This window comes from Actinoalloteichus hymeniacidonis (genome assembly GCF_014203365.1).
In the GTDB taxonomy this organism is placed as follows: Bacteria; Actinomycetota; Actinomycetes; order Mycobacteriales; family Pseudonocardiaceae; genus Actinoalloteichus_A; species Actinoalloteichus_A hymeniacidonis.
Map to the genome: position 1 here is coordinate 1,893,051 of NZ_JACHIS010000001.1, position 115,343 is coordinate 2,008,393.

98 protein-coding genes, 3 tRNA genes and 3 pseudogenes (2 of these 104 cut by a window edge) are annotated in these 115,343 nt (G+C 68.7%); 55 read left to right on the forward strand and 49 right to left on the reverse strand.

Annotated elements, in window-relative coordinates:
- From BKA25_RS08515 to BKA25_RS08525, 3 genes are all read right to left on the reverse strand, one after another.
- Positions 1 to 32: transfer RNA gene (locus BKA25_RS08515), tRNA-Cys, on the reverse strand; it reaches 40 nt to the left of the window's first position.
- Between the two features lie 54 nt (positions 33 to 86).
- A tRNA-Gly gene (locus BKA25_RS08520) sits at positions 87 to 158 on the reverse strand.
- A gap of 148 nt (positions 159 to 306) precedes the next feature.
- Positions 307 to 732, reverse strand: a complete 426-nt coding sequence (locus tag BKA25_RS08525) for an SsgA family sporulation/cell division regulator (protein WP_069850761.1) — start codon at positions 730 to 732, stop codon at positions 307 to 309.
- Positions 733 to 1,064: 332 nt separating this feature from the next.
- On the opposite strand from BKA25_RS08525, the gene BKA25_RS08530 reads away from it, so the two are divergent.
- From BKA25_RS08530 to BKA25_RS08545, 4 genes are all read left to right on the forward strand, one after another.
- The gene (locus BKA25_RS08530) at positions 1,065 to 1,682 is read left to right on the forward strand and encodes an RNA polymerase sigma factor (RefSeq protein ID WP_069850759.1); all 618 of its coding nucleotides are present in this window, start codon (positions 1,065 to 1,067) and stop codon (positions 1,680 to 1,682) included.
- Positions 1,679 to 2,647 carry an anti-sigma factor gene (locus BKA25_RS08535; protein WP_084643241.1) on the forward strand — a complete coding sequence of 323 codons (969 nt, stop codon included), beginning with the start codon at positions 1,679 to 1,681 and terminating at the stop codon, positions 2,645 to 2,647. The genes BKA25_RS08530 and BKA25_RS08535 overlap by 4 nt, the downstream gene beginning before the upstream one ends.
- Positions 2,648 to 2,740: 93 nt before the next feature.
- Positions 2,741 to 2,812: transfer RNA gene (locus BKA25_RS08540), tRNA-Val, on the forward strand.
- Between the two features lie 959 nt (positions 2,813 to 3,771).
- Positions 3,772 to 4,110, forward strand: a complete 339-nt coding sequence (locus tag BKA25_RS08545) for a hypothetical protein (RefSeq protein ID WP_069850756.1) — start codon at positions 3,772 to 3,774, stop codon at positions 4,108 to 4,110.
- Between the two features lie 288 nt (positions 4,111 to 4,398).
- Here BKA25_RS08545 and BKA25_RS08550 read toward each other — a convergent pair whose 3' ends face one another.
- Complete coding sequence (locus BKA25_RS08550; protein ID WP_069850754.1) at positions 4,399 to 4,851, reverse strand: winged helix-turn-helix transcriptional regulator; 453 nt, start codon at positions 4,849 to 4,851, stop codon at positions 4,399 to 4,401.
- Positions 4,852 to 4,944: 93 nt separating this feature from the next.
- Here BKA25_RS08550 and BKA25_RS08555 point away from each other — a divergent pair, with 93 nt between their 5' ends.
- The 5 genes from BKA25_RS08555 (at position 4,945) to BKA25_RS08575 (ending at position 11,180) form a co-directional block, all read left to right on the forward strand.
- The gene (locus tag BKA25_RS08555; RefSeq protein WP_069850753.1) at positions 4,945 to 5,595 is read left to right on the forward strand and encodes a DUF899 domain-containing protein; all 651 of its coding nucleotides are present in this window, start codon (positions 4,945 to 4,947) and stop codon (positions 5,593 to 5,595) included.
- A gap of 427 nt (positions 5,596 to 6,022) precedes the next feature.
- Positions 6,023 to 7,216 carry a hypothetical protein gene (locus BKA25_RS08560; RefSeq protein ID WP_157421168.1) on the forward strand — a complete coding sequence of 398 codons (1,194 nt, stop codon included), beginning with the start codon at positions 6,023 to 6,025 and terminating at the stop codon, positions 7,214 to 7,216.
- Positions 7,213 to 8,490 (forward strand): hypothetical protein, encoded by a 1,278-nt coding sequence (locus tag BKA25_RS08565; RefSeq protein ID WP_069850750.1) that lies wholly within the window; start codon positions 7,213 to 7,215, stop codon positions 8,488 to 8,490. The genes BKA25_RS08560 and BKA25_RS08565 overlap by 4 nt, the downstream gene beginning before the upstream one ends.
- Before the next feature lie 6 nt (positions 8,491 to 8,496).
- Entirely contained in the window at positions 8,497 to 9,762 is a 1,266-nt protein-coding gene (locus BKA25_RS08570) for a hypothetical protein (RefSeq protein ID WP_069850748.1), read from the forward strand.
- Between the two features lie 26 nt (positions 9,763 to 9,788).
- Entirely contained in the window at positions 9,789 to 11,180 is a 1,392-nt protein-coding gene (locus BKA25_RS08575; protein ID WP_069850746.1) for a hypothetical protein, read from the forward strand.
- A gap of 76 nt (positions 11,181 to 11,256) precedes the next feature.
- Here the strand turns inward: BKA25_RS08575 and BKA25_RS08580 are convergent, their stop codons facing one another.
- Together BKA25_RS08580 and BKA25_RS08585 are read right to left on the reverse strand one after the other, a co-directional pair.
- A complete protein-coding gene (locus tag BKA25_RS08580) occupies positions 11,257 to 11,835 on the reverse strand; it encodes a TetR/AcrR family transcriptional regulator (RefSeq protein ID WP_069850745.1) in 579 nt (192 codons plus the stop codon).
- Positions 11,828 to 12,664 carry an alpha/beta fold hydrolase gene (locus BKA25_RS08585; protein WP_069850744.1) on the reverse strand — a complete coding sequence of 279 codons (837 nt, stop codon included), beginning with the start codon at positions 12,662 to 12,664 and terminating at the stop codon, positions 11,828 to 11,830. The genes BKA25_RS08580 and BKA25_RS08585 overlap by 8 nt, the downstream gene beginning before the upstream one ends.
- Positions 12,665 to 12,869: 205 nt before the next feature.
- Between BKA25_RS08585 and BKA25_RS27170 the strand changes: the two genes are divergently transcribed.
- Positions 12,870 to 13,415, forward strand: a complete 546-nt coding sequence (locus BKA25_RS27170) for a dihydrofolate reductase family protein (RefSeq protein WP_069853882.1) — start codon at positions 12,870 to 12,872, stop codon at positions 13,413 to 13,415.
- A gap of 45 nt (positions 13,416 to 13,460) precedes the next feature.
- On the opposite strand, the pseudogene BKA25_RS28335 reads toward BKA25_RS27170, so the two are convergent.
- From BKA25_RS28335 to BKA25_RS08600, 3 genes and pseudogenes are all read right to left on the reverse strand, one after another.
- Positions 13,461 to 14,105, reverse strand: a pseudogene (locus tag BKA25_RS28335) (helix-turn-helix domain-containing protein); the annotation flags it as partial.
- Between the two features lie 116 nt (positions 14,106 to 14,221).
- A complete protein-coding gene (locus BKA25_RS08595) occupies positions 14,222 to 15,223 on the reverse strand; it encodes a hypothetical protein (protein ID WP_157421166.1) in 1,002 nt (333 codons plus the stop codon).
- A gap of 216 nt (positions 15,224 to 15,439) precedes the next feature.
- On the reverse strand, positions 15,440 to 16,189 hold the full coding sequence (locus BKA25_RS08600; protein WP_069850740.1) for an alpha/beta fold hydrolase: 750 nt from the start codon (positions 16,187 to 16,189) through the stop codon (positions 15,440 to 15,442).
- 93 nt (positions 16,190 to 16,282) lie between these two features.
- On the opposite strand from BKA25_RS08600, the gene BKA25_RS08605 reads away from it, so the two are divergent.
- Positions 16,283 to 16,831, forward strand: a complete 549-nt coding sequence (locus BKA25_RS08605) for a TetR/AcrR family transcriptional regulator (protein WP_069850738.1) — start codon at positions 16,283 to 16,285, stop codon at positions 16,829 to 16,831.
- Between the two features lie 78 nt (positions 16,832 to 16,909).
- On the opposite strand, the gene BKA25_RS08610 is transcribed toward BKA25_RS08605, so the two are convergent.
- Both BKA25_RS08610 and BKA25_RS08615 read right to left on the reverse strand, forming a co-directional pair.
- Entirely contained in the window at positions 16,910 to 17,332 is a 423-nt protein-coding gene (locus tag BKA25_RS08610) for a pyridoxamine 5'-phosphate oxidase family protein (RefSeq protein ID WP_069850736.1), read from the reverse strand.
- Between the two features lie 51 nt (positions 17,333 to 17,383).
- On the reverse strand, positions 17,384 to 18,220 hold the full coding sequence (locus BKA25_RS08615) for an NAD(P)H-binding protein (RefSeq protein ID WP_069850734.1): 837 nt from the start codon (positions 18,218 to 18,220) through the stop codon (positions 17,384 to 17,386).
- Between the two features lie 81 nt (positions 18,221 to 18,301).
- Here BKA25_RS08615 and BKA25_RS08620 point away from each other — a divergent pair, with 81 nt between their 5' ends.
- Entirely contained in the window at positions 18,302 to 19,288 is a 987-nt protein-coding gene (locus BKA25_RS08620; protein WP_069850733.1) for an AraC family transcriptional regulator, read from the forward strand.
- Between the two features lie 3 nt (positions 19,289 to 19,291).
- Here BKA25_RS08620 and BKA25_RS08625 read toward each other — a convergent pair whose 3' ends face one another.
- Positions 19,292 to 20,059 (reverse strand): MerR family transcriptional regulator, encoded by a 768-nt coding sequence (locus BKA25_RS08625; protein ID WP_084643238.1) that lies wholly within the window; start codon positions 20,057 to 20,059, stop codon positions 19,292 to 19,294.
- 408 nt (positions 20,060 to 20,467) lie between these two features.
- Between BKA25_RS08625 and BKA25_RS08630 the strand changes: the two genes are divergently transcribed.
- The 5 genes from BKA25_RS08630 (at position 20,468) to BKA25_RS08650 (ending at position 26,153) form a co-directional block, all read left to right on the forward strand.
- A complete protein-coding gene (locus BKA25_RS08630; protein ID WP_069850729.1) occupies positions 20,468 to 21,949 on the forward strand; it encodes an alpha/beta hydrolase in 1,482 nt (493 codons plus the stop codon).
- Between the two features lie 221 nt (positions 21,950 to 22,170).
- Positions 22,171 to 23,439 (forward strand): cytochrome P450, encoded by a 1,269-nt coding sequence (locus BKA25_RS08635; RefSeq protein ID WP_084643237.1) that lies wholly within the window; start codon positions 22,171 to 22,173, stop codon positions 23,437 to 23,439.
- Between the two features lie 4 nt (positions 23,440 to 23,443).
- Positions 23,444 to 24,127 (forward strand): TetR/AcrR family transcriptional regulator, encoded by a 684-nt coding sequence (locus tag BKA25_RS08640; protein ID WP_069850727.1) that lies wholly within the window; start codon positions 23,444 to 23,446, stop codon positions 24,125 to 24,127.
- A 433-nt stretch (positions 24,128 to 24,560) separates the two neighbouring features.
- On the forward strand, positions 24,561 to 25,934 hold the full coding sequence (locus BKA25_RS08645; RefSeq protein WP_069850725.1) for a cytochrome P450 family protein: 1,374 nt from the start codon (positions 24,561 to 24,563) through the stop codon (positions 25,932 to 25,934).
- 75 nt (positions 25,935 to 26,009) lie between these two features.
- Complete coding sequence (locus BKA25_RS08650; protein WP_216637747.1) at positions 26,010 to 26,153, forward strand: hypothetical protein; 144 nt, start codon at positions 26,010 to 26,012, stop codon at positions 26,151 to 26,153.
- A 43-nt stretch (positions 26,154 to 26,196) separates the two neighbouring features.
- Here BKA25_RS08650 and BKA25_RS08655 read toward each other — a convergent pair whose 3' ends face one another.
- Positions 26,197 to 27,024 (reverse strand): MBL fold metallo-hydrolase, encoded by an 828-nt coding sequence (locus BKA25_RS08655; protein ID WP_069850723.1) that lies wholly within the window; start codon positions 27,022 to 27,024, stop codon positions 26,197 to 26,199.
- Positions 27,025 to 27,739: 715 nt separating this feature from the next.
- Between BKA25_RS08655 and BKA25_RS08660 the strand changes: the two genes are divergently transcribed.
- Positions 27,740 to 28,675, forward strand: coding sequence for an IclR family transcriptional regulator (locus BKA25_RS08660; protein WP_084643236.1), 936 nt, complete (start codon positions 27,740 to 27,742; stop codon positions 28,673 to 28,675).
- A 177-nt stretch (positions 28,676 to 28,852) separates the two neighbouring features.
- On the opposite strand, the gene BKA25_RS08665 is transcribed toward BKA25_RS08660, so the two are convergent.
- From BKA25_RS08665 to BKA25_RS08685, 5 genes are all read right to left on the reverse strand, one after another.
- On the reverse strand, positions 28,853 to 29,869 hold the full coding sequence (locus BKA25_RS08665) for a polyprenyl synthetase family protein (RefSeq protein WP_069850721.1): 1,017 nt from the start codon (positions 29,867 to 29,869) through the stop codon (positions 28,853 to 28,855).
- A gap of 95 nt (positions 29,870 to 29,964) precedes the next feature.
- Entirely contained in the window at positions 29,965 to 31,344 is a 1,380-nt protein-coding gene (locus BKA25_RS08670) for an FAD-dependent oxidoreductase (protein WP_069850719.1), read from the reverse strand.
- Positions 31,325 to 31,948 (reverse strand): tryptophan 2,3-dioxygenase family protein, encoded by a 624-nt coding sequence (locus tag BKA25_RS08675; protein ID WP_084643235.1) that lies wholly within the window; start codon positions 31,946 to 31,948, stop codon positions 31,325 to 31,327. Before BKA25_RS08675 ends, BKA25_RS08670 begins: the two co-directional genes overlap by 20 nt.
- A 29-nt stretch (positions 31,949 to 31,977) precedes the next feature.
- The gene (locus BKA25_RS08680) at positions 31,978 to 32,967 is read right to left on the reverse strand and encodes a polyprenyl synthetase family protein (RefSeq protein ID WP_069850716.1); all 990 of its coding nucleotides are present in this window, start codon (positions 32,965 to 32,967) and stop codon (positions 31,978 to 31,980) included.
- Positions 32,968 to 33,129: 162 nt separating this feature from the next.
- Positions 33,130 to 33,771 (reverse strand): TetR/AcrR family transcriptional regulator, encoded by a 642-nt coding sequence (locus BKA25_RS08685; protein ID WP_069850714.1) that lies wholly within the window; start codon positions 33,769 to 33,771, stop codon positions 33,130 to 33,132.
- 293 nt (positions 33,772 to 34,064) lie between these two features.
- Here BKA25_RS08685 and BKA25_RS08690 point away from each other — a divergent pair, with 293 nt between their 5' ends.
- The 6 genes from BKA25_RS08690 to BKA25_RS08715 all read left to right on the forward strand — a co-directional run bounded on the left by BKA25_RS08690 (position 34,065) and on the right by BKA25_RS08715 (position 40,149).
- Positions 34,065 to 35,258, forward strand: coding sequence for a cytochrome P450 (locus tag BKA25_RS08690; protein ID WP_069850712.1), 1,194 nt, complete (start codon positions 34,065 to 34,067; stop codon positions 35,256 to 35,258).
- A gap of 24 nt (positions 35,259 to 35,282) precedes the next feature.
- Positions 35,283 to 35,492 (forward strand): ferredoxin, encoded by a 210-nt coding sequence (locus BKA25_RS08695; protein WP_069850711.1) that lies wholly within the window; start codon positions 35,283 to 35,285, stop codon positions 35,490 to 35,492.
- 204 nt (positions 35,493 to 35,696) lie between these two features.
- Positions 35,697 to 37,490, forward strand: a complete 1,794-nt coding sequence (locus BKA25_RS08700; protein WP_069853880.1) for an FAD-dependent monooxygenase — start codon at positions 35,697 to 35,699, stop codon at positions 37,488 to 37,490.
- Between the two features lie 4 nt (positions 37,491 to 37,494).
- Positions 37,495 to 37,887, forward strand: coding sequence for a limonene-1,2-epoxide hydrolase family protein (locus BKA25_RS08705; RefSeq protein ID WP_236750320.1), 393 nt, complete (start codon positions 37,495 to 37,497; stop codon positions 37,885 to 37,887).
- A gap of 205 nt (positions 37,888 to 38,092) precedes the next feature.
- Positions 38,093 to 39,286 carry an acyl-CoA dehydrogenase family protein gene (locus tag BKA25_RS08710; RefSeq protein WP_069850709.1) on the forward strand — a complete coding sequence of 398 codons (1,194 nt, stop codon included), beginning with the start codon at positions 38,093 to 38,095 and terminating at the stop codon, positions 39,284 to 39,286.
- Between the two features lie 113 nt (positions 39,287 to 39,399).
- Entirely contained in the window at positions 39,400 to 40,149 is a 750-nt protein-coding gene (locus BKA25_RS08715) for a transmembrane-type terpene cyclase (protein WP_236750319.1), read from the forward strand.
- 21 nt (positions 40,150 to 40,170) lie between these two features.
- On the opposite strand, the gene BKA25_RS08720 is transcribed toward BKA25_RS08715, so the two are convergent.
- The 4 genes from BKA25_RS08720 to ispH all read right to left on the reverse strand — a co-directional run bounded on the left by BKA25_RS08720 (position 40,171) and on the right by ispH (position 44,941).
- Positions 40,171 to 40,800: a helix-turn-helix transcriptional regulator gene (locus BKA25_RS08720; protein ID WP_236750318.1), complete on the reverse strand. Its 630-nt coding sequence runs from the start codon at positions 40,798 to 40,800 to the stop codon at positions 40,171 to 40,173.
- On the reverse strand, positions 40,797 to 41,966 hold the full coding sequence (gene ispG / locus BKA25_RS08725; RefSeq protein WP_069853876.1) for a flavodoxin-dependent (E)-4-hydroxy-3-methylbut-2-enyl-diphosphate synthase: 1,170 nt from the start codon (positions 41,964 to 41,966) through the stop codon (positions 40,797 to 40,799). Before ispG ends, BKA25_RS08720 begins: the two co-directional genes overlap by 4 nt.
- Before the next feature lie 17 nt (positions 41,967 to 41,983).
- Positions 41,984 to 43,792 carry a 1-deoxy-D-xylulose-5-phosphate synthase gene (locus BKA25_RS08730; RefSeq protein WP_069850707.1) on the reverse strand — a complete coding sequence of 603 codons (1,809 nt, stop codon included), beginning with the start codon at positions 43,790 to 43,792 and terminating at the stop codon, positions 41,984 to 41,986.
- Between the two features lie 162 nt (positions 43,793 to 43,954).
- Positions 43,955 to 44,941, reverse strand: a complete 987-nt coding sequence (gene ispH, locus BKA25_RS08735; protein ID WP_069850705.1) for a 4-hydroxy-3-methylbut-2-enyl diphosphate reductase — start codon at positions 44,939 to 44,941, stop codon at positions 43,955 to 43,957.
- 267 nt (positions 44,942 to 45,208) lie between these two features.
- Here ispH and BKA25_RS28340 point away from each other — a divergent pair, with 267 nt between their 5' ends.
- From BKA25_RS28340 to BKA25_RS08770, 7 genes are all read left to right on the forward strand, one after another.
- Complete coding sequence (locus BKA25_RS28340; protein WP_069853875.1) at positions 45,209 to 46,399, forward strand: sensor histidine kinase; 1,191 nt, start codon at positions 45,209 to 45,211, stop codon at positions 46,397 to 46,399.
- Positions 46,392 to 47,057 carry a response regulator gene (locus BKA25_RS08745; protein WP_069850703.1) on the forward strand — a complete coding sequence of 222 codons (666 nt, stop codon included), beginning with the start codon at positions 46,392 to 46,394 and terminating at the stop codon, positions 47,055 to 47,057. The genes BKA25_RS28340 and BKA25_RS08745 overlap by 8 nt, the downstream gene beginning before the upstream one ends.
- Before the next feature lie 185 nt (positions 47,058 to 47,242).
- The gene (locus tag BKA25_RS08750) at positions 47,243 to 48,544 is read left to right on the forward strand and encodes a serine hydrolase domain-containing protein (protein WP_069850701.1); all 1,302 of its coding nucleotides are present in this window, start codon (positions 47,243 to 47,245) and stop codon (positions 48,542 to 48,544) included.
- 561 nt (positions 48,545 to 49,105) lie between these two features.
- Entirely contained in the window at positions 49,106 to 50,926 is a 1,821-nt protein-coding gene (locus BKA25_RS08755) for a flavin-containing monooxygenase (protein ID WP_069853874.1), read from the forward strand.
- A complete protein-coding gene (locus tag BKA25_RS08760) occupies positions 50,923 to 52,593 on the forward strand; it encodes an SMP-30/gluconolactonase/LRE family protein (RefSeq protein WP_069850700.1) in 1,671 nt (556 codons plus the stop codon). Before BKA25_RS08755 ends, BKA25_RS08760 begins: the two co-directional genes overlap by 4 nt.
- A 423-nt stretch (positions 52,594 to 53,016) precedes the next feature.
- Entirely contained in the window at positions 53,017 to 54,930 is a 1,914-nt protein-coding gene (locus BKA25_RS08765; protein WP_069850698.1) for a S9 family peptidase, read from the forward strand.
- 226 nt (positions 54,931 to 55,156) lie between these two features.
- The gene (locus tag BKA25_RS08770; RefSeq protein ID WP_069850696.1) at positions 55,157 to 57,403 is read left to right on the forward strand and encodes a glycoside hydrolase family 3 protein; all 2,247 of its coding nucleotides are present in this window, start codon (positions 55,157 to 55,159) and stop codon (positions 57,401 to 57,403) included.
- A 42-nt stretch (positions 57,404 to 57,445) separates the two neighbouring features.
- Here the strand turns inward: BKA25_RS08770 and BKA25_RS28345 are convergent, their stop codons facing one another.
- Positions 57,446 to 58,456 (reverse strand): LacI family DNA-binding transcriptional regulator, encoded by a 1,011-nt coding sequence (locus BKA25_RS28345; protein WP_069850694.1) that lies wholly within the window; start codon positions 58,454 to 58,456, stop codon positions 57,446 to 57,448.
- A gap of 196 nt (positions 58,457 to 58,652) precedes the next feature.
- Between BKA25_RS28345 and BKA25_RS08780 the strand changes: the two genes are divergently transcribed.
- The gene (locus BKA25_RS08780; protein WP_069850692.1) at positions 58,653 to 58,916 is read left to right on the forward strand and encodes a GlsB/YeaQ/YmgE family stress response membrane protein; all 264 of its coding nucleotides are present in this window, start codon (positions 58,653 to 58,655) and stop codon (positions 58,914 to 58,916) included.
- Here the strand turns inward: BKA25_RS08780 and BKA25_RS08785 are convergent.
- Positions 58,913 to 59,866, reverse strand: a complete 954-nt coding sequence (locus BKA25_RS08785; RefSeq protein WP_157421164.1) for a hypothetical protein — start codon at positions 59,864 to 59,866, stop codon at positions 58,913 to 58,915. The two genes, BKA25_RS08780 and BKA25_RS08785, sit on opposite strands and share 4 nt — an antisense overlap.
- Before the next feature lie 95 nt (positions 59,867 to 59,961).
- On the reverse strand, positions 59,962 to 60,348 hold the full coding sequence (locus BKA25_RS08790; protein ID WP_069853873.1) for a hypothetical protein: 387 nt from the start codon (positions 60,346 to 60,348) through the stop codon (positions 59,962 to 59,964).
- Between the two features lie 359 nt (positions 60,349 to 60,707).
- Here BKA25_RS08790 and BKA25_RS08795 point away from each other — a divergent pair, with 359 nt between their 5' ends.
- The 3 genes from BKA25_RS08795 (at position 60,708) to BKA25_RS08805 (ending at position 62,707) form a co-directional block, all read left to right on the forward strand.
- A complete protein-coding gene (locus BKA25_RS08795; RefSeq protein WP_069850688.1) occupies positions 60,708 to 61,244 on the forward strand; it encodes an AbrB family transcriptional regulator in 537 nt (178 codons plus the stop codon).
- Complete coding sequence (locus BKA25_RS08800; RefSeq protein ID WP_069853872.1) at positions 61,244 to 61,765, forward strand: AbrB family transcriptional regulator; 522 nt, start codon at positions 61,244 to 61,246, stop codon at positions 61,763 to 61,765. The genes BKA25_RS08795 and BKA25_RS08800 overlap by 1 nt, the downstream gene beginning before the upstream one ends.
- 87 nt (positions 61,766 to 61,852) lie before the next feature.
- Positions 61,853 to 62,707, forward strand: coding sequence for a Rossmann-fold NAD(P)-binding domain-containing protein (locus BKA25_RS08805; protein ID WP_069850687.1), 855 nt, complete (start codon positions 61,853 to 61,855; stop codon positions 62,705 to 62,707).
- A gap of 9 nt (positions 62,708 to 62,716) precedes the next feature.
- Here the strand turns inward: BKA25_RS08805 and BKA25_RS08810 are convergent, their stop codons facing one another.
- Together BKA25_RS08810 and BKA25_RS08815 are read right to left on the reverse strand one after the other, a co-directional pair.
- Positions 62,717 to 63,121, reverse strand: a complete 405-nt coding sequence (locus tag BKA25_RS08810; RefSeq protein WP_069850685.1) for a PPOX class F420-dependent oxidoreductase — start codon at positions 63,119 to 63,121, stop codon at positions 62,717 to 62,719.
- Positions 63,122 to 63,180: 59 nt separating this feature from the next.
- A complete protein-coding gene (locus BKA25_RS08815) occupies positions 63,181 to 64,173 on the reverse strand; it encodes a TIGR03557 family F420-dependent LLM class oxidoreductase (protein WP_157421432.1) in 993 nt (330 codons plus the stop codon).
- Positions 64,174 to 64,345: 172 nt separating this feature from the next.
- Here BKA25_RS08815 and BKA25_RS08820 point away from each other — a divergent pair, with 172 nt between their 5' ends.
- Both BKA25_RS08820 and BKA25_RS08825 read left to right on the forward strand, forming a co-directional pair.
- Positions 64,346 to 65,992, forward strand: coding sequence for an alkaline phosphatase D family protein (locus BKA25_RS08820; protein WP_069850682.1), 1,647 nt, complete (start codon positions 64,346 to 64,348; stop codon positions 65,990 to 65,992).
- Between the two features lie 90 nt (positions 65,993 to 66,082).
- Positions 66,083 to 66,958, forward strand: coding sequence for an SDR family NAD(P)-dependent oxidoreductase (locus BKA25_RS08825; protein ID WP_069850680.1), 876 nt, complete (start codon positions 66,083 to 66,085; stop codon positions 66,956 to 66,958).
- Here BKA25_RS08825 and BKA25_RS08830 read toward each other — a convergent pair.
- From BKA25_RS08830 to BKA25_RS08845, 4 genes are all read right to left on the reverse strand, one after another.
- A complete protein-coding gene (locus BKA25_RS08830) occupies positions 66,936 to 67,904 on the reverse strand; it encodes a helix-turn-helix transcriptional regulator (RefSeq protein WP_069850679.1) in 969 nt (322 codons plus the stop codon). The two genes, BKA25_RS08825 and BKA25_RS08830, sit on opposite strands and share 23 nt — an antisense overlap.
- Before the next feature lie 149 nt (positions 67,905 to 68,053).
- Positions 68,054 to 68,830 carry a cupin domain-containing protein gene (locus BKA25_RS08835; RefSeq protein ID WP_236750316.1) on the reverse strand — a complete coding sequence of 259 codons (777 nt, stop codon included), beginning with the start codon at positions 68,828 to 68,830 and terminating at the stop codon, positions 68,054 to 68,056.
- Positions 68,831 to 68,912: 82 nt separating this feature from the next.
- Positions 68,913 to 69,821 (reverse strand): DUF6807 domain-containing protein, encoded by a 909-nt coding sequence (locus BKA25_RS08840; RefSeq protein WP_069850677.1) that lies wholly within the window; start codon positions 69,819 to 69,821, stop codon positions 68,913 to 68,915.
- Between the two features lie 49 nt (positions 69,822 to 69,870).
- Complete coding sequence (locus BKA25_RS08845) at positions 69,871 to 70,959, reverse strand: Gfo/Idh/MocA family protein (protein WP_236750315.1); 1,089 nt, start codon at positions 70,957 to 70,959, stop codon at positions 69,871 to 69,873.
- Positions 70,960 to 71,832: 873 nt separating this feature from the next.
- On the opposite strand from BKA25_RS08845, the gene BKA25_RS08850 reads away from it, so the two are divergent.
- The 9 genes from BKA25_RS08850 to BKA25_RS08890 all read left to right on the forward strand — a co-directional run bounded on the left by BKA25_RS08850 (position 71,833) and on the right by BKA25_RS08890 (position 90,676).
- A complete protein-coding gene (locus BKA25_RS08850) occupies positions 71,833 to 78,915 on the forward strand; it encodes a type I polyketide synthase (RefSeq protein ID WP_216637893.1) in 7,083 nt (2,360 codons plus the stop codon).
- Complete coding sequence (locus BKA25_RS08855; RefSeq protein WP_069850674.1) at positions 78,912 to 83,621, forward strand: type I polyketide synthase; 4,710 nt, start codon at positions 78,912 to 78,914, stop codon at positions 83,619 to 83,621. The genes BKA25_RS08850 and BKA25_RS08855 overlap by 4 nt, the downstream gene beginning before the upstream one ends.
- Complete coding sequence (locus BKA25_RS08860) at positions 83,618 to 83,923, forward strand: hypothetical protein (RefSeq protein WP_069850673.1); 306 nt, start codon at positions 83,618 to 83,620, stop codon at positions 83,921 to 83,923. The genes BKA25_RS08855 and BKA25_RS08860 overlap by 4 nt, the downstream gene beginning before the upstream one ends.
- Positions 83,923 to 84,777, forward strand: coding sequence for an alpha/beta fold hydrolase (locus BKA25_RS08865; protein WP_069850671.1), 855 nt, complete (start codon positions 83,923 to 83,925; stop codon positions 84,775 to 84,777). Before BKA25_RS08860 ends, BKA25_RS08865 begins: the two co-directional genes overlap by 1 nt.
- Before the next feature lie 189 nt (positions 84,778 to 84,966).
- Positions 84,967 to 85,350, forward strand: coding sequence for a hypothetical protein (locus BKA25_RS08870; RefSeq protein WP_069850669.1), 384 nt, complete (start codon positions 84,967 to 84,969; stop codon positions 85,348 to 85,350).
- Complete coding sequence (locus tag BKA25_RS08875; RefSeq protein WP_084643744.1) at positions 85,343 to 86,953, forward strand: sensor histidine kinase; 1,611 nt, start codon at positions 85,343 to 85,345, stop codon at positions 86,951 to 86,953. Before BKA25_RS08870 ends, BKA25_RS08875 begins: the two co-directional genes overlap by 8 nt.
- Entirely contained in the window at positions 86,950 to 87,609 is a 660-nt protein-coding gene (locus BKA25_RS08880) for a response regulator transcription factor (RefSeq protein WP_069850667.1), read from the forward strand. The genes BKA25_RS08875 and BKA25_RS08880 overlap by 4 nt, the downstream gene beginning before the upstream one ends.
- A 200-nt stretch (positions 87,610 to 87,809) precedes the next feature.
- Positions 87,810 to 89,375: an SLC13 family permease gene (locus tag BKA25_RS08885; protein ID WP_084643230.1), complete on the forward strand. Its 1,566-nt coding sequence runs from the start codon at positions 87,810 to 87,812 to the stop codon at positions 89,373 to 89,375.
- A 116-nt stretch (positions 89,376 to 89,491) separates the two neighbouring features.
- Positions 89,492 to 90,676, forward strand: coding sequence for a glycerate kinase family protein (locus BKA25_RS08890; protein WP_084643228.1), 1,185 nt, complete (start codon positions 89,492 to 89,494; stop codon positions 90,674 to 90,676).
- Positions 90,677 to 90,752: 76 nt separating this feature from the next.
- Here the strand turns inward: BKA25_RS08890 and BKA25_RS08895 are convergent, their stop codons facing one another.
- The 4 genes from BKA25_RS08895 to BKA25_RS08910 form a co-directional block, all read right to left on the reverse strand.
- Positions 90,753 to 90,959, reverse strand: a complete 207-nt coding sequence (locus BKA25_RS08895; protein WP_311734461.1) for a DUF397 domain-containing protein — start codon at positions 90,957 to 90,959, stop codon at positions 90,753 to 90,755.
- 68 nt (positions 90,960 to 91,027) lie between these two features.
- Positions 91,028 to 91,498 carry an NUDIX domain-containing protein gene (locus tag BKA25_RS08900; protein WP_311734462.1) on the reverse strand — a complete coding sequence of 157 codons (471 nt, stop codon included), beginning with the start codon at positions 91,496 to 91,498 and terminating at the stop codon, positions 91,028 to 91,030.
- Between the two features lie 363 nt (positions 91,499 to 91,861).
- Entirely contained in the window at positions 91,862 to 92,059 is a 198-nt protein-coding gene (locus BKA25_RS08905; protein ID WP_084643224.1) for a DUF397 domain-containing protein, read from the reverse strand.
- Positions 92,037 to 92,909: a helix-turn-helix domain-containing protein gene (locus BKA25_RS08910; protein ID WP_084643222.1), complete on the reverse strand. Its 873-nt coding sequence runs from the start codon at positions 92,907 to 92,909 to the stop codon at positions 92,037 to 92,039. The genes BKA25_RS08905 and BKA25_RS08910 overlap by 23 nt, the downstream gene beginning before the upstream one ends.
- A 203-nt stretch (positions 92,910 to 93,112) precedes the next feature.
- Here BKA25_RS08910 and BKA25_RS08915 point away from each other — a divergent pair, with 203 nt between their 5' ends.
- The 3 genes from BKA25_RS08915 (at position 93,113) to BKA25_RS08925 (ending at position 94,079) form a co-directional block, all read left to right on the forward strand.
- The gene (locus tag BKA25_RS08915; protein WP_157421163.1) at positions 93,113 to 93,361 is read left to right on the forward strand and encodes a hypothetical protein; all 249 of its coding nucleotides are present in this window, start codon (positions 93,113 to 93,115) and stop codon (positions 93,359 to 93,361) included.
- A 126-nt stretch (positions 93,362 to 93,487) separates the two neighbouring features.
- A complete protein-coding gene (locus tag BKA25_RS08920; RefSeq protein WP_069850662.1) occupies positions 93,488 to 93,886 on the forward strand; it encodes a hypothetical protein in 399 nt (132 codons plus the stop codon).
- Positions 93,887 to 93,902: 16 nt separating this feature from the next.
- A complete protein-coding gene (locus tag BKA25_RS08925) occupies positions 93,903 to 94,079 on the forward strand; it encodes a hypothetical protein (protein WP_157421162.1) in 177 nt (58 codons plus the stop codon).
- Between the two features lie 127 nt (positions 94,080 to 94,206).
- On the opposite strand, the gene BKA25_RS08930 is transcribed toward BKA25_RS08925, so the two are convergent.
- The 5 genes from BKA25_RS08930 to BKA25_RS08950 form a co-directional block, all read right to left on the reverse strand.
- On the reverse strand, positions 94,207 to 94,533 hold the full coding sequence (locus BKA25_RS08930; RefSeq protein WP_069850660.1) for a type VII secretion target: 327 nt from the start codon (positions 94,531 to 94,533) through the stop codon (positions 94,207 to 94,209).
- 62 nt (positions 94,534 to 94,595) lie between these two features.
- Entirely contained in the window at positions 94,596 to 95,201 is a 606-nt protein-coding gene (locus BKA25_RS08935; protein ID WP_069853865.1) for a YbaB/EbfC family nucleoid-associated protein, read from the reverse strand.
- A 44-nt stretch (positions 95,202 to 95,245) separates the two neighbouring features.
- Positions 95,246 to 96,037 (reverse strand): ESX secretion-associated protein EspG, encoded by a 792-nt coding sequence (locus BKA25_RS08940; protein ID WP_069850658.1) that lies wholly within the window; start codon positions 96,035 to 96,037, stop codon positions 95,246 to 95,248.
- 38 nt (positions 96,038 to 96,075) lie between these two features.
- Positions 96,076 to 98,097, reverse strand: coding sequence for a WXG100 family type VII secretion target (locus tag BKA25_RS28350; RefSeq protein ID WP_084643220.1), 2,022 nt, complete (start codon positions 98,095 to 98,097; stop codon positions 96,076 to 96,078).
- A 140-nt stretch (positions 98,098 to 98,237) separates the two neighbouring features.
- Entirely contained in the window at positions 98,238 to 98,774 is a 537-nt protein-coding gene (locus BKA25_RS08950; RefSeq protein WP_236750312.1) for a hypothetical protein, read from the reverse strand.
- 841 nt (positions 98,775 to 99,615) lie between these two features.
- Here BKA25_RS08950 and BKA25_RS27655 point away from each other — a divergent pair.
- Together BKA25_RS27655 and BKA25_RS27660 are read left to right on the forward strand one after the other, a co-directional pair.
- A pseudogene (locus tag BKA25_RS27655) lies at positions 99,616 to 99,993 on the forward strand (DUF6359 domain-containing protein); the annotation flags it as partial.
- A 12-nt stretch (positions 99,994 to 100,005) separates the two neighbouring features.
- Positions 100,006 to 100,830 (forward strand): endonuclease I family protein, encoded by an 825-nt coding sequence (locus BKA25_RS27660; protein ID WP_375791879.1) that lies wholly within the window; start codon positions 100,006 to 100,008, stop codon positions 100,828 to 100,830.
- A gap of 184 nt (positions 100,831 to 101,014) precedes the next feature.
- Here the strand turns inward: BKA25_RS27660 and BKA25_RS08960 are convergent, their stop codons facing one another.
- From BKA25_RS08960 to BKA25_RS08985, 7 genes and pseudogenes are all read right to left on the reverse strand, one after another.
- Complete coding sequence (locus BKA25_RS08960; RefSeq protein ID WP_069853863.1) at positions 101,015 to 101,485, reverse strand: hypothetical protein; 471 nt, start codon at positions 101,483 to 101,485, stop codon at positions 101,015 to 101,017.
- Positions 101,486 to 101,877: 392 nt separating this feature from the next.
- Positions 101,878 to 102,324: pseudogene (gene rnhA, locus BKA25_RS27665) on the reverse strand (ribonuclease HI); the annotation flags it as partial.
- Positions 102,325 to 102,404: 80 nt separating this feature from the next.
- Positions 102,405 to 103,094 carry a hypothetical protein gene (locus BKA25_RS27670; protein WP_069850653.1) on the reverse strand — a complete coding sequence of 230 codons (690 nt, stop codon included), beginning with the start codon at positions 103,092 to 103,094 and terminating at the stop codon, positions 102,405 to 102,407.
- A 152-nt stretch (positions 103,095 to 103,246) separates the two neighbouring features.
- Positions 103,247 to 103,924, reverse strand: a complete 678-nt coding sequence (locus BKA25_RS08970) for an MBL fold metallo-hydrolase (protein WP_069850651.1) — start codon at positions 103,922 to 103,924, stop codon at positions 103,247 to 103,249.
- 82 nt (positions 103,925 to 104,006) lie between these two features.
- On the reverse strand, positions 104,007 to 106,598 hold the full coding sequence (locus tag BKA25_RS08975; RefSeq protein ID WP_069850650.1) for a PEP/pyruvate-binding domain-containing protein: 2,592 nt from the start codon (positions 106,596 to 106,598) through the stop codon (positions 104,007 to 104,009).
- Positions 106,595 to 107,341, reverse strand: coding sequence for a TetR/AcrR family transcriptional regulator (locus BKA25_RS08980; protein ID WP_221312331.1), 747 nt, complete (start codon positions 107,339 to 107,341; stop codon positions 106,595 to 106,597). Before BKA25_RS08980 ends, BKA25_RS08975 begins: the two co-directional genes overlap by 4 nt.
- A gap of 361 nt (positions 107,342 to 107,702) precedes the next feature.
- On the reverse strand, positions 107,703 to 108,500 hold the full coding sequence (locus BKA25_RS08985) for a maleylpyruvate isomerase family mycothiol-dependent enzyme (RefSeq protein ID WP_069850646.1): 798 nt from the start codon (positions 108,498 to 108,500) through the stop codon (positions 107,703 to 107,705).
- Between the two features lie 392 nt (positions 108,501 to 108,892).
- Between BKA25_RS08985 and uvrA the strand changes: the two genes are divergently transcribed.
- Positions 108,893 to 111,745, forward strand: a complete 2,853-nt coding sequence (gene uvrA, locus BKA25_RS08990) for an excinuclease ABC subunit UvrA (RefSeq protein WP_069850644.1) — start codon at positions 108,893 to 108,895, stop codon at positions 111,743 to 111,745.
- A 44-nt stretch (positions 111,746 to 111,789) separates the two neighbouring features.
- Here the strand turns inward: uvrA and BKA25_RS08995 are convergent, their stop codons facing one another.
- Together BKA25_RS08995 and BKA25_RS09000 are read right to left on the reverse strand one after the other, a co-directional pair.
- A complete protein-coding gene (locus BKA25_RS08995) occupies positions 111,790 to 113,214 on the reverse strand; it encodes a hypothetical protein (RefSeq protein WP_157421161.1) in 1,425 nt (474 codons plus the stop codon).
- 127 nt (positions 113,215 to 113,341) lie between these two features.
- Complete coding sequence (locus BKA25_RS09000) at positions 113,342 to 113,722, reverse strand: DUF1844 domain-containing protein (RefSeq protein ID WP_375791848.1); 381 nt, start codon at positions 113,720 to 113,722, stop codon at positions 113,342 to 113,344.
- 282 nt (positions 113,723 to 114,004) lie between these two features.
- On the opposite strand from BKA25_RS09000, the gene infC reads away from it, so the two are divergent.
- The 3 genes from infC to rplT form a co-directional block, all read left to right on the forward strand.
- Positions 114,005 to 114,604: a translation initiation factor IF-3 gene (infC, locus tag BKA25_RS09005; protein WP_236750992.1), complete on the forward strand. Its 600-nt coding sequence runs from the start codon at positions 114,005 to 114,007 to the stop codon at positions 114,602 to 114,604.
- 107 nt (positions 114,605 to 114,711) lie between these two features.
- Entirely contained in the window at positions 114,712 to 114,906 is a 195-nt protein-coding gene (gene rpmI / locus BKA25_RS09010; RefSeq protein WP_069850641.1) for a 50S ribosomal protein L35, read from the forward strand.
- A gap of 124 nt (positions 114,907 to 115,030) precedes the next feature.
- A protein-coding gene (gene rplT / locus BKA25_RS09015) for a 50S ribosomal protein L20 (RefSeq protein WP_069850639.1) crosses the window boundary here: on the forward strand, positions 115,031 to 115,343 show its 5' portion. It continues 71 nt past the right edge of the window; 313 of the gene's 384 nt are visible here — the first part of the coding sequence; its start codon is at positions 115,031 to 115,033; its stop codon lies beyond the right edge, outside the window.

The following is a 115,343-nucleotide window of genomic DNA, read 5'->3' on the forward strand; positions in this document are numbered from 1 at the left end:
GGCCCTTGCCTAAGCCACTCGGCCACTCCGCCGAATCTCGAAGCCATGCATAGCCCCAAGACGTCGGCCTCGTCAAGGCCGAGTCGAGCGGACGACGGGATTCGAACCCGCGACCCTCACCTTGGCAAGGTGATGCGCTACCACTGCGCCACGTCCGCAAAAGCAAGGCGCTCGATCTTGGCCTTTCGGCTTTTCTCTACCGCCGTGCTGTTGTGTGGCAGAACCATACCCAACGCCGCGTTCCAGGATCAAATCGGGGTCCCGTTTCGCGGCGCTTCCCCTCATCTTTGCAGCTCAAGGGCCCTCTCAGGTCCGGTCGTGCGGGAGCAGGCGTGCGAGCGCGTCGTCGACGTTGACCCAGAGGTTCTCGTTTCCGGGCATCACAACGTCGTAGGTGCGGTCGAGGAAGTCCGCGAGCTCCTGGGCGGATGCCTCGAACATCGCGTGGCCCGACGGGGAGCTGAGCTCGACCACGACCACCTCGGGGTTGTCCACGGCGGGGCGGATGCGGACATCGCCGTCGCCGACCTCGGCGATCAGGCCGTCGGCGAGCAGGTCGCGGGCGAACACCCATTCGACCGAGCCACCGCGTCCGGTCTGGAAGGCGGCCACGACGGCGTAGGGGTCGCGGGTGTCGTAGCGGAGTTCGACATTGACCGGTACCGCAGGAGTCCTCGGTGCGAGGAGATCGAATACCGCTCGCGAACAGAGTGTGACGTGATCATTGCGCATTGTCGTCGCCCTTTCCTTCTCCCTACTGGCCATGAAACGTTCGACCACAACAGTTGTGACGCCCAGGCACCCCTCAATGCTTGCCTTTGGGCCAGACATCACCCATACGGGTCAGAACTAATTCGTTGGGCTACCGTCTCGCTGCGCTCCGTGTCCGTTCCCCGGCGACGGGGCCGCTCGCTCGAGCGCGATACCCTCCGAGGTCCGCGCACTGTGGCGGGACATGAACCGGAACGTACCTCTTGTGCGAACACTGGGTTGTGAGGGCTCTGGCAGTGGCCGATCCACCTACATCTTCCTCCTCCGAGACCCGGGCGGAGGCGGATTGGAAAATGGTGCCCGATTCCCGAAGCAGGCCGACCGACACAGATCTCGTCGGGATGATTACACAAGGTGACGCCGAGGCATTCGCGCAACTGTTCGATAGGTACTCCCGGCCCGCCTACTCGTTGGCGCGCCGACTCTGTGTCGACCCGGAGATCGCCGAGGACGTGGTTCAAGAATCCTTTCTCGAACTGTGGCGCAAGCCGGGTGCCTACCGACCGGAGCGGGGCGCGTTCTCGAGCTGGCTGCTCACCGTGGTCCATCATCGCGCGGTCGACGCGGTGCGCCGCGAGAGCGCCTTGCGTCGCCGTACAGCCGTCGAGGGCGAGGATTCGGCCGAGAGGTCGGCGAGCGGCTCCGAGGTCGACCAGGAGGCACTGGGGCGGCTTGTCGGCGGCCAGGTGCAGGAGGCCCTGGGCCGGTTACCCGACGAGCAGCGCAAGGTGATCGCCCTGGCCTACTACGGCGGTTACACGCAGGGCGAGGTGGCCTCGCTCATCGGCGTGCCGCTGGGCACGGTGAAGTCGCGGACCTTCGCCGGCGTGCGCAGGTTGCGAGAGATGCTCGCGCCGCTGATCGGGACCGAGGAAGACCGGCCACGTCGCGATGAGGGGGGACGGCCGTGAGCGAACAGGAGTCGAGCGGACAGTGCCCGCATCGGCCGACGGCGGTGGCCTGGGCGCTGTCCGCGCTGGACCCCGCAGAAGCAGCGGATTTCGCCGCTCATCTCCCGACCTGCGCGGAATGTCGACAGGCGATCGCGGAGACCGAGGAGATCGGCGCACTGCTCGGGACAGCCGTGCCGCAGGAAGACCCGCCCGCCGGGTTGCGCAGCAGATTGCTCGACCGTGTTGGGGAGACAGAGCAGGAAGTGGGTCCTGCGACCTACGTGGCAGGTGTCGGCGAAGAGGCCGCTGCTTCTGATGTGCCGCCCGCACCCGCCGATTCAGTCGCTGGGGAAACCGAACGCCCTGCGGGGCCGGATTCCCCGCCCCCGACGCGCCCGAGCGAGAACCCGGCGCCACCCGGTGGCCGCGACACGCGCAATAGTCGTCCCGGGGGAGCCGGTAGGCCGCCGAGGGGCCGGCGTCGAGGACGCGTGGTGAACGCGATCTTGGTGACCGCCGTCGGTGTGCTCGCCGCGGTGTGCGCGGGACTGGGTATTCGGGTCGTGGAACTAGACCGCCAGCAGGACGTTCAAGCTCGACAGTCCGAATCCTTGACGATGGCGCTGGCGATGGCGACGGACCCCGACATGCATCGGGTCACGCTCAGCGACCCGGCGAGTCGGGAGACGGCGATGCTCATCGCGGGCGGCGGTTACGGCGCGGTGTTGCCGATGAACCTGCCCCGCAACGACACCGACGACCAGATGTACGTGCTCTGGGCCCTGCAGGGCGATGAACCGGTGGCCATGGCCGGATTCGACGTCGAGGTCGACGAGATGCCCGCGAAACCACTGCGATGGGGATACGACATGTCCGAGGAGATGTCCTCGGTGACGGCCTTCGCGATCTCGCTGGAAGACGGCAGGGACATGCCCAACGCCCCGGAGGGCGAGATCGTCGCCAGCGGTCCGATGGCTGGCTGACCTGCGGCGAAGCATAAATCGACCCCCGGTGCTAGGTGGCCATCAAGTGGTCTTGTATGGTTATCTCGCTGCCGGGGGACGCCCCGAAAGCCCGGGCGATTAGCTCAGGGGGAGAGCGCTTCGTTCACACCGAAGAGGTCACTGGTTCGATCCCAGTATCGCCCACAGATGGTTTCACCTGGTCAACGGCCCGTCGACGATCTTTGTCGGCGGGCCGTTGATCGTTGGTGGGAGCTGAGTGTGTGCTGACCACAGCTGCGTATCGAGGTGGTCACCAAGATGGTGCTCCCAGCGGCGTCGAGGCTGGTGAGCATCGCGTCGATCACCGAGCTGCGTGACATGGGAGTAGGTCCCCATGATTCCGGCGAATTCATGGCCACCCGTTTGTGTTGCAGGACTTTCGGGATGCGGTCTTCGATCAGCCAGGTTTGATGCCTGTGACGTAGCTCGTGGAAGTGCATCCCGGGCTGGATCGGTTGGTTGTCCGGGGAATGGTCGCGTCGGTGAGTGCGGGGAACCAGACACGGCGGCGGAAATCAGACCGTCGTTGGCACCGGTGAAGACCGATCTCCGGCCGCTTTCCGGAACAAGGGTGGTGGCGGCGCAGTCCGGTGAGCAGAAACCGGGCTGGTGGACGGTGCGGATGTCGACCGCGTAGTTCCTGTACGGCTCGTTGATCGAGTTCGATCCTGCTCTCCCCGACGTCGAGGTCGATGTTCTTCCATTGCAGTGCCGCTAATTCATCCGCAAGCCGATAGTGGGCGGCAAGGACGATCAGCGCCGCATCCTGGGCTGAGACCCGTTGCGTCAAAGCGGTGATCTCCGGGGGCGAAGTGCGCCGACGTTCGGACTGATCTCCGGTGTTGATCCGCAGTTTCCGGCAGGGGTTGCACCGATCATTTCCTCGTCCACCGCTTCAGCGAGGATCAGCGAGAGCAGACCGACGACATCCCGGATGTGCTTCTGTGACAAGGATGTGTCGAGCTGTGTAGCCCCACCAGTACCAGGCTCAGCGAGGTCTACCTCCCCGAGACGACGTGGTCGAGATTCGTAGCGGTCCGGCGAATCGTCGAACGCAGCATCGTCCGGACCGGCGACAGTCGACTCTGACCGAGGAGCTTGCAATGACCAGCACAGCGTGGACATTCACCATCCCGAAGGAGCGGGTCCAAGACTTCCGTGGCCTGCTCGCCGACCTGAACAAGGACCTGTCCGGGCTCGCTGAACGAGCACGGGACGTCGGATACCACCGGGAGCGGATGTGGCTCCAGCCCAACCGGGACGAGAGCGCCGAGTTCATCGTCTACCTGGAGTTCGACGAGGGCGTAGACCTGGCGACCCTCACCGAACGGCTGCTCGCCTACGACTCCGAGTTCACCCGGTGGTGGCGGCCTCGCTTCGAGTCCTTCGGCTTCCCGAAGTCGTTCGGTGAACCACTGCTGACCTGGGATGCCATCGACTGAACAGCCGTTGAGCGCCGGCAATCGAACCCGACCGGCAATCTGCCATTGGTTCGATTCGAGTGGCACCCACAGCCGAGAGGTCCGGGTCATCGACTCCGAAGCGGATCGTAAACCTGGACCTCTCGCCATGGTGTATGTCTGCCAGTCAGTGAGAGGTCAGCGCGGCGGAATGAGCGACCCATGTCGTCGTTTGGACTACGGGTTCTCGACTTCGGTTTTTCGAATTCGCTTCCTGGACCGGAGCCGGGGAGTGTGTGCGGTTTCGTCGGTCGGGTGGCCGCCCCTCGGTCAAACACTCCCCGGCCCGGGCAGGACGTCGACGTTGGTGGCGTGCATGGGGCGGCCGCATTCGGAGCAGCTCAGCTCGACATGGCTGATCTTGCCGCAGGTGTGGTGTCGATACAGCACGGGCGGCCCTGCCTCGCCTGCCGTCCACCGGTCACCCCAGCGCACCATCACCAGGAGCAGGTCGCACAGCTCCTGGCCCTTGGCGGTCAGCACGTACTCGTGGCGGGGCGGGCGGTTGGAGTATTCCTGCCGCTTCAACACCTCGTTTTCGACCAGCCAGTTGAGCCGCTCGGTGAGGACCTTCCGGGAGATGCCCAGGCTTTGTTGCAGCTGCTCGAAACGGCTGACCCCGACGTAGATGTTGCGCAGGATCAGGGGCGACCACGGCTCGCCGATGATGGCCCAGGTTCGGGCGATCGAGCAGGCCATGTCGCCGAAGCGGGTTCGCTGCATGCGGCCAGCCTAGCGGGTGTGGGTTCCCTCAGGGAACGTGCAGCGTTAAGGTGCACCTAGTCAGTTCCCTGAGGGGACTAAGAAGGGAGTCGCATGAACCGGGTTGTCTCGGCGCACCAGTGGCAGGTCGAACTGGACGCACTGCGCGTCGACGAGAAGGCACACACCAAGGCCTCGGATGCGCTGGCCGCTCGACGGCGTCGACTGCCGATGGTCGAAGTGGACAAGGAGTACGCCTTCGCGGGTCCGGCTGGGCCGGTGAGCCTGCTCGACCTGTTCGACGGGCGTCGGCAGCTCATCACGTACTGCTTCATGTGGCACGGCGCCGAGGATCACTGCGCGGGCTGCTCGATGTTCGCCGACAACATCGGCCATCTCGCCCATTTGCATGCCCGGGACGTGTCACTGGCCCTGGTCTCCCGTGGTCCGCTGGGCGAGATCAGGCCGTTCCAACGGCGCATGGGCTGGACCATCCCGTGGGTCTCCTCGTTGGGCACCGACTTCAACGCCGATATGGGGGCAGGCGGTGGGTTCGCGCTGAACGTCTTCCTGCGCGAGGGTGACACCGTGTACCGCACGTACTGCACCACGGGGCGTGGTGTCGAAGCGCTCGGGAGCAGTTGGACCTTCCTCGACCTGACGCCCTTCGGTCGGCAGGAGAATTGGGAGGACTCGCCCTCAGGCCACCCGCAAAGCGAGCCCTACCAGTGGTGGCGGCTGCATGACGAGTACGACGGCGCGTAGGGAGAGTCTCCGGAGAGGAGTCGCCCGTGCCGGGAATTCGTGCGGCGTGGGTGGTATACGTTCCGGCGTAACGCAGCGGATATTCGCATTCGGCGCGATCATTCGCGCGACGATTCGGGCTGAGAGTGCCTGAGAAACCCGATTCGAATTCGCTTATCGGGAATCCAGCCGTCCGCAGTCGCCTTTATCTGCTGCCCTATCCGATCTGGTGATCTAGCGCTACCGGGTGCGTGTCGAGCAGCGCCGAAATCGGGCAACGCGGGAGGATGGCGGCGTCGAGCTGCGTCAGAGCAGCTCGTCGCCACCCTGAAAACGGTGCGGGTTCGCGATAGCGCGGATCGATGAGCAGCAGGCTTCATTGCGATCGGCGCACCAGCGCGAGACCAGGGCTGTTCACGGCGGTTCGGAGGTATTCGTGGGAAAGGGCGTGCCAGCGGATGATCCGGTGGCGTATGCGGATCTGTTCGTGTTCGACTATGCGTCCGATCCGTTGTTGCAGCCGGGATGGAATCGGGCGGTGGCCGAGGCGAAGAAGGCACCTGCCGGTCAGGCCGGGGTGATTCTGCAGCGGTTCCTCGACGATCACGGCTACCTCACCAGTCCCGTGCTGGTGAAGGCCGCCTTGGCTCGCCCGCTTCCCGACGAGGTTCGGCCCGATGCCGAGGCGATGCGACTGGCGGTCGATGTCGCGGGGACCGGCGCCCGGCGGGTGGACCTCATAGCGGCGGTCGCCGATTGTTTCGCGGACGACGAGGTCGACGCGGCGCCACTGGAATCGTTCCTGGCCCGGAACAAGTACGCGACCGAGCCCGGTCGGTTGTCCTTGGCGCTCGGCGCGGTGATCGGTCCGGGCCTGGACACCTGGCTGGGCAACTACACCCGGGCGGTACTGAGCAAAGACGACGAGACGGCCGAGGGGCCGGAGCTGGCGGTGGACCGGCCGGACGAGCTACGCGGGTCGACGGTGCGGTTCGGCGGGGCGGAACTGGTCAAGCACACCTTCATTGCCAAGACCGCCGAATTGTCGTGGAAAGACGACTACAACGACACGGCAGGCACGGTGGCGTTCAGCGGCGTCAGCATGTCTCATCCGGAGGAATGGCAGGTCCACGGCAAGCTCACTCTGCCCGCGCGCAAGTACGGGTTGACCGGCGAAGTCGCGTATTCGGCGTGGCTGGGCGGCGCCGACGATGCCTACGCAACGACCTCGACGACCGGCGACTCCTCCGAGGTGACCTGGGCGGCAGTGGCGAGTGCGATCGCCGCCTCGCTGAGTGCGTTGACCTCCCTGCTGACCGTCATGCACACCTATCGCAAGCCGATTCGCACCCGCGTGCTGCGGATGAGTAAACGGGCCAAGGACGTCAAGTCGGATACCGAGCGCCCGGAGTGGAGAGCGGATCACGCTCCGCTCAACCCGGCGGATCGAGAGTTCATCAGCTTGGCGGAGCGGCTCCTGCAGTTGAGCGAGGCCGAGAAGCAGACAGATGCGGGTGCCGATCTCTACGAGCAGATGAGACAGAACCGAGCCAAGCGGTCCGGGGAACGGCAGGACGAAGTGAACCAGAATCGGCAGGACGCGGACGACGACCTGAACGAGATCGAGGAGACCTGGTTGTGAGTGCCGCCCCGCCGAACGACCCGATCACCGACGAACAGCGTGGCTACGCCTTCCTCTTCGTCTCCGCGCTCAACCGCGACAAGGTATTGGCAGGCAAGTGGAAGGATCGGCTGGCATCGATCAAACCCTTGTCGGTGCCGGACCGGATCAAGTCGCTGGACAACTTCCTCGCCGACCACGGCTACGCCACCCGAGCGGAGGCGGTGCTGGGGCTGCTGAAGTCGCAGTGGTGGCTGGACTACGTCGGCCAGCGCAAACCGAATGCCGACTCGGACCGGTTCGTCCAGGACATCCTCACCGACACCCGCCTCTACAAGGAGTACGGCGCGCAGCTGGCCAAGGCACAGGCTGCCAAGGATCTCTCGGTCCTGAACTCCTGGTTGACGCGGAAGGACTACCACTGCACGGCGGTCCAGGTGGACGCCTCGTTCAACGCCATGCGTGACAAGAACATGAACTACTGGACCGGGATCTACGGCGAGACGCTCGTCCAGCAGGGCAAGGACAAGTCCAAGACCGGGCCCGCTCTGCTCATCTACGGCAACACCAGCGCCAGCCTGGGCCCGGACATGCTGTTCAACGTCACCTATGCCAAGGGCGTGCTGTCCTGGCAGCTCGGGAAGGAACCCGAGGCCAACCCGTGTGCCGGCCAGGTCACGTTCGGGACGATCACTCGGACGCCGATCCATCCGGACGACTACGTCGGTAACGAGTTCTCCGGCACGTTGACCTACCCGACCGACTCCAGCGCGGACCTGTCGGGCGCCTATTCCTACGCCGGGCGGATCGGCGACCCACCGCCGGATGAGAAGGGCAAGCTCAGCACTCCGCCTGCAGTCGACAAGACCGAACTCCAGAAGATCGCCGACTTCATCTCGCCGATCGTCATCATCGGTTTCGGTGTCGCCCTGCTCGGCGGTTTTCTGAAGTTCTGCTACAAAGCCAAGGAGTGGGCCACCGACCGGGCCGAGAAGCTGCAGGACAAGGCCGAGAAAGATGCCGAGAAGTCCACCGATTCGCTCGATCCGGCAGCCGATTCCCCACTGGACAGGTCCAAGTACTCGGACAGTACGACGGTCGAGCAATTGCAGAACGATCTGAAGGAAACCGGCGATCCGCAGCGTCAAGAGGATCTACAGCAGAAGATCGACGAGACCAAGGCTGAGGAGAAGGCCGCCGAGGAGCAACGCGCCAAGGACGACGAACGCGGCGAGGATGCCGATGATCTGGGCGACGACGGTATTGATCCAGCCGACGGGTTCGATTTTGGATAGGACGCCATGACCGACGCCGATGCCGTGCAGAACCAACAGGCGCTGCTGTTCCTCACCGACCTGCGTTCCGATGCCCGGATGCGCTCGGATTGGGAGAAACGGATCGCCGCGCTCACCTCGTATGTGAAGGAGGCGGCCGATCCCGCCGAGCAGACCACCCGCTACCACGCCGACATCCAGAACGTCGACAACTTCCTCGCCGAACGTGGTTACGACACTACCGCCGAGCGGGTCCTGACATTGCTCAAGACCCCGTTCTATCTCGACCATCTCAAGCAGACCGCGCCGAACGCGGACAGCACCCGTTTCGTGCAGGACTGCCTGGGGGAGATCGGCATCTACCGTGGTTGGCAGCAGGCGCTGTCTGCGGTGGTCAAGGGAGCGCCCACGAGCAGCTTGGACGACTTCCTCACGCAGCAGGGCTATCACTGCACCTACCTGCAGGTCAGTGCCTCGTTCACGGCGATGCGCTCCCACAACCTCACCTACTGGACCGGGGTCTACGGGTCGGTGGCCACCGACCCGCCGGACGGCCCGGCCGGTGTGCTGTTGATCGTCAACCAGAACAAGTCCTTCACCGTCAACCTGGATCGGCCCGACGACCGGTTGAACAAGGTCGTGTACCGCAACGGTGTGCTGGACTGGGCGGCCAGTGACGTGGGTGTTCACTCGGCCGGTTGTCTCACCTTCAGCTGCAAGGCGAAGAGGTTCCCCACCGATGCCTACGTCGGCAGCGAGTACTACGGCACCGTCACGTTCCCGCCGAACAACAGCCACGGGCCGGCCGGACCGCTGACCCTGCTCGGCCGGATCGGCCCGGTGCCCGCCGAGATCCCCTCCGACCAGGTCCCGCCGATAGACCCGGCGGTGGACACGATCGTCCGCTACATCGGGTACTTCCAGACCGCGATGTGGATCCTGCACCTGCTCGCCTCGATACCCAACCAGGCATCGGGCGCGGTCGACGCGCTGAAGAACCTGGGCGGCCGACCGGCCGAGCAGGTCGAGGGCCGCGTGGATGAGCTGGAACGTGCGGCCGAGGCGGTGCGCGACATCGACACCACGCCGCTGGAGCGGGGCCTACACCGGGGGAACGACCTCATCGAACGGCTCCAGGAACAGTTGGCCGACGACCCCGATTCCGCCGAGTTGAAACAGCAACTGGAGCAGGAGACCGCCGAGGCGGATCGCTTCGACAACAGCTTCGACGGCGATATCGATCCGGCCGGTGACGGTTGGGCTCGTGATTTCGAGGACGTCATCCCGAAATAGCGCGATCAGACCACGAAGGAGCCACGGTGCCCGACGCGAACAAGGATCAGAAGGCCTTCTGGGCCGAGTATCTGAAGGCCGTCACCCAGGACAGCAGCGGCGATCAGCAGGCCGTCGGCGCGATGGCCGCCCCGACCTCGCTGCTCGCCGACTTCGACAACAAGGACGAGAAGCGGGCGCTCTACCAGGCCTACGAGCTCGGCGATCTGGTGCCGAACTGGGGGCTGGCCTGGGATGGCAACACCACCGCCAGCTTCTTCCAGAACTATCACGCCTTCGTCGACCAGATCACCCCGCAGGCCGTGGACGAAAAGGCTGCTGAGAAGGCCACCGAGATCTACCGAAAACTGGCCCAGATCCAGGACGCCAAAACCCAGCTGCACGACGAGAAGCAGCAGGAGTGGATGCAGGACAACTGTCAGGAACCCAGCGAGAACGGCAAGTTCTGTCGAGTCCTGGTCGACGGCGCGCCGACCTGGCAGGCCACCTGGGCGAAGTACCAGAAGTCCGACGACTACCAGAACAAGCTGGCCATCCTCGCGTCGATGAACAGCGACGAGCTGGCCGGCCTGCGGTCGGACTACACGGAGACCGCCCTGCGTGCCTACGGACCCGGTTACCAGCAGATCAGCGAGACGATCACCGCCTGCGACCTGGCCGATCCGCAGCTGAGCAGCGAATCGGACAAGGCGAAGACCTACCGGATGGACGTGGCGATCAACGACACCGACGAGTGGGTGCCGCGCTACATCACCGACGACCTCGCCCAGTACACCGCATGGCTCAAGCAGACCAAGGAGGACTTCACCAACGCGGTCAGCCCGAAGGTGCAGATGGCGTTCAGCAACAACACCACGATCAGCGACGAGACGCACTGGAAGTTCGCCTTCGACGTCGGTGTCCCGGTGGAGACCTTCTTCTGGCTCGGCGCGAAAGGCGGCGGGCAGCGCGAATCCATCCACCTGGAGAAGTACTCGTTCACCGCCACCATGGCCTACCAGGACACCTACCTACTGCACATCAACCCCGGACCGTGGTTCAACGGCGGTCTGCTCAGCCAGTACAGCGACGACACGAGCTGGGCGAAGGGCAGCCAGTTTCGCGGCAAACCAATCTGGGGTCCGCACGGCATCCCGAACCTGCTCAACACCAGGGTGACCGGGGTGTATATCGGTGTCGGCGCGTACGTCAAGATCGACATCACCGATGACAACAAGGACGAGGTCCACAGCAAGTGGCGGGCTTCGGGATCGTTCGGCATCGGACCCATGAACTTCGAGAGCGCCTCCGCCTCGGGCGGCAGCAATTATTCCAAGGACGAGTTCCTGCAGAACGGCTACGAGATCAAGGACAGCCACCCTTACGCCCACATCGTCGCGCTCGCGGTGGAGACACCGAACTTCCCCGCACGTCCGTGAACGCCTGCCGGCCGAGGCTCTGCTGCGCTGACCGACGGTGGCCTACGCCGTCGCCCGCGCCCTCGGGCGGCACGGATCAATCGCCCGATTCCGCGAGGGCCTGCAATCCCCGGTCGAGGAATTCGATGGTCCAGGCGAAGCTGTCGTCGACGGAGGTGTCCATCCTGAACCCGTCCGCCACCTCCAGGGTCACGAAGCCGTGCACCATGCTGCGCAGCATCCGCAGGGCGTGGATCTCCTGTCCCGGGTCGAGTCGATAGCCGCGCAGCATGGCCGACCAGGAGTCGAGCACCCGGTCGGCGGCCGGGACGAGGGGGTCGTCGGGACCGTCGGGGCGGGCGGCGTTGGCCGCCGCGTACCGGCCGAGGTGTTGCTGCACGTACTCGCGCATCGCCTGCGCGCCTGCGGTGAGGGCGTCCCGGCCTGCCCGGCCCTGGATCGCCTCGCGGACGGCGGCGCCGAATTCGCCGAGAGACAACACGGCGATCCGATGCGCCAGATCGGCCTGGCCTGCGACGTGCTTGTAGAGCGAGGGGGTCTTCACCCCGAGCCGTTCGGCCAGCAGGCCCATGCTGAGGCAGTCGAAGCCGACCTCGTCGACGAGGTCGGCGGCCGCCTCGGTGACCGATTCAGGGGTGAGCCGGGGCCTAGGCATTGGTCAGCGTCTTGGCGAGGAACGGCAGAACCAGTTTCCCGACGAGGTCGGGCGCCTGGACGTGCGGGTAGTGGCCGACACCTTCGATGACCTCTAGTTCGCCCAGGCCCTCGAGAAGTTCGGCCACGATCTGCTTGCCTTCGGCGCCGGGGTCGGCCCAGTCCGGGTCGGAGCTGCCTTCGATGATCAGTGTCGGGGAGCGCACATCGGACAGCCGCGCTCCGGCGTCGCTCGGGTTCGATTTACCCATGGCCTGGAGAACCTGCATCCGGCCTGGCTCGCGCAGCTTGGCCTCGATGCGTGCCAGCTCGCTATCCCAGTCCGCGGGTTTCGTCGGATACGCGATGTCGAGGTAGCGCTGCCAGCTCGGCAGGCTGCCCAGCATGAGGACCTTGGCCAGCTGGAGATACCCGGCCCGGTAGCGCTGCACCCGCAACAGCCCGCCCAGGTCGATGGACTGTTTACGGGTGAACGGCGCCAGCTCGACGACGCCTGCGATCAACTCGGGTGCGGTCGCGGCCGCGATGGTCGCCGCGCCGCCGCTGATCGAATGGCCGACGATCACGGCCGGACCGCCGAGATGGCGCACCAGCGCGAGGAGGTCGCCCGCGATGTCGGTGCGGCTGTAGCCGTCCCAACCCAGGCTCGAATCACCGGAGCCTCGGATATCGAGGTTGGCCACCCGATAGCCGGCCTCGGCCAGTTTCGGGACGAGGAAGCGATAGGCGTGTCTGCTGTCGCCCATGCCATGGGCCAGGACGACCAGTGGGCCTTGCCCGGTCACCTCGTAGGCGAGGGTGTTGCCTGCTACGTCCAGGTGTTCGGTCACGGAACCTCCAAGGCTAATGTTGTTAGCTTCAGGCTAATGGTATTAGCCGAAATCGTCAACGCCGTGGCCTGCCGCTGTCGTTTTCGTCCAAGACCGCGACACCTGTCCGGCCCTAGCGTGATCGCGACCTGGTCAGTGCCGGGGCAAGCTGCCCTCGGCGTCCGTAGGAGCACAGTTGACACGTGAGTTGGTCTACACGGGATTCATGTCGGTGGACGGCGTGGTGGATTCGCCGGGCGGCACGGTCGAAGGGCATCGCAGCGGCGGATGGGTGCTCGGCACGGAGGTTCTGCCCGAAGCCTTCTCTCTCAAGGACGAGGAACTCGCCGAGACGACCGCGCTGATGTTCGGTCGCCGCAGTTATGCGGCGTTCGCACCGATCTGGCGTGATTCCCCGGACCACGCCGCGTACCGGGATCTGCCCAAGTACGTGGTCTCCACGACCTTGGATACGGACACGCTTGTCGATGGTTGGGGTGAGATCACCATTCTGCGCTCAAGCGAGGAGATCGCCGAACTCAAGCGTTCCGCAGGCGGGCCGATCTTCATACACGGCAGCGCGGAACTGGCCCGACGCCTATCCGAAGCAGATCTGATCGATCGCTACCACCTATTGGTTTTCCCGGTATTGCTGGCGGCGGGCAAGAGCGTGTTCGGCAGAGCCGATCGTGACCGGCAGAACCTGCGGTTGCGGAACTCGGCCGTCTACTCCAACGGGGTCGTCAAGCTGATCTACGACGTGGCGCACTGATCCCGGGTCGAGGGCGATCGTGCCGTCATCGCCTGCGCGCAGTTGCCGGACGGTGCGCCCGACATAGCGGCGCAGCGCGCGGGCGAGATGCGGTTCGTCGTAGTAGCCCAGCTGCGAGATGACCTGGGCCGCTGGGCGGCCGGTGAGCAGTAGCAATGCGGCCGATCGGGCGCGTTCGATCTGCCAGACCTGTCCTTGGGTAAGGCCGGTGGCGGCGCGGAATCGACGCTCCACCGTGCGTCGGGAGACCGGGTGGCTGCCACGGTCGCTTCCGGTGGTCAGCGGATCACGGATCACGACGGCTTCGCGGACCAGCCGGGCGACGAGCGCTTCGGCATCGTCCATACCGGGCAGCTCCCAGTGGCCGCCGTCGAAGGAGAAGCCCCGACGGGTCACCTCGGGCAACGGGATCCCGCCGTTCACCACGGCAGCTGGAGCCACGGCGCGCAGCGAGGTGCCGATGGCGAATTGGATGCCGAGAAAGGTCGATTCATCGGGCACCGGCGCGGTTGCGGTGTGCGTTTCGGGACCGGTGATGGCCGCGTGATTCCTGTCTTCCTGTCGCCAGAACACCAGTCCCCAGGTCGGACCCGCGACCGACGTCATCTGGGTGAGCTGTTCGCTGCGACAGGTCCACACCGCGTCGATCCACGTCGAATCCGACTCCCGTGTCTCGAACCGCAGTCCCATGCTCGCCCTCTCGTCGCCGGTAGCGGCATCCTGCCCCGCCCGGCTCGACGGTGGGCAGTGGGGATCGACGGCTGGACACGCAGACGGTGGCTGGTCGCCACCGTCTGCGGCGCAGATCAGGAACAGCGGTAGTGCGAGGGGATTCGCGCCTCCGAACCGACGATGGTGCGTTCGTCGTCGCTGAGTCCGGTGAGGGCGAACTGGTTCGGGATGGGCTGATCGACGAGCACGCCATCGCGCCAGAGCACCACGCGCGCGGTCGAACCCGACACGAACGCCGTGCCCGCGATGGTGCCGCTGCCGCCGATGGCGCGCGCGGAGATCGCCCCGTCGCCGATGGTGTCGATCAGGGTGCCCTGCGCGTCCCACTCGGCCACGGCGTTGTCGCTGCTGCCGACGATCCGGCCGTCCCGAATCGCCTGCGGGGTGGCGAAATCGGCCTCGCCTGCGGGGGCGAGTCCGTGCCACCGACCGTCGGGGCCCACCACGAAACCGCCGCCGGCGCCCGAATCGGTCTGCACGATGACCCGGCCCTGCTCATCGATGTCGACGAGGAATCGGCTGCTCAGCTCGGGCGCGGCCGTCTCGCGGTAGGTGCCCGGCGCATCGCCCGGCCACACCACCAGGTTGGTCTGGGTGCCGATGTGGGCCCACCCGGCGATGTCGCCCGCATTGTTGATCGCCCAGGCCGAGTAGCCCGTCCACTCGGGGTCGGCAGGCAGCGCGGTGGGGGTGCCATCGTGGTCGATCGTGACGCCGATGAACCCGTCGTCGGCGATGGTGCTGCCGACGACGATTCCGGCGGAGTTCACGTCCCGAAATTGCGGAAAACGGTCGCCTGCACGCAACACGACCGTCCCGTCGTCCCACAGGGTTCCGCGCGGATCGACGATGTTGCCACCGAGCAGCGGCCGTTGCCCGGTCACGCCGACCGCGTAGCGGCTGCCGTCGTAACCTTCGACCGAGCCGATCTCGGTTCCTGCGGGCAGCTCCCATTCGGTCCTCTGCCAGGTGCACTGTTCCGCTTCGGATGCGGCCGATTGGCCCGCTGGAAGCGACACCAGTGCCGTGCTGAACACAAGGGCGGCCAACAACCGGCCCGTTCGTTTTCGCGACACAGCGGAGCACCTTTCCTTCGGCCGAATGTGCCCGAGACTCCGGTTCTCGGCGGCAGGCTGCCGCACCGCCTGTGCCGGACAGGCTCCACGCTAAGAAGCCTGATCGCCGATGCGCGAGGTGCTTTCCGTCTGAGGGAAGAAGAGATCCGACGCTGCGCTGCACCGCGCCGCCGCAGCGTCGACGACGAACTCGATGCTGCGGCGGCGCGGTAGTGGTCAGTCGTCCAGGGACGCCCAGAACTCGCGGAGCACCCGCGCGCCGCGTTCCGGATCCTGGAGCATCCAGTAGTGCGTCAGGCCGGTCAGTTCGTGCAGTTCGGCGCCGAGCCGGGTGGCCATGTCTCGATCCAGGTCGGGCAGACCCATCGGGTCGCCGGTCGGGGCCAGTAGCAGCCCGCGTGCCTTGGCGGGGCCATCGAAATCCTTGCCCCAGTCGGCGGCGAAGTTGGGCCACGCGGACCGGTAGAGCGAGAGGATCGCCGCGCTCATCTCCTCGTCGTGCACGCTGTCGATCTCGTTGCCGAGTTCCTCGCTCAATCCCCGATCCCGGAACAGCCTGCCGAAGGTGAAGCCGTCGTCCGGGGTGGTCCTGCGCAGGGATGCCAGCGATTCCTCGCCCTCGGGGCTGCTCTGCCACAGCGTGGCGGCCTCGTGCCAGCGGTAGTCGGGGTGCCAACCGTGGGCGACGTCGGAGACCCAGCTGCGGACCTCGACGTCGTAGTGCGAGACGACCCGCATGGTCAGGTGCGCACCCCAATCGTGGCCCACGAGGTCGATCGGCCCGTCGAGTTCGCGAAGTCGCTCGGCCAGCCAGGCCGCGTAGCCCTCCTTGTCGCGTAATCCGGCGGGTCGCACGCTGCCGAAACCGGGCAGCCGCAGGGCCACGGTGGGCTCCTGGATGAGTTCGCGTAGCGGGTTCCAGACGGACGGCGTCTCGGGGACGCCGTGGACGAAGACGATGGTCATGCCGCTCCTCGAACAAAGTCGATTAACTATCGACTTCACCGTAGCACGGTAAGTTGATAGCCTATCGACACAAGGTGGAGTCGGGAGGAACCCATGCGAGCGGACGCGGCCCGTAATCAGCGCAAGATCTTCGACGCGGCCAAGGCGGCCGTGGCGCAGGGAGACACCGGACTGACCCTCAATGCGCTGGCTCGGCTGGCGGGTGTCGGAGTGGGCACCGTCTACGGGCTCTTCCCGACCCAGCGGGCGATGCTGGAGGCCGTGGTCGAGGACGCCGTGATCGAGCTCAACCGGATGGCCGCCGAGGCCGAGCGTGAGCCAAACGCCCAGCACGCCCTCGGCCGGTTCCTCGATGCGGCCCTGGCCACGGCTTTGGCGCAACCTGGATTGTTCGAGGTGCTGATCACCGTCGGCGATGAGCGGGAATCGCTGCGCGAAGCCAAGATCGAGCTGGTGCAGGCGATCTCCCGATTGCTCGCGCGGGCCCAGCCGAACCCCCTGTTGACCGGAGAGAATCTGCTCAAGCTGTTGTGTGGACTGATCCATGCCGTCAACGAGCACCCGGCCGAACGACGCGCCGCCGCCGCCGACGCCTATTTGAGTCTGCTGCGTACCGGTCTGACGACGGGTGCCCCGGCGTAGGCCCAACCGTGTGGGCCGCCGCGAGGTGGCCCGTGCACCGCGTGACCGCGACGATCACGCGGCACCCCATTCGGGCGGTCAAAGCTGGTAGCGGTGGACCTTCTCCGGGTGGATCACCAGGCGGACCCAATCCATGGCCAGCATCTGCTCCAGTTCTTCGGCGTGGGCGGGAATCGAGAGATCCCAGTAACGGGCTCCGAGCCGGGCGCACAGATTCCGCGCACCCTCTGGTTCGATCGTGGTGCGGCCGGCGACCGAGACCCAGCGTTCGCGTTCCCCCACCGGACTCGCGACCACCAGGGAAGCACGAGGATCACGGCGCAGCTGCCGCACCTTGAGCGACTCGGGGATCGTGAACAGCTGGACCGTGCCGTCGTCGGTGAGCTCGAACCACACCGGGCGGGGTTGCGGTGGCAGCGCTCCGGCGGCCACGGTCAGGAAGCCGTGCAAGGGGCGGCGGAGGAGCTCGAGATCGTCCTCGGTCAGGTGTGCTTCGGTCATGGTGGTGTCCTCGGTTCTCAGTAGGGTGGGGGATTCTCGGAGCGGGCGCGGTCACGCCCGCCAGGCGCCCGCTGCTGCGGCTCGCACGACGTAGTCCTCGAAGGTCCGCGGCGCCCGACCCAACACGGTGGCGACGTCCTCGGTCGTCGTCGAGACCAGACCGCGTTCCAGCAGTGCGAACATCGCGGCGATGTGGTGGGCGTCGTCCTCGCCCAGGCCCTGGTCGACCAGCCTGGCGACGTACTCGGCGGGGGAGAGCTGTCGGTAGGTGAGGGGACGCCCGGATGCTCGGGCGATCGATTCCACGGCCTCGCCGTAGGTGAGGGCCCGAGGTCCGGTCAGCTCGTAGATCCTTCCGGCGTGTCGACCCGCCTCGGACAACACCGCGGCCGCGACATCGGCGACGTCCTCGATGTCGATGAACGGCTCGGTGACGTCTCCGATGGGCAGCGCCAGTTGCCCGGCGAGCAGGGGAGCGTGGTGGAGGTCCTCGTCGAAATTCTGGTTGAAGTTGCAGGCGCGCAGGATGGTCCACTCCAACGCGGAGCCGCGCACCGCGTCTTCGGCGGAGCGCATATCGAGTCCGAAGTCGGAGTCGCCCCAGGTGTCGGCGCCGCGCCCCGAGAGCAACGCCAGTCGCTGCACACCGGCGGCCTCGGCCTTGGCCACGAATTCGTGCACCGGTCCCGGCACGGTCGGGGGCACCAGGTAGACGGCGGCGACACCGTCCAGCGCGGCGTCCCAGCCGGCGGGGTCGGACCAGTCGAAGCGGGTCTGGCTTGATCGGGAGGCGGTGCGCACCGGTGTGCCTCGGAGTCGGAGGCGGGCGGCGACCCGCCTGCCGGTCTTGCCGGTCGCACCGAGGACGAGGGTGGTGTCGTAGGTCATGGCAGCGATTCAACGGCACCGATCCGGACGATTCCATGGGTGAGAAGCCGTTTTACCTGTGTCATCGTCTAATCTCGGGGTGTGGACGCATTCGATGATCTGTTCCGAGGGGTCCGGGCGCACGGATCGCTGTTCGGCAGTACGACACTGCGCGCCCCCTTCTCGCTGGATTTCGTCGACGGCGCTCCGCTGACCATGTGCACCGTGCTGCGCGGGTCGGGCTGGATCGTGCCGGAGAACCGCCCGCCCGAACTGCTGCGCTCCCGGGAGACGATCCTGGTGCGCGGTCCCGCGCGGTTCACCTTCGTCGACGAGGTCGGTACCCGCGCCGAGCCGATCGCGTGCGGTGTGGACTGCGCGGATCCCGAGCAGGGCGGTACCCGACATCGCTTCGGTTGGAACGACTGCGGGGTGTCCGCCGACGAGGCCGACACGACGACACTGATCACCGGTGCCTATCCACTGCGCGGCGAGATCAGCCAACGGCTGCTGGACGCGCTTCCCGTCGTGTTGCGGGTGGACGACGGGCCGGAATGCGATCCGGTGCTGGACCACATCGCCGCCGAGGTCGCCATCGACGCGCCCGGCCAACAGGTGGTCCTCGACCGGTTGTTGGACTGGATGCTGGTCTGCACGCTGCGCGAGTGGTTCGACCGGCCCGACGGCGAGGCCCCGGCCTGGTGGGCTGCCCAGCGCGACCCGGTGGTCGGCGAGGCGCTGCGACTGCTGCACGCCCAACCCGCGGCACCATGGACCGTAGCCGCACTTGCCCGGCAGGCCGGGGTGTCCCGGTCGACCCTGGCCAAGCGCTTCGCCGACGTGCTGGGCGAACCACCGCTGACCTATCTCGCAGGCTGGCGGATGACGCTCGCCGCAGACCTGCTGGTCGAGCAGCCTGCCGCGACCGTTGCGGAGATCGCCAGAACAGTGGGCTACTCCGATCCGTTCGGCTTCAGCGCGGCGTTCAAACGGATCCGAGGCGTCAACCCGAGCGAGTTCCGACGGGCCGCGACCGCGACCGCCGCGACGGGATTCGCCCTCGCGGGCTCGGCGGCGCGCACCGTGTGATCCTCAGGACGTCGCCCGGATCGCCTGCTGCTGCCTCGCCAGTTCGACGAAGCGCTCGTTCATGAGTCGGTTGGTGTGGACCTGTTGTTCGTTGAGGACGTGTTCGACGTGTGCGGTGAGGATCGGGATGAGCTGCCTGTCCATCGTGATCCCGAGGGGAGCGTCGAAGGTCCGTTGATAGTGCAGCGCCATCTCATCGGCGAGCTCGGCCATGGTGCTCTCCGTGCTGTCCGGGCCGAGCGAGGCGAAACGGCGTAACAGCGTCATCGAGTCGGGATCGAAGGTGAAACGACGCGCGACATAGTCCGCGAAGGTGGCCAGCGCGGTTTCGCCGATCACCTGGCCGATCAACATGAACTGTTCGCGCTCGTAGCGGGCCAGCTCGGGGTCGACCTCGGCGATGGCGGTGTAAACGGGAAGATAGGCGGCCATCGCGGGCGGTAGGTCGGGCGTCATTCCGTTGCTGCGGAGCCCGGCGATGGCCTTGCGCCTGCCCTGTAACCGCTCGATCTCGGTAGCGGCGTTCTTGTCCAGTTCATCGAGCAGTACCTCGGTGGCCTCGGGGTCGTCGAGCACCTCCGGCAGCACCGCGAGTGGGACACCGAGCCCGGTCAACCGGGTGATCCGCAGCAACCGCACGAGATGACGCACATCGTAGGTGCGGTAGCCGTTGAGCGAACGTTCCGGCTCGTCGAGCAGCCCGATCTTGTGATAGTGCCGCAGGGCACGGACGGTGACTCCGGCCAGATTGGCCAACTCGCTGCTGCGCAACGACAGAACTCCTTTCGCTCCGGATGGGCGGGCACCTGCGACGCGGGTGCCGCGCTGTCCGCCGCACCGCGCCGCGTTGCCAGGCCCACCCACGTCGAAGCGTGGGCCCGGCGATCGAGCCGCGGTGTGCCTACAGCCAAAACCCTGACGCCGGGGCCGGGTCAAGTCCGGGTTCGCATCCCGGCGTTCGGAGTGCGGTGGATCACACCGGTTCGGGACTTGAGCCCGACCCAAGGGCGGGGTGTTCAGTCGAGGGCATGACCAAGCCGGAAACGCAGGTCGCCCCGCCGAGCGGGCGCGCGGCTCGACCGGCTGACCTCCCCGCGCGGCCGTCGAATCGACCGGCGCCGCCATTGACTTCCACCGAACCGGCGCCTCGATGCGCCGCACCCCGAAAGGAGAGCCCGGATGCGTAGAACCTCGGCGTTCGCACTCGTCGCCGTCGTGGCCGCGTGTGTGGTTCCCGGCGTGGCCCAGGCGGCCACGTCCCAACAGGCGAGTCCCACACCCGCCCCCTTGCAGTGGGGCGAGTGCCCGGCGGACTCCGGCGTGACCACCCTGGAGTGCGCGACGCTGGACGTCCCCCTGGACTACCAGGATCCGACCGGGCGACAGATCGAGATCATGATCTCCCGGCTGGCCAGCGACAACCAAGAACAGCGACGCGGGGTGCTGCTGACGAATCCGGGTGGTCCCGGCGCCTCCGGGTTGAACTTCCCGACCGACCTCAAGGACGCCGGTCTGCCGCAGAGCGTGCTCGATTCCTACGACATCATCGGAATCGACCCCCGGGGCGTCGGACAGAGCACCCCGGTGACCTGCGATCTGTCCTTGGAACAGCAGCTCATGGGCAACCTGCCGCCATACGCGCACAATGCCGAGGACGTCGTCGAACGGGCGGTCGAGGTGGAACTCGTCGCCGAGCAGTGCGCCACCTCCGAGACAGCCTGGATGCTGCCGCACACCACCACCGCCAACGCCGCCCGCGACCTCGACATGGTTCGGCAGGCGCTCGGGGAGGAGACCGCGTCCTTCCTCGGCTACTCCTACGGCACGCACCTCGGCGCCGTCTACACCACGCTGTTCCCGGAGACCAGCGACCGGGTGGTGATCGACAGCAGTCTGCCGCCCAACGGACTCGACCACGAGGCGGGCAAGCTGATGGGGCCCGGCTTCGAGGAGCGATTCCCGGACTTCGCGGCCTACGCCGCCGCGCGGCCCGAACTCGGCCTCGGCAACACCCCGGACGAGGTGCGGGCGAAGTACTTCGAGATCGCCGAGCGGCTGGACGAGGAGCCGACAACGGAGCTGACGGGTGCGTTGTTCCGCATCGCCACCCTCTCCAATCTCGCCCGTGACTCGCATTTCCCGACACTGGTCGAGCTGTGGCAGCAGGCCGAGGCGGGCCGGCCCGTCTCGGTGGCGAGCAACCCGCTCACGTTGTCCGACACCGATGACCTCGGTTTCGACAACCCTCTGTCCAGCCACCTGTACGTGCTCTGCGGCGACAACGAGTGGTCGAGGTCGATCGAGTCCTATCAGGACGACGTCGAGGCTGCTCGAAAGCCCTACCCGATGTACGGACCCGCAGCGGCCAACATCCGGGCGTGCGCGTTCTGGCCGGAGATCGACCGTGCCCCGGTCGAGGTCGACGACCAGGGTCCGTCGAACGTGCTGTTGGTGCAGAACACCCGCGACGCCTCGACACCCCTGATCGGCGCGCAGCAGATGCGGGATGCGCTGGGCGACCGGGTCCGGATGGTGACGGCCGACCAGGGCGGCCACGGTGTGTACCTGTTCGGCACGAACGCGTGCGCGAACGACTCGGTGACGGATTACCTGGTCACGGGGGAGCGGGTGTCGGAGGACCGGTTCTGCGCGGCGGAGTAGTCCCGACCTGATCCTCAGCGGCTCACACCGGGGCCCGCGTCACGCGTTGGACGGCGTGGCGCGGGCCCCGGTGGCATTTCCGGCGGGCTTCGTATGGGTCTGGGGTTGCCTGCCATGGTGAGCACGGCAACGCCCATTGCGGGCCCCATCGCGGCCCGCCAGTCGATGCGATCTTTACGCTATCGTTTAAGTCAGATGCTTTTCTTAATACGGAGGTGCGGATGACCGGCGACGAGACTGCGACCGACGACGAGACTGCGACCGCCACGACCTGCCCGATCGGGCCCGACGCGGCACCGGGTGGTGCCGCCGAGGCGTTGCCCTTCCCCTTCGCGCTGCCCACCGCCCTAGAACCGCCCGAGGAGTGGTCGCAGTTGCGCGATGAGTGCCCGGTCGCCCGGGTGCGCACCGTGGTCGGGGAGGACGCTCTGCTGCTGACGCGCTATGACGACGTGCGCCAGATCCTGGCCGACCCGCGATTCACCAGGAAGCCGGTTCCCACCGAGGACTCCGCGAACGACGAACCGCTGTCCGTGCCCGCCTCGATCGCCAACGGCGAGGGGCATCTGCGGTGGCGACGCCTGCTGAGCCGTTCCTTCACGGTCAAGCGGATGACCGCCCTGCAACCTCGGATCACCACGATCGCCCACGAACTGATCGACGCGATGGTCGCGCAGGGACCGACCTCGGATCTCCGCAGCGCCCTGGGCTTCCCGCTGCCGGTATACGTGATCTGCGAACTGCTAGGGGTCCCGGCCGCCGACCGGGAGAGGTTCGCGCACTGGTCCGACCACATGCTCAACCTGACCCGCTACACCCAGGCCGAGGTGCAGACCGCGGGCCGGGAGCTGTGGGCCTACCTGACCGCGCATGTTCGTGCCAAGCGCGCCGAACCCGGTGACGACCTGCTCTCGGAGTTGACCGCGATCGCCGACGAGCAGGACGGACGACTCTCCGAGGCCGAGCTGATCCTGTCCGGGCAGGCACTGCTGATCGCCGGGCACGAGACGACGGCCAACATGATCGGCAAGATGGTCGCGATGCTGCTGTCGAAACGGGAACGCTGGGAGCAGCTGTTGGCCGACCCGAGTCTGGTGAAGTCGGCGGTGGAGGAGGTACTGCGCTTCGACGCGAACCTGGGTTCCTCGGGAATGCATCGGCACATCTCCGAACCCGTGGAGGTCGGCGGGACCACGATCGAGGCGGGCACCACCGTGTTGGCGCTCATGCAGGCCGCCAACCGGGACGAGCGCGCCTTCGCCGCCGCCGACGAGATGGATCTGACCCGCTCGCCGAATCCGCACCTCACCTTCGGCGCGGGCCCGCATTCCTGCCTCGGGCAGGCATTGGCGCGTATCGAGCTGACCACGGTGCTCGGTGTGCTGTTGGAGCGGTTGCCCGGCCTGGAGTTGGCGATCCCGGCCGAGGAGCTGCGTCGCCGCGAGGGTCTGTTGGTCGGCGGTTTGGAGGAGGTCCCGGTGCGGTGGTGAGACGATGACCGCCGTGGACACCGACTCGGCGCAGCGCAGGCGCTCCGGCGTGCGCCGGGAGCGGGCCGAGGTCACGCGGGAACACCTGCTGCACACCGCAGAACGGTTGTTCGCCGAACGCGGACTGTCCGAGGTGTCCAGCAGGCAGATCGTCGAGGCTGCGGGGCAGGCCAACAACTCGGCGTTGGCCTACCACGTGGGCACCCGGGCCGACCTGCTGCGCGCGATCAGTAGGGCGCACGTCGAACCGATCACCCGCCGCAGCCGGGAGCTGTTCGACGAGACGCGGGGCTCCTCGGATCCCGGGGAGTACCTCGGCTGTCTGGTGCGGCCCTACACCGAGCACCTGGCGAGCCTGGGCACGCCCAGTTGGTATGCGCGGTTCGCGGCGCAGCTGGCCACCGATCCCGCCTACGTCGGGGTGGTGCTGTGGGCGCCCGAGTTGGCGGCGTTGTTGGAGGACGCGCACCACGCGATGTCGGCCCACGTCCCGGATCTGCCGTCGGAGTTGACTCGACTGCGGTATCAGACCGCGCGACTCGCGGTGCTGCACACCTGTGCCGAGCAGGAGCGTGCGGCCGCCGACACCGGTGTCCCCGCCGACTGGGAGCTCATCGGGGATGCCTTGACCGACGGGATCACCGGGATGCTGCTCGCGCCGGTTCGCCCTCGGCCGCACCAAGGATGACCGGACGTCGTCGGGCGGTCCGGTCGGGCGCGTCCGGTCGGGTCCGGTCGGGCGGGGCGGCGATCGGGCCGGGTCGCCGGATGCACCGCCGCTAGGCCGATCGGGGTAGTGCGGGCGTCCATGTGACCGGCAACACCCGGCCTGGCCGCCGGTTCACTGTCGGTGAGCGTCTCACCGCCTGCGGTGAGCCGGCGACCTGGTCGTTCACGTATTCCCCCGAACCGAGACGATCACGGTACGTACTGGTTTCGAGCGGATCACGGGCGTGTCTCGGTGGGTACTCGCGGCGGTCGAAAGCCCAGCGCCCGTGCGGTGGTTCGCGTCCGTGGAACGGGGATCGCAACGCTCGTATAGTCGCTGCCTTGCGGGTGCGAATCCGCGTTGTGCGTCGACGGTGACGATCCCTCGACGCCGTTCATCCCGAGGAGCCAGAGTGACCGCCGATTCCGCTCATGCCGCCGCTGCCGCGCAGCCCCGCTGCCCGGCCCACGCCGCGCGGATTCCCTTGCACGGAGCCGAGTTCTCGCAGGATCCCGCCCGGTTCTACGCCGATCTGCGCGAACACGGCCCGGTCGCCAAGGTCGAGCTGGCCCCCGGTGTCCCCGCCTCGCTGGTGACCGACTACTCGGCGGCTCTGACGGTGCTCCGCGACCCGATCTCGTTTCCCCGCGACCCGCACCACTGGCAGCGATCCCTGCCCCCGACCGCCTCGATGATCGCCGCGATGGCCTTCCAACCACTGTGTCTGATCGTCGACGACAGCGCCCACGCCCGGCTGCGGGGCGCGATGAGCGATGGCCTGGACCGGGTGGATCCCACGCTGCTGCGTGCCTCCGTCGAGCGCAGCGCCGACCTGCTGATCGACGAGTTCATCGGCGCCGGTCGGGCCGAGTTGCTCGCCGACTACGCCGCCGTGCTGCCGACGCTGGTGCTGGCCCAGCTCTACGGTGCCTCGGCGGGCCTTGGCAAACGGCTGATGGCCGGGGCGGTGCGTGCGAAGAACCGGTCGCCGCACCGCACCGCGGTCGATCTGCACGAGAGCGTGTCCGAACTGGTCGCGTACAAACGTGCCAGGCGCGGCACGGACGTCACCTCCGCGATGCTCGACCACCCGGCCGAGCTGACCGACGAGGAGGTCGTCGATCAGCTCACCGCGCTGGGATACGGCGTCGAGCCCTTGCAGAACTGGATCACCAACTCGCTGCGACTGCTGCTCTCCGACGAACGCTTCGCAGGCGCGGTCTCGGGCAGCGTGGTGGTCGAGGACGTGCTCACCGAGGTGCTGTGGGCGGACCCGCCGATCGCCAATCACGCCCCCATGTTCCCGGTGCGCGACGTCGAGGTGCAGGGCGTGCCGCTGCCCGCGCACCAACCGGTGTTGATCAGCTTCGCCGCCGCGAACACCGACCCCGAACTCGCCGTAGGCCAGGAGAGGGCGGGCAACCGGGCCCATCTGGCCTTCGGCGCCGGTCCGCACTCGTGTCCGGCGCAGGCCCCTGCGCGGGTGATCGCGACGGTGGGCATCGAGCGCCTGCTGGACCGGTTGCCGGATCTGGAGCTGGCGGTGCCCGCCGATCGCTTGACCTGGCGGCCGGGCCCCTATCACCGGGCGCTGGCCGGGTTGCCGGTGCGCTTCACCGCAGTGGGCGCGCGGTCCACGAGCGATCGGTCGACGCCGCGAGCTCCGGAGCCCGACACCGTGCACCTGCCCCGGCCGACGGCCAGGCCGACGCCGAGCGAATCCGATGGCGAGGAGACCGGTCCCGCTTGGTGGCAGTCGTTGACCCGTTGGTGGCGCGACCGGTAGGGCGCGAACCCGGCCGCCGACGGCGGGTGTGACCCGGATCCGCCTTGGCGCGACCGGGTCTGGAGTCCCGCCGAGTTGCTGCACCGGCACCACAGCAGCGTCTCGCGTCGACTCGACCAGCTCGGACCGTTACCGTCGCTGGGCATCGAGCTCACCGAGCCCGCAGGCTTACTCCGAGCCAGCATCGCCCTGGCCGTGTGGTGGCTGCTCGACGACTGATCCCGACGCCCCACGGAGAATCCGCGCCCGCAGGACCTGCCCGTCAGCAGAGATGGTCGTACTTGCCGCCGACCCAGTCGATGTAGCGCTGCGCGGACCGATGCACCGCGTTCTTCGCGTCGGCCAGGACGCGGCCGCCCGTCAACGCGTAGAGCCGCTCGAAGGGGTAGGGCGCCAGTCGATCCACGATGCGCGCGACGATCGCGGGGGAGAGCGGTATCCGATTCGGATAGCTGCGCTCGAAGGTGACCCAGCCCGAGTCGAGTACCGGCATGATCGTGTCCCCGACGAGGAGACTGCCGCGCCCCTCCGAACCGTGGGCGAGGTGGGCGACGGCGGACCCGGGGAAATGCCCGCCTGCGGTCACCAGTGTCACGCCGGGCAGTACCTCGGTGACCCCACTCCATTCGCGGATGGCCGGGGATTCGCGCCGCACCCACCGGCGATCCGCCGAGTGCACCAGGATGGGCGCCGCGTCGAAGCGTTCGCTCCAACTCACCTGGGAGCCGAACATGTGCGGGTGGCTCGCGACGATCACCGAGACGCCGCCGAGCGCGGCCACCTGCCGCACCGTCGTCTCATCGAGGTGGTTCGGCGGATCCCACATCAGGTTGCCCTGTTCGGTCTGCACCAGATAGGTCCGCTGTCCGATGCCGAGACCGGGTTCCCGATTGATCCGATGTAGACCGGGTTCCAGCTCCTCGTGGACCAGGCGGTGATCCTGGGCTGCCAGCTCGGCCAGCGTCGTCCAGACCTGCCCGCTCTCGGGGACCCATTGGCGATCGTCGGCACAGATCAGACAGTCCGAGTTCGGCGGGCGTTCGGAGTCGGGATGCTCGACCCCGCAGGTGGCGCAGATCCAGATGGTCACGGGGGGAGTCTTGTCGGATGGGCGAGGGCCTGTCCAGCATCGGGGGCGGGGCACACCTCGGCGTCACCCGACAGGTCGGCCGACGACGATGCGCGGTCCTCATCATGGGAAAGCGATCCGGTGATCGAGACACCATTGAAGTGCCGTGACGAGTATGTGATTATTGTGGCCGCACACAGCGTTCTTGGTCGCCGCCGAGAATGGCACCCACCTGGCTCCGTATTCGGTCTACCTATAGAAAGTCAGTCGACCGAACTGGAATCAGCCTGCCAGCCTGCGATCACCAGGGAGGACCGTGACCCCCGTCTTGAGACTGTCGTGCAGCTTCTTTCTTTAACGTGTTCGTAAAGTTCATCTGACTGTGTTCGGCAGTCTTCTTACGGGCACTTCGCGGGCATCTACCGGCGGATACCGTGCGGTATCGACCTGTTGTCGCCCTGCGCGTCACCGTCCCCTCGACCCTGCCCGTAGGGGGTGCAGCCGCCGGAAGGCGAGCTTTAGCATGTCTATCCGAATTAGCGTCCTGCTGTCTTCGATAGTGCTCCGATGGTCCGAATAGGCCATCGCAATCTAATTTTTGTCAACTGATTCGCTCATCTGAGCGCACTATATAGCGACTCGGGCTCGCTTTGGCGGGGTCGATTCAATCGTGCTACGCAACGATCAGCTGGGGAAAGTCTGTCGGGTGGTTAGAGCATTATCGAAAGGGGAACAGATGTCCGACTCCGGGAGAACCCAGGTTCGATGGCGGCGCTCCGAGGCGGTGCCGGTGGACCTCGCGCCGATCGGCCTGGAGCGGGTGCGGCTGACACCGCTCCAGCAGGCTGCGGCAACATCCCCGCAACCCCGACGTGGTGGTCGCCCCGATGCCGAGGCGGGTCCCGACGACTCCGGTGACGCGGCGAAGAGCGGCGGCGGACCGCTTCGAAGATCGTTGGCGGTGCTCGAGGAGCTGGCCGCCGCCTCCGGGCCGCTGACACTCTCGGAACTCTCCGAACTGGTCAACCTGCCCAAATCAACCCTGCACCGGCAGATGCGGGTGCTGACCGAGCTGGGCCTGGCCGACCGTCGGGAATCGAAGTCCTACGAGCTGGGCAGCTACATCTTCCAGCTGGCGGCCTCCAACGGTCCCGACCGGGTGCGCAACATCAGTGAGGAACTCACGCCCTTCCTGCTCGACCTCTTCCAGACCACCCGACTCGTGGTCAGCGTCGGAGCGCTGTCGGGTCTGGAGGTCTGGCATACCGGGATCCTCTACCGGCGTGATCACCGCCGGATCGCCGCGGCCTGGCGGGAACCGGTGCCCGCCTTCGGCTCTGCGGCGGGGCGACTGCTGTTGGCGCGCAGCGTCAGCGATCCCTCGGAGCTGTGCGGCATCGTCCCCACCGGGCAGACGGGCTGGAATCCGGCCAGGGCCAAGGTGTTGCGGCGCGAGTTCGACTCGATCCGGCGGACCGGGCTGTCCTGGTCACGCAGCGATGCCATCCCCGGGCTCGTCGAGGTGGCCGCGCCGATCCACCTCGGCAACCAGTACCCGGTGGCCGCGATCGTGCTGTGCGGCATGGCGAACGAACTCGATCTACGCAAGATCGGCGGTGTGCTGCTGGACAGTGTCGGCGGCATCGAGACCAACCTGTCCATGGCGCGCTGATCGGCGTGCGCGACCGATCGACGCCACTGGGAGACTCGACGTTCTGAGCTCGTCGACCTCGCAACGTCGCGAGTTCGCCGAACAGTCCGCCCCGCCGCCCGGTCCCGGCGAAGGCGCCGCCGACAGCTCTACTGCCGGCGGAACCTCATACCGCGCACGCCATCGACCCCGCCGGAGTCAGAACCGTCGGCCGGTGATGAAGGCCGCGACTTCGAGGAAGTCACCGCGCACCGCGTCCGGGATGTCGCACGCCTCGAGCGACTCGGTGGCCGCCGCGACGTGTCGATCCGCCTCCGCGCGTGCCCAGTCGCGACCGCCCCCGCGCTCCACCAGATCGGCGGCGCGCGCGACCTCGTCGTTGCTCAACGGCTCCGGGCGCAGGTAGAGGGCGCGCAGTTCGGCGGAATCCGGCGCGTTGAGCGCCGCGACCACGGGCAGGGACTTCTTGCGACTGTGCAGATCCGCCCCGGCCGCCTTGCCGGTCCGCGCCGGATCGCCCCAGATACCCAGCAGATCGTCGATGAACTGGAACGCGAGTCCGACGTGCTCACCGAAGTCGGCGAGCCGCGCCACCAGCGTCCGGTCCGCATCGACGAGGTCGGCACCCAGCGAGCACGCGCAGGCCAGCAGCGCACCGGTCTTGTCCGCGGCCATCCGCAGGCACTCGTCCCGCGAGACGTCGGTGCGTCCCTCGAAGTCCATATCCGAGGCCTGGCCTCGGATCATGCGCTGGGTGGCGGCCATCAGCGAGGCGGTGGCGGTGCGCGCGCCCGAGGCCTCGGCCGCGAGTAGCTCGGTGGCGGCCGCGGTCAACAGCGCGTCGCCTGCCAGGATCGCGCGGGGCACCCCGAACAGCGTCCACGCCGTGGCCCGGCCTCGACGCTCGGTGTCGCCGTCCATGATGTCGTCGTGCAGCAGCGAGAAGTTGTGCACCAGCTCGATCGCGACCCCGGCGGGAACCCCTGCCGAGGGCTCGGCTCCCGCAGCGCGGGCCGAGAGGATCGCCAGCGTGGGGCGGAGCAGCTTCCCGCCCCACCCATCGATCTCCCTGCCTTGGGCGTCGGCCCAGCCGTGGTGGTAGCGCCCGACGACGCTCATCTGTGGGCAGAGTCGTCCGACGGCCTCGCGAAGAGCCGGTTCCACCAGCGCGACGCCGGAGGTCAGCGCCGAGGGCAGGATCCTGGTCGCAGTCATGGTCTCACCGTCGCTCGCGGTGATCCGAGCAGGCCGGGCGCGGTTGTTCGTCGCATGGCATCGAACCTCCAGGTCTGGTCACGAAAACAGGCGGATCATGGCGTGAGCACGTCGGAACGAGGTGCGGCCACCGGATGCAGCAGCGACCGCCGGACCACCTGGTACGAGGTGAGCAGGCTACTCGGTGGGGCCAGTAGGAAGAGAACGTCCCGAAACGCCCGGCACACGACCGGATCACCGGGGACTCGATCGCGGACCCGGTCCAGGTACCGGTTGAGCAGTAGATCGAGCGGACCGGTGCGTGCCGCATTGCCCTCGGCTCCCGGCATGTGGCTGTCCGCTCCCGTGGCAATCTCCCAGGCGGCCTGCGAGGAACGCAAGATGACACGCTGCATCCGGTGTGTGGAGGGCAGCACGCGCGTCCCGGTCAGCAGACGTTCCAGGGCCGTCGCGTTCATGGCCGCCACCGACACGCCCTGGCCGTAGACCGGGTTGAACGCGCAGGCCGCGTCGCCGACGACGAGCAGTCCGCGCCGATCCCGGCCCTGGTCGTAGCGGCGCCTGCGGTTGCCGGTGTGTCGATATCCCACCGGTTTGCCGATCGGTCGTGCCGAGCGCAGGAAGGTGTGCGGCGCCTGGTGCGGCAGGTCGCGCGCGAAGTCGACGAACCCGGCCGGGTCGGTGGGCGGCGCCTGCCCCCGAGGCCCGGACAGCGTCGCCATCCAGCGGTCGCCCTCGGCGGGCAGGATGATCGCGCCGAGGGTCTGTGCGGCCTCGGGGACGATGTAGAAGCCCCGCAGCTGCCGATCGAAGTGCTGCTCGTCGGCGTGGAACACGCAGGTCGCATAGGCGCGGCCGGTCTCCAACGTCTCCTCGGCGACGGGTGCGCCACCGAGACCGGCGAGCCATTCGTCGAAGCGGCTGGCCCGGCCGGTGGCGTCCACCACCAGGTCGGCCTCGATGGCCCGCTCGGACTGCTGGTCGGTGCCCCGATCCCGCACCGTCACGCCGGTGACCTGGTCGGCGCGGCCCAGGAGTCCGGTCACCGCCGTGGAGGTCCAGACCCGGATCCGGGGTGCGGCCAACACCCGCCGCCGGACGAGCTGTTCGAGTAACGGGCGGGAGGCGGACATGACCGGCTGGGACGGGTGATCCCGCGAGACCCATTGGCCGGCCTGCCAGACACCGACGTCGGCGGGCACCGAGAGGTATGGCGCGTCGGCGGCGCGCAGCTCGTCGACCACCCCGGGAAGCAGCTCGTCCAATGCCTGGATCCCGCTGGTCAACAGGACATGGGTGTGTCGGGACTGCGGCACGCCCGACCTCGGTTCGGGACCGCCGGGGTAGTGGTCGCGCTCCAACACCGTCACGCGGTCGGCGTGGCGCGACAGGACCAGTGCGGCGAGCAGGCCGGACACGCTGCCGCCCGCCACCACGACGTGGCCGAACGAGGGATCAGGAGACACCGTGCTCACTTCGCACCTTCTCGGAGTCCGTTCGTGGATGCCTGGCGGTGTCGTCGAGGGATGAACCGGCCAGCCGCTTCGCCAGGAACCGGACCCCGTCGGTGTCACCGGATCCGGGCAGGTCGCCGATCATGTACTTGACCAGCCCGAGATGGGTTCGGCGCCAGTGGGTGATGGCGGTCCGCAGCCTCGCGAGGCGATGGGGTTCCAGCGGGAGGCTGGATTCCCTGGTCTCCAGGCGGTCGGTCAGCCGGAAGAGCTCCTGGAACTGTGCGGACTGCAAGCCGCTCGCGCTGCCGAACCGGTCCCGGAACATCAGGAAGGCCTCCGGGCGCAGCGTTTCCCGCAGCAGCGTCAGATGTGCCTCCAGGGACTCCACCATCAGGGTGGCCCGGTCCGCCCGGTGCGCGAAGCAGCGGGCGGTGCACCGGTTCTCCTTGATGTGCCGGAGATCCACGAGGACCTGGCTCAACAGCAGCTCCGACATCTGGTGCACGCTGATGAACAGTCGCTCGTTGTCATGCAGGTCTTGTTCGAGGGGCGCGGTGAGCGGGTGCTGTAGGGACAGCAGCTCCGCGAGGTGCAGGTAGCGGGGGTAGGTCATCGCAGTCATGAGTCACCTCCTGGCCGTGATCGCGGCGGTCACACCAGCCGACCGGGCACCGTGAGTTCCACGAGCACGTCGCGGTGCACGGACGGGGGGAGTTCGTCGAGTGCCCGGCCCGCGAGGTGGGCGTAGAGATGCGACATCCGGCGCGCCGATCGGACCGCGCCGGAGACCTCGACGATCTCCGCCATGGCCTCGTGCCGTTCCTCCACGGGGGTGGTGGTGTCGGCCAGCAGATGTTCGATCAGTCGTTGTTGTTCTCTGGTGGACCGCCGATGAGCGAGTAATACCGGCAATGTCGGTCTGCCGTTCCGAATATCGGAAATGTTCGGCTTACCGGCCCGAGTTCCGTCGTAGGCCATCAGATCGTCGCGAATCTGATATCCGACACCGAGGAGATCGCTGTAGCTCCGCAGCGCCGCAAGTGATTTCCGATCCGCGCCCGCGAGGGTGGCGCCGACGCCGCACGCCATCCAGAGCAGCGCGCCGCTCTTGTCTTTAATCATGTTCAGGTAGGTACTGGTGGAGCAGATACTCCGACCCATTCTGATCTCTTCGACCGCCGCGTTTCCGATGCGCAGTCCGGTCTGGGACAGAATGGTCAATGCCGCGCCGACGAGTTCGACGGGCGCGCCCGCCCGCTGGCAGTCGGCCAGGGCGGCGAAGCCGTGGAAGAACAGGCCGTCACCACCGATGATGGCCGTACCCTGGCCGAACGCGGCATGGGCGGCCAGCTTGCTGCGTCGCTGTGGATCGCCGTCGACGATGTCGTCGTGCATCATGGCGCCGACCTGAATGCATTCGACGGCCACGGCGGCGGGTAGTACCGATTTGACGTCGCCGCCGGTCGCCAGACTGGACCGGATCAGCAACCATGGGCCCATCATCTTACCGAAGGGAATCAACCCGTAACGGGCGAGTTCTTCGATTCCTTGGACGTCGAGTGGCCACCGTCGCTCCACTTCGGCGCGCACCAGAGCGGCTATCTCGAGATCGGCAACCTGGGGTACATCGATCTCCGTCATGGGAACGACTGTAGGGGCCGCTCGTTCCATTGTCGTCGATGTGAGCGGACGCGGGCACCAAAGGGAACGGTGCGTGGACTGTTCGGTCCCTCGGTCCGCTTGTTGGTTCCTTTGCGATTCCTATCGCTGCGACGAATGGGGTAGTAGGCGATACCTCGAATATCAGACGGCGAGTCCGGCTATCGCCGTGCGCAGGGCCAGTTCGGTCGCCTCGGTCAGGTTGTCCGGACCGGTCGAGTCGCGCTGTGGATGGTCGGCGCGCCAGGCGTGGTGTTCCATCGCGAGCCGGAGGGCGACGTTGAGCATGCCCGCCTGGACCTTGGTCTCCAGGGCGTCGGCGGAGCGTCCGGTGCGTTCGGCCAGCACCGAGGCGAAGGCCTGCTCGGCGTCGAGGTGGGTGCGCAGCCAGACCGACATCAGGCCGGGTTCGGTGCGCATCAGGCGGACCAGTTCCAAAGTGGACTCCGAGACGTCCTCGTAGAGGTCGTCCTCGTGCAGGAGATGGGCGAGCAGGGGCTGGTCGCGCGGCCAGTCGCGCAGGCGTTGCACGACGACCGAGATGCCGTGCGTCAGCAGCGGTTCGATGCAGGCCTCCTTGGACGAGGTGTACCGCCAGAGTGTCCGGGTGGAGATCTCCAGTTCGGCGGCGATCTGGTCGACGGAGGTGGCGGACACGCCTTGGGCTCGGAACAGGTCGAGCGCGGCGGCTGCGATCTGGAGACGGACGACATCCCGACGTTGTTGGCTCATGGGCGGTCGACCCCGGCCTCGATCCGCTGTCTCCTTCGTCGCGTCTGTCGTCATGGCGGACATTCTCCCCTCGGTCGTGGTTCGTCTCGGCAGGCCTGGCCCGGTTGGCCCGTCTCGGATCAATTCATGGCGCGCTAAGACAAAATGGCACACTCCGCCATTTAATGTTACGGTCCACTCGGGCGGCACGCCGATCGTCGGCCGGTGCTCGGCGAGGCACCGGCTGACCAGCTGACGGCGCCCGAGGTGGACCCGACGTGCGACTGACCCGTCTTGTGCTCCCCTCTGCCTGCGTACTCACCGCCGGGCGAGGCCAGTCGCGTCACCCCTGGACGAAAGGCGTTCGCATGGACGAGCCCAAGGTGCTACCCACCGCTGCACGGGCCACGGGATGCCCCTATGCCCCGGCAGCCGAGCTCTACGAGATGCAGAAATCCGAGGAACTTCCCCGAATCCGCATTCCCAACCCGATGATCGGCGAGTTCGAGGCGGTCGCCCTCACCCGCTACTCCGACATCCGCAGCGCGCTGAACGACGACCGGCTCCAGATGGGTTTCGTCTTCGACCCGGACGCCCCGCGCACCATGCTCAACCAGCCGGGCAACCTGTTGAACTACAACGGCGCCGAGCACTCCCGGCTGCGCCGCATGCTCACGGCCGCGTTCACGGTCAAGCGAATCCGCGCCCTGCAACCGATGGTCGAGGAGGTCGTCGCCGAGCGGCTGGACGCACTGGCGGCCGAGGGACCCGGCGTCGACCTGGTCACCGAGTTCAGCACGCCCATCCCGACCCAGGTGATCTGCCACCTGCTCGGAGTGCCCTATGCCGACCGGGCGGACTTCCAGCGCCGCGCCAAGGTCGGGTTGGACATCAACACCTCCCGGGAGAAGCAGATCGAGAACCTCGCCGAGCTCGACGCCTACATGGCCGAGCTCGTCGCGGCACACCGCCGCGAGCCGGGCGACAACATGCTCGGCATCCTGGTTCGCGACCACGGTCCCGAACTGACCGACGACGAGCTGGTGGGCATCGGCAACATGCTGCTCATCGCCGGACACGAGACCACCGCCAGCATGCTCTCGGCCGGAACCGCCCTGCTGCTGCAACACCCCGAGCAGCTCGCCGTGGTCCGCGACGACCCGTCGGCGATCGACGGCGCCATCGAGGAACTGCTGCGGTTCTGCTCCCCGGCCACCACCATGCCCAGGCAGGCCGCGGCCGACCTACAGGTGCGGGACCAGGTGATCAAGAAGGGCGAGCGGGTGATGACCTCGATCCTCGTGGCCAACCGCGACCCCGACATCGAGGCCCCGGATCTGGACACCCTCGACGTGCGCAGGCCGCCGCAACCCCACATCACGTTCGGCTACGGCGCGCACCAGTGCCTCGGCCAGCAGCTGGCCCGACTGGAGCTGCGGGTGGCGCTTCCGGCGCTGTTCAACAGGTTCCCCACGCTGGCCGTGGGAGTCGACCACGACGAGATCGACTACCGCACGACCGCGCTCGTCTTCGGCGTGAACAGGCTGCCCGTCACCTGGTGACGCGGCTGGAGGGTGAGGTTGACCATGAAGATCGAGATTGACGAGGGCAAGTGTGTCGCCGCCGGACACTGCGTGATGGTCGCGGCGGAGGTCTTCGACCAGCGTGACGAGGACGGCGTCGTCGTCCTGCTCGATCCGGCCCCGCCGGAGCACCTGCACGAACAGGTCCGAGAGGCGGCGCTGCTGTGCCCCGCCAACGCCATCCTCTCGGGCGGACGCGACTCGGCGTCATGACGACCCGACGCCGCTGACCCGCCACGGCCCGAGCTCCCGGCGCCACACCCGAGGTGGCTTCGGGCCCGGGGCACCAGTACGACCGATCAGTCCTTTGTGGATAGACCGAGTGTCGAGCACGACACCGGGAGAACAGGCACGCCAAGGCCCGCCGAACGGGCCCCGAAATCCCGTCGCATGATCACCTCGTTCGAGGAGAAATCAATGTCTGATGTGGAAGTATCGGTACTTATCGTCGGTGGCGGCGGCTGTGGGCTCACCACCTCGCTCTTCTTATCCGATCTCGGCGTGGATCACCTCCTCGTCGAGAGACGCGAGTCCACCTCCGTACTGCCCAGAGCGCACTACCTGAACCAACGCACCATGGAGATCTTCCGGCAGCACGGCGTCGCCGAGGACGTCTACCGCGAGAGCTGCCCGCTGGAGAACATGAGCGAGGTCGTCTGGCGGACCTCGCTGGCGGGAGACGGCCCGCTCGACGGCCGAGACCTGCACCGGATGGACGCCTTCGGCGGCGGAACCACCGCGGGTCCCTACGCGGCCGACAGCCCCAGCCCGTCGACGAACTTCCCGCAGCACAACCTGGAACCGGTGCTGCGTCGCCACGCCGACGAGCGGGCGCCTGACCGGGTGCGCTTCAACCACGTCATGGAGGAGTTCACCCAGGACGAGGACGGTGTGACCGCCGTGGTGACCGACCGGGAGACCGGCGAGTCGCAGACGATCCGGGCCCGCTACCTGGTGGCGGCCGACGGTGGCCGCAGCATCGGCGCCTCGCTCGGGGTGGAGATGGCAGGGGAGCCCGGCGCCTTCCAGGTGATGTCCGTGCACTTCACCGCCGATCTCTCCGAGTCCTGGCCGGGCGACTCGGTGCTGATGACCCACTTCGTCAGCCCGGACGGCGGACCGATCTCGCGTTACGGCATCGTCGCCGTGGGACCAGGCTGGGGACTGCACTCGCAGGATTGGGCGCTGCACTACCACATCCCGGTGGGCAGCACGCCGGACTTCTCCTCGGAGACGGCCGTGCTGCGCGTGCGTGAGCTGCTGAAACTGCCCGACCTCGAGGTCGCCGTCCACCAGGTCAGCCACTACGTGCCCGAGGCGGTCATCGCCGACACCTTCCGCGTCGGCCGGGTCTTCCTCGCCGGGGACGCCGCACACCGGCAGCCGCCCGCGACCGGTCTCGGCCTCAACTCGGCCATCCAGGACGCGCACAACCTCGCCTGGAAGCTGGCGGCGGTACTCGACGGGCAGGCCGACGACGCGCTGCTGGACACCTTCGAGCAGGAACGCCTGCCGGTCGCGCATCGGAACGTGAGCTGGGCGATGTACGCGCTGCGCAACCACGCCGTGGCGCACGCAGGCCTCGGGTTGCTGCCCGGGCAACCGTTGGAGGCCACCCAGCGCAACTTCCTGGAGCTCTTCTCCGACACGCCGATGGGGGAGACCCGTCGGATCCGCGCGCACGAGGTCTTCACCACGCAGCGGGTGGAGTATCAGGCGCACGACATCGAGATCGGCTTCTCCTATGCGGCCGGCGCCCTGGTCGCCGACGAGTCCCAGCCGCCGCCGCGCGACCCGATGGGCGGCCGATACCACCCGGTCACCCGCCCGGGACACCGGTTGCCGCACGTGTGGTTGCGCAAGGACGGCGAACGCGTCTCCTCCCACGATCTCGTCGGCGCCCACGGTGGATTCGTGCTGATCACCGGGCCGGAGAACTCCGCGTGGGTGGACGCGGCCGAGCGGGTCGCCGCGACTCACGGGGTGGCGTTGCAGGTCGTCTCGGTCGGGACGGAATCCGCCGACTACCAGGACGTCGACGGCGGCTGGGCGGCGCTGCGGCAGGTCCCCGGCGAGGGCGCGGTACTGGTGCGGCCGGACAACCACGTCGCCTGGCGCACCGAGCGCGCGGGCACCTCGCCCGCCTCGGAACTCACCGAGGTCTTCGCCCGGATCCTCGGCAAGCCCGCCCTCGTGGCGAGCGGAGGCTGACGCGGTGAGCATCGACAACGAGCGCGTCGTCCGGGACTTCCTCGGCGCGATGGGCCCGACGCCCGCCGATATCGGGGCCGCGGTGGACCGGTTCCTCACCGAGGACTGCGTCTGGGAGAACCCCGGTTCCCCGGTCTGCCGAGGCCGGGAGCAGATCATGGCGCTGATGCCACCCGCGTTCGCGCAGTTGGTGGTCCGCTTCCGAAGCGTGGCGGTCACCGGCGACACCGTGCTGGTCGAACGGGTCGAGGACATGCTGCGGACAGACGGCACACCGATCGCGGCGAATCTGAAGGTGGCGGCGGCCTTCGAGCTGCGCGACGGCCGGATCAGTGCCTGGCGGGACTACTTCGACATCACCCGCCTCATCTCCGAATCGGAGGACACGGCCGGCTGATTCGTGGGGGATCGTCGACGATCCGCCTGCCCGGACGGCGCATCCGCCGCATCGGCTGCGTTCGCGTCGACGATCACCCCACGGCCACCCGGCGCCCGCCGACGAATCGGGCGATCGCCACCGAATCGCCTGTCTGCTGTGTCCGCAACTCACGCGCGCGATCGGGCCGACCCGGCCGCGCTTCAGCGCCCCGGGAGGGCACCTCATGACCCATCTGCGAACAGATCCGGTGAATCTGCGTTCGGAGCTGCTGGACCGTGTCCACGCGATCGGTCCGGTACTGGCGGCCGGCGTCGCCGAGGGCGACCGGGAACGCCGACTCCCCCAGGCCACCCTGCAGGCGATCGAGGAATCCCAGGTCGGCATGCTCTGGACCGCCCGGTCCTACGGCGGGCTGGAGACCGACGTGCGGACCCTGAGCGAGGTCACCAAGGCCCTGTCGCACTACTGTCCGTCCACCTCGTGGGTGGTCAACAACATCAACGGCTCCAACCTGATGGCCTCGCGGTTCGGACAGCAGGCCCGCGACGAGGTGTTCGGCGCCGACCCCGGTGCCAAACTGGCCTCGATCTTCGTGGCCGCAGGCGATGCGGTGCGCACCGACGGCGGTTGCCTGCTGTCGGGGCGGTGGCCGTACGCCTCGGGCATCCTGCACGACGACTGGGCGGTGTTGAGCGCCAAGGAGATCGACGCCGATGGCGAGCTGATCCGACCGGTATCGGTGCTGGTGCCCGTCGCCGACCTCACCGTCGACGACACCTGGGCCACCGTCGGGATGCGCGCCACCGGCAGTCACACCGCCGTGGCCACCGAGGTGTTCGTTCCGGACCATCGGATCATCCCGGTGGACCGGCAGCTCGGACGGCAGAACGCCGAGGACGTCTCGCTGACTCCGTTGTTCCGCACGCCTGCGGTGGCCGCGATGGCCGTCATCTGCGCCTCGGTGGTGGTCGGCATCGGGCAGGCCGCCCTCGACCTCGTCGTGGACCGGGCCCCCTCCAGGGGGATCGCGCCGAGTCTGTACGCCAACCAGACCAGCTCGCCGACCTTCGTGTCCGGGCTCGGTGGGACCGCGCTGACCCTCGACTCCGCCCAGCTGCACGTCAGCCGGGCCGCCGACGTGATCGACGCGGCCGCCGAGGCCGCCGTCGCCCTGCCGGAGACGGAACTCCGGCGCATCCGAGGCGACGTCGGCCACGCGGTGAACCTGGTGACCATCGCACTCAACGAGCTGTTGTGGGCGCATGGCGCGGCGTCCTTCGCGGAGTCCAATCCCCTGCAGCAGTACTGGCGTGACGCCAATACCGCGGCGCGGCACGCCATGCTCAACGTGCATATCGGTCGCGAGCTCTACGGCGGCGCGTTCTTCGGACTGGATCTGATCGTCCGAGGTCTCTGATCGAGGCGGCTGTGGCAGGCCGGTATCGATCGCCTGCCTGCCGCAGCCACCAGGAATGCCCTGTTCCGCCCTGTCTCCGCTTCCCCCCGTCGACCCCGCTGAGGACGTGTGCCGTGGACCTGGATTGGCTTCCCCCACCGTTGTTCCCGATGTCGGAGATCGCGCCCGTGACGGTCGGTCCGGCCGACGTGCCGGACTGGCTGTTCTGGTCCGTCGCGGGCCCCACCGTGCTCGGTTGGCTCATCACCTACCTACTGGCCATCCGACAGACCGTGTTGGACGGGCGGGTCGCGATCCCCGCCTACCTGGTGGCGATCAACGTCGCCTGGGAGTTCAGCCTCACGTTCCTGCTGGAACAGACCAGCACGCAGCGCGGGATCAACCTCGTGTGGCTGGTCTTCAACCTCGTCCTGCTGAGTCTGGTCTTCCGCTACGGGCGCAACGACTATCCGACGCTGACTCAGAAGGCGTTCGCCTGGTCGCTGGTCGGCGTCTTCGTCTGGGCCGCCTTACTGATCATGGCGGGCGCCAACGAGTTCCACGACCGGGACGGCATGTACATCGGGATGATCCTCAACGTCCCGTTGAGCGCCGCCTTCATCTTCATGCTCCGGCGGCGCGGCAGTTCGATCGGGCAGTCGATGTACCTGGCCGTGGCGAAGCTGGGCGGCTCCTTCTTCGCGGGCCTGACCGGTTTCATCCTGTACCCGTCACGGCTGCTGTTCTTCGTGATCGTGCCGACCATGGTCGCCCTGGACATCCTCTACGTGGTGTTGCTGCACCGGAGGATGCGGGCGGAGGGGCGTTCGCCGTGGGCTTGGCGAACACGCCCCCATGCCGTGGAGGAACCCGCGACGCGATGACCCGGGTCGACCGGGGCTGCGCTAGATGACGCCCTTACGCAGGGCGTAGGCCACCGCGTGCGGCCGATTGTGCAGCCCCAGTCGACTGGTCACCGTGGAGATGACCCGCTTGACCAGCCGTTCCGAGTAACCGAGTTTGACGGCGATCTCCGCCGTGTCCAGGCCGTCCGACATCAGCCGGAGGACCTCGATCTCCCTGGCGTTGAGGCCGGAGGCGTGCAGACCGTGCGGCAGCAGCACCTCGTGTTGCAGTCGCTTGACCTGCTTGAGTAGTTCGCCGAGCATCGCCGAGGGCAGCATCCCGCCCCCGGCGGCGGCCGTCAGCACCGCTTCCTCGATCTGCGGCCCGGTGATGGTCTGTCGGGGAAGCACCGCGACGACGTTGGACTCCACGACGGTGAACACGTCGGCGCTGCCGATCTCTCCGGTGACGAGCACCACCGGCGCGGACAGGATCGCCTTCATCCGGCGGAGGCGTCCCAGTGCCTCGACGTTGACTCGGTCGGCGACGAACACGATCACGTCGAGGCCTGCCCGCTGCTGCTGCTCGACGGCGACCACCTCGATCCTGGGCTGTGCATCGAGGTGGCCGACGATCGCCATCCGGGAGAGCGGATCGGAGGCCAGCACGAGCACTCTTACGGAGCTCACAACGGCTGCCCCCCAACGACGCTGACCACCGGGCCCGTGCCACCGGCGATCGCCTCGGCGTCCTCGCCTGCGGCCTCGGTCTCCTCGGCGATGCGCATGGCTTCGTCGATGAGGGTTTCCACGATCTGGTGTTCGGGGACGGTCTTGATGACCTTGCCCTTGACGAAGATCTGGCCCTTGCCGTTACCCGAGGCCACTCCGAGGTCGGCTTCGCGTGCCTCGCCGGGTCCGTTGACCACGCAGCCCATCACCGCGACACGCAGCGGGACCTCCATGCCCTCCAACCCCGCGGTGACCTCCTCGGCCAAGGTGTACACATCGACCTGGGCGCGGCCGCAGGACGGACACGACACGATCTCGAGTTTCCTCGGTCGCAGGTTGAGGGATTGCAGGATCTGGGTGCCGACCTTGATCTCCTCCACCGGCGGCGCCGACAGCGACACCCGGATGGTGTCCCCGATGCCCTGCCGCAACAACGCCCCGAACGCGACGGCGGATTTGATCGTGCCCTGGAACGCCGGACCCGCCTCGGTGACCCCCAGATGCAACGGATAGTCACAGGCCTCCGACAGCAACTCGTAAGCGCGGACCATCACGACCGGATCGTTGTGCTTCACCGAGATCTTGATGTCGTGGAAGTCGTGCTCCGCGAACAGCGACGCCTCCCACAACGCCGACTCGACCAGGGCCTCTGGGGTGGCCTTGCCGTGCTTGGCCAACAGACGCGGATCCAGGGATCCGGCATTCACCCCGATCCGGATCGGAGTCTTATGGTCGCGGGCGGCGTGGGCGATCTCTTTGACCTTGTCATCGAACTTCTTGATATTGCCCGGATTCACCCGCACCGCCGCACACCCCGCCTCGATCGCGGCGAACACATACTTCGGCTGGAAATGAATATCGGCGATCACCGGAATCTGCGACTTCGCCGCAATCGTGGCCAACGCATCCGCATCATCCTGCGTCGGACACGCCACCCGCACGATGTCACACCCCGACGCCGTCAACTCCGCAATCTGCTGCAACGTCGCATTCACATCAGCAGTCACCGTCGTCGTCATCGACTGCACCGAGACGGGGTGCTGACTGCCGACGCCGACGGAACCGACCTGGAGTTGGCGGGTCTGCCGCCGAGGGGCGAGCACGGGTGGTGGCAGCGTGGGCATTCCCAATGCGACGGAGGTCACCGCAGTATCCCTTCGAACGGAGTGGTCTGGCCTTCGGTGGAGGCTTCGAGCAGCGCTCTCGCCGTTGCGGCGATGGACTCGGCGGTGAGGCCGTGCTCGGCGAGGATGGCGCCGCGGCTTCCGTGATCGAGGAACTCGCGCGGCAGTCCGAGATTGCGCACCGGGGCGGACACCCGCGCATCCGAACAGGCCTGGGCGACTGCGGAACCGAAGCCGCCGACCCGCATCCCGTCCTCGACGGTGAGTACCACCCGATGCCGGGAGGCCAGGTGGACGAGCGTGGGATTCACCGGCAGCAGCCACCGGGGATCGACCACGGTCACCCCGATGCCGTCCTCGGCGATCGACTCCGCAGCATGTTTCGCCGGACCGGCCAGCACCCCGGTACACACCAGCAGCACGTCCAGCGGCAGCGACCGGCTCCGGTGCAGGATGTCGAGTCCGTCCATCGTGCCGACGGCAGCGATCTCGTCCCCTGCGGCGGCCTTCGGGAATCGCAGCGCGGTCGGGCCGTCGGTGATCGCCACCGCCTCGCTCAGTTGTCTCGCGAGCTGCACGGAGTCGCGCGGTGCCGCGACGCGCATCCCGGGCACCGCACTGAGCAGCGCGAGATCCCACATGCCGTGGTGGCTGGCGCCGTCCGGTCCGGTGACGCCCGCCCGGTCCAGGACGATGGTGACCGGCAGCCGGTGCAGGGCGATGTCCATCAACACCTGGTCGATGGCGCGGTTGAGGAAGGTCGCGTACAGGCAGACCACCGGATGCAGGCCGCCCATGGCCAAGCCCGCCGCGCTGGTCATCGCGTGTTGCTCGGCGATTCCCACGTCCACGATGCGATCGGGGAAGCGTTGCGCGAACGCGTGCAACCCGACGGGACGCAGCATCGCGGCGGTCAGCGCCACCACCTCGGGATGCGTCGCGCCGATCGCGGCCATCTCCTGGCCGAAGACCGCAGTCCAGGTCGGCGCGGATTTCCGGCTCGACCGGCCGGTCTCCGGGTCGATGACGCCGATTCCGTGCATGTGGTCGGCCACATCCTGCTCGGCGTGGGAGTAGCCCCGGCCCTTCTCGGTGACACAGTGGACGACCACGGGCCTGCACAGCCGCACGGCCTGCCGACACGCCTCCTCTACGGCGGCGGTGTCGTGGCCGTCCACCGGACCGAGATAGGCCAGGCCGACGTCCTCGAACAGGTTTCGTCCGGTCGATCCCGGTCGCCGCAGTTCGGCGAGGTGATCGGCGAGGCCGCCCACCGTGGGCTCATAGGAGCGACCGTTGTCGTTGAGCACGATCACCACGGGATGCTCGCCGCGACCGAGGTTGTTCATCGCCTCCCAGGCCAGACCGCCGGTCAGCGCACCGTCACCGATGACGGCGACCACCCGGCTGTCCTCGCCGCGCAACCGGACCGCCCTGGCCAGGCCGTCGGCATAGGACAGCGCGGTCGAGGCATGCGAGTTCTCGACGTGGTCGTGCGGCGACTCGGCCTGGTTCGGATAGCCGGACAACCCGCCCGCCGTGCGCAGCGAGTCGAAGTCGTCGTGCCGCCCGGTGAGGATCTTGTGCACGTAGGACTGATGGCCGGTGTCGAAGACGATGCGGTCGGTCGGCGAGTCGAACACCCGGTGCAGCGCGATGGTCAACTCGACCACGCCCAGATTCGGACCGAGATGCCCACCTGCCCGGCAGACCTTGTCGATGAGGAACTCTCTGATCTCGGTCGCCAGCGTGCCAAGCCGCTCCGGTGGGAGCTCTTTGAGGCGCTGCGGGCTGGTGATATGGCTGAGCAATGTGGTGGTTGTCATGTCTCACGCCGTTCAGATGTAGGGTGCCGCGCGCCGACTACTTCTGCCTGTCCGACTGCTGTCGACCACGGATCTCTCGCGGTCCGATGACATGTCGAGTCCGGGATGGGGCCCGACCGAGACGGTGGGACGTGGTGCGGGTGGGCGGATTCCGCCGTCGGGCTACTGCGCGCGATCCGGCAGATCCCGAACTGCGGCGGGAAGCTCGAAGTGGGTGGTCTCCCGGCTGATCTCGCGTTCCTCCACCGATACCGGTCCCAGTTCCCGCAGCGCACCCACCACCTCGTCGACCAACGCGGGGGGAGCCGAGGCGCCTGCGGTTAACCCGATCGTCGTCACGCCGTCCAACCATTCGGGCTGGATGTCCTTCGACGAGTCGATGAGGTAGGCGGGTGTGCCCTGCCTGCGCGACAACTCGACCAGACGCACCGAGTTCGAGGAGTTCGTGGAGCCGACGACCAGCACCAGCTCCGACTCGTCGACGATCGCGCCGAGGGCGTGCTGGCGGTTGGTGGTGGCGTAGCAGATGTCCTCGGAGGACGGCTCGTGCAACAACGGGAACCGCTGCCGAAGCGCGCCGATGAACTCGGCCGTGTCGTCGACGGCCAGCGTGGTCTGCGTCAGGTAGGAGGCCCGCTCGGGGTCGGGGATCTCGAGGTTCTGCACGTCCTCCAGCGTCTCGACCAGCACGATGGACTCGGGTGCCTCGCCGAGGGTTCCCTCGACCTCCTCGTGACCGCCGTGCCCGATGAGCACCACCGTGTCGCCCCGGGCGGCGAAGCGACGGGCCTTGGCATGCACCTTGGTGACCAACGGGCAGGTGCCGTCGATGACATCGAGTTGTCGACGGGCGGCATCCTCGCGAACCGCGGGGGAGACGCCGTGCGCGGAGAACACCACCGTCGAGCCGTTCGGCACCTCGTCGAGTTCCTCGACGAAGATCACGCCACGTCGGGTGAAGTCCTCCACGACCGAGATGTTGTGCACGATCTGCTTGCGGACGTAGATCGGTCCGGGGTGCGAGCGCAGGGCGCGTTCGACGATCTCGATGGCTCGCTCGACTCCTGCGCAGAAGGATCGGGGACCGGCCAACAGGATGCGACGTGTGCCTGCGGCCTTCGTCTGCTCGTCTGTACTCGTGTCACCCATATCCAGCACCGTAAGGATCAATCGGCGCGGGGCTCAACGCATGGTTCCGATTTCCAGAACAGCCGTGCGATTCGGTGTGGATCTCGCTAGAGTGCGCGAGATATGGGCGGGAATGGTCACCCGCCGCGTCGCCGCCCCGCCGCTCCGCCGACGAGCGAACCGCGACGGCTGCGCTGTTCTCGCTTGGGTCCGAAGCGCGTATTCGGATCAGCCGGTCTAGTCCCAAGGAGTGACGATCGGAGGACTCGGCGGTCCTAGGGTCGAGTGGTGACAGAACAGCTCCGCCGAAGGCGCGAATGGATTGCGGATGCCGGACTCATCGCGCTGACCCTGTTGGCGCCTGCGTTGCTACAGCCGAGCACCGACTCCACGGCGACCGCGTGGCTGTTACTGGCGTGTTTCGAGGCGGTGGCCTTGGCGGCCTTGGTGGTGCGACGTCGGATGCCGATCACCGCCTTCCTCGTGATCGTCGCAGCGCTGGTTGCGACGATCGTGGCAGGCGCGGCAGTGGGAGCGAGGTTGTCACCGCTGGCGTTCCTCTCGCTCGCGGTCGTCCTGTACAACCTGGGCAACCACGGTGCCCGCCCCGCCCGTAACGGAGTGGCGGCCCTGGTCGGCGGCCTGATGGTCGGGATAGGCCTGTGGATCAACTGGATGACGGTGAGCGCAGTCGATTTCCGAGGCGGTCCGGACGTGTTGGCAGTGCTGGCACCGATGCCGTTGGCCTGGGCACTCGGTTTCGGAGCCAGAAGCAGACGTGTGTTGCTCGTCGCGGCCGAACAGCGGGCGGCGGATGCGACCCGCGAGCAACACCTGCGGGCCGAGCAGGCCGCCCAGCAGGAACGGGTCCGCATCGCACGCGAGATGCACGACCTGGTCGCGCATTCGCTCACCCTCCTGATCGTGCACGCCGAGGCGCTGCGTTCTCGGAGCGCCGAGTTGCCGGATTGGGCCAGAACCCAGTCCGACGGGCTTGCCGTGGCCGGCAGGCAGATCAGCGGCGAACTGCACGACCTGTTGCGTATGTTGCGTGATCCCGCCGACGCCGTCCCGCTGCGTCCGATGCCGGATCTCGGTGATCTACCGGCGCTGCTGGATGGCCACCGGGCCGAGGGCGGGACCGTCGAAGCGCGACTCCGGGGCGAGCTGGAGTCGTTGCCACGTCCGACGCAGCTGGCGGGCTACCGCATCGTGCAGGAATCGTTGACCAATGCCCGCCGCCATGCCCCGGGCGCCCCGGTGGTGCTGACGCTGGAGTCGGATGCCGCCGGAATGCTGATCGACGTGGTGAATCGTCCGGCGGTACGAGCAGGCACGCAAGGCGCGGGAGCCGGTCTCGGCCTGATCAGCATGCGCGAGCGGGTCGATGCGCTGGCGGGCGAGCTCGTGGTGGGTCCGACCTCCGACGGCGGATTCCGCATCACCGCCACCCTGCCCTCGGGAGTAGTCGGTGGCTGAGCAGATCACGGTGGTCGTGGTGGACGACGAGCAGCTCGTCCGCATCGGCCTGACCACCATCCTGGACGCCCAAGCCGACCTCGTCGTCGCCGGTACCGCGGCCGACGGCGAAGCGGCCATCGACGTGTGCACCCAACTCAAACCCGACGTCCTGCTCTTGGATATTCGGATGCCCCGTCGAGATGGGCTGTGGGCGCTGACCGAACTGGGCAGGCGCGGGCTGGTCGGCCCCGGGAAGACCCGGGTGCTCATGCTGACCACCTTCGACCTCGACGAGTACGTCGACGAGGCGCTGGCAGCCGGGGCGGCGGGTTTCCTACTCAAGAGCAGTTCCTACGAGGAACTGACCGCCGCTGTCCGAGCCGCCGCACTCGGCCACAGTGCGCTGAGTCCGGTCGTGACCCGCCGCATCATCGAGGGTCACCTCGCCGCCCGGCATCGACCGGACAACGGTGAACTCGCTCGACTGGCCGGACTCACCGCCCGCGAGCGGCTCGTACTGCGGCTCGTCGGCGACGGGTTGAGCAACGCCGAGATCGCCGAGCGGCTCGTGGTCAGTCTCCACACGGTGAAGACCCATGTCAGTCGCATGCTCGCCAAGACCGGTTGCCAGAGCCGAGCCCAGGCGGCGGTGTTGGCCAGGAACACGCTGTCCTGACCGGTAGGAGGCTGACCGTCAGCCGGTCGACAGTGCGAGAGCGCGTCGACCGGTGTCATTCCTCGGAGTGACTCGGCGACGGTCCAAAGCCGTCGAAGGTGCGACGTTCTGGGCGGCCGATCCTGGCTGAATGAGTCTCATGCGGTGAGTTCGCCGTAGCAGGCTCTGATTCCCGGGAGAAACCCATGAATATCCGGTATGCCGGAACGACTCGCTCCACACGACGGGCCACTGCGACCGTCGCAGGGACCTTGACGGTGCTCGCCTTGGTCACGGCCTGCGCAGGCACTGCCGATACGGGCATGCCGTCCGCCACACCGAGCGGTGACGTGGCAGCCCAGCACAGCGGCGCGGCCGATACTCCGACACCGGAATTGGGTGTCCTGCTGGACGAGCTCGTCGACGCGGGCGCACCCGGCGTGGTGGCACTGGTCGACGACGGTGCGGGCGAGCCGATCGAGCTGACCGGACAGGCCGGTTGGGTCGAACAGCGGCTCTCGGTTCAGGATCAGTTCCGCATGGGTTCGAACACCAAGACCATGATCGGCGTGCTCACGTTGCAGCAGGTCGCCGACGGCACGCTCTCCCTGTCGGACACGGTGGAGAAATGGTTGCCCGCCGCTATCCCGAACGGCGACGAGATCACCCTGCGGATGCTGTTGAACCACACCAGCGGACTCGATGATTACGTTCTTCATCCCGAGGTCCTGGGTTTGATCACCGGCAACAGCACGACGCCGTTGCCACCCGCTCGCCTGCTGGAAGCGGCGGTGGAACTTCCCGCCCTGGCCGCTCCGGGCACCGCCTATGCCTACAGCAATGCCAACTACATCGCGCTGGGCATGGTGTTGGAACGGGCGACCGAACAGCAGGTGGCGGATCTTCTCCAGCAGCGGATCCTCGATCCATTGGCATTGACCGACACGTATCTGGCCACCGACGGCGAGTCTCGCGATGGTGACCTACTGGCCGAGGGCTACGAACCCGATGCCGAGCATCTCGCGCCATTGCTGCCGCCGGGTACTCCCGAGGGCGTCGCCTTCGTGGGGGAGCCGCGCGACGATCACGTCGAGGTGTCCTCGATCGATCCGTCCTGGTCCTGGACTGCGGGCGCGGTGGTCTCGACGCCCTCCGACTGGCAGCGGTTCCTCCGTGCGCTGTTGTCCGGTTCGGTCCTGCCGCCCGCGCAGCTGGCCGAGATGAAGGAGACGGTCGTCGAGTTTCCCGGCGAGCCTGCGAGCGCCCGATACGGGTTGGGCCTGGAGCAGTATCAGAGCCCGTGCGGCTCGGTGTGGGGCCACACCGGTGGTATTCCCGGCTATGCCAGTGCGAACTACGTCGACGAGTCGGGTACCCGATCGGTCACCGTGGTCACGACGACGCAGTTCGGTCTGCGTACCGAAGCACTCGGCGCGGCCGAACGGGCGCTGATCGACGGGGCCGTCTGCGCGATGTCGGGCGAGCCGCTGCCCGCCACGGAGGAGTGACCGCGCGGCGTGGCAAGCCTGCGACGTCGATCGATCTGCAGGCCATGGAGCCGGTAGCTGTCCGAGTTTCCGAGTGGGGTGGTCGGGGAGTCTGCTCCGGCAGCCCACTCGATCTCGGCTATGACCGACATCACCGATGAGCCCGACCAGCGACTATTAAGTCAGTCGATTGACTCATTCGATGGCCGGTGCTTAGCTGGAATCATGAGCGGTCGACGGGGCGGCGGTAACGGCGTGCGGCATGCCGATCACGAGGCGGACCACTCGTTATCCGCGTTGGCCAGAGCGGAATCCCTCGTCGTCAGACCCACCGGCGGTCGCTGACCCGGTAGCGCGCGTCGATCGCTGTGCACACCGGAGTTCCCGGTGGATCGACCGTGGAGCAGCCGCAATCCCGGTAGCGCTATGCAGGCCGATTTCGGCGGACAACGACCCGACCGAGCGAACCTCGCCTGCCTGGACACCGCTCGAGCAGTACCGATCTCACCGGATGCCGATCGCTCTTCCGGCCCATGGGCTGCACGGGATCTCTCGATGCAGTCGCACAACAGAGAGGCATGCATGTCGATCCACTCGTCATCTCCCGAACCGCTCGCGGAGCAGCTCGACTTCGACGCGGACGAGTTACGCGCCAGGTATCGCGCCGAGCGAGAGCGGCGGATCCGCCCCGACGGCGCCGCGCAGTACCGCCGCACCGAGGGCGAATTCGGCTACTACGCCGCCGATCCGTACCTGGAAACCACGATCAGCCGGGAACCGCTGACCGACCGCGTCGAGGTGCTGATCGTCGGCGGCGGCTTCGGTGGCCTGCTGACCGGCGCTCGCCTACGGCAGGCCGGGCAGACCGACATCCGGATGGTCGAGGAGGCGGGGGACTTCGGCGGCACCTGGTACTGGAATCGCTATCCGGGTATCCACTGCGACATCGAGTCCTACGTGTACCTGCCGTTGCTGGAGGAGATCGGGTACATCCCCGAGTGGAAGTACTCGCCCGGCGAGGAGATCCGGCAGCACGCGCGCGCCATCGCCCGGCACTTCGAGCTGTACCGCGATGTCTGCTTCCAGACCAGGGTCACCGAACTCCGGTGGGACGACGAGGCCTCGGAGTGGATCGTCCGGACCAACCGCGACGACGTGATGCGGGCCCGGCATGTGGTGGTGTCCAGCGGAACGTTGAGCAAGCCCAAGCTCCCGGGCATCCCCGGCATCGAGGACTTCGCGGGCCACACCTTCCACACCAGCCGGTGGGACTACGGGTACACCGGCGGCAGCGCCGACGGCGGGCTGGATCGGCTCGCCGACAAGCGGGTCGCGCTGATCGGCACCGGTGCCACCGCGATCCAGGTGGTGCCGCATCTGGGTCGCGACGCGGAACAGCTGTACGTCTTCCAGCGCACGCCCTCCACGGTCGACGTGCGTGACAACGGGCGCACCGACCCGGCCTGGGTCGAGTCGCTCACGCCGGGCTGGCAACGCCGTCGGATGGAGAACTTCCTCAACATCGTCCATGGCGGACAGGTCGAGGAGGACCTGGTCGGCGATGCCTGGACCGGTGTCTCCCGGCTGTTGGAGAACCTGATCCCGACCAACGCTGCCTCGGAGCTGTCCGCCGAGGACCGGGAGTACCTGGGCGAGATCGTCGACTTCAAGAAGATGAACGAGATCCGGGCACGGGTCGACTCGGTCGTCGAGGACCCGGCCACGGCCGAGGCGCTCAAGCCCTGGTACCGCTATATGTGCAAGCGTCCCACCTTCAGCGACCACTACCTGGAGACCTTCAACCGATCGAACGTGACCCTGGTGGACACCGCCGATCACGGCGGGGTCCAACGCATCACCGAGAAGACCGTGGTGGTGGGCGAGCAGGAATACGAGGTCGACTGCATCATCTTCGCGACCGGCTTCGAGGTCGGCGTGTCGGGCGTGCTCTCCGGGAGTCTGCCCGTGTACGGCCGTGGCGGTGTCGCGCTCACCGAGGCTTGGGGGCGGGGACCCAAGACGCTGCACGGCTTCTACAGCCATGGTTATCCAAACCTGTTCCACCTGGGCCCGTTGCAGAATGCCGCGTCCTTCAACTTCGTGCACGTCCTGGACGAGCAGGCGACCCACATCGCCGAGGTCGTCGTCGCCGCCCGTGATCGGGGGGCGCGGTACGTCGAGCCCAGCGCCGCCGCCGAGGACGCCTGGGTGATGCAACTGCGGGCCAATGCGCCCGACCAGTACCGATTCCAGGCCGAATGCACCCCCGGCTACTACAACAACGAGGGAATGCCCCGGCCGCACGGCGAGACCTACAGCGAGGGACCCGTGGTGTTCCACCAGACGCTCCGGCGCTGGCGCGACGAGGGCGGGATGGACGACGTACTGGTCGATCCGAGGTGAGCGCCCCGCAGCCCGAGCACCGCAGCAGGTTCGACGGCCCCGGCCGCAGGCCGCCGCGCAGCACCCGTTGGCAGGTGCGCAGGATGACCAGGCCCAACCAGCTGTGGGGCTCGAACGGGGTCGCGTTCGGACCCGACGGCCGCCTGTACGTCGCGCAGTATCTGGGCGGACAGATCAGCGCCGTGGACCTGTCCTCCGGCGACGTCGAGGTCGTGGTGTCGCCCGACGGGCCGGTGCGGTCTCCGGACGATCTGGCCTTCGGATCGGACGGCTCGATGTACATCACCGACTTGGTCCCCGGCCGGGTGTGGCGGCGTACCCCACGGGGCGAGTTCGTGCTGGTCACCGACCAGCTGGCGGTACCCAACGGCATCACCTGTGTCGGCGATCGGCTCTTCGTCAACGAGATGAAGCGCAACGGCAGGCTGGTGGAGCTGTTTCCCGACGGGGGCGAGCCCGTGGTGCTCACCGACGATCTGGTCGTCGGCAACGCGATGCAACTCGGCCCGGACGGCAAGCTCTACTACCCGCACATGTTCACCGACCAGGTGTTCCGGATATCGCCAGAGGGCGGTGCACCCGAGCTGGTCGCCTCGGAGGTGCACGAGCCGGTCGCGGTGCGCTTCGACCGAGGCGGTGTCCTGGTCGTGTTGTCTCGCGGTGTCGAAGGCATCGTCACCAGCATCGACCTGTTCGGCACCGGCGACCGTTCCATCGTCACCAGCGGGATCAAGGGGCTGGACAACGCCGCCTTCGACGCCGAGAACCGGATGTTCGTCTCCAGCTTCGCCAGCGGCGGCATCGCCGAGTTGCATCCCGACGGGCGGACGAGGGAGGTCGTCCCGCAGGGACTCGACGGTCCGTTCGGCGTGGCCGTCGGCGGCGACGGAACGGTGTACGCGGCCGACCACTATCGAGTGGCCAGCCCGGATTCGGCCGAGACCGCCCCGGCGGTGGAGGCCGAGACCGAGCCGCGTGGCGTGCTCACCCGCGAGATGCTGATCTTCGTGCACGGCATCGCCGAGGACGGCGGCCTACTACATGTGACCTCGCAGTTCGGCGACGTGCGCACCTACGATCCCTCGGATCGGTCCGTGCGGGTGCGGGCCAACGGACTGGACGGGCCGATGGGCCTGGCGGTGCGGGCCGACGGAGTGCTCGTCGTCGCCGAAGCCGGGGCGGGCCGCATCCTGGCCATCGATGCCGAGGACACCGTCACCGTCCTGGCGGAGGGCTTGACGCACCCCGTGGACGTCGCACTCGACGAGCGGCAACGCCTCTACGCGAGCGAGGACGGACGCGGTGCCGTCGTTCGGATCGATGACGGCGAGGTCGTCATCATCGCGGAGGGTCTCGGCGCTCCGCAGGGTCTGGCCGTTCGGGGTGACGAGGTGTTCGTGGTGGAGACCGAGCACGGGCGGATCCTGGCGATCGACCTCATCGAAGGTGGACAACGGATCGAAGCCGAGGACCTGCCGGTGTGTCCGCCGCCGACTGCCTCGGCAGGGGAGACGGCGGTCCTCAGCCACGGTATGCCCGGTCTGCCACCCCGTTTCGCCGGTCTGGCGGTGGATCGCGAGGGGACCCTCTACCTGTCGGCCAACGGTGAGGGCAGCGTGTTGCGCTTCGCCGCCTCGCAGGCGATGACCGCCGAAACGGGCGGCTAGCACAGCGAGGACGTGGCCGGCCTCGCCGCTGTTGTGGGTGGCGGCGAGGTCGGCTTTCGGCCGGACACATCGACGATGTCGGGAAGTCTGCGACGGTGATCCTCTGGATGCTCTACGGACCGGTCGGCCTCGTGCACGATGAGGTCGGAGTCGCGTGCAGCAGGAATGAGCCGATCGGCCTCGGAGGTGATCGGTGTCTCCTGTGGCACGCCGATCGGTACGCCGGTTGGCGGAAGCGCTGACGTATTCGATCCCTTCGGCTGATCTCGCCGTTCTGTGGCGAGGTGCGGCGGGGCTCGCTGCGGCAACACCACGACCTTCATCTGCTGTGCCGCACCTCACGGATCGATGGCCTTGCATGCGACGCGACGTCAGGCCTTGCACTCGGAGGTACCCACCCATCGAAATGAGGACCCAGCCATCATGACCGCCCCATCGAAGCTGATCGCCGTCGAGGATTTCTTCGGCCTGCCCACCCGCAGTCGGGCCGTGTTGTCCCCGGATGGCACGAAGGTCGCCTACCTCGCCCCGTGGCGCGGTCGGCTCAACGTCTTCCTCCGTGACGTGGACTCCGACTGGGCCACTCCCGACGATGAGGACGGGGGTGCGCGGCGCATCACCTCCGACGAGCGTCGCAACATCGACACCTTCTTCTGGAGCGTCGACGGCCGTTATCTACTGTTCCATCAGGACACCGACGGCGACGAGAACTGGCACCTGCATCGCGCCGATCCGAGCCGACCCGATGATCCGGCCGTCGACCTGACCCCCTTCGACGGTGTGCGGCTGCTCGGCACCCAACTCTCACCGGATCGGCCCACCACGATCTTCGTGCAGCTCAACAAGCGCCGCCCCGAGATGATCGACCTGTTCGAACTGGACCTGACGACCGGTCGGTTGACCTCGATCGCGGAGAGCCCCGGCGACGTCACCAGCTGGCTGTGCACGCGGAACCGGTTGCTGGCCTTCACCGTGGAGGACAGCGGCGACCAGGCGCTATGGGAGTGGACCACGGATGAACCTCGATTGATCAGCCGGTTCCTCGGTGCCGATTTCATCTTCGGGGTGCTGCCGGTCGCGCCCACCCCCGACGGCGAGGGACTGTGGATCGGCTCCTCGCGCGGCTCGGACCGCACCCGGCTGGTGCGGCTCGACCTGGCGACGGGCGAGCAGATCGGCGTCGACAGCCACCCCGTCTTCGACCTGGACACCCCGCGCCCCGAGGCCGACCCGAGGTTCCCCTCCTCGCTGATCCTGAGCACGGGCACCGGGGAACTGTTCGGCTGCCGATACCTGGGCGCCCGGCAGGAGATCCACCCGCTCCACCCGCATTTCGCCGAGGTGCTGCCCAAACTGGCCGAACTGTCCGACGGCGACCTGGCACACGTCTCCTGCGACACCACGGCACAGCGGTGGGTGGTGGACTTCACCCACGACCGCGACCCCGGCGTCACCTGGTTCTACGACCACGTCACCGGAGAAGCCCGGCTGCTGTTCCGACCGTTCCCGCACCTGGAGCCGGACCAGCTGGCCCCGGTCACGCCGATCAGCATCACGGCCCGCGACGGGCTGACGCTGCCCTGCCACCTCACCCTCCCGATCGGGATCGAACAACGCGACCTGCCGACCGTGGTGCTGGTGCACGGCGGACCGTGGTACCGCGACAGCTGGTGCTACGACCCGGAGGTCCAACTGCTGGCCAATCGGGGCTATGCGGTGTTGCAGGTCAATCTCCGAGGCTCGACCGGGTACGGCAAGGCCCACACCCGGGCCGCGATCGGCCAGTTCGCCGGACGGATGCACGACGACCTGATCGACGCGCTCGACTGGGCGATCGAGCAGGGCTACACCGATCCGAGTCGGACCGCGATCTACGGCTGCTCCTTCGGCGGGTACTCCGCCCTGGTCGGGGCCGCCTTCACCCCGGACCGGTTCGCCGCGGCGATCAGCTACACCGGGATGTCCGACCTCGTCGACCTGGTCAGATCGGTCGTCCCGTTCGCCCGGCGTGGCGTGGCGAACAGCTACCTGCCCTACATGGGCGACCCGGACGATCCGGAGCAGGAGGCCGACATGCTGGCCCGCTCGCCGATCAGCCGGGTCGACGACATCACCGCGCCGGTGCTGCTCGTCCACGGCGCCAACGACGTCCGGGTCCACCGCCGTCACTCCGACCGGGTGGTCGACGCGCTGCGGGCCAGGGGCGCCGAGGTCGAGTATCTGTTGAACGAGAACGAGGGGCACTGGTTCATCAACCCGGACAGCAACATCGAGTTGTACGGCACGCTCGAACGCTTCCTGGCGCGACACCTGGGCGGGCGATCCTCGACCTCGTGACCCGCGGACGCCTCGGAAGCGGGGACACCGTCGAGGACGGCTGATCGGCGCCCGCGCACTCGGCTGCGACTGTACTTGCGCGCGCTAGTTCCGCTGCCTAGCATCGCGGTTACTAGCGCGCGCAAGTCGTGCCGGCGCCGTAAGCCTGCGAGCTCGCCATCCCGCACACTCGCCAGGACACCCACGACGCCGCACCCGATCCGGATCGCGAACGGAAAGGAAGCCGATGACGCCGAGGACCGAGCCCGACCGTCTCACCCTGGAGCAGAAGGCATCGCTGCTGTCGGGACGGGATTTCTGGAGCACCACGGCGATCGAGGAGCACGACATACCGTCGTTGGTGCTCACCGATGGGCCGCACGGCATCCGCAAACAGGCGGGCGCCTCGGATCATCTCGGCATCAACGACTCCGAACCCGCCACCTGCTTTCCGCTCGCGGTGGCCGTCGGGTCCAGTTGGGACCCCGAGGTGGCCGCCCGGCTCGGCGCGGCCGTCGGCCGAGAGGCCATCGCCGAGGGGGTGGCCGTGGTGCTCGGACCGGGCGTGAACATCAAGCGATCGCCGTTGTGCGGCCGCAACTTCGAGTACTACTCGGAGGACCCGCTGCTCAGCGGGGTGCTCGGTGCCGCCCATGTCCGAGCGCTCCAAGCCGAGGGGCCCGGCGCGTCGGTCAAGCACTTCGCGGTCAACAACCAGGAGACCGAGCGGATGCGGATCAGTGCCGAGGTCGACGAGCGCACCCTGCGCGAGATCTACCTGGCCGCGTTCGAACGCATCGTGTGCCAGGCTCGGCCCGCGACCGTCATGAGCTCGTACAACAAGATCAACGGAGTGTCCGCGTCGGAGAACCATTGGCTGCTCACCGAGGTGCTCCGCCAGGAGTGGGGCTACGAGGGCGCCGTGGTCTCCGACTGGGGTGCGGTGGGCGATCGCGTCGCCGCCCTCGCCGCCGGCCTGGATCTCGTCATGCCGGGCGCCGGGCACACCGACGGACAACTGGTCGACGCCGTCCACGACGGCCGACTCTCCGAGGACCGGGTCGACACCGCCGTGCGCCGGGTACTGGCCCTGCGCGAACACCACCACCCGGTCCGGTCCTACGACGTGGCCGAGCACCACGCCCTGGCCCGTGAACTGGCCTCGGACTGCGCGGTCCTGCTCAAGAACGATGACGCCGTGCTGCCCCTCGACGCCGCCTCGGAACTGGCGGTGATCGGCGAGTTCGCCGTCCGACCCAGATTCCAGGGCGCGGGCAGCTCCCATCTCAATCCCACCCGGATCGACGTCCCCCTCGACGCCATTCGCGAGCTAGCCCGCGCGGCGGGTCGGGAGGTCGGCTACGCGGCCGGGTTCGCCATCGACGAGGACGCCGCCACCGACCCGGCCGCCCTGCGCGCCGAGGCCGTGGCCCTGGCCTCGGCGGCGCAGACCGCGATCGTCTTCGCCGGACTCGGTGACCGGGAGGAATCCGAGGGCTTCGACCGCGAGGTCATCGAGCTGCCCGCCGCACAGCGAGACCTGATCCGGGCCGTCGCCGAGGTGGCACCGCGCACCGTCGTGGTGCTGTCCAACGGTGGTGTCGTCTCGCTGGAGGGCTGGCACGACGAGGTGGACGCGATCCTCGAAGGCTGGCTGCTGGGACAGGCCGCCGGGTCCGCGCTGGCCGATGTGCTCTTCGGCGTGGTCGGCCCCTCCGGTCGCCTCGCCGAGACCATCCCACTGCGCCTTGAGGACAACCCCGCCTATCTCAACTTCCCCGGTGAGGCGGGCCGGGTGTCCTACGGCGAGGGCGTCATGGTCGGCTACCGCTACTACGAGACCGTCGGGCGAGCGGTGCGCTATCCCTTCGGCCACGGCCTCGGCTACACGACCTTCGCGACCGATGCGCTGAGCCTCGAATCGACCGGACCCGATACCGCGGTGGCCTCGGTGACCGTGACCAACACCGGCGATCGCGCAGGCAAGCATGTCGTGCAGGTCTACGTCGCCACCGAGGCGGGCGCGGTGCGCAGACCGACCCGGGAACTCCGAGCCTTCACCAAGATCGCCCTCGAACCGGGCGAGACCCGCACCGTCGAGCTGCCGTTGGACCGCCGGTCCTTCGCCTTCTACGACACCGAGACCGCCTGCTGGCGGATCGCCCCCGGCGAGTACCGCGTGCAGGTCTGCCGGGACGCCTCCGAGGTCCTGCGCGAGTCGGTGCTCACTCTCGACGGGGACCCCGTCGACTCCCGGCTCTCCCGCGATTCGGCGGTGGGGGACTGGTTCGCCCACCCCGTGGTCGGTCCGATGCTCCGTTCCGCACTGGCCGGGGACCTGCCCGAGGAACAGGGCCAATCGGTGCTGGGCAGCGCCGACGTGTTGGCGATGATCTCCTCGATGCCGATGCGCCAGTTCCTGGTGTTCACCGGGGCGGCCGTCTCCGACGAGGCGCTGGCGGAGATGATCCGCCGTAGCGAGGCGACGGCCTGATTCGGACCGTCGTCATCGCGGGCGGATGCCGCCCCGGAGCCCTCAGCGGTGGTCGTGCCCCGTCGACTCGCGGGGTACGACCACCAGGTCGAGGTCCGGCGTCGGTGGTGCGGAGTCGGCGGCGCCCGCGTGCCACAACGCCAGCCGGGCCACCCAGCGGCCCGCCGCCGCGCCGTCCAACCGAACACTGGACAGGGACGGCACGAACATCGAGGCCAGCGGGGTGTCATCCGAACCGATGACCGCGAGCTCCTCGGGAATCCGGATGCCTGCCCGCACGGCCGCGCCCGCCACCACCGCCGCGATCTCGTCGTTGTAGGCCACCACTCCCGTGACGCCGGCCTCCCGCCAGGACGTCACCGCGAGCCGGGCGGAGTCGTCGCGGTGATCGACCGTGCGACGGTCGAGTTCGGCGATCCCCAGTTCCCCCGCCGAGGTCGCGGCCATCGAGGCCCGCAGCGCCACCAACTCTGCCAACCGAGGCTCGGCCGAGCCCGCGAACGCCAGTCTGCGATGTCCGAGTCCGTGTAGGTGACGAACCTGCGATTCCGGAGCGGTGCCGATCAGCGCGAACGCGGCGTCGGACTCGGGGTTCCCCGGCTCGGGGAGGATTCTGGTGATCCCGCAGTCCTGCATGGACGCCAACTCGTCGGACGCGAAGGGGCGTATCCCGCAGACCACCTCGGGGTCCAGCAGCTCCCACAACGGGCGGGCCCGATCGGCGGCCCGGCGAGTGTGGGTCACCAACGAATAGCCCGCGTCGGCCAAGACCTGCGCGGCCTCCTCCAGATACCGACGCAGGGCGAAATCCACCGGCCAGTCCGGCAGGACGAACAGGATGATGCCGCTGCGGCCGCCTGCCAGGGCCCGCGCGGCGCGCGATGGGCGATAGCCCAACCGGGCTGCCTCGGCCCGGACCCGCTGTCTGGTCTTCGCCGAGATCGTCTGACCCGGGGTGTCGTTCAGTACGAACCCGACCGTCGTCCGAGAGACGCCGACCGCTCGCGCGACGTCGGCCGCGGTGGCTCGTCGGTTCTTGGAGGTGTCCGGCACGTGGCTCCCTTTTTTCCGTGCGGAACTATAACTCGAACGCGCTGGTCACCAAGGTGATCCGCCTCGGGACATCCCGGTGCCACAGGGAGACGAAGGTCGATTACCTCGGACGGGTCGGCTCGCCGAGATCGTCGGTTCGTGCGCAGAACAGTAGATTGACAAGGGGATATACGGCGCAGAACACCGGGAGGACGACGTGATCGGTTTCATCGTGGCAGGTTTGATCATCGGAGCGTTGGCGCGGTTGATCAAGCCCGGCAAGCAGAACCTCGGCCTTCTCGCCACCCTGGCGCTCGGACTGGTGGGATCGGTCATCGGCGGCACCATCGCCAACCTGCTCGGCACGGGCGACGTCATGGAACTCAACGTCCTGGGCTTCGTGATCGCCGTCATCGCCTCGGTACTGCTCATCGGCATCGCCGAGGGAATCGTCGGGGGCCGCAACAAGAGCACCCGCTAGAGATCGGACCGATGGTTGTCCGACCGGACCCCGCCGAGCGACTCCAGATAGGCGTCGATGGCATTCATCGATACCCGGAACCGCGAGGCGCGTCGGCGTTGCCGCTGATGCTGAATGAGGGCACGGCGGGCCGCCTCGGTCAGCTCGGCCACCGTGTTCTCGTCGGCGGGCTCCGTCGTCTCCGGCCCGTTCCGGATGCTGCGCAATGCCTGTACGGCCGGTAGTTCCGCCGCGGTGACGTCGGTGTCGAAGTAGTAGGTGGTGCGCTCCCGCTGGGTGGATTCCCATGCTCGTCCGGAGATCTCCGCTGTGGACCGGCGGTCCTCTGGCTGCTCGAAGGCGGGGCCGAGTCGGTCCAGGGCGTTGCGGATCTTGTCCTGTGACTCCCGGACCCGGCGCACCGCGTCCGCGCGCGTCGGCCTGCGGAACCGGGAGGTGACCCGTTCCCTGGTGCCGGGGGCCGCGACCGGTCCGGTGGACCGATGTTCGTTCTGCGCCCGCCGATGCAGCATCGCCGACAGCTCTTCCAGCGAACGGAAGCCCTCCATCGGGGGCGTCGAGCGATTCCAGTTGCCCAACCGGGATCGGACGACCCGCTCCATCGGGGTGAGCATCCGATCCTCGTCATCGCGACTCCGCCCGGCACCCCGGTCCCGCCGGTCCTGTTCGGCGAGCCGATCGGCGGCGGCCCCCGCGTTCATCGGATAGGCGCGTTGTTCGGGATTGCGATCCAGCGCGGTCAGAATCGCGCGTGGACACCACAGCGAGTGGTAATAGGGCTGCAGCAACTCGGTGTAGGCGGCGACCAGGACCGGCGACGGCGTGGGCTGGCCGAGCGCGGCCAGGACGGTGCGGGTCGCGGCGTGCTGCGTGCGCTCGTCGCTCCGATGCGGCACCAGGAAGACGTGTCCCAGCAACGATTCCTCGGACGGCGGCGGCACGGCGGTCACCCGAGTCATTATGCCTGCCCAACCCGGCGACGTGGTCCGCTCAGGACACGCGTGCAGAGCGGCGCGCCTGCCTGGCGCGCCGCATCGCGGGCTAGCTATTTGCCGAAGTTGATGCCGCCGTGGATGTCGCGGGCCTGGACGACGTTGCCGCCGACGTTGCCGGAGATCTGGTTGACGACGCCGCCGTGTGATGCGGTGCCCTCGGTGCGGGCCGACGCCCAGAGCGTGCGCAGTCGGTGCTCGAAGTCGGGGTCCGCCTTGGTGGCGCGATCGATCGCCTCGGCGAGCCGCTGCACGCTCTCCTCGTCCTCGGGGTCGGTTGCGGCATCGGTGAACGCGGCCTCCGCCTCCGGATCGGAGCGGAACCGTTCGCCGACGGCCTTGGCGAGTGCGGCCGCCGCGCTACGCACACCGGAAGCGAGCAGGCCTGATGCCTGCCTGGCCACGACGGCGGCGATAGCGATCAGAACCGAATCCACCATGTCACGCGCTCCCCTTCGGATGCCGACCCTGCTCGTCAGTGATCGCCCTGCCACCCAACGTAGCAGCGCGCCGTCGGCGTGGACCGAGATCACCGGGGAACTCGTTGCCCCTGTTGCTTCAGTGTCCACCGAATCTAATGCTCGTGGCGGACGGAGGCACCGGGCGGCCCAGACGTTCGAGTACGCACCGCCGCGCATCGGCGTTGTCGTGTTGGCCACGAATACCCACTACCGGGGCGCACCGCGTGAAAGTCTCACCCGCACTGGGTCGGGCCGGTCGGTAGCCGGCCGACACCCGAGCCGAAGAGCGCCGAGGAGGCCTCGACGCACCCGGACGGACAGAGGGGAGGCCGAGCAGGATGGCCGCCAAGGGCGGATCGTGGGATGGCCGCGCGGCACTACGTCAGTTGATCCCGACCCTGCGCCTACTCCTCGGTGGATCCCTCGGCGCCGCCCTCGCGCTGCTGCTCGGCGTGCCCGCAGGGGGCATCTTCGGTGCGGTGGCGGGCAGCGCCCTGGTGAATGCGCGGTGGACGGGATTCCGACCTGCCCGATGGGTCAACCGGCTGGGACTCCTGCTGCTGGGCTGCGTGGCAGGCGCCCGGCTGGACGCGGGCAGTCTGGCCACGCTGCTCCACCTCGCCCTACCGGTGCTGCTCGGGGTGGTGTTCCTGCTGTTGGTCGACGTCGGCTTGGCGCTGCTGCTGTCCCGACGATTCGGCATGGAGTTGAAGACGGGCCTGCTGGCCTGCGCGCCCGGTGGCTTCAGCGAGATGTCTGCGGTCGCCATCGAGGTCGGCGCCCGCCTGGAGGTTGTTGTCGCGATCCACCTGGTGCGGATCGCCTCGGTGGTGCTGGCAGTGATGCCGCTGCTCGTGTGGTTGGCGGGGCGCTGATGACGGTTCTCGCGCTGCTGTTGGCCGGGGCGTTCGGTGCCCTGCTCGCCAAACTGGGGCGGATTCCGCTCTGGCCGCTCATCGGTGGTATCGCCGGGGCCGGGGCCTTCCATGCGATCACCGGAACCCCGGAGAACCTGCCTCGCGCCATCGAGATCGCCGCGCAGGTCGTCGTCGGCACCGTCGTCGGATCGGCGCTCGGCCCCTCGCTGCTGCGGGTCTTCCGCAGCCTGCTGGTGCCCGGACTGATCGCCGTGGTGACGATCCTCGGCGTCGGGGTCGGTCTCGGTGTGCTGCTGTCGTATTGGGGCGATGTCGACCAGACCGTCGCCGTCTTCGGCATGGTTCCCGGTGGCGTCGGGGAGTTGGTCGCCGCCACTACCAGTCTGGGCGGGGACAGCGCGGTGGTCGCCGGAATGCACCTGATTCGCCTGGTCGTCCTGCTGACCGTCCTGCCGCTGTTGATCCGCTTCCTCGATCGGCGGGCGGGTGGGGAACCGAAGGCCGACGAATCGAGCTGATCACATCGCACCGCCGGCGGACCTCGCCGCGCCCGCGCCGACTACGGTGACGACGCCAGCCCCGAAGCGCACAAGGAGAGATTCACCATGATCGTCGTCGTCGGTGCGGACCAACCACTGGGCCGCGCGGCCGTCGACCAGCTGACCGCGAACGGGCAGGCCCATCGCCGACTGGACCTCGGCACGCCAGCGGCGCCGGACGGCGCCGAGGCGCAGGCCGCTGCGGACTCGGCGGCGGCCCGAATCGAGAGGACCGTCGTCGACGAGGCGATCTTCGACGGCGCCGACGGCGTCCTCATCGCACCCGCCCCCGGCGGCACCGGCGCCGAGGACGGCGGCGCCGGACTACTGACCGGGCTGATCGATCAGGCAGGAGCGGCGGGCGTCGGCCGCGTCGTCTACTTCAGCATCGTCGCCGCACAGCTGTCCCCGATCGCCTTCCACGCTCGCATCGAGGAACACCTGCGCAACAGCCGGATCGACCACACCGTGCTCCGCGTGGCGCTTTCCCTGGAGGCGTTCCAACCGCTGATCCGACACGCGGCACAGACCGGCGAGCTGCCCGCGCCCGCTGGTGCGGCACGGTTCGCCGCCGCGCCCAGGGCCGATTACGCGGCGGCCGGGCTGGCCGCCCTCACACCGGGAATCGCGGGACCACAGGGCGAGCTGACCGCCGCCTCGGCCTTCGACCTGACCGAATTGGCCGCCGCCGTCGCCGCCGCGACCGGGAAGCCGGTGCGCCGCACCGATTCCGACGACGAGACGGTGTTGGCGGCACTCGCCGCCCAAGGGGTGCCGACACCCTCGGCGGGCGCACTGCTCAGCCTGATCAAACTGGGCGAGCGTGGCGCGTTCGAGGCGGTCAGCCCCCACCTGCGCGTCCTGCTCGCCGGGCCGGGAACGGAGCTGACCGCCGCCGTGCGAGCGGTGCTCGCGGGCTGACGACGTGCATCAGCCGTTGTCGATGTTCCAGCCGTGCCATCGCTGGATCTCGACCCACACGCTCACCCGGGGGCTCGTCCGATTCGGATACGGCTTCCCCCCGTAGTGCGTGGACAACCGGTCGATGTCGACCAGCTCGGGATCGTCCTCGATCGAGACCACCCGCCCCTGGATGCTGACGTGCTTGTACCAGTTGCCCTCCTCGATCACGGTGAGCGCGACCCTCGGATCCCGGCGTAGATGCGCCAATCTCGTGCGGGTGGCATCCAGGTTGAGCAGGATCCTGCCCTTCTCGAACAGGTACCAGGTGGCGACCGAGACGGGCGTGCCGTCCTTGCGCAGGGTCGCCATCACGGCGGGGTTCGGCTTCTCCAAGAGCGCCACGACATGCGGCGGAAGCGATTCGACGGCCATGATCGGATCCTCTCGTGCTCGTCGGCGGCTCGCAATGCGATGGTCGGGGCGATGTATTGCTAGCGACCGCCGTACTCCGAGCGCAACGCGGGCAACAACCGGTCCTGGGCGAAGGGGAAGAACTCCCGCTGATGCCCACCGCCGATCTGCACGAGCGCGACATCGGTGAACCCCGCATCGGCGAACGGCCGGATCGCCTCGACGACCGCGTCGACATCGTCGCCGCAGGGAATCGAACTCGCGACGTCCTCGAGCCGGGCGAACTGACTGGCCGCCGCGAACGCGGTCGTGGACGGCAGCTCGGAGTTGACCTTCCAGCCACCCGCGAACCACCGCATCTGCTGATGTGCTCGTTCGATCGCGGCCTGCCGGTCGGTGTCGTAGCAGATCGGCAGTTGACCGATCTTGCGGCTGCGGCCCTGCCGCGTCGACCCCGTCTTGCGGGCGGCATCCCACTCCGAGACCAGCTCTGCCTTCGGTTCCGTCGCGATGAGGTGATCCACCAGACCGGAGAATCGCCGCACCGACTGTGAACCGGACACGGCCACCCCGATCGGCACCCGCTGTTCGGGCAGGTCCCACAACTTCGCCGAGTCCACTTGGAAATGCTCGCCGTGGTGGTTGACGTATCCGCCGTCGAAGAGCCGGTTGATGATCTGCAACGCCTCGTCGAGCATGGCGTGCCGGACGTTCACCGGCGGCCAGCCCTCGGCCACGATGTGCTCGTTGAGGTTCTCCCCGGCACCGACGCCCAGGGTGAAGCGGCCACCGGAGAGCAACTGCATGGTGGCGGCCTTCTGCGCCACCACCGCCGGGTGATAGCGGATGATCGGACAGGTCACGTAGGTCATGAGTTCCATGCGCTGCGTCGCGTGTGCGACCGCTCCGAGCACACTCCAGCAGTAGGAGGCGTGCCCCTGCGCGTCCAGCCACGGCGAATAGTGGTCGCTGGAGACGGCGAAATCGAAGCCGACCGCCTCGGCAGCGACGGCGTCGGAGACCAATTGCTGCGGCGGGGCCTGCTCGGTGAACAGCGTGTATCCGAAGGAGATCATGAGCGCAACGATCACATGCGGTGTTCCGTTCCGCACGGTGAGTATGCGCTGCTGAGTGACCGGTCGAGGGCGCCGATTCCGGATCCTGCCGACCCGTCTGCTTCGTCCGTGTCGGACCTCACAGGCCCCCTGGCGGTCGCTTGTGCTTGCCGGTGCACTCCGCTAGGCAATGTGGGTGACGGGCTTATTGCTGGGACCGGTGCTGCGTTACGCGGACGCCGACTCCGCCACCGTGTGGGTGGAGACCGATGGACCCTGTGAGGTCGAGGTGCTGGACACCACGACGCCGACCTTCCACGTGGGTGGCCATCATTACGCGCTGGTGGTGATCCGGGGACTGACGCCCGGCACCTCGACGCCGTACGAGGTGCGGCTCGACGGGGAGGTGGCCTGGCCGCCGCCCGACTCCGCATTGCCGCCGAGCCGGATCAGCACGCTCGCCGAGAAGCCGGAGCACTTCACCCTCGTCTTCGGCTCCTGCCAGCACCCCCGCGTCGACCCGGAGGGGCAGCCCGACACCCTGGGCCCGCACGCCCTCGCCGCGTACGCCCAACGGATGGCGACGCAGCCCGTGGAGCAATGGCCCGACGCGCTGCTGTTACTCGGCGACCAGGTCTACGCCGACGAGACCAGCCCGGCGACCAGGGAATGGCTGGCCACCCGCCGGGATCTCGACGTCGCCCCCGGTGCCGAGGTCGCCGACTTCGAGGAGTACACCCACCTGTATCGCGAGGCGTGGTCGGGCGAGCTGATCCGCTGGTTGATGGCCACCGTCCCCACCGCGATGATCTTCGACGACCACGACGTCCGCGACGACTGGAACACCTCGGCGGCCTGGCGCCGCGAGATGGCCGCGACCGACTGGTGGCGCACCCGCATCCGAGGCGGGCTGGCCTCCTACTGGATCTACCAGCACCTCGGCAACCTGCGCCCCGTCGACCTCGATGAGGACAAGATCTACGCGGCGGTACTGCGCTCCGGTCGAGACGGCGATGCCCTCGAACTCCTGGAGGACTTCGCCGAATGGGCCGACTCGGAGGCCGACGGTGAGGAGACCTACCGCTGGAGCTACCGGCGCGACTACGGGCCCGTGCGGCTGATGGTGATCGACAACCGGGCGGGCCGAGTGGTCACCGAGAGCAGCCGCACCATGGTCGGGGACGAGGAGTTCGCCTGGATCGAACGCAACGCCGTCGGCGCACCCGACCACGTCGAGCACCTGTTCATCGCCAGCACGCTGCCGTGGTTGCTGCCGCCCGCGATCAGCGATCTGGAATCGCACAACGAGGTCGCCGCGGCCAGACCCGGCAAGCGTGGCGAGCGCGCGGAACGCCTCCGACAGGGCCTGGATCTGGAGCATTGGGCCGCCTTCCGGCAATCCTTCGACCGGCTCGCCGCTCTGCTGTTGCGCTCGGTGCGCAGCGGAACGGCCACCGCCTCGGTGCTCTCCGGCGACGTCCACCACAGCTACCTGGCCAAGGCGCGGTACCCGGACGAGCCGAATGCCCCGATCTACCAACTCACCTGCTCGCCGCTGCACAACGCCGCGCCGCAGAAGCTGCGCTGGGCGTTCCAGGCCTCGTGGTGGCCGCTGCTGCGCCGACTCACCAGGGCGGCCGCGCGCCGGGCCGGTGTGACCGATCCGCCGCTGGACTGGCGGCGACTCGCGGGGCCGTACTTCGGCAATGAGATCGCCACCCTCTCCATCCGAGGCAGCCACGCCGATATCGCCTTCGAGCAGGCCGTGCAGGCCGACCGGCGATTGGGACTGCGCACCATGGTCCGGCGGGCGCTGACCGAGAACCGAACCTCATAATCCGCGGGCGAAACCAGACGGCAGCTGTCAGGTTTCGCTGTCAGTCTCCAGCACGTTGGCGAATGCATCGACGTGAGGGAGAGGACAGAAGTGTCATTGCGGGACACGATCGCGGTCGTCACCGGAGCGAGCCGGGGCGTGGGTCGGGGAATCGCCGAGGTGCTCGGCGCCCAGGGCGCCACCGTCTACGTCACCGGCCGTTCCAGCCGCGCCACCGGCAGCCCGACCGGCAGACCCGAGACGATCGAGGAGACGGCCGAACGAGTCACGGCGCAGGGCGGCACCGGTATCGCGGTGCGCTGTGATCACACCGATGCCGACCAGGTGCGGGCGTTGTTCGACCGGGTGCGCGCCGAGGCGGGCAGGCTGGATGTCCTGGTGTCCAACGCCTGGGGCGGCTACGAGGCCATCGGCGACGGGGCCGAGGAAGAGGGCGTCGCCGACACGGCGATCTGGGAGGGCGCTCTTGCCCGGCTCGACCTGATGCTGACGGCGGGGCTACGAGCGCACATCCTCACCGCCCAGTTCGGCGCCCGACTGTTGGCCGATACGGGCGACGGACTGCTGGCGTTGACGACCTGGGCCGTCGGCCCCGAGTACTACGGCCAGCTGTATTACGACGTCGTGAAGACGGCGATCAACCGCATGCCGCTGGGCCTGGCCGCGGATCTGCGGCCCTCCGGCGGCACTGCGGTGGCGGTGTCGCCGGGCTGGACCCAGACCGAGGGCATGCCGGAATTCGCCCGGCCCTACACGGAGTCGCCCGCCTTCGTGGGCCGTGCCATCGCGGCGCTGGCCGCCGACCGAGGGCGCGACCGGCATTCGGGACAGCTGCGTACCGTGGTCGAACTCGCCGCCGAGTACGGCTTCACCGATGTCGACGGCCGGGCGAGCAGCCCGTTCTGGGACGCGTTCGCCGAAGGGCGTGACCTGCCGAAGGAGCTTACGAACGGTACAGCCGACTGAGTCGTTCGGCGGCCTCGGCCAGGCCGGCGCGAATCTCCGGTGGGTCGAGTACCTCCGCCTCGGGGCCCAGTCCGTACAGGATGTCGATCCCGATCTCGATGGACTCGACGGGCACGGTCACCGTCCGCAGACCGTGCTCGTCGGGTTCTCCCGCCTCGGCCAGGGCCTTCTTGGAGGCCGTCGGGTCCATCACCTTCGGCAGGGATCTCGCCCCGGCGGCCGTGATCCGCAGGGTCACCGGGATCGTGAGCATCTGCCGGACGAACTCGGCCGACCTGTTCCGCCAGAACTCGCCGAGGTCGAAGGAGTCGTCCCGAACGAACCGCGTCGGCAGCGGTTCGACCCGGACGAACCGGTCCACCCGGTAGACGCGGTGATCCGCCGCGACCCGCGCCACCAGGTACCAGACGCCGTTCTTCAACACCAGGGCGAGCGGGGCCAGTTCCCGCTCGACCTGGCGATCGGACCGCAGGTAACCACCGACCACCAGCTGGTCCTGCCAGACAGCCTTGGCCAGCTCGCCGAGCAACGGCGGGGCGGTCGACTCGTCGAACCAGCGCGGCGCGTCCAGATGAAACCGACGTGCCGCGTCGTCGGCGGCGTCCCGCAACGCGGCAGGCAGGGCCGCGGACACCTTGCGCCGAGCGCTCCCCGCCTGATCGCCCAGCCCCAGTTCGTCCAGCGTGCGACCCAGCCCGGAGAGGAACAGGGCCTGTGCCTCGACCGAGTCCAATCCGGTGAGCCTGGTCTGATAGCCGCCCAACAGGCGGTAGCCACCCGAGGCGCCCCGGTCGGCGTACACCGGGATCCCGGCGGCGTTGAGCGCGAGGACGTCCCGATAGACGGTGCGCTCCGAGACCTCCAATTCGGCGGCCAGCTCGCCCGCCGTCATCCGCGACCTGGCCTGGAGTAGCAAGACCAGTGAGATCAGCCGTGCCGCGCGCATGAGGACTCCCGGTGATCACCCTGCGGCCCTCGGCGGGTGCGGGACCGCCTGGGCCGTTCGACCGGCCACGGCCGCCACCCGGCCGGGCAGGCCCAAGACGGTACGCAACGCCCCCGACAGACGTGGGTCCGTCGGGTGCGCTGTGTCCGCTACTCCGGCCGCACCTCGGCGGCCCGCTCGATCGGGTAGGTGGTGAGCCTGCCGCACATGCCCAGCCTGCGATCCTCGCCGGGCACGATCCGGCGGATCTCCGCCGCCGCCAGCCGCGAGACGTCGCCCGCTTGCAGCGCCGTCAACTGCTCCCCGGTGCGCTCGGCCTCGGCCAGCGCGCCCGCCTGCCAGCGTTCCCGCCAGCCGGCGAGTTTGTCCCCCACCAGGGTCAGCGCCTGCTGGTGGAAGCGGCGCAGTGCGTCCTCGTTGCCCGCCGCGGACTCCGCGCGCAGCGCGCCGAAACCCTCGATCGCCAGGTCGCGGCGGGCTCGGGCGGCAGCCTCGGCGGCGGCCTGCCCGGCGACCGCCGGATCGGGCAGCGTAGCGGCCTCGGCGTAGGCGGCCGGATCGTCGAGGATCTCGGTCGGGAAGGTGAACACCGCGTCGCCGGCCTCGGGCAGCCCGTTGTTCTGCATGACGACCACGATGCGCAGGCCGTCCCGATTGATCAGTCGGTGGATGGTGCCGGGGGTGAACCACAGCGTGGTGCCCGCCCGCAGTTCGCTCTCCTGCGCGCCCGAGGCGGTCAATGTCTGGACCGCGCCGGTGCCCGCCACCACCACGTAGGCCTCGGTGCAGGTGAGGTGCATGTGCGGCGAGCCGCCGTGGCTGTCGTCGGCGGTCGGCCAGTCGTAGACCTCCAACTGCGACACCCCGACGCCGCCGGGCAGCAGCAGCGCGTCTCCATCCCGATACGGACTCGATTCGGCGGCCACGTTCGTCTCCTCACGGTTGGATTCGGTTGCCTGGACGTTCGTCGGCTCAGCTCGGTTCGCGGGGCGAGGTCGATGGGCGGGGTCAGTCCCAGCTTCGGTCGGCCAGGGTGCTGGTGATGCGCTCTTGCGGCCAGTCGCCGATACCCACCACCATGCGGTATTCCCGGTCCAGGACCTCCCCGGGTGCCAGGATCAGCTCCTCGTGGAAGGCCCAACTGGGATTGACCACCGCGAACGGGTCGTTGCGAACGAACCAGTGCGCCGGACGCACCGCGTTGCGCGGGCCCTCCTGGAACACCACGGTCGAATGCCGGTCGACCTCGTCGTGCTCGCCGATGTACGCCACCCAGTCGGCAGGCTGCCCCATCAGGCTGCTCGCGTCGTGCCCGTGCGGGGTGCGCACCGTCCCGTCGCGGAACGCGCGAGGACCACGCCAGGCCAGGCCGGTGTAGCCGGCCATCTCGCGGCCCTCGGTGGTGGGGCTGCCGAACCGGAGTTCCTCGCCGCGCACGTTCGTGATCGCGCTGTGCCAGGTCAACGTCCAGGAATCGTCGTCGAGATCGACGTCGTGCACGGCGATCCGACGCACCTCCTCGGCCCAGACCTCGTCGCCGGAGCTGATCCAGGTCAGCCGTTCGACGATGTCCAGCCGATCGCAGCGTGCGTCGACGAGGTCGAAGCCGTCGTGGCGCATCCGGCCGATGTTGTCCTTGACGACGTAGCCCTCGTCGCGGACATAGCTGACCCCGCCCCAGAAGTTGTCGCCGGAGACGTGGGACGCGGTGAGCTGTAGGCCCTTGTGCCAGCGGTGATCATTGGGCCGGTAGTCGGTCACCACGTCGCCCGCCAGCGTCCGTAGGGGATGGCAGTACGGCTTGGGCGATTCGAAGGCGATGGGGTCCGGGCGGTAGACGTAGGAGAGGATCTCCACCCCGGCCGCGTCGACCACGATCTCGGTACCCAACTCGTGTCGTACGTGCAGGATCCCCACGTTCGTTCCTTCCTGTCCTGGCGTCGTCGATTCGGCGAAGCGGGGTGTCTCAGGGTTGCTCGGCAGGCGCCGAGGGGAAGCTCCAGTCGGTGCGGCCGCCGCTGGGATCGGTGTAGAACGGGTCGCCCGCGACGATCTCGCCCGCGAAGACCGGCCTGCCGGTCACCGCGGCCTTGTACATCGCACTGGTGAATTCGAGGCTGGAACGGCCATCGGCGCCACTGCACCTCGGCCGTCGGCCTGCCCGCATGTCGGCGAGCAGGCTGGCCAGCTGTCCGGCGTGGGAGCCGGTCTCGTCGGTTGCGGGTTCGCCCCACTCGGCGACGCGCTCGGCGGTGACATGCTTGGCAGGGGTGTACGTCCAGTCGGCGTTGGTATAGCCGTACACATGGGACAGTTCCACGGTCGCCTCGGTCAGGTCGACGCGGATCTTGCTGGCCTGCTGCGGAGACAGCACGCTGTTGACCACCGAGCCCATCGCGCCGGAGGAGAACCGGACCAGCGCGGTGGAGACGTCCTCGGTCTCGACATCGCGGGCGAGCCTGCCGGCCATCGCCCGCACCTCGACCCAGTCGTCCATCAGATCCAACAGCAGGTCCACCTGGTGAATGCCGTGTCCCATCGCGGGACCGCCGCCCTCGGTGTCCCACCTGCCGCGCCAGGGCACGGCGTAGTAGGCGTCGTCGCGGAACCAGGTCGTCTGACACAGCGCGACGTACGGGGTGCCGAGGGTTCCTTGGGAGATCAGTGCCTTGGCGTGTTCGGCGCCGGAACCGAAGCGGTGTTGGAAGACGAAGGCCGCGTAGGGTCCCGCCTCGCCCTCGGCGGCGGTGATCTCGTCGTATTCGGCCAGCGAGCGGCAGGGCGGTTTCTCGCATAACACCCAGGCGCCCGCACGCAGCGCCGCGATCGACTGATCGCGGTGCAGCGCCGGGGGAGTGCAGACCACCACGAGGTCGGGCGATTCGTTGTCGAGCATGGTCTGGACGTCGGTGTAGGACTGCGGGATCCGCCACTTCGCCGCGCACTCGCGGGCGCGTTCGACGTCGATGTCCACGGCGGCGACGACCGCCACATCGGGGGCCGCGTCGAGGGCGGGCAGATGCCTGCCGTCCGCGATCCCTCCGGTGCCGACCACTGCGACACGGATGAGGTCTGTTCCTGGGCGGTACGTGGCGAACTCCTCGGTCAGCCGGGTCGAGCCCCCGGTGGCGGACGCGGATCGGTGCTGGCCCCCACTGTGGGAAACCGCTTTCCACTCGCAACGTAACGGCTGGCCTGACCGGACTCAACGCCTGACTTCCAGCGGTCGGTGAGCTGGGCCCGATGCGGCCATGCCCGCCCGAGGGCATCAGGCGCCGTTCCGAGGAGGCTTCTCGTGGCGGACAGCGCCGCGAAGTGCCTTCCGGGTCGGGTATCCGAGCACGAGGGAAATGGTGTGACCGCACGTGCGCTTCCGTACCGGCGGCGTACCCCACTACCACCATGTAACAGTCGCCGACGAACACCCCCGTGAATACCACTTTGCCCGATCACGGAATGATTGCGACGTTTGTCGATATCAGTTCCGAACAAGCGCGCCGAGACATTCTTTCGGAAGGCGCTTTCTTGCCTGTTAGGTGGGCGTGTCGGTTCTCTCGGGTGGCTTCGCCGCGCGCCGCAACGCCGCCTGGCGACCGACCTCGTTATCGCCGCGTCGGCGTCGCCGAAACTCGGCCTGACGCGGATAAACGCCGTGGTTATCGGCCATCGCCAGCGCCGGGTATCACAGACAATCACCCGATTGAGTGGCAGTTGAGGCAGAATTTTGTGTTCTGAATCTGCCGTCGAGTACTTTTCGGAACCGCCGGACTTTCCGGCGTGAATCCGGTGTAACCCGGCGCGACTCGGTGGACCGTGCCAGGGGCAACGGGAAACGAAGTACGCCGGGCGGCGGGAGTCTGAAACAGTGCTTGACGACGACACAGTGGTTATCGGGGTCACCCCTTTCGACGCTCCCAGTGCGCGGCTGGTGAGTGCGGTGACCCGGGCGGGCGGTGTCGGCGTCCTCGACCTCGGCGCGGGCACCGGCCGGGTGCGGTCCGAACTCGCCAAGCTCCGAGACTGGTCGGCCGGAGCCTGGGGCGTGCGGATCACCGACGAGACCCCATCGGATCCCCGGCTACTTGCGGGCGCCGACCTGGTGCTCGCCGACGTCGAGGTGTTGCAGCGATTCCCGGCCGCCGCTCGGCCGCCTCGGGTGTTCGCCGAGGTCGTCGAGGTCGCCGGGGCCCACCGCGCCGCAGCGGCCGGGGCCGCCGGTCTGGTCCTGCGCGGCAACGAGGCGGGCGGCCGGGTCAGCGAGCTGAGCTCCTTCGTCCTGGTGCAACGGCTACTGGCGGAGTCGAACCTCGAACTCCCGTTGTGGGTGTGCGGCGGTATCGGCCCGCGCACCGCCGCGGCCGTGCTCGCCTCCGGCGCGACCGGTGTCGTCCTCGACATCCAGCTCGCGCTGTTGGCGGAAGCCGAACCCAGCTCCGCGACGGCCGCCAGGCTGCGCCGACTGGACGGCTCGGAGTCGGTCTACCAGGACGGCAGGCGGTTCCTGCCCGCGCTCTCGACGGGGCGGCCGACCGCGGACACCGGCTCGGCCGCCGCGCAGCGGCCCGCCCGGTCCGACGACGGGACCGGTCGCGCCGCACTGCCACCCGGCGCAGTGCCCATCGGCCAGGACGGCGGGTTGGCCGAGTCCTTCGCGGCCCGTTACGGCGATGTCGGCACCGCTGTGCGCGCGGTGCGATCCGCCGCCGCCGAGGCCGCACTGGCCCCACCCGCCAGCCGCATCACCCACGCCGACGGTGCCTTCGGGACACGGCTGCCGATCGCGCAGGGGCCGATGACCAGGGTCAGCGATCAGGCCGGTTTCGCCGCGGCCGTCGCCGCCCACGGCGCACTGCCGTTCATCGCACTGGCCTTGGCCGACGGCGCGCAGAGCCGTGCGGTGCTGGAACAGACGCGCGACGCGCTGGGGGATCGACCCTGGGGCGTCGGAATCCTCGGCTTCGTGCCGGACGAGGTCCGGGCCGCGCAGATCGACGTGATCGCCGATATCCGGCCGAGCCACGCGATCATCGCGGGCGGCAGGCCGTCGCAGGCGGCCGAACTGGAGGAACTCGGCGTTCGCACCTTCCTGCACGTGCCATCGCCGACGCTGTTGACGCAGTACCTCGGTCGAGGCGCCCGCCGGTTCGTGTTCGAGGGAGCCGAATGCGGCGGCCACATCGGTCCGCGCAACAGCTTCCCCCTGTGGGAGACGCAGATCGACGTGCTGCGCAGCGAGATCGATGCGGGCAGGCTGCGCCCCGCCGATGTCGCGGTTCTCTTCGCGGGCGGCGTCCACGACGCGCGATCCGCCGCGATGGTCGCGGCGCTCGCGGCACCGTTGACCGCGTGCGGCGTCGAGGTCGGGGTGCTGATGGGCACCGCGTACCTCTGCACCGAGGAGGCGGTGGCCCACGGCGCGATCACGCCCTTGTTCCAGCGGCAGGTGTTGGCCGCCGATCGCACCGAGCTGCTGGAGACCGCGCCGGGACACGTCACCCGCGCGCTCGCCAGTCCCTTCACCTCGGAGTTCGACGATCTGCGGCGCAGGCTCACCGCGCAGGGCGTTCCCGAACGCCAGGTTTGGGCCGAGCTGGAGGCGCTCAACGTCGGGCGACTGCGGATCGCCGCGAAGAGCACCCGGCATGTCGAGACCGGGGTCGTGTCCGTCGACGCCGACGAACAGCTGCGCGACGGGTTGTTCATGGCGGGGCAGGCCGCCGTGCTGCGGCACCGACCGACCACGATCGCCGAGCTGCACCGAGCGGTGACCTCGGACGCGGAGGGATTCCGCCGCGAACAGGCCGCCGGCCGTCGTGCCAGGCGCGAACCGACGTCCACCCCCACGCCCCGGCCGCTGGACATCGCCATCGTCGGGATGGGCTGCGCCTTCCCGGAGGCCCCCGACCTCGATCGCTACTGGGCCAACATCGTGGCCGGGCGCGATTCCATCACCGAGGTGCCCGTCGAGCGGTGGGATCACACCCGACTGCACCGCCCGGACGCGACCGCAGGCGACGGCACCTCGCCGTCCAAATGGGGTGGTTTCCTGCCACCCATCCCCTTCGATGCCCTGCGGCACGGAATTCCACCGGCCGCGCTGAGCAGTATCGACCCGGCCCAGCTGCTGGCCCTGACGGTCGCCGAGGCCGCGCTCGCCGATGCCTTCGGCGCCAGGGAGTTCGACCGTGGTCGCACCTCGGTGGTCTTCGGGGTCGACTCCGGCGGTGATCTGGCCAATGCCAACGCGCTGCGTGCGCTGCTGCCGTCCTATCTGGCGGAGCTGCCCGCCGAACTGGACGCCACACTGCCCCGACTGACCGGCGATTCCTTCGCCGGAACGCTGTCCAACGTGGTCTCGGGCCGGATCGCCAACCGCTTGGACCTGGGCGGGACCAACTACGCGGTCGACGCCGCGTGCGCCTCGTCGCTGGCCGCGCTGGACGTGGCCTGTAAGGAGCTGATCGAGCGGACCAGCGACATCGTGTTGTGCGGCGGCGCCGACGTGCACAACGGCATCGGTGACTACCTGCACTTCGCCTCGGTGGGCGCGCTCTCGCGCTCCGGACGGTGTCGCTCCTTCGACTCCGCCGCCGACGGGATCGTGCTCGGCGAGGGCGCGGCCTGTGTGGTCCTCAAACGTCTCGACGATGCCCGACGCGACGGCGACCGGGTGTACGCGGTGATCAAGGCGGTCGGCAGCGCCAGCGACGGCCGGGCGCTGGGGCTGACGGCGCCGCGCGCCGAGGGCCAGCAGAACGCGCTCGGTCGCGCCTACGCGCAGGCTCGGATGTCGCCAGCCGAGATCGGCCTGGTGGAAGCCCACGGCACCGGCACGGTGGCGGGCGACGCGGCGGAGTTGTCCGCGCTGACCAACGTGTTCCGCTCGGCGGGAGCGCGGATCGGCGGCACGGCTCTCGGCTCGGTCAAGTCGCAGATCGGCCACACCAAGTGCGCCGCCGGGCTCGCCGGACTGGTGAAGACGGCGATGGCGCTGCACACCGGGGTGCTGCCTCCGACGCTGCACGTGTCGACGCCGAACGTCGCCTACGACTCGGCGACCAGCCCCTTCGTCCTCAGTGGTCGGGCGCGGCCGTGGCCGGTGGCCGCCGCAGGACGGGCCGCGGCGGTGAGCGCGGCCGGGTTCGGGGGCATCAACTTCCATGCCGTCCTGCGGGCGGACGAGCACGGCACGCCACCCGCCTCCGGCGGCGCGCAATGGCCCGCCGAGCTGTTCCTGTTCGCCGGGGCGGACGACGCGAGCCTGTCCAGGGCACTGCGCCTGTTGCGGGAACGGCTGGAGGTCAACGATCGGGCGGGCAGGCCGTGGCGCCTGCGCGACCTCGCGGCGACCACCGCCGACCTCCACGAGCGGACCGGTCTCCCGGCGGCGGTGGCCCTGGTGGCCACCGATCTCGACGCACTGGCCGTGCTGCTGGGCCGTGCCCTCGCGGGCGAGCACGATCCGGCGGCAGGCCTGTTCCGGGCCCGCAGCAGGCGGCACGCCGAGAACGGAGACTCCGCGCAGCCCGCAGGCGGCCACCCCGGCGCCGCCGAATTCGAGTTCGGCGCCGAACCGGGCGATCCGGCTCCCTCGGTGGCGTTGCTGTTCCCCGGTCAGGGCAGCCAACGACCCGGGATGCTCGCCCCGCTGCTGATGGCGTTCCCCGAACTGCAACGACATCTGCGTGGCGTGCCCGACGTGATGGGCGTCGTCTATCCGGCTCCGCCCCGTGATCAGTCCTCCGAGTTGGCCCAGCGCCGGGCGGTCACCGAGACGACCGTCGCGCAACAGGCCCTCGGCGGCACCGGCCTGCTGGTGGCCGAGCTGCTGGAGCGGCTCGGTATCCACCCCGACATGGTCGCCGGGCACAGCTACGGCGAACTGGTGGCACTGTGCGCGGCCGGGGTAATGACCACGGACGAACTGGTCACGGTGACCCGGCAGCGGGCCACCTCGGTGTCGCGCGCGGTACAGGCCGAGGCGGGAACGATGGCGGCGGTGTCGGCGGGCGCCGCGCAGACGGCCTCGGTGCTCGACGCGGCCGGACTCGGCGATCACGTGGTGGTCGCAAACCACAATTCGCCGACTCAGGTCGTCGTCTCCGGACCGGTGGTGGCGGTGCAACACGCCGTCGCGGCCCTGCGAGCGGCGGGGCTGGGTGCCGGACACATCCCGGTGGCGGGCGCCTTCCACAGCCCGCTGATGAACGCGGCGGGCCGTGAGTTCGCCGCCGCACTGCACGATCGCGAGTTCCAACCGGCCGAGGTGCCGGTCTGGTCCAACCGCACCGCCGCTCCCTACCCCGCCGATCCCTCGGCCGTGCGCGGTGAGCTCGCCGCGCACCTGACCTCCCCGGTGCGCTTCGCCGAACAGATCGTGGCGATGTACGAGGCGGGCGCACGGGTCTTCATCGAGGCGGGACCAGGCAACGTGCTGACCAGGCTCGCCGCCGCGATCCTGCGCGGTCGCCCACACCTGGTGGTGTCCTGCGAGGACTCCCGCCCGGGACTCCCGGGTTTCCTGGACATGTTGGCGCGGCTGGCGATCGCAGGCGTCGGAGTGCGTTCGGATCGGCTGCTCAGCGGCCGAGGCGCCACCGTCCTCGGCCAGAACGGCCGATCCGCGGGCCGTACCAGCCGATTCGGCGGCGGTCGGGTGGGACAGGCGACCGGCGACACCCCGCCGCCGCGCCTCGGCTGGGTCGTGGACGGCAGGTCGGTCCGAACCGCGCAAGGACACCACCTTCCCGGCGGGCTCCGGCCCGCCCAGCCCATCCAGGAGGACGTCATCACCATGCATCGCGAGAGCGATTCCCCCGGCGAGGCCGAACGACTGGTCACCGATTTCCTGCGGTCCAGCCGAGAACTGCTCGCCGCGCAACGCGACGTGCTGATGACCTACCTCGGATCGGGCTCGACCGATCGCCCCTCGGCGCCGCCCGTCGTCGGGCCCGCCACGGTCGCGCGTCCGGCCCTGACCGTGCAGGCGGAGCCGGAACCCGAACCGCCCGCCGCCGCGCACCAGCCCCCGACGCAGGCGATCGAGAGCACCGCGACGACGCATTCGGCGCCGACCTCGCCGGAACTCGACACGCCCGCGCCGCACAGCGCAAGCGCCGAGGACGCCGCGCCCGCCGAGGACGAGCCGGTGGACATCCACGCCGTGGTGCTCGCGGTGATCAGCGAACGGACCGGATACCCGATCGAGCTGATCGATCCCGATCTGGATCTGGAATCCGACTTCAGCATCGACTCCATCAAGCGCACCGAGATCGCCGGCGAGCTGATCGCCCGCCTCGGGTTGGATACCGCAGCGCTGCCCGACGACGAGGTCGACCAGCTGGCCAAGGCCCGGACCACGATGGCGATCGCGGGCTGGTTGACCGACCGATGCGGGCGTCCAGCCGCCGCGCCACGGTCCGACACGAATGGCCGACCGACCACCGTGGAACCGGAGATCGAGCCCGCCCAGACCGAACCGGCGGGTGTCGTGGCCAGCCGGACCAATCCGGTGGGGCGGGAGCCGGTGCGGCACGTCTGGGGTGCCGTGGAACTGGCCGCACTCGACGATTTCGAACCATCGGCCTTGGCGGGCACCCGCTTCGCGGTCTTCGGCGAGCCGGGGGCGGTGCGCGATGCCCTGTGCGGGCTGTTGGAGCGCCACGGCAGCGAGGTGTCGGTGTCCTCCGCCCGTCAGGAGTTCGACGACGCGGCGGAATCGAGCTTCGACGGGGTCGTCCGGCTGGACGGCCTCGACGCCGAGGACCCGGTGCTGCCGGATCTCTTCGGCCCGATCAAGAGTTCGCTGACCCGGTCGCTCAAATGGTTCGCCGTCCTGAGCCACGCGGAGGCGAGCGGCATGGCGGCGACGGCCAGCGCGGCGGGCCTGCGTGGCCTGATCCGCACCGTGGCCAGGGAGTACGCCGAGACCACCGTCCGCCTGATCGAGGTCGACCCGGCCGCCGCGCCGGACCGGGTGGCGGTCTCGGTGCTGACCGAGCTGTTGAGCGAACGCCGCACCGACCCCTCGGTGATCCGGCTGGATGACACGCTTCGACGCGCGGAGCTGCCCATCCGCGCCGATCTCGGCCTGACCGCGACCACGGGCGGCGGCCCGGGCACCGAGCCCGCAGGCGAGGCCCGAATGCTGGGTCTGGACTCCGACGCCGTGCTGCTGGTCATCGGCGGCGCCCGGGGCATCACCGCCCGGATGGCCGTGGAGCTGGCGGCGGGCGGGGCGCGAGTGCACGTCGCGGGGCGTACCGCGCGGGCCACGGCCCCGGAATCGCAGGCGACACTGGGAATCACGGATCTGCCGGGACTGCGTGCCGCGTTGATATCGGCCGGGGCCACCGGTTCGCCCGCCGATATCGACGCCTCGGCGCGGCTGATCCTGGCCCGCCGCGAGGTCGAGGCGACGATGGCCGAGCTGCGCGGGCCTGCATCCGAGGCCGATTACCACCAGCTGGATGTCCTGGACGCCGAGGCGGTGCAGCAACTCGTCAAGGAACTGCACACCCGGTATGGCCGCATCGACGGTGTCGTCTTCGGGGCGGGCACCATCGAGGACCGGTTGCTCGCCGACACCTCGGTCGCGTCATTGCGCCGGGTGTACGACACGAAGGTCAGTGGCGCGACCGCGTTGGTCTCGGCGTTGTCCGGACTGCCGCACCCGCCCGGGTTCGTGGTGTTCTTCGGCAGTGTCGCGGCGGTACTGGGCAGCCGTGGACAGGGTGCCTACTCGGCGGCGAACGACGCGCTGGAGGTCCTCGGCGCCGGTTATGCCCGGCAGTCCGGCGCGCGGGCACTCACTCTGCACTGGGGACCGTGGGCGCCGCTCGGCGAGCATCCCGGCATGGTCTCCGACGAGGTAGGCAGGCAGTACGCGCGACTGGGCCTGGACCTGATCGACCCGGAGGCAGGCGTCCGAGCCATGGTCCGGGAACTGTTGTGGGGCGACCCCACCGTGCGTTCGGTGCTGTACACGCCGCAGGGCTGGGTGAACCCATGACCGTCGCCTCGGACGACGTCGCCGTGGTGGGAATGGCGGTGCTGTTCCCGCAGGCGCCGAACCTGGACGCCTACTGGCGCAACCTGGTGGCGGGCCTCGACGCCACCGGATCGATCGCCGAGGCGCGGCGCGGCCTCGACGCCCGGAGTGCGGACCGAGCCGACGCGCGGGCGGACCGTCGGGGTGGGTTCCTGGATCTCGCCGAGATCGCGGTGGCCCGCCTCGGGCTGCCGTCCTGTTCGGTGGCCGATCTCGCGCCGGACCAGCTCATCGCGCTGGGCGTCGCCGCCGACGCCCTACGGGACGCCGGGGGCCCCGAGGCGGTGCCGGATCGCGACCGGGTGGGCGTGGTGCTCGGCACCGGTTCCGCTCCGAGCCCGCAGCTGATCGAGTTGAGCAACCGCCTCCACCGGCCCGCCGAGTTCGCCGCCGCGCTGCACGCGGTGTTCCCGGAGCTCGATGAGTCGGCGGTGGCCCGGCTGCGGGACCACTTCGGGGCGGGGCAACCGGAATCGCCGCCCACCGGTGTGCTTCCCGCTTCCGCCGCCGCGAAGCTCGCGCACCGATTGGACCTGCGAGGACCCGCCTACACCGTCGACGGCGCCTGCGCCTCCTCGCTGATCGCGGTCGACCACGCCGTCGGGGAACTACTCCGCAACCGCTGTGACCTGATGCTCGCGGGTGGCTCGCACCAGCTGCACGATGCCACCCTCTGGAGTGTTCTCGGCCCACTGCGGACCTTGTCGCCCGGCGAGTGCACCCGGCCCTTCGATCAACGGGCCGACGGCACCCTCATCGGCGAGGGCACCGGAATCGTGGTGCTCAAGCGACTGGCCGATGCGCGCCGCGACGGGGACCGCGTCTACGTGGTGATCCGGGGCATCGGCGTGGCGGGCGACGGCGGCACGTCGGGCGGCCCGGCCGAACCCTCCGTCGACGGCCAGACCCGTGCGCTCGCCGAGGCCTGGCGGGCCGCCGGGCTGGATCCCCGCGCTCCGGACTCGGTCGGTCTGCTGGAGGCCCACGGCATCGCGACCGAGGCGGGCGATGCCGCCGAACTCGCCACCCTCGCCGAGGTCTTCGGCGCCGAACCGGCCGGCTCGGGCGTGCTCGGCTCGGTGAAGTCGATGATCGGGCACACCCTGCCCGCCGCCGGGATCGCCGGTCTGGTGAAGGCGGCACTGGCCGTCTATCACGGGGTGCTGCCGCCGACACCGAACTGCGAACAACCGCACCCGGCATTGGCGCGCACCCGTTTCCGGTCGCTGTCCGAGGCCTTGAACTGGGAGTCGCCTGCCGGAACGCCGCGAAGGGCGGCGGTCAACGCCTTCGGCTTCGGCGGCATCAACGCGCATGTGATCCTCGAACAGGCCCCGCCCGGCGACCCTGGCCACGCCGATCTCGCCCAGAGCTCGCAACGCACTCTTCGGCTGGCGGCCGCGAATCCGACGGAACTGGCCGATTTGTTGACCGCTTCCGACGAGGACGTGCTGGCCGCCGGTCTCGCCGAGGATGCGCCCGCACCGGGACGGTGCAGGCTGGCCGTCGTCGATCCGACCCCGAAACGACTCGGCTTCGCCCGCCGGGTCGTCGCCTCGGGACGATCCTGGCGGGGCCGCAACGACATCTGGTTCACCATCGCGCCGCTGTTGAGCCCGGAGGCCGGCGGCCGACTCGCGTTCGTCTTCCCCGGTCTGGACAGCGAATCCGAGGCCGGTTTCGACACCGACACCGATGCGGGCGAGCAACCGGTCTTCGGGGTGCTGAGCCTCGGCCTGGAGCTGGACCGACAGCTGCGATCGGCCGGGGTGGTCCCGGATGCGATCGCGGGCCACAGTCTCGGCGAGTGGAACGCGATGGCCAGCGCGGGCGTGATCGATCGGCCGGTGACCGCCCGAATGCTCGCCACGGCCCAGAACAACGAGTATCCGCTGCTGGATCTCACGTTCGTTCTGGTCGGTGCCTCGGTGTCCGAGGTGGGTGCTGCGTTGGCCGCGCACCCGGAACTGGTGATCTCGCACGATAACAGCCCCCGGCAGAGCATCGTGTGCGGGCCTGCGGTCGCCGCCGACCGTTTCGTACGCAGTTGCCGCGACCGTGGCGTGATCGCCTGGGAACTGCCGGTGCGCTCCGGCGCGCACACTCCGATGTTCGCGCCGCTGGCCGCCCGTTTCGAGGACCAGTTGGCGCAGACCACATTGCGACCGGCCGAAACCGAACTGTGGTCGGCGACCTTGGCGGCCCCGTTCCCCGCCGACGCTCAGCGCCAGCGGGAGTTGATCCTGCGACACCTGGTGGAACCGGTGCGCTTCACCGAACTGGTGGAGGCGATGTACGCCGCCGGTATCCGTGCCTTCATCCAACCGGGGATCGGCCAGGTGCCCGCGTTGATCGACGACATCCTCGGCGACCGGGAACACCTGACGATCTCCGCGCACCAGGCCGGTCGGGACGGCCGCGCCGGGCGGCGCCGGATCCGCGCGGCGCTCTGGGCCGACGGGTGGCAACCCGCCTCGGCCCGCGAGTCGGCCGATCGCGGGACGCTGCCGGTCCGGCTTCGCTTCGGCCCCGACCCGCTGGTGCTGCCCGAGGCCGATCGCGTCGGGATTCGCGCCGTCCTCGGTCGCTGTGTCCCGCCGTCCGGGCCCGACCGGCTGCCGGCACCGCCTCGACGATCCGCTGGGACGACGGCGTCCTCGCGGGAGTTGTTCGCCCTGCTCGGCGAGATCGAGGAGTCCGCGCAGTGGGCGGCCGACTGGGTCGACGGTGCGAACACCACCGCTGCGGCAATCCCGCAGCCCGCCGCCGATCTGGTCGCGGAAGCACCGCAGCTCGCTGGGCCGCAGGCCACCGGCCCGAATCCGGCCGCCGAGGTCCCCGTCGACCGTGCCGAGGGCGGTGGGCTCGCGCCGATTTCCGAGGCACCGCCCACGATCCTCGACCCGACGACGCACCAGGTGTTCCCGGCTCCGCAGACCGAGGCGGCCGTCGCCGACACCGCCGACGAAGCGGTTCCGATCGCAGCCCGCACCGCGCTGGTCCCGGAACAGGGCCGCAGCATCGGCGGACTGGAGATCGACGAACCGCCGACGACGCCGGACCGGGTCGACGGCGAGGTGCACGCCACGCTCACCGTGTCCCTCGACACGATGCCGCACCTGCGGGATCACAGTTTCTACGACCAACGGCCCGGTTGGCCGGACGCGAGCGACCGAATGCCGGTGATGCCCGCGACCGGCGTCGTGGCCCACATCGTCGACTTCGTCCAACGGGCGGTACCGCACCGAGTCGTCACCGAGGTCGGTGGCCTGTTGCTGCGACGTTGGTTCACTGCGGTGCCCACCACCTCGGTGCGCGTCATCGCGACACCCCTGGGTGCCGATCGCTATCGCGTGCAGGTCGGCGACCACGCCGAGGCGGTGGTCACCCTCGCCGATCGGCTGCCCGACTCCCCACCCGCGCCCGAGATCGACCGCTCCGCCGAGCATCCGTCCTGGCACACCGCCGAGCAGCTCTATTCCCGGCGGCTGATGTTCCACGGACCGATCTTCGCCAAGGTGCGTGCGGTCTCGGGTATCGGCGACCGGCATGTCCGAGGCGTGGTCCAGGCCTCGGATGTGCCCGGCGTGCTGTTGGACAACGCGGGCCAGCTGTTCGGCTACTGGATCCAACGCAGCCCGGCGGTGTGTGCGCTCGCACTGCCGATGGGTGTGTCCGCGATCCGATTCCACGGGCCGCCGCCCGCGCCGGGAACGGCCGTCGACTGCCTGGTCACGGTCACCTCGATCAGCGATGCCGATGTCGTCGGCGACATCCGACTGTCGGTGGCGGGGCGGGTGATCGTGGAGATCATCGGCTGGCGCAATCGGATCTTCTTCCCGGCCGACCGGGTGTTGGCGGCCCTGCAGAATCCCACCCAGCTGACCGTGGCGGTTCCGCAGCGGTCGGGCTGGGTGCTGTTGCGGGAGTCCTGGCCCGGCCTGGCCGCCCGGGATTTCGTGCTCGGCGGCATGCTCGCCGCTGCGGAGCGCGCCGAGTATCGGGAATGCCCGGCGCGGGCCAGACGGCACTGGCTGCTGGGGCGGCTGGCGGCGAAGGACGCGGTGCGGGCACTGCTGTGGGAGGGACCCGGCGCGATCGCCTCGCCGAGGCGCGATTTCCGTGAGCTGCCCGGCGAGACCGGTCTCTACCCCGCCGAACTGCGGATCTATCACGACGCTGCGGGTAGGCCGAGGGTGACCGGCCTGCACGGTCGGGTGCTGCCGGAGCTGTCGATCTCCTTGGCGCACAGCGGAACGGTCGCCGTCGCCATCGCCGTGCCCGGATCGGGCGGGGTGGGCATCGACGTGGAGAAGGTCGCGCCCCGAACGCCCGAGACGATCGAGCTGGCCCTCGACGCGTCCGAACGTGGCCTGCTCGCCGACCTGGTGGGACTGACCGGGGAGTCGACGGACCTGTGGTTCGCCCGGTTCTGGACCGCGAAGGAAGCGGCGGGCAAGGCCGAGGGCATCGGATTGGCGGGCGGGCCCCGCCGCTTCTCGGTGCGTACCCGGCCGGACGGCGATCTGGCCGTCACCGTGCCGGGCGGAATGGTTCCCCGTACCTACCGGGTGCGCACGACCTCGGTGGAGGCCGCGAGCCCGGAACGACCGGATCAGCCGGGCGATCGCTACGTGGTGGCCTGGACTGTCCAGGAGGATGAATGACCGGACGACTTGCCGTCGAGGAGACCCGGGTGCTCACCGAGGTGATCGCGGTCATCGCGGCTGCCTGCCCCCGGGTGGACCCCGAGATCGACGAGATCATCATGTCCACGAATCTGCGTGAGGACCTGGCCATCGCCAGCGTCGAGCTGATCAACGTCGTGGGCAGGCTCAAGATGCGCTACGACGACGACGTGGACTTCCTCGACCTCGTCGTGGGATTCCAGCAGTGCGACATCGAGGCGCTCACCGTCGGATCACTGGTGGAGTACATCGTGTCCAAGCTTGCACAGGAGAAGCACTGATGGCGGCGACCACCGTGCGCGGCCTGGGCTGCAACCTCGAATTGCTGCGCCCCGCCGTTCCTCGACCGCAGTCGCCCGCCGTGCTCTGCGTGCATGGATTGGGGATCGACAGTCTCGCCAGCTATTACCTGTCGCTGGCCCCGCCCCTGGTCGCGGCGGACGCCGAGGTCGCCATGTACGACCTGCGGGGTCACGGCAACAGCGAACGCCCGGCCACCGGCTACCGGCTCGTCGATTTCGTCGACGATCTCGAAGGCGTGATCGAGGTTCTCGGCTGGCAGGACCGGGCGATCCACCTGGTCGGGAACTCCTTCGGCGGGACGGTGGTGTTCCGCTACGCGGCCGACCACCCGGAGCGAGTCCTGTCGATCACCGCAGTGGAGACCGAGCCGCCCAGTCGGTACTGGGAGGGTTGGATTCGCGCGGCCGTGCGTGGCGCGCGCGAGACGGTTCATGCACCGGATTCGCTGGAGCAGTTCGCCAGGGACCGTGGCCGGGTCGGGCGGCGGCAGGGCGAATCGATGCGGGCGTTGGTGATGGACACCACACTGACCGAGGATTTGCCGAGCGGCCCGTATCTGACCGAGTCCGAGCTCGCCGCCTTCCCGGTCCCGGTGCTCGGCCTGTACGGCGCCGAGTCGGACCTGGCCGACCGGGCGGACCCGCTCGAACGGCTGTTGCCGGACTGCGTCACGGTCACCTTCCCAGGTCAGGGCCATCGACTGTTGGTGGAGGCCCGTCGGGAGGTCGCCGAGTTGGTGGTGCCCTGGATCACCGAGGGGCGGCGCCCGGCAGGCGTGTCGGCGATCCCGATCCCCGACACGGCTCCGGCCCTGGGCGATCCCGTGCCGTGACCGCAGTGCGGGCCCAGGCCCCGGAACGGGTAGCCGAGTCGGCTGCCTGCCGGGGCAGACGCGCAGGGGAAGCCGGTGCCGGAGGTTCCCTCCTTGGCGTTCCGCACCCGGTGGCGGCTGCCTGCGCGAATGAAAAGTTCTTCATGTCTATTTCAGTGCTCGGTGTCCGGGATCTGAGAGGGTCCGGATATGAGCCGCTCCTCCACGGTGCTCGCCTTGGTCGCCGCCTTCGCGCTACCGCTCTGCGCGGTGGCGGCGATCCAACTGCTCGACGGCCCCGCTGAGCCGTCGCCGAGCCCCGCCGTCGTCCGCGTAGGCGAGTCGCACACCGTCCCCGCCCCCACCACCGAGAACTCACCGGGTGAGTCCGGGGGCGCGGGCCCGGACCCCGATGCCGACTCGGACCAGGACTCGGGTCCCGGCGACGACTCCGACGAGGCGTCCGCCGCCGTGCCGCCGCCCCCACCACCTCCGGTGGACGCCGACGATGACGCGGACGACTGGGACGACGACGAGTTCGACGAGCCCGATGACGACGATGACGACGACGATGACGACGACCCGGATGACTGACGGGCCGACCACCGCAGCGCCGTCGCAGACAGGCTCCTCGGCGGGCACCTCGGCAGGCATCGAACCGAACCGGGCGGAACCGGCCCGCGAAATCGGCCCACCCGCCGCGACACCGAGGACCGACGGCGATCCCACGCCTAGGCCGCGCGCCCGAGGTGCCTCCGCGCGGGTGCGGATCATGGCCTGGCTGGTGCTCGTGATGGCCTCCGGGTTGATCACCATCGTGCTGGTCGTGCGTCAGCTGCTGCTGAACAACATCGACCAGCAGGTGACCAGGGTGCTGGCGCAGGAATCGCAGGAGTACGCCGCCTTCGCCGCCGCAGGCCGCGATCGCGCGGGCTCGATCATCACCGAACCCGATGAACTGCTCGATCTCTACCTCGGCGCTCAATATCCCGACGAGTACGAGACCCTGATCGGCGTCACCGAGGGCCCCAACGGGTTGGATGCCTCGCGGCAGGCCCACGAGTCGATGCGGGACGTCCCGCTGAGCGACGAACTGCTCCGCTCGATCATCGACACCCCGGCGGGTTCCGGCAGCGTCGAGATCGCGGCGGGCGAACTGCGCTGGTTGAAGGTCGGCACCCGAGGCCCGGCCGCTGCGGACACCGACCCGGTGGACGCCTGGTTCATCACCGGATACCTGGTCGAACCCTCCCTACAGGAGACCGACGCCACGCTGCGCGCGTTGACCATCATCGGTGCCGGTGCGCTGCTGTCCGGCGCGGGCATCTGCTGGTTGGTCGCCGGGCAGATCCTCGCCCCGGTCCGCGAGGTCCGCCTCGCCGCAGCCGCGCTCACCGAACGCGACCTGACTCACCGGCTGCCGGTGCACGGACGCGACGACATCGCCGCGCTCACCGAGCAGTTCAACGCGATGCTCGACCGGTTGGAACGGGCCTTCCGAACCCAACGGGAGTTCCTCGACGACGCCAGCCACGAACTGCGCACGCCGATCACCATCGTGCGCGGCCACCTGGAACTCCTGGGCGACGACCCCGTCGAACGCGCCGAGGTCATCCGGGTCTGCACCGACGAACTCGACCGGATGTCCAGGATGGTCGACGACCTGCTGCTGTTGGCTCGTTCGGAGCAGCCCGATTTCGTGACGCCGTCCTGGACCTCGATTCCCGAGCTGAGCAGCGACATCGACAACAAGCTGCGCAGTCTCGCCGACCGCCGCTGGATCCTGGAGTCCATCGGCGAGGGCGAGGCGTGGATCGACCCGCAACGCACCACGCAGGCGGTCCTGCAACTCGCCCAGAACGCCGCCGCACACACCGAACCGGGCTCCGCGATCAGGTTCGGCTCCGCGCTGACCGAGGAGACCGCCTCGTTCTGGATCACCGACACCGGGCCGGGCGTGCGTGCCGAGCACGCCGAGCGGATCTTCCAACGGTTCGCCAGGGGCGCGGGCGAGCACCGAGCAGGCGGTGCCGGACTGGGACTGGCCATCGTGAAGGCGATCGCCGACGCGCATCACGGCAGCGCACACCTGGTCTCCCAACCGGGCCACGGCGCGACCTTCGGTCTGTCCCTACCCGCGAAGCCCTACGAGGAGCCCGGCGCCCAGCCACCGCATGACGAGGGAGACCGACGATGACCCGCGTACTGATCGCCGAGGATGAGGCGCGGATCGCCGCTTTCATCGAGAAGGGCCTGCGGGCGAACGGTTTCGCCACCACCGTCGTCGGCGACGGTGCCTCGGCGCTGGCCGCCGCGACCTCGGGCGACCACGATCTGATGGTGCTCGACATCGGTTTACCCGGCCGGGACGGCTTCGACGTCCTGCAATCGCTGCGCCGGGGCCGGATCACCATCCCGGTCATCATCCTGACGGCCCGGGATTCCGTGCACGACACGGTGGCCGGGTTGGAGGGCGGCGCCGACGACTACATGACCAAGCCGTTCCGGTTCGAGGAACTGCTGGCCAGGGTGCGACTCCGGGTGCGCGGGGTGGAGCGGGCGCCGGATCTGTCGGTGCTGCACGCCGGTGACCTCTCTTTGGACCTGCGCACCAGGCGGGCCCGGCTGCCCGGCGGGCTGGTGGACCTCACGGCGCGGGAGTTCGCCCTGCTGGAGCTGTTCATCCGCCATGCGGGCCAGGTGCTGTCCCGGGAGCAGATGCTCTCCCATGTCTGGGGCTACGACTTCGATCCCGGGTCGAACGTGGTGGACGTCTACGTGCGCACCCTGCGCCGCAAGCTCGGCGCCGAACGGATCATCACGGTTCGGGGCATGGGTTACCGCTTCCACTAGAAGCGGTCGGGCGCTGCCGGCTAGGCTGGTGGACGCGTTGTCGACGAAGCGGTGTGGGCCCGCCGGTCAGCGTCTCGCACCGCACTCCTCGGACCCGTCGCGCGGCCGCGAACGGGCCGGGCCGCCGCGCAGAACATGAATGAAAAGTCTTTCATGATCTGTTCACTCTGACATCAGTCCGCAGCCACACAGTGGTCGACGTGACCGACGACTGCGACCGAGACCCACCGCTCACCTACTACGCGACGACACCGCCCCCGAGGCCGGTCGCGCGGACGAGCAGTGCTCTCGGACCGCCCGCATCGGCCACCGGCGACGCCCGGCCCGCCCGGCCGCGCCGCCTCCGCGCCCTGCTGGGGCCTGCGGCCGCCGCCACCGCGCTGATCCTGCTGTACGTGCTGCTCCCCGGCCCGGAATCGGGGCTGCCCGCCGAGGGCCGCATCACCCTCGTGGTGTTCGCCGCCGCCGTCGCGGCGTGGACCTGCACCCGTTGGGACGACGCCTTCGTGGCGCTCACGGCGGCGCTCTCGCTGACCCTGATCGGCGTACTGCAGTCCGACGATTTGTTCGGGGCGCTGGGCGGCGAGGTGATCTGGCTGTTGATCGCCGCCTTCGTCCTCGCCGCAGGCCTCACCCAGGCCGGCGTGCCCGCCCGGATCGCCGTGCTCTTGTTGGCCAGAGCCAGAACCGTGCGTGGCCTGGTGCACCTGCTCACGCTGGCCCTCGTCGTCAGCGCGCTGCTGGTGCCCGCCACCTCGGGCCGGGCCGCCCTCGCGCTGCCCGTGTTCCTGGCGTTGGCCAAGGCACTTCCCGAGCGTGAGCGGGTGATCCGCGCCCTGTCGCTGGTCATCCCCACCGTGATCCTGCTGTCGGCGGTGGCGACGCTGACCGGCGCCGGAGCCCACCTGATCACCGTCGAGGTCCTCCGCGCCGCCACCGGAACCGGCATCGGTTTCGGCGCCTGGCTGCTGGCCGGGCTTCCGCTCGCCGTCGTCAGCTCGCACCTCGCCGCCGAACTGGTACTGCTGCTGATGACCAGGAGAGCAGACCGCCGGATCCGGCTCGACGACATCGGCGCCGCCGAGCTGGCCGCCTCGGTCCCAGGCCAGACCGCGCCCGGTCTCGATAAGCGAGGCAAGCTGAGCCTGGCGATCACCGCCGTGGTGGTACTGGCCTGGTGCACACAGGATCTGCACGGCGTGCAACCGGCCGTGGTGGCCCTGATCGGCGCCCTGGCCGTGGCGGCCCCTCGGATCGGCATGGTGTCGCTGGGCGCCGCGCTGCGCACGGTGCCGTGGTCGCTGCTGATCTTCATGTCGGCGACGGCCGTGCTCGGCGCCGCGCTGCTGGACTCGGGCGCCGCAGGCTGGTTGACCGCCGCCGCCCTCGGCGGCCTGGCCACCGACGGCGACTCGGCCCTGGTCTTCCTCATCGTCGTGGTGCTGATCAGCGTCGCCGCCCACCTCGTGCTGCAATCGCGTTCGGCGCGTTCCTCGGTACTGATTCCGCTGCTGGTGCCCGCTGCGGGCGTTCTCGGCCTGAACCCGGCGGCGATCGCCTTCGCCTCCACGGCGGCCGCCGGGTTCTGCCACACCCTGCCGTCCTCGGCCAAACCGGTCGCCATGTTCGCCGACCTCGGCGAGACACCGGGATTCGAGCGTCGGGACCTGCTTCGGCTGTCGATCTTCCTCGCCCCGTTGCTCGCCGCGTTGGTGACCGCGTTCGCCTGGTTCGTCTGGCCTTACCTCGGTTTCCCGCTGCGGTGACATCCCGCCGGGTCCACCGCGCGCCGACCCATCGGCGCCGACCGGCCCGCGCCCACCCCGAACTCACCCGGTGCCGCCCCGAAAACCGGGTTCCCTGCACAACAAGGAGAAAGTCCATGTCCATCACAGTCGGTTCGGCGCCCCTGCGCATCGTCGTCGCTCCCAGCGGCTTCAAGGAATCCCTGGACGCCGAATCGGTCGCCGAAGCCATCACCGCAGGCGTGCGCCGCGTGGTTCCCGACGCGATCGTCGATTCGATCCCGCTGGTCGACGGAGGTGAGGGCTCCGCGCGCACCCTCGCAGCCGCCACCGGCGGCACCGTGATCCCGATGACGGTCACCGGCCCGATGGGCACCCCCGTCGACGCGCATTTCGCCATCCTCGGCGGCCCCGGACCCCGCCGGGCCGTGGTGGAGATGGCGGCGGCGGCAGGCCTTCGGTTGGTGCCCAGGGAATGCCGCGACCCCGGACGCACCACCACGCGAGGCGTCGGCGAACTGATTCTCGCCGCCCTGGACCACGGTTGCAGGCAGATCCTGATCGGCTGCGGCGACTCCGGAACCTGCGACGGGGGAGCGGGCGCGCTCCAGGCGCTCGGCGTGCGACTCACCGACCGGGAAGGCCGGACGATCGGTCCGGGCGGCGCGAACCTCACCGAGGTCCACCACATCGACGTCACCGGGCTGGACCCACGACTGGCCGAGACGAGCATCGTGCTGGCCTGCAACCAACACAACCTGCTCACCGGACCCGCAGGCGTCGCCCGCGTCTTCGGACCGCAGAAGGGCGCCGACGCGGCACAGACCGAACGACTCGCCGCCGCAATGGACCAATGGTCCTCGGTACTGGCCGAACACTGCGGCCGGGACCTCGGTTCGGCACCGGGCAGCGGCGCCTCCGGCGGCCTCGGCGCAGGCCTGGCCGGTGTGCTCGGCGCCCGACTCCGACCCCGGTTCGAGGTGCTCCTGGACCACGTCGACCTGGACGCGGCCCTGGCGGGCGCCGACCTGATCATCACCGCCGAGGGCGCCATCGATTTCCAGACACCACGCGGAAAGGTGCCCGCCGAGGTGGCCCGGCGGGCCAAGCCCTACGGCAAACCGGTGATCGCCCTAGCGGGCACCATCGGAAGGGGAGCCCGCGACAACTACGCGGCGGGCATCGACGCTTTCGCAGGCATCCTGGCCGCCCCCGTCGAGTTGACCGAGGCCATCGCCAGAGCCGCCGAACTGATCACCGACGCCACCGAACGCACCCTGCGTTTGGTCCTGGTCGGCGCCGCGATGCACCGGGCGGCGTGAGGACGGGCGGGGTGGGTTTCTGACCGAGATCGGTGCGCCTCCGACCACGGTGGTCGGGGGCGCACCGCCCGCGCGCTCAGCCGAGCCGCCCGGCTTTCACCGCCGTCAGTAGGGCACCGAAGGCGGCGCTCCCGACGACGAGCGTCCCGCCTTCGCGGTTCTTGGTGTCCCGGATACCGACTAAGCCGGGGGCTTGGCCGATCTCGACGCAGTTCGTTGACTCTCCTGATCGCGAGGACTTCCTCCAGCGGCCGGGTCTACGGGGACCGGTCATAGAGCTCATCTCCTTGACGGTGGGGGTCTGCGTGCGCCGCGATGAGACGGACAGCAGGCTATCTATCCCGGACCGCCCTAGTTGATTCCAAAAGGAAGGTCTACCAATACGGCAGAGCGGTTCTCCAACAAGAAGTCACGGACAACGGTGGGCTTGAGGTCGTATTCGCCCAGCCGCTCCAACGGGATCCGCTCCACCTCGTAACCACCTCGGTGAACGTCAGTGTGCTCGTCACCGGTCCGCAACGACTCATCAAGGGTGATCAGGCTGGCCGCGAAGAAGTACTGCACGCTCTGACCACCCTCAGCGACGGACGTGACGAGGGTCAACTGCTGCCCGATCACTGCCTTCGCGCCGAGCTCTTCCAGCAGTTCACGCTCCAACGCGGCCTCGCGACTGACATCCCCAGGCTCGATACCCCCGCCCGGCGTCGTCCAGTATGGCGCTACCCCAGCCTTGGTGCGTTTGATCGTCACCAGCCGGAGTTCGCGATCGATCAGCACAGCACGAGCCGACCGCCGTACGATTGGCACCACCGTTGAGTTCACCGTGATCTCCCTGCCACCGAATTAGTTCCGCGCAATTTCTTACGGCGCCGTAGGAACTTTCAGCCTGCCACTGCCTTCGTCAGCAGTGCGCACCACCTTTAGCGGAATCGAGCTGTCGGTAGGCGATCGGCGATGCTGGCTCGGCTGTCAAGGTCAAGGTGGGGCCGGGGATCCAGGTTTTCGCCAGGCCACGGCGACCACATCCAGCGAGCGCACCGGCAGACTCCGCACCCGGATCGACCGCATGACGAATAGCGCTACTGGGTCTCGCTTGTCGACTACCCGATGCTCGCCGAGCGCGGTGCTGTTCTGCCACCTCCGGACGAGTGGCGGCCGTTCATGGGGCGAACGGCCGCCACTGGTTCACTGCAGCTTGTCAGCGCGGATCGCTGTGAGAAACGAGCGGAACGCGGCTGGGGAGACGACGAGCGTGCCGCCGTCCCGGTTCTTGGTGTCTCGGATGCCGATTAAGCCGGGGGCTTGGCCGATCTCGACGCAGTTCGTTGCTGTGGCCGATCGCGTCGATTTTCGCCAGCGGCTAGGTAGGCTCATGAAGGTCATCTCCTCGACGGTGGTGGTCTGCGTACCTCGTGATGAGCCGGGCGGACTCCTCAGTGCTCATCGCGACGGCCAGCAGGCTATCCCGTGCCTTCAGAAATGATCTTGTGTCACTCCGTCGGTGCAAGAACGTTCCTGAGTCGACGTGCTCCAAATGCAGTACCGGAGTCGCCTCGGCGAACTCCATCAGAAACCACCCACCTGACAGTGCAGGGTGATATCCGGCGCTCACCGGAATCACCCGGATATCGACATCCGAGCGGTGACTCATCTCCACCAGGTGATTGCACTGTTCAGCCATCACCGCCCGCCCGCCGATCTGTCGGACCAGTACCGGCTCGTCGATGATCGCCGTGAACTGCGTGTCCGACTCGGCGAGCATCCGTTGTCGAGCCATCCGATACATGACTAGGCCATCAACCTCTGTTGGTGAAACGCGTTCAGGATCTGCGGACATGATCGCCCTTGCATATCCCAACGTCTGGCACAGTCCTGGGACGAGGAGCGGGTTCACGTCAGTGATTGCCACCGCGTCGCGCTCGTACTTGATCAATGTGGACAGATGGGGCGAGGTGCCCTGATGGTGCAGTGCGGACCACGCCTCGCGGTCGACATCCCGGGCCATTTCGATGATGCGGTCTCGAACATCGGGCGCTGCTCCGATCGCACCGAGGATCGTTGCCACTTCGTTTTCTTTGGGGACTCTGGCACCACTCTCGGCACGCGAAATCACGCTGTGGTTGACCCTTAACCGCCGTGCGATCTCGCGCACTGTCAGCTTGTTCTCGGTTCGCGCGGCCCGAAGGGAATCGGCGAGGGCCCGGGCTCGCGGGGAGCGGTTAACACTGGGCATTGCACCACTGTAGCTGCACCAGAGGTATTGGTTCACCTGCTTGAAGCCGTTTCACATTTGCCTGCTTGGTGAAACGAATGAACCATCGGTGCTGCACCAGTTCGCATGTCATTCGGAGTGAGCCCATGACCGCAGTCCTGATCATTCTCACCTCACTCGGCGCTTGGTACGCCGGGCTCCAACTCTTCTGGGCGGTGTCCTAGATGACCGCTCTGCTCGCGGGCCGACTGCCCGCTTCGGCACCGCCGATTCGCCGCTATGCCGGGGTGTTTCGTCGGTTGGAACACCGTCTCGATCCGACGTATGGGTCGGTGGCCGTCGCGGTCTGCGGCGCGATGGTCAAACGCATCGGACCCGCCGACGTCATCGAGTCCTGCCCACTCTGTTTTCCCTTGGAGCAGTCGTGCCCGATTTCCACCGCACACCACGCCGTATCCCAGCGGGGGCGGTAGTCCGATGACCGAATCCCGACCATTGCCCCTGTTCCAGCGCACCGGAGACGTCCGGCGATTGCGGGCCAAGCGCATCCGTCCCTACCTCGACGCCCCGATCCCGTGCCACACCTGCGGAGCACGCCCGTGAACCACACCCGCCCGGCCACGCCATGCGTGGTCACCGTCCTCGCGCACACCCACACCGGCCAACCCGAATCCCTCGTGCTGATCACCGAGACGGCCACCCGCTCGGTCACCCTCGCCGTCAGAGGCCGAGGAATCGCGACCCTGACCGCCCGCGCGGCGGAGAAGGCCCGGCAGATCCTCGGCACCGAACGCCCCACCGCAGCCCTGGAACTGCCCGTACTGGGCCGAGGCCGTCAGACCGCGACCCTGCGCATCACCGTCCACGGACCGCACGTCCAACTCGCGCTGCTGACCGGCTCCACCTGCACCCACCGGTGGCGCATCCACTCCCGGCCCGCGTTCACCAACGCGCTCGACACCTCGATCGACCACCTGCTCGTCGACCACCACACCTGAACGGGACGGACCACCGATGTTGAAGCCCTGGATGCACCAACGCCCCGGCGAGACCGACCGCGAGGTCATGCATCGCCGCTCCCGCACCTGCTACTACTGCCCCCGCGAGGATGCCACCGTCGACGAGAGCATCGAACACGAGAAGACCCACGAGACACCCGCCCGCAACGCAACCCCACCGCCCTCGAACTGACGGCCGTCGCGCGCAGTCCGGTTCGTCGGCGGCGACCCGCAAGACGCCCGACGCCCGCCGGATGCCGGGGCATCACGACGGGCGTCGGGTGGAAGAACAGCGGGCGGCGAACCGGATTGCGACCGGCTCAGGCCTGGATGCCGTCCATGGTGATCTTCTGGAAGGACTGCTGCGAGAGGTTGTCGGTCTCGTCGTACTGATCGGCCGTCGCCCGCACGTTCTCCGCGCTCGTGGTGACGCCCTCGACCGCGGCCTGTAGCGCCGCGATCCCCTCCTCCTCCATCGGATTGATGGTCGGGGGAAGGAACTGGCAGATCAGACCGTAGGCGTCGTCGGACATGCTGACCGTCTCCGCCGCCGAGATAGCGGTGTTCAACCGGTCGGTGAGGGCTTCCAGGTGGCTGGCGTGTGCCACCAGATCCTCGGTCACGACGTCGTAGGCTTCGCCGGCCATCGTGAACTCCTTTCGTGGCGTTGCGTCGGAGCTGCTCGGTTACCGCGTTGTCCGGCTTCGGATCAGTCCCGCAACGGGTCGGAATTCTCGTCCACGTCGTCTTCGTCGTCGTCGGCCCGATGACGCGGAGCGGGTCGCTGTGTCTGCGGCGACGGCGCCGCAGGCGGTGGTGCGAAGCCCGCCTTCGGCTGCTCCTCGTCGGCGGACTCGATCGCCTCCCACTTCTGCCCGGCCTCGTCATCGGCCGTGCTCTCGTCCTCCGGGGGAGGCACCGGGAAGCGGTCGCGAAGGTTGCCCAACAACTCGGCCCGAGTCTCGGCATCCTCGTCGCCCAGATGCTCGGACATCGTCTCGCCGACCTTGGCGGCGATCTCGGATTGAGCCCGCTGCATGGTCGACAGGACGAGACTCGCGATCGAGGGCAGCGGCATGGTGCGAATGCGCTCGCTGAAGACCAGGTCGGTCAGACTGCCATCGGCGCGGACCGTGGCCTGCACCGCGCCGTCGCTACTCGTGGCGGTCAACCGAATCTGCTCGGCCTGGACATGCGCCGCCTGGTATCTCTGCGCCTTCTCGGCGAGACCCTGTGCCCACTGGCCGATCCGCTGCTCGATCTCGGCGGGATCCTTGCTCATACCGACGAAACCACCGGTGCTCGGACCAGTCATCTCAACCTCCAACCTCGAAAGGCAGGCGACACCGAACCGCATCGTCAGCGGGCGCCGACGCCCGCTGCCTGCGACAGAACCTCCGCGATCCGGCTCTCGATACGTTCGCCGTCAGCGGGGGTCAGACTGAGCCAATCGTTGTCACGCACCATCAGGTAACGGCCCTGGTGGGTATCGAACCAGGTCACCAAGGTCGACAACCGACGAGACTGTCGCTGCGTGGCGCCACCGACGGTCACCCCGAACTGGCCGCCGCCCTTGCGATTGGCGGCCAGCTCGGCGAGCGCGGCAGCGTCGTCGGGGCTCATCCCCGCGTTGCGCAGCGCACGCTCCTCGTGTTCGTCGTCGTCGCCCCACGGGTCCTCGTCATCGCTGGGTTCGACCGCCGCCGTCAGCGCGCGGAGCGGGGCGGACATCGCCCACCCCGGTCCCGCGGCCTTGGACGGCAGCGTCCCGACGATCGAGCGGGCCAACGCGGTCGGTCGGATCTCGCCGAACTTGATCCGACCGTCGGTGAAGCTCGCCATCACGCCGAGTTCCCCGTTCGCGGCAACCAACGCCCGCAGCGCCCCGCCGGAGTGACCGACCGAGTCCACGGAGATCTGCGGGTGCGACAACACCCGCAGTAAGGCCTCGATCTCCGGCCGGATCCGACCGCCCTCGGCGATACCCCGGTCGGTCAGTTCGCGATACACCTCGATGGTGAGGGCATCGCGTTCCGCCATCGTCCCCCCGTTGCTGGGTACATCCAGCGGGTAGGGGATCCGACCGAGGTCGAGACCCGTCCACACGATGTCGAACTCGCGGGCGGACAACACGAATTCAGGAGCGCTCATGGTTGTAATCCCGTACCTGACTCTCGAGACGCGGCGAATTAGCTGTCGGCTTGCTTCTTGGGCTTGCGGTCACCGATCACGGCAGGGGGGAGGTCGTCGCCGAGCCGCTCGAAGACCTTCTCACCCTTGAGGTACGCGGGAGCCTTGTGTTCCTTGTCCTCGGACTCCTGCGCGCCACGGCCGGCCATACCGCCACCGCCACCGGCCATACCGCCGCCTGCCATGCCTGCACCGCCTGCACCGACACCCGGCATGCCGCCCATCCGGCCGCCCGCACCGGCGCCGCCCGCGCCGCCGACACCGGTCGAGCCGCTCGCACCCAGCGCACCGGGCGAGCCCGCCCCGCCGCCGAAGCCACCGGCCCCGCCACCGAAGCCACCGGCACCGCCGCCACCGGGGATGTTCGGGATGCCACCGGGACCGAAGCCACGGGGAGCGCCGCCACCGGCCCCGCCACCGAAGCCACCGGCACCGCCGCCGCTTCCGCCGCCACCGATGCCGGGCGTGTAACCGGGGCTGCCGGGGATGTTCGGAATGCTGCCGGGGCCGAAGCCCTTGGGCGGAATGCCGCCGGTGCCACCGGGGATGTTGCCGGTGCCGCCGGGCATGTTGCCGCCGATACCGGGCGTGTAGCCGGGGCTGCCGGGGATGTTCGGCATCGTGGGCCTCGGCGTGGGCGTGTAGTTGGAGCCGCCCGGACCGGACTGTCCCGGACGGGGCGGCATGCCGCCGATTCCGCCGCTGTAACCACCACCGCCGCCGCCGCCGATGCTGGGGATTGTTCCGCCACCGGGGGTGTAACCGGGGCTGGTCGGTGGGATCGAGCCACCCGGGATGTCGGGCATCTGCGGGGTAGGCGGCCGAACGCCCTGCGGGGTGACCGAGGGGCTGCCGCCGCCGCTCTGCGGACGGTATCCGCTGATGTCGGGCATCCCGCCGCCACCGATGTTCGGAACATTGCCCGGGTTCATGCCACCGGTACCACCGGGGATGTTCGGCTTGTAGCTGCTGGTGTCCGGCATCGAGGCGACCGCGGGCGCGCTCTGCGGGGTGATGTTCGGGATCTCGCCGGGGCTGCCGGGGATGCTGCCGCCACCGGGGATGCTGCCGACGCCACCGGCGCCGCCACCGGGCATTCCGGGGATGCTGCCGGGAGCACCGGGAACGCCGCCGCCGGGCATACCCGGTATGTCGCCGCCGCCACCGGGCACACCGCCGCCACCGGGGATCTCGGGCATCTCGCCCGGCCCACCGGGGCTGCCGGGGCCACCGGGGCCGCCACCGGGCATGCCGCCCGGCCCACCGGGTGCGCCGGGAACCCCGTTCGCGACCAGCGCCTCCGGGGCTCCGCCGTTCTCACTCATCGGCGTGCCCTGCTGCTGCGGGGTCATCAAGCCCATCGGTGCCATCGGCTCCCGTGCGGCCGTCATGGTGCCCCGCACCGGGTTCGGCGGCTGGACGAACTGCGGCGTCGATCCGTCGATGCCCTGGGAGTCGGACTCCATCTGGGCCATGACCTGGACTGCCTGCTCGTGGGCGTCGCGCGCCTGGCCGCTCTTCGTCTCGACATCGACGACCGCTGCGGCGAAGCCTGCGAGTCCGCCGGTGGCGAATCCGTTGACGAGAATCGCCTCGTAGTCGAACTCGACCGGCTCCGGCATGGCGGCCCTGGCGGTCTCCATGATGGTGCCCTGGTCGGCGATCTTGCTGCTGAGGTCGCTGGCGGTCTGCGATGCGGAGCCGCTCCACTCGGCGAGCTCGGTGATCGCACCGCGCGCTGCCTGCGCGGCGTTCCCGGTCCAACCGTCCTCCACCGCGACGAGCTTCTCGCCCATCGACTGGGACGACTCGGAGATCTCGTCGGCGATCTGCGACCACTCGGTGGACAGCTCGCCCGCCGCGCCCGGGTCGTTGTTGGTGTGGATCGACTCGTAGAGCGTCTTGTGGCTGTAGGAGCTCCAGTTCTGGGTGTCGGTCAACACCAACTGGTTCTCCTCCGGGACCGAAGCATTCGGCCTGCGCCCCCGGCTCGCGGGCACCGCTGCGTCCTCTACGTACATCGGATGTCTGCCTCTCGCTACATACAGGAGGTTCTGTGCCGGGGACCACGACTCGTGGTCGCACCGTCACAATGTGATCGCTTGGTCACCCCTGTCACCGGCGAACCGATGAACGGGCGCGGGTGGAGCACTCGGAGAAGTCAGACCGCTTCGTTGTCGCCCCCGGGGCGAATCCGCTTGAACGAGTCGACGTTGTCCTGCTCGATCTGCTGGTAGAGGTTCATCGCCTGCGTGACCGCCTCGTGGGCCTCGCCGAGGATCTCGCGATACGGCGTGAAGACCCCCCGGAACGAGGTGCCCTCGCCGCCTGCGCGGTCCTCGAACTTCAGGGCCATGGCCTCGCCGACCGGGTTGGCACCGAAGGGCGCGCGGCGCGCGAGCGAGTTGGCCCGCTCGATCCAACCGTCCACGCGATCCATTTGTTCCTGCAGCATGTTCTTGATCTCCTCGCCCGCAGCGGGGTCGAGGTAGAGGTCGCCGGACTCGATGTCTTCCTTGATCGTGCCGATCCGCTTCGCCATACCGTCCATCTGGCGTGCGAGCATGGCGGGCTTGAGCTGCTCCGTTCGGGCCGCCTCGAGCTTCTCGCCTTGCTGCTGGAGGTCAGCGGGGATCGAGCTGGGAGTCGTTATCACGGTGGGTGTTAAAGCGGCGGTCTCGCCTGCGAACTCGCTCATCGGATCCCTTCGCGGTCTGTCCTAACCCGACGCCTCGCCACTCGACTTCCGGCACTCCGATTGCCGGGGGCGGTCCAGGCAGAGCTGGTTCGGTGCACGGAGTGAGAAGAAGGGGGAGCGGGACGGATTTTAGACTTCTGGTGGCGGTCAAGATAGTCCGACCCCAAGTGGTTATGACGAGCGTGCTGGGCCCGCGATGCGCAGAGGGTACAAAGGGGCAAACTCCGGGGTACGAAAGGGAAAGCACCCCACCCGAGTGTCATCGTACGATCACCGTGTCGTCATATTCGCCCACCGTGGGGCCCTGGAAGTCAACACCTGCAGAGCCTACGCCGATCGTTGCGGGCGGGCGGATCGGCGCTGAGCCGCGCACGGGACCGGTGGGTGTGCGGGCCGTTCGGTGATGCCGTCGAGTGTTCGCCCCGGGTGGCGCGACGGGTCGGATGGATTCCATCCGCGTTTCATCGGACGTGTGTGCGCATTGCCTACGGCCCCATGTCTGAAGAACGTTTCCGAATCCTGAGACCTTCCCCGTTGTCAATAGCGCGAGGATATCCGCGGTCCGTCGAGAATCCTCGCGGCGGAACGATGCGCAATTCGCTCTCGGTTCACCGGACGGTTGCCCGCGGGCGGCGCCGAGCCGTCCACAGTGGCCTGTTCGGGCTCGCCGCAGGGCCCGTCGCCGGCGCCGCGAACGGTGGTGTCAGCCGGGCGTCGTCATCGCGCTGACACCAGATTGCCTCCCGAACTTCACTAACGGGTGGTCATTTTCTGACAATCTTCCCTTGATTGACTGACAGCAGTCACGCTGTGTGAAACCTGGCCGCTAGGCGGGACACACATGCGCCTGGGGAGAGGACGACCCGTGAAGTTCACCAGACTTGGTCGCTGGAAATCGTTAGCCGCGCTGGTCGGTGTGACCGCGACGGTGTTGGCGCTGCAGGCGCCGACGGCCGCCGTCGCCGCCGACCAGCTCACCGTTGCCGAGGCGATCGCCCAGCAGGGTTCGACCGGCACCGTTCAAGGTTGGGTGGTCGGGCAGCCGACGGCGACCAACAGGGTCGTCCGCTCGGGCTTCCCGTCCGACTATGCACTCGCGCTGGCCGACTCCGCCGCCGAGACCGACCCGACGGACATGCTGTACGTCCAGATCACCGCGTCCTTCCGCAGCGAGTACGGCCTCCGGTCCAATCCGGACCTGCTCGGCACCTCCCTCGAGGTCACCGGCCCGCTGCGCAGCTACTTCTCGCACGCCGGACTCACCTCGCCCACCGGCTTCTCCCCGGCGGACGGCTCCGAACCGCCGACCGATCCCCCCACGGACCCGCCGACCGACCCGCCGACCGACCCGCCCGCCGACGGTGACTACGACGAGACCTACTACCGCTCGGCGATCGGTCTCAGCGGCGACGCGTTGAAGGACGAGCTGCACGAGATCATCGACGATCACACCGCCGTGTCCTACAGCCAGGTCTGGGACGCCCTCAAGCAGACCGACGAGGACCCGGCCAACTCGTCGAACGTCCGCCTGTTCTACAGCGGACGCTCGCAGAGCAAGGACTCCAACGGCGGCGGCTCCGGCCAGTGGAACCGCGAGCACGTCTGGGCCAAGTCCCACGGCGACTTCGGCAACGCGACCGGCCCCGGAACCGACGTCCACCACCTGCGCCCCACCGATGTGTCGGTGAACTCCGCCCGAGGCAACAAGGACTTCGACAACGGCGGTTCGCCCGTGGCAGGTGCCCCCGGCAATCTCACGGACGACGACTCCTGGGAGCCCGCCGACGAGGTCAAGGGCGATGTCGCCCGCATGGTCTTCTACATGGCCGTCCGCTACGAGGGCGACGACAGCTTCGCCGACCTCGAACTCAACGACCGGGTGTCCAACGGTTCCAACCCCTACATGGGCCGCCAGTCGGTGCTGCTGGAGTGGAACGCCGAGGACCCGCCGGACGCCTTCGAGCAGCGGCGCAACCAGCTCATCTACGACGAGATCCAGGGCAACCGCAACCCCTTCATCGACCACCCGGAATGGGCGGACTCGATCTGGGGCTGAGCGCACGCGAGCCACAGACCCGGCGCCGAGAACCAGGCTGGTTCTCGGCGCCGTGGTGTGTTCGGCGACTACTCGCCGCATGATCAACGCAATCTCCAGGTCCCCCTCGATAGGTGGGAGGGGCGGCACCGCACACGCACTGTTGAAGAACCGTGGCGAGATCGGGGAATCGCGGCAGCACCGGTCAACTCGGGGCATCGCTGATCGTCACGTCGGTGGGTGCATCGCAGGGGAAGCGCCAGATCTGTCCCGCCGTGCTGGTGGCGATCAACGCTCGGCCGTCGAGACTCACCGAGTTGAACGGGTTGGAGCTGCGGGACACGGCGAACCATTCCACGATGTCGCGGTGATCGCTGCTGGTCAGTGCGACCCAGCCGATACTGCCGTGTGCGGCGGACTCCCCGGCCAGGGCACGGCGTTTCCCGTGGGTCGCCGATGCCAGCGTGATGTCGATGTCGAGCCAGTCCATCGGCGTCCAGGCCTCGGCGCGCAGCGTCTCCCACCATCGACACGGCATCGGGGCGGCGAAACGTTCGAACTCCATGGCGGAGAGTCGGCCATCGGCGAACACGATGAAGTCGCCGTCGGGTGCTTGCCGATCCTGCCAACGCTGCTGAACCTGCGCAGGAGTCGAGATCCGGTGTGACGCTGCCATCCCTCCATGATCGGCCATCGCGGTTCGTGGTCGGACAGCCCCATCGACGGTGAGTCCGATCGCGGCACAACCCGGATCAACCGGGCGAACAGGCCCGGTCAGAACAGTGCGGGAGCCGTCTCGCCCTGTGCGCTGTGTCGTTCGCAGCGACCCCCGCCGGTGGCCACCGCACACGGCTTGCCGCTGGCGGTGGTGGCACCGCACTGCACCGCCGGATCGTGCACATGACACAGGCCGGACGCGCGGGCGACCGTCCGGCAGGGTGCCCCGGACTTCGTGACGGCCTGGCAGCGCGGACCCGTCGAAGCGGATCGGTCCGCCGAGACCTTGGTGCCCGTTGCCCCTGGTTTCCGCACCGTCGTCACGCGGACCGGCGCCGAGACCTTGCCGCCCGCCTCCTGCACGCCCTTGGTCGCGAGGCGGTCGGCGCGTTCGTTGTCCGGGTTACCCGCGTGTCCCTTGACCCACAGCCATTCGACGCGATGGCGAGCCGACGCGGCCTCCAGCAGTCGCCACAGGTCGGCGTTCTTCACCGGTTCCCTGGTGCTGGTCCGCCAGCCGTTGGCCTTCCACTTGGGCAGCCACTGGGTGATCCCGTTGCGCACGTAGGTGCTGTCGGTGTGCATTCGAACCACCGAATCCCTGGTCAGGCTCTCCAGGGCGCGGATCGGGGCGGTCAGTTCCATCCGGTTGTTGGTGGTGACGCCGGATTCGCTGCCGTACAGCTCCCGCTCGTGTCCGCCGTACCGCAGTACCACGCCCCAGCCACCGGGGCCGGGATTCGGGCTGCATCCGCCGTCGGTGTAGACGTCCACGACCTGTTCGGTTTCGTCCTGCACCCGGCAGAGGGTACCCACGCCCGGGTCGCCGCTGTTGGAGGCGTCGGTGGCCGTGGTCCACGCTGTTCGCCCGAGGTGGTTCACGGCCGAGGAAGCATCGAGGCCACCTCGGCGACCGACTGGAGGAGTCCGGCGTCGAGGTGGCCCCCGAGCCGTTCGGTCTCCGCGATGGTGACGTGCTCCCCCCGGATCTCGGAGTGATAGTGGTGCCCGGTGAAGGCGACGTCGGCGAAGTTGGTGAGCCCGCCTGCCAGCGGCCGGATGTCTCCGGAGCCGTGGACGTCGATGACCTCGGTGAACTCGCGGGCCGTCGAACGATCGCGGAACCCGACCCAGGCCACCGAGACCAGGACGTCGTTGCCCTTGCCGTCGCCCACGGCGAGCAGCATTCGATCCAGGGATCGGCACGGCGTGCGCAGGAAGAACGTCTGGACCTGGCCGAACGACGCCGCAGCGCATTCGGCGCCCCGCTCGACTCGTTGCCGCAGCGCGCGAACGCCCAACCGGTTCCACGCGCCGTCTGCATCGCCTCGGCGAGCGGCGCGTTTGCCCTGCTGGGTGCGAACCCCGAGGGATTCACCCGCCAAAGAATCCGTCACGCCCTCGGCCATCCGCACCTGCCCCGGCCCGCCCGCGCCGCTCAGGGCCGCCCCGCCGCCGAGCGTCGCCCCGCCCGCCGCCGCGGTGCCGATGGCCAACACGATCGCCGCGACCAGCGTCCCGCCGCCCTTGTCCGATCCGCCACCCTTGCCGCCGATTCTGCGGTCCATGCCGTCACTCGCCCCCTCACCGATGGTGTCCCCTCCACTAACGAGGGCGGCGGCGGGTTGTGACGGCCGTGATCGTTGAGCTGCCGAAGCAGTCGGGGAAGAGTCTCAGCTCCGTCGGCGGGACGGAACGCGGGCGGCGGGGTCGCGGATCATCACCAGCCGCGTGCGCGCCACTCGCCGAGTTTCGGGCGTTCCGCGCCGAGTGTCGTGTCGTCGCCGTGCCCGGGGTACACCCACGTCTCGTCGGGCAGCACGTCGAACACCCTGGCCTGAAGGTCGTCCATCAGACTCGTGAAGTCCTCGGGGCTCGTCGTCCGTCCCGGACCGCCGGGGAAGAGCGAGTCGCCGGTGAACAGATGCGGCGTGCCCTTCGGGTCCCGGTACAGCAATGCGATGGAACCCGGGGTGTGGCCGCGGAGGTGGATCACCTCCAACTGCGAGGCACCGACCTCCAGCGTGTGTCCCTGCTCGACCAGGAAGTCCAGCGGAACCGGCAGTTCCTCGGCGTCCGCCGGATGCGCCGCCAGGTTGGTGCCGTAGGCGCCCGCCACGGCGCCCAAGGCCTGCCAGTGATCACCATGCCGATGGGTCGTGACGATGGTGCGCAGCCGAGGCCGATCGTCGTCGTGACCAAGAAGGTCCGACAGCCGTTCCGGCTCGGCGGCCGCATCGATCATCACCGCGTCGCCGCTGCTCGGGCAATGCAATACGTAGCAGTTGTTGTCCATCGGGCCGACCGAGATCTTGGTGATCGTCAGCTCGGCGAGGGTCCGGCGCGCGGCAGGGCCGCCGGGTTCGACATGACCGGTGTACTGCTGCAACACGTCCACACGGCGAGCCTAGAACCCGGCGACCGAACCGACTGTCTCGGCCCGACCCGAGAGTCGGGGCGAGACCGCACCCCGCCCCGCGCTACCTCTCGGTGCCGCCGGTGAGCACCTCCACCGTGCCGCGCGCACCGTCGACCCGGACCCGATCGCCGTCGTGCAGGCGCATCATCGCGTTCCCACAGCCGACCACCGAGGGAATCCCCAGCTCGCGGGCGACGATGGACGCATGGGACAGCGGCGCGCCCACATCCGTCACGATCGCGGCGGCCTTCGGGAACAGCGGCGTCCAACCGATGTTCGTCACGGTGGTCACCAGGATCTCGCCCGCTTGCAGGGCCGCGCCGTCCGCAGGCGCGGCGATCACGCGCACGATCCCCTCCACCGTGCCTGCGGATCCCGGAAAGCCGGTGACGGTCGCGGCCGCCTCGGTGACGCGGCCGCGTGCATCGAACAGATCGGTACGCCGCTCGGGATCCGACGCCCACCGCACCGGATCGAACGGACCGAGGATCAACGCCGGATAGGGCGGCAACGACGAATACCGCTCGTAGGTACGGCGGCGGGCCGGGACCGCCGTGAGCGCTGCGGGACCCGTTCCGGCTTCGAGCAGCCCGAGGATCTCCTGGATGGTCAGGAAGAACAGGTCGTCTCCGTGCCCGGTCACCGCGCCCGCGCGCAGCACGAACGAACGGATCAGCGCGAAGGCCCGGATGACCTCCGACCGTGCCGACTCGCGATACCTGATCACCTCGGCCCACTTGGCGAGCCGTCGTCGCATCGAGTCGACCCGGTTCGGCGAACGCCGCGCGAACCGCTCCCAGGCCTCGTCCCTGGCCCGCTGTCGTTCCTCGATCATCGCCGTGACATCGCGCGCCGAGTCGGCCAGACCCGCCAGCTGCTCATCGATCCACTGCGGATCCTCCGCCGGGTACGGCCGCGAGACCTCGAACTCGTGCGCGCTCCGATGGCCGAAACGCACGGCGAACTCCGCCCGATCCAAGGCGCCGTTGGCCAGTTGTTCCAGACCCAACAACGGACCGAGGCTGGCCAGCGGGTCGGCTGCCGTCTGGAAGCCGGTGAGCAGGATGTCGCGGTCGGCCGCACTCAAGGTCTTACCGAGAACACCTCGGGTGTGCACCAGACGCGTGCCACCCAATCGGGTCGCCGCTTCGAGCATCCGGTTGCACTCATGGAAGAACGGTTCGACATGGTCGCGCCACAGGGCCGCCAGCGTCGCGTTGTCCTCGGCCGCCTCGATCCGCGACCGCAGGGCGGCGCAACGCCGAGGAGCCTGTTCGAAGAAGCCGGCCAGTCGGCGCTGATTGGCGAACACCCGACGGAGAACCCGTGCCGTCACCGGGATCAACCGACGCAGAATCGCCGCTCGTGACGAGGGAACCGGCGGGATCGGTAGGTCGCTCGGCAGCCTGCCGAAGACATCGCCACTCAGCTCGGTGAACCGCCGCCTGTCGATGCCGAGCGCGCCCGCCAACGTCACCGCCTGGCTGAGGTCCATGTAGAACCGGCCGCCGATGTTGCCGTAGGCGCGGAACCCCGGCAGCGTGGACGTCGCCATCCCGTCGGCCATGAAGATCTGGACCAACGACCAGGTACACGGGGTCATCACATCCGGGATCGCCTCGCCCAGATTGCCGTTGGTCCACAGCCGATAGACGCCGAGACTGTCGTTCGGGATCTCCTCGCCCGGTTCCCGTGTCCCCAGCCCGGTGATCGGCCGGGCCTGCAGAATCAGGAACCGGCCGTCGTGCCGGGCCCATTCGACATCGACCGGCATCTGCTGCGCGGACTCGATTCGCGCACCCAAGGCGACGAGCTGCCGGATCTCCGCCGGGGTCAGCACCGGGATCCGTCGTTGCTCGGCGGGTACGGGCACCTCCTCCGGGTGACCGTCGGTGCGCACAGTCATGACGGTCTTGTCGCTGATCCGTTCGTCGAGGATCGTCCCGCCCTCTCGACGCACGACGATCGAATCCGGCGTGACCCGACCACTGACGATCGACTCGCCGAGACCCCACGAGGCGTTGACGACGGCCTCGCCGCGCTCCCCGCTGATCGGATTGGCGGTGAACAGGACGCCCGCCGCATCGGCCGGGACCAATCGCTGAACCACCACGGCGAGCGCGAGATCCGTGCCGTCGACCCGATGCAGGCGGCGGTAGTCGATGGCCCGCGCCGTCCACAGTGAGGCCCAGCAGCGTCCGACCGCCGCGAGTACCGCCTCGGTGCCCCGGACGTCGAGGATCGTGTCCTGCTGGCCAGCGAAGGACAACTCCGGCAGATCCTCGGCAGTGGCGGACGACCGCACGGCCACCGGGGTCTGCTCGCCCAGCGAGCGGTAGGCGCGACGAACCGCTTCCGCCACCTCGTCGGGAATGCCATGGTCGGCGAACAGCTGCGCAACCCGCTGGGAGGCGGCCTCCGTGCCCGCCGGATCGTCATCCCGGACGCCGCCGACGATCGCGAGGATCTCGGTGCCCAACCTGGTCTCGGTCGCCCGGCGGTAGGCCTCGGTCGTGACATGGAATCCGTCGGGGACCGGGAGATCGGCGCGGGCCATTCGCGCCAGCGAGAGCCCCTTGCCGCCCACCGTGGCGAGATCGGCCGCCGGGTCCGCGAGGGGCAGTACGAGCGGCCGGTCCGGTCGATCGGTCATCGAGCACCCTCCTCGCGGTCGAACCCCATGGCCGAGCGGTAAGCCGTTCGCGCGGATTCGCCGACCTCGCCGAGGTAGGCGTCGGTGATTCGGCGGAAGCTGCGTTGTTGTGCATCGTCGAGTGGTGATTCCGGTGCGAGCGAGCGGTGGACGACGTCGCCGAGCAGCCCGTTGGACTCCGCTGCCGACACGGCGAATCCGGCGGGCATCAACGGCGTGACCATGAGGAAGCCCAGGAAGGTCGCGCTCACCATGGTGAGTTGCGCGGCAGGCGTCAGATCGGTGCGGATCAGTTTCGCCTCTCGGAGCCTCTCGAGATAGCCGGCGAAGCCCGGCGGGCCGCTGCCGCCGGTCCTGGCGTCGTCGCTGTGTCGGAGCCTGCCGAGAATGTCGAGGTCCCGGCGCATGACCGCTTCGAGCAGTGGGCGCCGACCCAGCGCGGCCGCGATGTGCTCGATGACGGCACGCAGATCCCCGTGCGTGCTCTCGGGCGCCGAGATGGCCTCGGCGAGGAAGGCCCGTTCCCGGCGCAGCAACGCGGTGAACAAGGCTTCTCTGGTGTTCCAGTGCAGGTAGATGGTGCCCTTGGCGACACCGGCCAGCCGCGCGACATCGTCGATGGTGGTCTTGTCGTAACCCCAGCGCAGGATCAGCTCGCCCGCCGCATCGAGGATGCGATGGGCCCGTTCTCGACGCCGTGCATCCGCGACACCCGGGTTGCCTCCGTTGTCCTCGTCAGCCACAGCCACCCCCTTCTCAATCACATGACCAGATATGGATATTTGGTCATGGCGACAGGATAGCCCGGCCTCGGTCGAGGTTTCGCGGAGTTCGTCGAGTACTTCGATCAGTGGGCCGTCGGGACGCGAAGCGCGAGACTGCAACCGAGGACCGAGCGCGCCGGGCAGTATGTCGGCCGCAGGCGACTCGGCGCCGCCCGAATGATCGGGGCGGAGGCCATCGCCGCCGGTCACCGTGCGGCGCGCGTCAGACGGCGGCACACCGGGTCGACAGCGTCGAAATCCGACATGGCGGGCGATCACGAACAGATCGGCCGCCATGCCGGGCGTCGTTCATCGAGGTGGTGTCAGGTGGAGCCGGTGGTCACATCCAGCCGGGCAATTCCGGCAGCGTGCCGAGCAGGTCGTGACCGTCATGCCTGCCCGTGAGCCAGCCCAGCACGGCCCGGGTCGTGCCGCGCACCGGCGGGGGACCGCCGTCCTCGCTGGCCGAACCGATGTGCCAGGTGCGTTCGGTCCCGTCGGGCAGTTCGACGACCACACTGAAGCTCGGGACGTCCGTCCGTTCCTGGTAGGGACCGACCACGCTGATGAGAAGCACTTCGAGCTGATCGTCGGGAACATCGGCCAGGCTGGTGCCGACATCGAGATCCACCAGGTGGATCCAGATCTCCCGAAGTCGGACCCAGGGGATCTCCTGAGCCTGCATCACGCCCTGTCGGGCGGTGATCTGCGCCGACCACGCATCGGCGGGTAGGGCGTCCGCCGCGACGGTGAACCGCTCTACGGCGGCCCTGATGTCCTCGTCGAGCAGTTGGGCGGGCCGGTCGGCTCCCTCGACGATGTCGGCGTCGCGGTCGGCCTCGCTCGGATACATCGGGTGCTCGACGCCGGTCCGAGCCCAGGTGAGCAGATTGACCAGTCCATCGGCGTTCCGCGCCAGGTGGGTGAGCACGTGGGCCCTGGACCACCCGGGTAGCAGGCTGGGACCGGCGGTGTCTGCGTCATCCAGTCTGTCCACCACTTCGAGCAACGCGCGGTTGGCGATCTCGAGAGCCCGCAGACCGGCGGCGGCGTGCGCGGCTGCGCCGTCGACGCTCGTCCGAGGCGCCACCAGGCTGTCCTCGAGCGGCTGTGGGTGTGAAAGGTGGAGCTCTGCCATGACTGCTTCTCTCCCCACTGCAGGGGGCTTTGCCTGCCCTTCCAGGGTAGGCCGGTCTTGTCAGGCGATGGAAGCACCCGATCGGGGTCTTGCCACTAATTTGGGTGAGGTCAGCCCCGAGATGTTCCGACACAACGGGCACTCATGTCACAAAGGGTCACCCGCGCCACTCGTGTGAGCGCGGTGTGACGAGTAAGGGCGGCCGAGCGCCGATTCTTGTCGGTGCCCCGACCTAGCATGGAAGTCGGCCTGTGCCCGCCCGGCGGCATGATTCGCCGAGTGTGTTCTCCCAGGTCTGCGGAGGGTGCACCACCCTGCCGCACAGAGAATGCCCCCACCGACTCGGGCCGGTGACATCTCGCTCGAGCACATGAGTAGTTGAAGGGACCACAGTGTCAGACCGCCTCGTCGTGCGCGGCGCTCGCGAGCACAACCTCCGCGGTGTCGACCTGGACCTGCCCAGGGACAGCCTCGTTGTGTTCACCGGACTGTCGGGCTCTGGGAAGTCGAGTCTCGCATTCGACACGATCTTCGCCGAGGGCCAGCGGCGGTACGTGGAGTCACTCTCCGCCTACGCGCGGCAGTTCCTCGGACAGATGGACAAGCCGGACGTCGACTTCATCGAGGGGCTCTCGCCTGCGGTGTCCATCGACCAGAAGTCCACCAACCGCAACCCCCGTTCGACCGTCGGCACCATCACCGAGGTCTACGACTACCTCCGGCTGCTCTACGCGCGCGCGGGTAAACCACACTGCCCCACCTGCGGACACGCCATCAGCAAGCAGACCCCGCAGCAGATCGTCGACCAGGTCCTCGACCTGGAGGAGGGCGTCCGCTTCCAGGTGCTCGCCCCGGTCGTGCGCGGCCGCAAGGGCGAGTACGTCGACCTCTTCGCCGAGCTGCCGACACAGGGGTACTCGCGGGTGCGGGTCGATGGAGTGGTGCACTCGCTCACCGACCCCCCCAAGCTCAAGAAGCAGGAGAAGCACGACATCGAGGTGGTGATCGACCGCCTCGCCGTCAAGCCCACCGCCAAGCAGCGGCTCACCGACTCGGTCGAGACCGCACTGCGACTCGCGGACGGCCTGGTGGTGCTCGACTTCGTCGACCTCCCCGAGAACGACCCGCAGCGCCAGCGCAGATTCTCCGAACGGATGGCCTGCCCCAACGGCCACCAGCTCGCCGTCGACGACCTCGAACCCCGGTCGTTCTCCTTCAACGCCCCCTACGGCGCCTGCCCGGAGTGCATGGGCCTCGGCATCCGCAAGGAGGTCGACCCCGAACTGGTCGTGCCCGACGAGGAGCTCTCCCTCGGCGAGGGAGCCATCGCCCCCTGGGCCTCCGGACAGACGGCCGACTACTTCACCCGGCTGTTGGAATCGCTGTCGGAGAAGGTCGGCTTCTCGATGGACCAGCCCTGGCGCGGACTTCCCGCCAGGGTGCAGAAGGCCGTGTTGCACGGCATCGACGAACAGGTGCACGTCCGCTACCGCAACCGCTACGGCCGGGAACGCTCCTACCACGCGGCCTTCGAGGGAGTCATCCCGTTCCTGGAGCGCAGGCAGGAGCAGACCGAGTCCGAGTTCATGCGGGACAAGTACGAGGGCTACATGCGGGAGGTGCCCTGCCCCGCCTGTCACGGCACCCGGTTGAAGCCCGAGATCCTGGCGGTCACGCTCGCCCACCGCGAGCACGGCGACAAATCCATCGCCGAGGTCTGCGCGATGAGCGTCGCGGAGTGCGCGGGCTTCCTCGGCGGCCTGGAACTCGGCGAACGCGAGCGGATGATCGCGGGCCAGGTCCTCAAGGAGATCGCCGCCCGACTCGGATTCCTGCTCGACGTCGGTCTGGACTACCTGTCCCTGGACCGTGCCGCGGGCACGCTCTCCGGTGGCGAGGCCCAGCGAATCCGACTGGCCACCCAGATCGGCTCCGGCTTGGTCGGCGTGCTCTACGTGCTGGACGAGCCCTCGATCGGGTTGCACCAGCGGGACAACCACCGACTGATCGAGACTCTTACTCGGCTGCGGGACCTGGGCAACACACTCATCGTCGTGGAGCACGACGAGGACACGATCCGGGCCGCCGACTGGGTGGTCGACGTCGGCCCCGGCGCGGGTGAACACGGCGGAAAGGTCGTGCACAGCGGCTCCTACGAGGGCCTGCTGACCAACGAGGAGTCGGCGACCGGCGCCTACCTGTCCGGCCGCAAGTTCATCGCGGTGCCCGCGAAGCGTCGGGCGATCGACCGCAAGCGTCGGCTGACCGTGGTCGGCGCGCGAGAGAACAACCTGCGCGGCATCGACGTGTCCTTCCCGCTCAGCTGTCTGATCTCGGTCACGGGCGTCTCAGGGTCCGGCAAGTCGACGCTGGTCAACGACATCCTCGCCAAGGTGCTGGCCAACAAGCTCAACGGCGCGCGGCAGGTGCCGGGCAGGCACACCCGGGTCAACGGTCTCGAGGAGGTCGACAAGCTCGTCCAGGTCGACCAGTCGCCGATCGGCCGGACACCGCGCTCCAACGCCGCGACCTACACCGGCGTGTTCGACCACGTCCGGAAGCTGTTCGCGGCCACCACCGAGGCGAAGGTGCGCGGTTATCAGCCGGGCCGGTTCTCCTTCAACATCAAGGGCGGCCGGTGCGAGGCGTGCGCGGGCGACGGCACGATCAAGATCGAGATGAACTTCCTGCCCGACGTGTACGTGCCCTGCGAGGTCTGCCGGGGAGCGCGCTACAACCGCGAGACGCTGGAGGTCCACTACAAGGGCAAGACCATCGCCGACGTGCTGGACATGCCGATCGAGGAGGCGGCGACCTTCTTCGAGCCGATCACCGCGATCCACCGGCACCTCAAGACGCTGGTCGACGTCGGACTGGGCTACGTGCGGTTGGGGCAGCCCGCTCCGACGCTGTCCGGCGGTGAGGCGCAGCGCGTCAAGTTGGCCGCCGAACTGCAGAAGCGGTCGACGGGTCGCACCGTCTACATCCTCGACGAGCCGACGACCGGCCTGCATTTCGAGGACATCCGCAAGCTGCTCGGTGTCATCGACGGACTGGTGGCCAAGGGCAACACGGTGATCGTGATCGAGCACAACCTCGACGTCATCAAGACCTCGGACTGGGTCGTCGACATGGGCCCCGAGGGCGGTTCCGGCGGCGGCACCGTCGTCACCCAGGGCACGCCCGAGCAGGTGCGCGACGTCGAGGCCAGCCACACGGGCCGTTTCCTGGCCCAGGTGCTCTGACACACCGGGTCGAGTAATCGAGTTCCCGAGGCGGGATCGGGGTGTCATCCCGCCTCGGGCTCGGCGTGGCTTCGCGGTCGGGCCCGACTGCGCAGCAGGGCCAAGACCAGCAGGGTGCCGCTGGCTGCCACGATCAACACCACGGCCAGGATGGGACTCGGTTCCGGCAGTTCGATCCGAGGATCGAAGTGCCGGGGTTCGCGCGGCAGTCCGGAGCCCGGGCCGAAGATCTCCTCGGCGGAACTGCCGTACATCTCGCTCATCTCGATGCCCCGCATGGTCTCGATCTCGACCGGTTCCGGCCGCGTCGCGAGATCGGCGAGCGAGATCAGGCTTGCGACCGCGACACCCAGGCAGAGCAGCATCCCCAACCAGGCTCGTGGATCGACCCGGCGCCGGGTCTCGGCCTTGGCCGTCGCCATGGCGCCCGCCACCAGGGCGCCGAGGCCGAACAGCACCAAGGGCCATTCGGCGGGGATCCCGGCAGTGCTGACCGCCGCGTCGCGAAACAACAGGATCGACCCCGCTGCCAGCGTGAGCGCCGCCGTCAGGAAGCCCGTGAGCGAGGACGCCACCGCGCTCCAACAGATCGCCACCCCGGTGGCCCCGATCAGGACGATCGTCGCGAAGGCCCAGCTGGTGATGCCGACCGGCGAGATGAGCCAGCCCACCACGACAGCAAGCAAGGGAATCAGGAAAGCCCCCTGCGCCAGCCGATTCCGCAGCGCAGCCGATGGTGGGCCGTCGGCGGTCACCGCAGGGTGGCCCTGATCGGCCTCGGACTGTGGCCCGTCCTCGTCGGCGAGCCGGCCGGCTTCCAGAGCCGGCTCGGCCGTCCGGTCAGCTCGCCGATCGCCAGAGCCGAGCCAGCTTCCGCTCGCCGCTCGATAGGCCCCGGCCGCGCACAACACCCCGAACCCCGCGAGCCCCGCCCAGACGCTCGGCGCCGGATCGAGGGTGCCTGCCATGATCGATCCCGCTGTCGGCGCACCGATCACCACGACGAGCAGCGCGGCCCCCGATCGCCAATGCCGCAGTGAGACCGACCGTGCGGCCGCGTGCAGGGTCGCGGCGAACACGAGCATCGCGCCGAAGATCACCAGCATCGAACTGGCCACGGCCGACCGCTCGGCCCACGTGGAGCCGACGAAGGGAAACGGGATGCGGGGTTCGACGGTCCACGGTATCGCCAAGGTCAACGCCGCACCGATCGGGACCAATTGGTGCGGCGGTCGGGGTAACGCACCCACCGCCAGGCCCGCCGTGGCGATCCCCAGCACGACCAGGCTCTCGACCTCCAGGCCCATCTGCAACTGGGGCAGACCGAAACTCGGCGGCAGGAGCGTGGACAGCGGGAACATCGCAGCGGCAGCCGTCAACACCCCGGCCGCCGCGAGGCAGTGGAACACGGTGACACTCAGCCCGGCCCACGTTGGGTTGACCACTCGGTTCGGTGGCGTCACAGTCACGCGACGGAGGGTAATGGCATCAACCGACGGTTTTGATCACCATTGGATGCCGGCTACGAGAACACGGGGGATGTGTTCGGTCTTGTGAGTCCGCGACTCAGTGCACCGGAACTCAGTGCACCGCGACTCAGTGCACCGGCCCGGTGTACTTCTCGCCGGGGCCCTGTCCGGGTGCGTCGGGGTGCGACGAAGCCTCACGGAACGCGCGTTGCAGGGTCTGCAGGCCGTCACGCAGCGGTCCGGCGTGCGCGCCGAGGTATTCGACGGACGACGTGACCAGACCGGCCAACGCGGTGATCAGGCGGCGTGCCTCGTCGAGGTCCCGATGCGGACTGGAGTCCGGGTCCTCCTCGGCCAGACCGAGGCGTTCCGCCGCAGCCGACATCAACATCACCGCAGCACGGCTGATCACCTCGACGCTGGGGATCTCGGCGAGTTCTCGCACGTCCGCCGTCGTCTCCGCATCCACCGTCTCGTCCTGCCCATCCGTTCGCAGCGGCTCGTTCACGGCTGGTACCCTTGCATGAGCGACCAGCCTTCGCGTCAGCGGGGGCGGCAAGTGGAGCCCCGCTCCCACCCGAGTCGCCGCCTCAGGCGGCCGGGTCCGGTCCCGGCGTCGACCAGGTCGATGTCGGTCTGCCGAAGGATCGACGCAGCAATGCCGATCCTTCGAGGTAGGGCACGGCGTCAGCGCCGTGCTGATCGGTCGGATACGGGCCTCGTTCGCCTTCATCGGCGGCGGGGCCTTCGTCATCCGAAGTACGGGTGCTCCTCCTGCCGTGGCGCAAGTCTGAACGTCACGAACCTAGGAGGCCCCATCAGCGCCGAGACGCGCATCAACGACCGTATCCGCGTACCGGAGGTCCGTCTTGTCGGACCCAACGGTGAGCAGGTGGGGATCGTCCGCATCGAGGACGCGCTCCGACTCGCCCAGGAAGCGGATCTAGACCTCGTCGAGGTCGCCCCGCAGGCTCGGCCGCCGGTCTGCAAGCTGATGGATTACGGCAAGTTCAAGTACGAGAGCGCGCAGAAGGCTCGCGAGTCTCGCCGTAACCAGCAGCTCACGGTCATCAAGGAGCAGAAGCTTCGGCCTAAGATCGACTCGCACGACTACGCGACGAAGCGGGGCCACGTGGTCCGCTTCCTCGAGCACGGCAACAAGGTCAAGGTGACCATCATGTTCCGTGGTCGTGAGCAGTCCCGACCGGAGCTGGGCTATCGCCTGCTCCAGCGTTTGGCCGATGACGTGGCCGAGCTGGGATTCGTGGAGGCGACACCGAAGCAGGACGGTCGAAACATGATCATGGTGCTTGCCCCGCACAAGAAGCAGCCGCCGAAGGGCAAGTCCGGCGAGGACGTCGACGAGGCCGTCGCCGAGGGTGGCGAGTAGTCGAGTCACTGCGTTCGTGGGCGGGGCCGTCCCCGTGCGGCCCGCCCACGCAGTGCCAGAAGTGAAGGTCGTCGAACAACGGCGACCAGACGAGACAAGGACAGGACATGCCGAAGCAGAAGACGCACAGCGGCGCCTCCAAGCGGTTCCGGGTCACCGGCACCGGCAAGATCCGCCGTGAGCGGTGCGGTCACCGGCACTACCTGGAGCGCAAGGAGAGCAAGCTCGCTCGTCGGCTGGAGGGCACCATCGAGGTCTCCGCCAACGACGCGCCCCGCATCAAGCGGATGCTCGGTCGCTAGAAGGTCCTCGGCTGCGACGTCGATCGTCTAGACCTCGACGGTCCGACTCGCCGTTGCAGTACCGACCCATCACTACCCGCCGGGGCACGAGCATCTCGCCCCTAGAGATTGACAGGACGGAACCGTGGCACGCGTCAAGCGAGCTGTGAACGCCCACAAGAAGCGCCGTGCGGTGCTCGAGCAGGCCAGCGGCTACCGGGGCCAGCGCTCCAGGCTGTACCGCAAGGCCAAGGAGCAGATGCTCCACTCGCTCACCTACGCCTACCGGGACCGCCGTGCCCGCAAGGGTGACTTCCGCAAGCTGTGGATCACCCGGATCAACGCTGCGGCCCGCCTCAACGGAATCAGCTACAGCAGGCTGATCCAGGGTCTGCGGCTGGCCGAGATCGAGGTCGACCGCAAGATCCTCGCCGAGCTCGCGGTGAACGACCCCGAGA

What these genes read in the sequence shown, in the direction of transcription:
- BKA25_RS08525 (WP_069850761.1), bottom strand. Translation starts at nt 732, where the DNA reads ATGCGCAATGATCACGTCACACTCTGTTCGCGAGCGGTATTCGATCTC.
- BKA25_RS08530 (WP_069850759.1), top strand. Translation starts at nt 1,065, where the DNA reads ATGGTGCCCGATTCCCGAAGCAGGCCGACCGACACAGATCTCGTCGGG.
- BKA25_RS08545 (WP_069850756.1), top strand. Translation starts at nt 3,772, where the DNA reads ATGACCAGCACAGCGTGGACATTCACCATCCCGAAGGAGCGGGTCCAA.
- BKA25_RS08550 (WP_069850754.1), bottom strand. Translation starts at nt 4,851, where the DNA reads ATGCAGCGAACCCGCTTCGGCGACATGGCCTGCTCGATCGCCCGAACC.
- BKA25_RS08555 (WP_069850753.1), top strand. Translation starts at nt 4,945, where the DNA reads ATGAACCGGGTTGTCTCGGCGCACCAGTGGCAGGTCGAACTGGACGCA.
- BKA25_RS08570 (WP_069850748.1), top strand. Translation starts at nt 8,497, where the DNA reads ATGACCGACGCCGATGCCGTGCAGAACCAACAGGCGCTGCTGTTCCTC.
- BKA25_RS08580 (WP_069850745.1), bottom strand. Translation starts at nt 11,835, where the DNA reads ATGCCTAGGCCCCGGCTCACCCCTGAATCGGTCACCGAGGCGGCCGCC.
- BKA25_RS27170 (WP_069853882.1), top strand. Translation starts at nt 12,870, where the DNA reads ATGTCGGTGGACGGCGTGGTGGATTCGCCGGGCGGCACGGTCGAAGGG.
- BKA25_RS08600 (WP_069850740.1), bottom strand. Translation starts at nt 16,189, where the DNA reads ATGACCATCGTCTTCGTCCACGGCGTCCCCGAGACGCCGTCCGTCTGG.
- BKA25_RS08605 (WP_069850738.1), top strand. Translation starts at nt 16,283, where the DNA reads ATGCGAGCGGACGCGGCCCGTAATCAGCGCAAGATCTTCGACGCGGCC.
- BKA25_RS08610 (WP_069850736.1), bottom strand. Translation starts at nt 17,332, where the DNA reads ATGACCGAAGCACACCTGACCGAGGACGATCTCGAGCTCCTCCGCCGC.
- BKA25_RS08615 (WP_069850734.1), bottom strand. Translation starts at nt 18,220, where the DNA reads ATGACCTACGACACCACCCTCGTCCTCGGTGCGACCGGCAAGACCGGC.
- BKA25_RS08630 (WP_069850729.1), top strand. Translation starts at nt 20,468, where the DNA reads ATGCGTAGAACCTCGGCGTTCGCACTCGTCGCCGTCGTGGCCGCGTGT.
- BKA25_RS08635 (WP_084643237.1), top strand. Translation starts at nt 22,171, where the DNA reads ATGACCGGCGACGAGACTGCGACCGACGACGAGACTGCGACCGCCACG.
- BKA25_RS08640 (WP_069850727.1), top strand. Translation starts at nt 23,444, where the DNA reads ATGACCGCCGTGGACACCGACTCGGCGCAGCGCAGGCGCTCCGGCGTG.
- BKA25_RS08660 (WP_084643236.1), top strand. Translation starts at nt 27,740, where the DNA reads ATGTCCGACTCCGGGAGAACCCAGGTTCGATGGCGGCGCTCCGAGGCG.
- BKA25_RS08665 (WP_069850721.1), bottom strand. Translation starts at nt 29,869, where the DNA reads ATGACTGCGACCAGGATCCTGCCCTCGGCGCTGACCTCCGGCGTCGCG.
- BKA25_RS08675 (WP_084643235.1), bottom strand. Translation starts at nt 31,948, where the DNA reads ATGACTGCGATGACCTACCCCCGCTACCTGCACCTCGCGGAGCTGCTG.
- BKA25_RS08680 (WP_069850716.1), bottom strand. Translation starts at nt 32,967, where the DNA reads ATGACGGAGATCGATGTACCCCAGGTTGCCGATCTCGAGATAGCCGCT.
- BKA25_RS08685 (WP_069850714.1), bottom strand. Translation starts at nt 33,771, where the DNA reads ATGACGACAGACGCGACGAAGGAGACAGCGGATCGAGGCCGGGGTCGA.
- BKA25_RS08690 (WP_069850712.1), top strand. Translation starts at nt 34,065, where the DNA reads ATGGACGAGCCCAAGGTGCTACCCACCGCTGCACGGGCCACGGGATGC.
- BKA25_RS08695 (WP_069850711.1), top strand. Translation starts at nt 35,283, where the DNA reads ATGAAGATCGAGATTGACGAGGGCAAGTGTGTCGCCGCCGGACACTGC.
- BKA25_RS08700 (WP_069853880.1), top strand. Translation starts at nt 35,697, where the DNA reads ATGTCTGATGTGGAAGTATCGGTACTTATCGTCGGTGGCGGCGGCTGT.
- BKA25_RS08710 (WP_069850709.1), top strand. Translation starts at nt 38,093, where the DNA reads ATGACCCATCTGCGAACAGATCCGGTGAATCTGCGTTCGGAGCTGCTG.
- ispG (WP_069853876.1), bottom strand. Translation starts at nt 41,966, where the DNA reads ATGCCCACGCTGCCACCACCCGTGCTCGCCCCTCGGCGGCAGACCCGC.
- BKA25_RS08730 (WP_069850707.1), bottom strand. Translation starts at nt 43,792, where the DNA reads ATGACAACCACCACATTGCTCAGCCATATCACCAGCCCGCAGCGCCTC.
- ispH (WP_069850705.1), bottom strand. Translation starts at nt 44,941, where the DNA reads ATGGGTGACACGAGTACAGACGAGCAGACGAAGGCCGCAGGCACACGT.
- BKA25_RS08750 (WP_069850701.1), top strand. Translation starts at nt 47,243, where the DNA reads ATGAATATCCGGTATGCCGGAACGACTCGCTCCACACGACGGGCCACT.
- BKA25_RS08755 (WP_069853874.1), top strand. Translation starts at nt 49,106, where the DNA reads ATGTCGATCCACTCGTCATCTCCCGAACCGCTCGCGGAGCAGCTCGAC.
- BKA25_RS08765 (WP_069850698.1), top strand. Translation starts at nt 53,017, where the DNA reads ATGACCGCCCCATCGAAGCTGATCGCCGTCGAGGATTTCTTCGGCCTG.
- BKA25_RS08770 (WP_069850696.1), top strand. Translation starts at nt 55,157, where the DNA reads ATGACGCCGAGGACCGAGCCCGACCGTCTCACCCTGGAGCAGAAGGCA.
- BKA25_RS08790 (WP_069853873.1), bottom strand. Translation starts at nt 60,348, where the DNA reads ATGGTGGATTCGGTTCTGATCGCTATCGCCGCCGTCGTGGCCAGGCAG.
- BKA25_RS08795 (WP_069850688.1), top strand. Translation starts at nt 60,708, where the DNA reads ATGGCCGCCAAGGGCGGATCGTGGGATGGCCGCGCGGCACTACGTCAG.
- BKA25_RS08800 (WP_069853872.1), top strand. Translation starts at nt 61,244, where the DNA reads ATGACGGTTCTCGCGCTGCTGTTGGCCGGGGCGTTCGGTGCCCTGCTC.
- BKA25_RS08805 (WP_069850687.1), top strand. Translation starts at nt 61,853, where the DNA reads ATGATCGTCGTCGTCGGTGCGGACCAACCACTGGGCCGCGCGGCCGTC.
- BKA25_RS08810 (WP_069850685.1), bottom strand. Translation starts at nt 63,121, where the DNA reads ATGGCCGTCGAATCGCTTCCGCCGCATGTCGTGGCGCTCTTGGAGAAG.
- BKA25_RS08820 (WP_069850682.1), top strand. Translation starts at nt 64,346, where the DNA reads ATGTGGGTGACGGGCTTATTGCTGGGACCGGTGCTGCGTTACGCGGAC.
- BKA25_RS08830 (WP_069850679.1), bottom strand. Translation starts at nt 67,904, where the DNA reads ATGCGCGCGGCACGGCTGATCTCACTGGTCTTGCTACTCCAGGCCAGG.
- BKA25_RS08855 (WP_069850674.1), top strand. Translation starts at nt 78,912, where the DNA reads ATGACCGTCGCCTCGGACGACGTCGCCGTGGTGGGAATGGCGGTGCTG.
- BKA25_RS08860 (WP_069850673.1), top strand. Translation starts at nt 83,618, where the DNA reads ATGACCGGACGACTTGCCGTCGAGGAGACCCGGGTGCTCACCGAGGTG.
- BKA25_RS08865 (WP_069850671.1), top strand. Translation starts at nt 83,923, where the DNA reads ATGGCGGCGACCACCGTGCGCGGCCTGGGCTGCAACCTCGAATTGCTG.
- BKA25_RS08870 (WP_069850669.1), top strand. Translation starts at nt 84,967, where the DNA reads ATGAGCCGCTCCTCCACGGTGCTCGCCTTGGTCGCCGCCTTCGCGCTA.
- BKA25_RS08875 (WP_084643744.1), top strand. Translation starts at nt 85,343, where the DNA reads ATGACTGACGGGCCGACCACCGCAGCGCCGTCGCAGACAGGCTCCTCG.
- BKA25_RS08880 (WP_069850667.1), top strand. Translation starts at nt 86,950, where the DNA reads ATGACCCGCGTACTGATCGCCGAGGATGAGGCGCGGATCGCCGCTTTC.
- BKA25_RS08890 (WP_084643228.1), top strand. Translation starts at nt 89,492, where the DNA reads ATGTCCATCACAGTCGGTTCGGCGCCCCTGCGCATCGTCGTCGCTCCC.
- BKA25_RS08895 (WP_311734461.1), bottom strand. Translation starts at nt 90,959, where the DNA reads ATGAGCTCTATGACCGGTCCCCGTAGACCCGGCCGCTGGAGGAAGTCC.
- BKA25_RS08905 (WP_084643224.1), bottom strand. Translation starts at nt 92,059, where the DNA reads ATGACCTTCATGAGCCTACCTAGCCGCTGGCGAAAATCGACGCGATCG.
- BKA25_RS08910 (WP_084643222.1), bottom strand. Translation starts at nt 92,909, where the DNA reads ATGCCCAGTGTTAACCGCTCCCCGCGAGCCCGGGCCCTCGCCGATTCC.
- BKA25_RS08915 (WP_157421163.1), top strand. Translation starts at nt 93,113, where the DNA reads ATGACCGCTCTGCTCGCGGGCCGACTGCCCGCTTCGGCACCGCCGATT.
- BKA25_RS08925 (WP_157421162.1), top strand. Translation starts at nt 93,903, where the DNA reads ATGTTGAAGCCCTGGATGCACCAACGCCCCGGCGAGACCGACCGCGAG.
- BKA25_RS08930 (WP_069850660.1), bottom strand. Translation starts at nt 94,533, where the DNA reads ATGGCCGGCGAAGCCTACGACGTCGTGACCGAGGATCTGGTGGCACAC.
- BKA25_RS08935 (WP_069853865.1), bottom strand. Translation starts at nt 95,201, where the DNA reads ATGACTGGTCCGAGCACCGGTGGTTTCGTCGGTATGAGCAAGGATCCC.
- BKA25_RS08940 (WP_069850658.1), bottom strand. Translation starts at nt 96,037, where the DNA reads ATGAGCGCTCCTGAATTCGTGTTGTCCGCCCGCGAGTTCGACATCGTG.
- BKA25_RS28350 (WP_084643220.1), bottom strand. Translation starts at nt 98,097, where the DNA reads ATGTACGTAGAGGACGCAGCGGTGCCCGCGAGCCGGGGGCGCAGGCCG.
- BKA25_RS08950 (WP_236750312.1), bottom strand. Translation starts at nt 98,774, where the DNA reads ATGAGCGAGTTCGCAGGCGAGACCGCCGCTTTAACACCCACCGTGATA.
- BKA25_RS08960 (WP_069853863.1), bottom strand. Translation starts at nt 101,485, where the DNA reads ATGGCAGCGTCACACCGGATCTCGACTCCTGCGCAGGTTCAGCAGCGT.
- BKA25_RS27670 (WP_069850653.1), bottom strand. Translation starts at nt 103,094, where the DNA reads ATGGACCGCAGAATCGGCGGCAAGGGTGGCGGATCGGACAAGGGCGGC.
- BKA25_RS08975 (WP_069850650.1), bottom strand. Translation starts at nt 106,598, where the DNA reads ATGACCGATCGACCGGACCGGCCGCTCGTACTGCCCCTCGCGGACCCG.
- BKA25_RS08985 (WP_069850646.1), bottom strand. Translation starts at nt 108,500, where the DNA reads ATGGCAGAGCTCCACCTTTCACACCCACAGCCGCTCGAGGACAGCCTG.
- rpmI (WP_069850641.1), top strand. Translation starts at nt 114,712, where the DNA reads ATGCCGAAGCAGAAGACGCACAGCGGCGCCTCCAAGCGGTTCCGGGTC.